Below are 114,285 nucleotides of genomic sequence, written 5' to 3' on the forward strand. Positions count from 1 at the left end.
CTCGTCGGCCTGGTTCTCCTGTTCCGCTGGCACTGGGCGCTGGGGCTCACGTTCCTGATCCTCAGCGCGCCGCTCTGGTACGCGGGGTACCGGTTCGAGAAGACGTACGGCGCGCTCGCGCGGCAGAGCCAGGATCAGGCGGGCGACCTCGCCACCTCCGTCGAGGAGTCGGTGCACGGCATCCGCGTCCTCAAGGCGTTCGGCCGTGGCAAGCACGCCCTCGTGAAGTTCGCGCGCCAGGCGGAGAGCCTGCGCGAGACGGAGATCAGCAAGGCGCGCGCGGTCGGGTGGATCTGGTTCTGGCTCGTGCTGCTGCCCGACCTCGCGTTCGCGCTGTGCCTCGGCGTCGGCATCGCGTTGACGCAGGCGGGGCAGTTGCGGGTCTCCGAGCTCGTCGCGTTCTTCGCGATGGCGACGGTGCTGCGCTGGCCGATGGAGTCGATCGGCTTCCTCTTCTCGTTCCTGCTCGACGCGCGGACGGCCACCGACCGCATCTTCGACGTGTTCGACGAGGTGAACACCATCACCGACCCCGCCGCGCCGCAGAGCGTTCCCGCCGTCCGCGGCGCGCTCCGGTTCGAGGGCGTGCATTTCCGGTATCAGGATGCCTCGGAGTCCGAGCGCGACCTGCTCGACGGCATCGACCTCGAGTTGCAGCCCGGCGAGACGATGGCTCTGGTCGGTCTCACCGGTTCGGGCAAGACGACCTTGACGACCCTCCCCGCGCGCCTGTACGACGTCACCGCGGGCCGCGTCACGATCGACGGCGTCGACGTTCGCGACCTGACCCTGCACGAGCTGCGCACCCACGTCGGCATGGCGTTCGAGGACGCGACGCTGTTCTCGCAGACGGTGGCCGAGAACGTCCTCCTCGGGCGCGAGGACCTTCCCGCCGGGAGCCCGGAAGCCGACGCGGTCCTCCGCGAGGCGCTCGCGGTCGCGCAGGCGGGGTTCGTCGACGACCTGCCGAACGGTGTCGACACCGTCATCGGTGAGGAGGGTCTGTCGCTCTCGGGCGGCCAGCGCCAGCGCCTGGCGCTCGCCCGCGCCGTCGCCGCCCGCCCCGCCGTGCTCGTCCTCGACGACCCGCTGTCGGCCCTCGACGTCGACACCGAGGCGCTCGTCGAAGACGCGCTCCGCGTGGTCATGGCCGACACCACGACCCTCGTGATCGCGCACCGGCCCTCGACCGTCATGCTCGCCGACCGGGTCGCGTTGCTCGAGTCCGGACGCATCACGGCGGTCGGAACCCACAGTGAGCTGCTCCGCGAGAGCGACCACTACCGCCACGTCATCTCGAGCCTCGAGGACGAAGACGCCCGCACCCGGGCTCAGGAGGTGAACCTGTGACCACGGCATCCGTCGCCGGCACCGCCGGTGAAGACCGCTCCGACTACACGAAGGAGGAGTCGCGCGCGATCCGTCAGCGCTCGCTCCGCCTTCTCGGCTCGCTCGCCTCGCCCGTCCGCTGGCAGCTCGTGCTCGCCGGTGCGGTGCTCGTCGTCTCGACGGCGCTGCGCGTCGCGGGCCCCGCACTGATCGCCCTCGGCATCAACCAGGCGCTCCCGCAGGTCATCCGCTACGGCAACTGGATGCCGACGATCATGGTCGTCGCGGTGTACCTGCTCGCCGGCGTGGGCGGTGCCGCGCTCATCGGCTGGTACGCCGTCGTCGCCGCGCGGCTCACCCAGGCGATCATGCTCGACCTCCGCAAGCGCATCTTCGTGCACACGCAGCGGCTGAGTCTCGAGTTCCACGAGTCGTACACGTCGGGACGCATCATCTCGCGGCAGACGAGCGACCTCGACTCGATCCGCGAACTCCTCGACGGTGGGCTCAACGAGCTCGTCTCCGGCATCCTGTACGGCGGATTCACGCTCATCGCGCTGCTTCTGCTCGATTGGCAGTCGGGTGTGATCCTCGCCGCGGCGGGCATCCCGCTCTTCTTTCTGATGCGCTGGTTCTACCGTCGCTCGCAGCGCGCGTACCGCGAGTCGCGTGTGGTGAGCGCGAAGGTGATCGTCAAATTCGTCGAGACGATGACCGGCATCCGCGCCGTCAAGGCGTTCCGCAAGGAGAAGCGCAACGACGAGGAGTTCGGCGACCTGTCGGGCCAGTACCGCGACGTGAACATGCGGACGTTGAAGCTGTTCGGCACGTTCGAGCCCGGCATGATGGCGGTCTCAGCCTTCGCCGTGGCGGGTGTCCTCCTGTGGGGAGGCATCCGCGTCTCCGACGGCGTCCTCGAAGTCGGCACCCTGCTGGCCGCGGTGCTGTACGTCCGGAACTTCTTCTCGCCGCTGCAGGAGGTCGCGTTCTTCCTGAACTCCTACCAGTCGGCCACTGCCGCGCTCGAGAAGGTGTCGGGCGTGCTCGACGAGCAGCCGACCGTCCCCGACCCCGAGTGTCCCGTCGACCTCTGGGAGTCGCGCGGGCACATCGAGTTCCGCGACGTCACCTTCGGCTACGGCGATGACCGGACGATTCTGCCCGACTTCTCGCTCGACATTCCGGCCGGGCAGACCGTCGCGCTCGTGGGCACGACGGGCGCCGGCAAGTCGACGCTTGCGAAGCTCGTCTCGCGCTTCTACGACCCGACGCGCGGTCAGGTGACGCTCGACGGCGTGGACCTGCGGGCGCTCCACCCGAAGGATCTCCGCCGTGCGATCGTCATGGTCACGCAGGAGGCGTACCTGTTCAGCGGGACCGTCGCCGACAACATCGCGCTCGGCAAGCCCGACGCGACGCTCGATGAGATCAAGGCGGCGGCGCGCGCGGTGGGGGCGGATGCCTTCATCGAGCGCCTGCCCGACGGCTACGGCACCGACGTCAACAAGCGCGGCGGGCGCGTGTCGGCGGGGCAGCGTCAGCTGATCTCGTTCGCGCGGGCGTTCCTCGCGAACCCGGCGGTGCTGATCCTCGACGAGGCGACCGCGTCGCTCGACATCCCGAGCGAGCGCCAGATCCAGGATGCGCTGCAGACGCTGCTCGCCGATCGGACCGCGATCATCATCGCGCACCGCCTGTCGACGGTCGCGATCGCCGACCGGGTGCTCGTGATGGAGCACGGCGAGATCATCGAGGACGACACCCCCGCGGCCCTCATCGCCGGCACCGGCAAGTTCGCGCAGCTGCACAGCGCCTGGCAGGCCTCGCTCGTCTGACCCGCTTCCCCTCTCCCCCTCGCCCCGACGTCGCGGATTCGGAGATGCGTCGCAGATTCGGATGCCTGAGCCTGAGGCATCCGAATCCGACGCGGATCTCCGAATCCGCAATCTGGACGACGGCGCTGCGCGCGCGTGTGGGGGAGCAGTGAGTGCCGGCGCCACGGCAATGCGCCGCGCGCCGGGGCGCTCAGCGCGCGAGGTGTGCGCCCTGAGCGATCGCGCGGGCGAGCGCGCGTTCCACCTCGGGCCAGCGGTAGATGACTTCCGTGTATGAGAAGCGCAGCACCGTGTACCCGAGTGCGATGAGCGCGCGGTCGTGCGCGAGGTCGCGCGTGCGGTCGGCGGACGACGAATGGAACGCGAAGCCGTCGAGCTGCACGACCAGTCGCTCACCGATCAACGCGTCGACGTCATGGCCGGCGAGCCGAACCTGCTGTCGAAGGGGCAATCCCCAGGGTCGCATGCGGACGACGAAGATCGTCTCGATGCCCGATCCAGACTGTCCGGAGAGCACTGCGCACACCTCACGCGCGGCGGGGGACCGCCACCGGACGCGGCTCAGTTCGTCGATCCGTAAGCCGTGTATCCGCACCGCCGACTCCCACAGCACGACTGCCTGCTCGCGCGGCAGGCAGTCGGCGACGTGTTGCAGGGTGTCGGCGATCGATTCGACGAGGTCGTAGCGGCTCACGGCGACGAGCGGCCGGGTCCAGTGCGTGACCACAGGTGGCCGTCGGTGATCCGTCCGCGGCGCCTGCGCTCGCGGATGCACGTGCAGATGGAGATCGGTGGGCGCGTCGCGCGGCATCCACCACCCGCGGTGCCGCGCGGCCGAGACGCACGCCAGCCGCGCCGTTGAGTCTGCCGCGGCGACCAGTGCGGGTGGCGCGGACGTGGTGGCGACCCAGTACCGCCGCACGCGCTGCACGACGCCGCCGGCGATCGCCGCGCGCAGCCGGAGCGGGTGCACTCCGGCATCCAGCACCCGCTGTCGATGAGCGATGCCGCCGTGGGAAGAGACGAGGGCCGCGATATCCATGCCCGAGATCCTGCCCGCCTGCACAGCGCGATGAGGCACCGGGCACGCGATCGGTGGACAGATCACCCGATCGCGCACCTGGGGAGGAGTCGATGGTGGGCGTCGGGGGACCCGTCGGTGTTCGTGGATTCGGAGATTCGTCGCGGAGTCGGATGCCTCGGACTCAGCCATCCGAATCAGACGCGATTCTCCGAATCTGCGATGGGGTCGCGCGCAGGGAGAGCGGTCGCGTGGAGGGCGACGGGACCTCGAAGGGGGAGCGCGGATCGAGGCCCCGCCGCGTCTGCGGCGAGGGGATGGTACTGCGGGTGCGGGCGAACGACGCGGGTGGTGCAGCTGCTGCGGGCGACGCGGGTGGTGCAGGTGTTGCGGGCGACGCGGTTGCCGCGGGTGAACCGGGCGAGTGACGCGGGTGGGGCAGATGTTGCGGGTGATCGAATCGGGTGGGAGGGCGGGTGGGTGTGGCGGATGCTGCGCGGATGCCGGGGCCTAGAGGCGGATCTCGGCGACGACCTCGCCGTACTCGGTCTCGTCGACAGGCACGAATCCGACCCGGGTGAAGAATACCTCGGGCCCGCCGTCGCCCGCCTCGTAGATGACGTCGACCCGGTCGAGGCCGCGCGTGCGAGCCTCTTCGAGCAGCCCCTCGACGGCGAAGCGCCCGACGCCGCGGCCCTGGTCGTCGGCGTCGACGTTGATGCGCCACAGTACCGAGCGGAAGTACTCGCGCGGCGCCTCGGGGTCGAAGTTCGCGCTCACGAAGCCCACGACCTCGTCACCGTCGAGAACGACGCGCTGCCACGCGGTCGCCGGATTGACGACGGCGCCCGCGACCGCGTAGCTGGTCGGGGCGAGGAACTGCTCCTGTCCGGGCTTCAGTGACATCGTGTTTACCTGGACGATCGTCGTGGCGGACAATTCGACAAGTCGCAGTTCGGCCATGCGCTCAGAGTATCCCGTAACCCGCCCCGGGTGGCACCTCGGTGACGGCGGAGCCGTCGACCTCGAACGCCCGGCGACGCCCGTCTGGGGCCGTCATGGCCACGGTGCCGATCCGCTGCGTGTCGCCTCGCCCGGCGATGACCCGCGACGGCGCGGTGATCGCGATCGCCTCCCCGTCGTCGGGGTGCTCGTCGCGCGTGATGCCGAAGGCCTCGGCGGCGGCGTCGTCGGCGCTCACGCCGTCGTGCAGCAGCCAGAATCCGTCACTGAATCTCATCGGTCACTCCTCATGGTCGATGGATGCCGACCGCTCACGTGCCGGTCTGCACCAGCGCGAGGCGGGAGTAGAGTCCTCCGGCGGCGATCAGCTCGGCGTGCGTGCCCGTCTCGACGATGCGCCCGTGTTCGACGACGACGATGAGGTCGGCTCCGCGCACGGTCGACAGGCGGTGCGCGACGATGAAGGTCGTGCGACCGCGGCGCGCCCGGTCGAGCGCCTCGGTGACGCGCGCCTCGGATTCGGCGTCGAGCGCGCTCGTCGCCTCGTCGAGCACGAGGATGCGCGGATCGCGGATGAGGGCGCGTGCGATCGCGAGCCGCTGCCGCTGGCCCCCCGACAGGCGCGAGCCGCGCTCGCCGACGATCGTGTCGAGGCCGTCGTCGGAGCCGGAGACGATGTCGAGGGCGTTCGCCTCGGCGAGCGCGGCGAACACGTCGACATCGGTGACGTCGGCCTTGCCGTAGGCGACGTTCTCGCGCACGGATCCGGCGAGCAGTACCGTCTCCTGCGGCACGATCGAGACGAATCGGCGCATCGACCGCAGGTCGACCGTCGTCAGGTCGCGTCCGTCGATGCGGACGGTGCCCGACGTCGGGCGCACGAACCCGAGGATCGTGTTGAGGATCGTCGACTTTCCCGAGCCGGACGGTCCGACGAAGGCGACGGTGCGGCCCGCGGGGATGTCGAGGTCGACCCCGTCGAGCGCGGCCTGGTCATCGCCGGGGTAGCGCACGATGACGTCCTCCAGCTGCACGTCGCCGCGCAGCTGGGTGATCTCGGTCTTGCCGCGGCTGTCTTCCACGTCGAGCTCTTCGGCGACGTCGGCGATCGAGCGCATGGCATCCATGCCGCGGGTGAAGATCGGCGTGGCGTTCATGATCATGACGATCGCGTTGGTCAGCACGCCGAAATACGTGCTGAGCAGCACCACCTGGCCCGGCGTGATGGGGACGATGCCGCTGACCGCGAGGGCGGCCGAGCCGACGAGGCACAGCAGTCCGAGGATCTGATACGAGATCCACGACAGCGCGCCGAATCGGCCGTTGAGCACGTCGAGGTCGCGCCCGGCGCGGCGCACCGAGTCGGCGCGTTCGGCGACGCGCGCCGTCGCGACGTCCTCGAGGCCGTGGCCGCGGGTGATCGGCATGAGGGCGGCCATTTCGCTCACGCGCGCCGACAGCTGCTCCACCTCGCGCCGGAAGTCCTCATTGCGGGTGGCGGCGCGCCGGCGGATGTAGACGATGAGGGATGCCGCGATCGGGATCGCGATCGCGAACACCCCTACGAACAGCGGCACCGTGAGAGCCGTGATGAGGACGGCGCCCACGAGCGTCGACAGCGCTGAGACGACCGTGGGGAACACCTGCGCGAGCATGAGCTCGAGATTCTCGACATCGCGGACGATCTTCGTCTGCACGATCGAGGCGCTCTGGCGGTTGTGGAAGCCGAGCGAGAGACGCTGCAGGCGCGCGGCGAGGCCCGTGCGGACGGTGTAGGCGAGCGTGCGGTTCGCCGAGCTCGTGAGACGCACCACGACCATGTTGAAGGGGTAGTTCAGCGCGAGCACGGCGACGGCGACGAGCGCCCACCCGCCGATGTTCTCGACGGGTCCGCCGGCGACGACGATGTCGATGATCGCGGCCGTCACGGGCGGCAGCACCCAGACCGCGCTGTCCTTGATGACGAACGCCAGGACGGCGAGGGAGAGTCCGAACCGATGCGGGCGCAGCAGGCGCAGGAGCGAGCGCAGCGGCCGTGCGCGCCGCACCGACGCGGTGAGGCTCGACTCGGGATCGACGAGCGTGATGCGACCCGTGTGCGGCGCGGTCACGATCGCCCGCCGGGGACGGACGCGGCCTCGTCCGCGCGCGCGATGCGCGTCGAGTGCTCGTGCCAGACGGGGTGGCTCGCGCACCAGCCGAAGTGGCCGCCGCTGTGGGAGCGGATGCCGCGGCGGTCGGTCGGGATGATCTCGGGATGGGCGCGGTGCAGCCATGTCGGCGGCGCGGCGGTCGGCGTCGCGAGGTCGATGCCGATTCCGGCATCCGTCAGCTCTGCGATCACCCGGTCGAACCAGCCCCAGTCCCACACGCCGTCGTCGACCTCGAGCAGGCTCCACGCGAAGACGCCGAGGGTCACGGTGTTCACCCGCGCCTCACGCATGAGGGCGACACCCTCCGCCCACACCGATTCGTCCCACTGTTCGGGGTGGTCGTCGCCGCCGAACAGCAGCCGTGCGGGGGCGCTCACACGCCGCTCACGCCGTGCCCGCCCGCTGCACGGCGGAGGTGAGCGGATGTCCGGCGTCCAGCTCTGCGAGGGCGACGACTCCGTCGATCCCCGCGCCGAGCGCCGTCACCAGCTCGAGGTCGGTGCGCCCGGCGAACGCGTCGGCGAAAGCCGCGCGCAGCGCGGTGGAGCGGAACACGCCCCCGATCGCGCATACGGCGAAGATCTCGTCGTCCTCCCGCACACGGGCGATCGCCGTCGTCACGCTCGCTGCCAGCTCGCCGGCGGCGCGGGAGGTGATCTGGAGCGCGACGGCGTCGCCGGCCTCGGCGGCCCGCGCGACGTCCGCGGCGAAGGACGCCACGACGCGCACGCGCTCCTCGTCGCCCTGCAGCGCCATGTACGCCTGCTCCAGATCCGGCCACGTCGCGCGGACGACATCGGTGAGCGCCGTCGCCGGCCCGCGGCCGTCGTAGGCGCGCATGACGGCGTCCAGCGCTTCGCGCCCGATCCAGTACCCGCTGCCGGCGTCGCCCATGATGTACCCCCAGCCGTCGACGCGCGAAACGGCGCTCGGACCGACTGCGAGGGTCACGACGCCGGTGCCGGCCGCGACGACGGCGCCGTGCCGGTCGCCGAGCGCGCCGAGGAACGAGGTCGTCGAGTCGTGCGCGAGCGTCGCTTCGCGGATGCCGGTGTCGGCGATCAGCGACAGCAGTGCGGCGGGGTCGGCGTCGCGATCGGTGAGACCGGAGATCCCCGCCGCGAGCAGCTCGGGCTGCGCGCGGGTCTGCGCGAGCGATGAGCGCACGACATCGGCGAGCTGGGGGAGCAGCGCCTCGTGGGTGTTGATGCCGCGGAACACGAGCTCGTCGCGGCCCTCGGGCGTCTGCAGACGCACCTTCATGCCGGTCTGACCCGCGTCGATCGCGAGGATGCTGCGGTCGGTCACGATTCCTCCTCGATCGATCCGCCGTTCAGGCGGGTGTAGGTCTCACGGAGGAACGATCCCGCCGGCTTGCCGTACGGGCAGTAGTCGTCGTTCCCCGCGGCATCCGCCGCGTCGTACAGACGCGCCGGCCAGTCCCAGAGGAACCAGCCGCCGACCCAGGGCCGCCGTGCGCACGCGGCGAACATATCGCGGTACCAGTCGAGCTGCGCCTGCCCCGACGGCTCACCCGGCAGGCTCCAGTCGTTCGGGATCGCGGGCGACCCCTCGCGCGACGGGCATCCCGCCTCGAGGAAGACGAACGGCTTGTCGAACGCGCGCACGACCGTCTCGATGCGGTCGAGCTGCGCGTCCCAGCCGCCGAGCGGGTAGTAGCCGCTCGACGAGATGACGTCGACGGCGTCCCACCACGTGACGTGGTCTTCTTGATACTTGTCGCAGTTGTACGTGATCAGGCCGGAGTACACCTCGCGCACGTCGGCGATGAGAGCCCGCCAGTGCGCCTCCTGCCCGTCGGCGCGCACCATCTCGCAGCCGATGCACAGCATCTCGCAGCGCTCCGCCTCGGCGAGGCGCGCCGCGTGGAGGATGAACGCGCGGTACGACGCGAACCACTGCGTCCAGGTCGGCTCACCGGGCACGTCCCAGTCGAAGAAGCCGATGTGGGCGCGCCATGTGCCATCGGCGACGTTCACGACGGGCTTCAGGCACACCTTCATGCCGAGCTCCTTCGCCTCGCGGATGGCCCACACGATCTCGTCGTCGGTCACGGTCGGCGCAGCATCGTACGGGATGTCGGTCGACAGCGGCGTCGCCTGCAGGGCGGCGTACGAGAGCGCCGTCCAGGTGACGGCCTGCTCCGCCATCGCGCGCATCGACGATGCCGCGTCGGACGTCGCCCACGTCCCGCGCACGCCGGTCCAGCCCCACGTCATCCCGCAGACGGGCGCGTCGAGCAGGGGCGGCGCGGAGCCCGCGGCCGTCATGGCGTCACCAGCTGGCCGGCGCTGCGGAGCACGCGCGGGTCGCGCAGCGCATCGGCATCCAGGGTGCCATCGTGGCGCACGAGGATGTCGGCCGCCTCCCCGGGCAGCAGGGTCAGCAGGGCCTCGACCGCGTGCGCCGTCGGGTGCACCTTGTCGACGAGCAGCGTGAGGTCGCGTGTGAGGGCGCGTGCGCGCACGGTGACGACCGTGCCGCCCTCCACCGCCCGGGTCGTGAGCTCGATGTCCTGCGCCGGGAGTGCGGAGTCTCGCGGCTCGGCGAAGAACCAGAAGCCGCGGATGCCGGTCGCCTCGGCGACGAGCAGCTCGCTCGCCGCGTCGGCCGGGGTCGCGATGCCGGGGTCGATCGGGACGACGAGCGTGCCGCGCGGGGGCACCGAGACCGGGACGGTGATGCTCGCGAGGGCGCGCCCGCCGTAGGAGAGGCGGCGCACGTCGAGGTGCCCCGTCCACTCGTCGCCGGTGTCGTTGCCGAGCGCGACCGCGAGCCCGCCGACACCGGCGACCTGGCGCGGCTGGATGGTTGCGACGCGCGGCGCGAAGGCGTTGCGCAGCGCGTGGAAAAGCGGCTTGGCGCGCTCGGCGCCGTCGATCGCGGCCCACGAGGTGACCGGCCAGCAGTCGTTGAGCTGCCAGACGATCGCACCCATCGTGTGCGGCGCCCACGACCGGAAGTGATCCAGGGCGGCGCCGACGGCGTTCGCCTGGTTGAGCTGCATGGCCCAGTGCCACGTCTCCATGTCCGCCGGCAGACGGTAGTGGGGGAGGAGGCCGTTCGTGAGCTTCGTGTTGCCCTCCGCGGCCTTCTGGTGCACGACCATTCCGCGCGATTCGGGCGTGAGCGGGTCGTCGTCGAGCGAGTCGGTGAGCGTCGTCCACGTCGGCGGTCCCTGCCATCCGAACTCGGCGACGAAGCGCGGGGTGTGCTCGCGGTAGGTCGTCCAGTCCTTGTCGTTCCACTGCCGCCACAGGTGCACCGTGCCCGAACCGTGATCGAGGGGGTGCGGCCCGGTGAGGCTGCCGCTGGGCGCCTCGCGCGTCTGGGTCGGGTCCCATCCCATGCCCGAGCTGAACGGGCTGCCCGGAACGTATGGCACGTGCGGCGCGAGCTCCGCGATGATCTGCGGGAAGAGCTCGAAGTAGTAGTGCGCCCCCCAGCTCGCTCCGTCGAGCCGGCGCTGCCAGCCCCAGTCGGCGAAGCCCTCGAGGCACTCGTTGTTGCCGGTGAGCAGCACGAGGGAGGGGTGCGAGGCGATGCGGGCGACGTTCTCGCGCGCCTCGGCCTCGATCTCCGAACGCAGCGGCTCCTCTTCGGGGTAGGCGGCACACGCGAAGAGGAAGTCCTGCCAGGTGAGCAGGCCGAGCTCGTCGGCGAGGTCGTAGAAGTCGTCCGACTCGTACAGACCGCCGCCCCACACCCGGATGAGGTTGAGGTTCGCATCCAACGCCTGGCGGAACCGCCGCTCGATGCGGGCGCGGTCCACCCGCACGGGGAGGGCGTCGTCGGGAATCCAGTTGACTCCCTTGACGAAGACCCGCTGACCGTTGACGACGAGCGTGAAGGCGTTGCCGGCGGCATCCGCCGACTGGTCCCACTCCACCGTGCGGAACCCGACCGTGCGATGGGTCGCAGCCAGCACGCCGTCCCCGTCGGTGTCACCCGTCAGTCGCACGTCGACGACGTAGCGGGGCTGCGCACCATAGCCGACGGGCCACCACCGCTGCGCCTCTTCGAGCGCGACGCGTACGCGTGCGCGGTCGCCGTCGACGACGGCGTCGGCGCTGGGCACGGCGTCTGCCAGCACGCCGGGGCCGTTCACGGTGGCGATGAGCGACAACGGGGCGGATGCCGCGGCATCCTGCGCTCCGTCGCGCTCGACGACGATCTCGACATCGACGAATCCGGCGTCGCCGTCGGGCGTCGCGGTGACGCGTACCTCGGCGAGGCGGGCACCCGACCACGATTCCAGGCGCACGGGCTTCCACGGTCCGCTCGTGAAGGTGGCGACACCCCAGTCCCAGCCGAAGTTGCACGCCGACTTGCGGATCGCCTCGTACGGCAGCGGGTAGGGCCGCGGGCGCACGCCGAGCTCGAGGCTCTGCGTGTTCGCGTACGGGATCGGGGCGCGGAAAGCGATCTCGAGGGAGTTCTCGCCCTCGACCAGCAGCGCCGCGACGTCGAAGCGGTACGAGCGGTGCTGGTTCGCCGTCTCGCCCAGGGGCGCGCCGTTGAGACGGATCGCGGCGACCGTGTCGAGGCCTTCGAACACGAGATCGTGGCGAAGGTTTCCGTCGGGTGACCACATGAAGGTCGTCTCGTAGGTCCAGTCGATGAGACCGACCCACGCGACCGCGGCCTCGTTGACGCCGTGGAACGGGTCGGGGATGAGGCCCTGGGCGATCAGGTCGACGTGCACCGTCCCCGGCACGGTTGCCGGGATCGTCGTATCGGCGACTTCGGCAGGCGCGGGGCCGGAGGCGGCGCGCAGGGTCCAGCCGTCGTGAAGCGTGCGGGAGGAGAGGCGGGTCATTTGACGGCTCCGGAGGTGAGGCCCTTGTAGATCCAGCGCTGCAGCAGCAGGAAGGCGATGAGGGTCGGGATGATGACGAGGATCGTGCCGGCGGCGATCACTTCCCACTGGGCGCCGAAAGGCCCCTTGAAGCGGAACAGCGACGTCGAGATCAGGCCTTGGGACGGCAGATAGAGGAACGGGGTGTAGAACTCGTTGTAGATCGCGATGCCCTTGATGATAACGACGGTCGCGATCGCGGGGCGCAGCAGCGGCAGCACGATGCGCCAGTAGATCGTCCACCGGTTCGCGCCGTCGATCATCGCCGCCTCGTCGAGCGAGATCGGGATGCCCTGCATGAACTGGATGAACAGGTAGATGGCGATGATGTCGGTGCCCATGAACAGCAGGATCAGGGCGGCCTTGGTGTCGTACAGTCCCATGCCGTTGATGAGCTGGAACGTGGCGACCTGGCTGGTCACACCCGGGATGAGGGTCGCCAGGAGGAACAGCCCCATCACGAGCTTCTTGCAGCGGAACGCGAACCGGTCGAGAGCGTACGCGGCCATCGTGCCGAGGAAGATCGTGCCCACAAGTGAGACGGCGAGCACGACGGCGGTGTTCACGAACCCCTCGAGCATCTTGCCGCTCGTGAACGCCGTCACGAAGTTGTCGAAGTTGAGCCAGTCCGACGGCGGATCGAACGGCCCGCTCTGGGCGTATTCCGACTTCGTCTTCAGGCTCGCGAACAGCAGTACCGACAGCGGCAGCAGCGTGACGAGGGCGGCAAGGATGAGGCTTACGTACTTTGCCGTCGTGGCGCTCAGCGCACCGACCGCGAGCGGAGGCTCCGGCCGGGGATGATGCGCCGCTCGGGCGCGGATGTCGCGGTCATGTCAGGTCGACTTTCTCGTCGGGGAAGACCTGGCGCTGGATCCACGTGACGACGAGGACGATCGCCAGCAGTACCACCGCCATCGCGGAGGCGAGGCCCACCTGCCGGAAGCTGAACGCGGTCTGCAGGGTCTGGATCACGAACGTCGCCGAACCGTTGGCGCCGCCGGTCATGATGAAGGGCACTTCGAACACCGAGAGGCTGCCGGCGATCGCGAGGATGAACGAGAGCCCGATGATGCGCCGGATGCCGGGGAAGATGATCGCCCAGAACTGCTGCCACTTGTTGGCGCCGTCGAGATCCGCTGCTTCGTACAGCTCGTGCGGGATCGACTGGATCGCGCCGAGGAAGAGCACGAAGTTGAGGCCTGTGTATCGCCAGACCGACGTTCCAGCGAGCGACCAGTTGACGATGTCGGGGTTGCCCAGCCATTGCGGCGGGTCGGCGACGCCGAACCACGCCAGGACGGTGTCGAGCGTCCCCCCGGGCTGGAAGAGGTAGAGGAAGACGAACCCGACTGCGACGCCGTTGATGAGGTAGGGAAAGAAGAGGATGCCGCGGAAGAGGTTGCTGAACCGCGTGGAGAAGCTCAGGATCGCGGCGAAGTACAGGGCGATCGCCATCTGCACGAACGAGGCGACGAAGTAGTACAGGCTCACCCAGAAGACGCTGAAGATGCGCGGATCGGTGAAGACCTGGATGTAGTTGTCGAGCCCGACGATGTTCTTCGTCAGGTCGATGCCGTCCCAGTCGGTGATGCTGTAGTAGAAGAGGTTCACCGCGGGCCAGTAGGTGAACAGCAGAAGCAGCGCGACGGCGCCGGCGAGGAAGAGCCAGGGCGTCAGCTTCTGCAGGAACGTGCGTCTCGCCGTCCCGCGTGCGCCGCCGTCCCCGCCGGGCGCGCGGCCGGAGCCGCGCACCCGACGAGACCGAGCGGGTGCAGACAGGACCGCAGGGGCATCCGCGGGTGCGGAGCCGGGTGCTGCGATCGCCATCGTGTGTCCTTCCGTGTCAGCCGGCGAGCTTTTCGACCGAGGCGCCCCAGCGCTCGTTCAGCTCGGCGAAGTAGCTGTCCTTGTCGCCGTCGGCAGCGCCACGGGCGATGTCGATGAGCTTCTGGCGGTAGATCGGTCCGTAGAGGTCGACCTGCGAGTCGTCGGCGATCTCGTTGATGAGACCCTCCTTGCCGGCGGGAGCGGGGTTGATCTCCATGAGCTCGACGCCTGCGTCGGTGAAGCCGGCGAGGTTCGGCGGCAGCTCCTTGTCGATGAGCGGCGAGATCATGCCCTGCGCCTCGGTGTAGCCCGAGTCAGCGACGACCCACTGGATCCAGGCCCACGCGGCGGCCTTCGCCTTCGAGTGCTTGCTCACGGCGAGGTTGTAGTCGCCGCCGATGACCGCGTACTGCGTGCCGTCGACGTTCGCGGGGAAGGTCATGTAGCCGATGTCGTCGGCGGATGCCCCATTGTCCTCTGCCGCGGTCTGCATCTGCGAGATCGCCCACGACCCGAGCGTCATCGCCGCGATCTTGCCGGTGCCGAGGTCGACCTTGGACTGCTCCCAGTTGGTCGTCAACGGGTCGGGCTCGGTGAGGCCCGCCGCGACGGAGTCGTAGAGCAGCGAGTCGATCGCGTAGACATCGGTGCCCTCGGTCCAGGGCGCCTTGTCCTCGGCCATCGTGATCGGCGCATCCGGGCCGTGGGTCACGACGCCGAGGTTGCCGAAGCTCTGCGTGAGCGGCCAGCCGTCCTTGTAGTTCGTGTAGAGCGGGATTGCGTCGGTGTTGTCCTTCACCTTCTGCAGCGCGTCGAGCCACTCGTCCTCGGTCGTCGGGAGCTCGGTGACGCCGGCCTCTTCGAAGACCTTCTTGTTGTACACGACGCCGTTGGCGTTGCCGCCCCAGGCGATGCCGTACTGGGTGCCGTCGTAGCTCGCCGCGGGCAGGAAGCGGTACGTGCCCTCGAAGCTCGAGGTGTCCCCGAGCGGCTCGAGGAACTGGTCGTACTGGTCGGGCTTGATCGCGGGGATGCCGATGACGTCGCCGTAGTTCGTCGTCGACATGCGGGTGAGCATCTCGCCGACGTAGTCGGTGATGCCCTCGAACGTGACGTTCACGTCGGGATACTTCTTGTTGAACTCGTCGGCGTACTTCTGGAACGTGCCGTCCTCGACGAGATCGGTGCGCCACGTGACGACCTTGATGTCGCCCTTGATCTCGCCGTCGATCGTGTTGGAGGCGTCCATGCCCTCGCCACCGCCCCCTGAGCAGCCGCTCAGTGCGATGCCCGCGACGGCGAACGCCGCTGTAGGAACCGCTCAGAGATGTCCCCCGTGCGGTTGCAACTGAAGCGATCGCACGGGGAAATGTCCACGGAGATGGTCGCCGAGCACAGGTGGACTTGTCCGATTCAGTCGTCGTTCGGGCGGACCAGCGTGCCCTGGTGATAGCGGATCACCGGAGCAATGCCACTGACGTCCCACAATGATGCGTGCCTGCTACTGCCGTCTCTCCCGGTGATGCGGTACGTCACCAAGATCAACGAAGGCGAGACCTCGTTGAACAGCCACTCATCGGTCTCTGGTTCGATGCGCGACGTCTCGGCCTCAAGGGCGGCGATCGTTGCATTCATCGTCCAACGTCGGCCCGAACGTCCGATCTCAACGAAATCGGGATGCAGGAGCTCGCGCACTCGATTCGGGTCATGTCGGACCTCGCTATCGAGGAGTGCCAGTTCCGCCGATTTGACCGCATCGAACCGGTCGCCCGTCTCCCACACAGCTATCGCACCATCCGCGCGTCGGTGATCAACGGGGCATGAGGGTCGACCTGTTCGACGCCGTCGAAACGGAACCCGTTGCGGAGGTAGAAGGCCGTCGCGCGTGGATTCTCTTTGGCCACCCACAGCATCGCCGGACCATCCCCCAGCGCGTCGTCCAGCAGCGCTTGGCCGATCCCAGTCCCGTACTGCGCAGCCAGAACGTAGATCGCGTAGAGGAGACGTTCACGCGGCGCCTCTTCGCCATTGACACCCTCATCCGGACCTACCCAAGCGAATCCGACGATCTCGCCATCGGCCTCAGCTACTCGAACGAGCATGTCGTCACGCGGGTGCGTCAGAACGTGCTGCCACATCCGGTGACGACCCGCGACGTACTGCTCGGAGAAATAGTCCTCCGGTAGCAGGTGTGTGTACGCCTCCTTCCACGTCGCGACGTGAAGATCGGCGATCGCCAGCGCCTCGTCCGAGCGCGGCTCCCTGATCGAAAATGCCATCCGCCCATGCTGTCAGAACTCGCGACGTTCGACCGAAATGTCCAGATGGACACATCGTGGACATTTCGCCTGCGAAATGGACAACTCCAACCGGAACCTACAGCCGCGATGGCCACGAGTCTTTTGCGTGCCATGTCTTTCTCCTTGTCAGGTTCACCCTTGAAACCGCTCACGCGCCGAGCCTCCTCCTTCGAGGCGGCGCGCGCGGCCCACAGTAGCCACACATTCCGCGCCTCCACAAGGCGCTGATGTCAACGCTGTCTTGCCATGTCTGCACCGCGATGCGGAAACTGAAATAGCCGCTGATCGGGTATAAAAAGAAGGCACTCGAGCTTGATTGCACCCCTCATGTCCGAAGAATGTCTATCGTCGTCATTTCCCGTATGGACTGATAATCTGATGCCGACAGGAGGACCGATGACGGTTCAGCAACGTGCGACGCTCGACGATGTCGCCCGGCTCGCGGGAGTGAGCTCCAAGACGGTGTCGCGCGTGTTCACTCAGCGCGAGCTCGTCGCGCCGCAGACGGTGGACCGCGTGCTCTCGGCGGCCAAGCGCCTGAGATTCCGGCCCAACACGCTGGCGCAGGGGCTCCGGCGCGGCGGCGGCACGAAGACCGTCGGGTTCATCATCGGTGAGCTGAGCAACCCGTTCTACTACAAGGTGGCGGCGGGCATCGAGAAGGAGCTCGGCGCCCACGGCTTCAGCCTCGTCGTCGCGACGACCGACGACACCGAAGAGGGCGAGGGGCGGGTCGCCGACGCGCTGCTCGCGCAGCGTGTGGGCGCCTTGATCCTCATCCCGGTGAGCGAGGATCAGTCGTATCTCGAGGGCGAGCGCCAGCTCGGTACGCCGATCATCGCGATCGACCGCCCCGCGCGGAACCTCGCGGCCGACTCCATCGTGCTCGACAACCGCGCCGCCGTCCTCGAGGCGACGCGCCGGCTGACGCGCATCGGGCACCGGCGCGTCGCGTACATCTGCAACCCGGCATCCGTCTACACGCAGGTCGAACGGCTGACGGGATACCGCCAGGCGATGGCGGAGGCGGGCGTCGCCGACACGGCGCCGTGGGAGATGCTGCGCGACGATCTGGCCCTCGACCCCGCGAGCCTCGTGCGCGAACTGATGTCTGTCCCCGAACCGCCGACCGCGATCGTCGCGGGGAACAACCGGATGACCATCGGGGCGCTGCGCGTGCTGCGCGAGATCGTCGACGACGGCCGGACGGCGCTGATCGGTTTCGACGACTTCGACACCGGCGATGTGCTCGGCGTGTCGGTCATCTCGTACGACCCCCTCGAGCTGGGGCGACGCGCGGCCGAACTCGCCATTGCGCGCATCGCCGATCCCTCCGGCTTCACCCAGCAGATCACCCTGCCCACGTGGATCATCGAACGCGGCACGGGCGAGCGTCGCCCCCCGCAGGAGGACACTGCATGACGGCCGACCACATCCATCTCGAAGCGCACGGCACGGCGCTCGTCCTCGAAACGCGCACGCACGGGTTGCCTGCCGTGCTGCACTGGGGTGCGCCGCTCGGACCCGTCTCGCCCGAGGACCTGCGGGCGCTGAGCGAGGCCCTGAGCCGCCAGTCGCCCGCGGGCTCTCTCGACGCGGCGTGGCAGGTGCCGATCGTGCCGGCCGAGGCGGACGGCTGGTCGGGCCGCCCGGGTGCGCAGGTGCGTACCGCGGCGGGACTCCTGTTCCCCCGCTGGGCCGTCACGTCGGTGGATGCCGACGCCGACCGTGTCGTGGTCGCCGCGCGCGACGGCGCCCTGGGTCTCTCGCTGCGCTGGGAGGCGGCCATCGAGACGGGGGGCGTCGTCTGGGTCGATGTCGCGCTGCGCAACGACGGCACGGGCCCGGTCGAGGTCGACTGGCTCGAGCCCGCCCTTCCGGTGCCGACGTCGACGACGCACCTGACGACGTTCGACGGACGCTGGACGCGCGAGAAGCGACCGGTCACGAGCCTGATCCCGGCGGGGTCCACGGTGCGGCAGTCACGACGAGGGCGCCCCGGCCACGACGCGCCGACCGTCGGCATCCTCTCCGTCGACGAGCCGCGCTGGGGCCGCGGCGAGAGCTGGGGTGTGCACGCCGCGTGGTCCTCCGACACGACGTACCGCACCGACCGCGTCACCGACGCCGTGACTCTCCTCGGTGCCGGTGAGCTGCTGCGGCCCGGTGAGCTGGTGCTCGCCCCCGGCGAGGAGTACGCCGCGCCGCGCACCGCATTCGTCTGGACGGATGCCGGGCTCGACGGCTTCGCCGCCCGCGTGCACACCTGGATGCGGTCGCGACCGCAGCACCCGCGGACGGAGCGTCCGCTGACCCTCAACACCTGGGAGGCGGTGTACTTCGACCACGATCAGGCGCGCCTGGTCGCGCTGGCGGAGCTCGCGGCATCCGTCGGGTTCGAGCGGTTCGTGCTCGACGACGGGTGGTTCGCGGGGCGCCGCGACGACACGACGAGTCTCGGCGACTGGGTCGTCGACCGAGACGTGTGGCCGGAGGGGCTCGAGCCGCTCGCCGCCCGCGTGCACGAACTCGGTATGGAGTTCGGGCTGTGGTTCGAGCCCGAGATGATCAGCCTCGACTCCGATGTCGCCCGCGCGCACCCGGACTGGCTGCTGCACGACCCGTCGTATCTGGCGCACGATCCCGCGCTGTCGTGGCGCTCGCAGTATGTGCTCGACCTCGCCGATCCCGGCGCGTACGCGCACGTGCGCGACCAGATCACGGCGCTCGTCGGTGCGCTCGGCGTCGACTTCATCAAATGGGACCACAACCGCGATCTCGTCGACGCCGTCCACGGCGGCCGGCCCGGCGGTCATGCGCAGATGCTCGCCGTCTACCGGCTCATCGCCGAGCTCAAGGCCGCGCACCCGGGGCTCGAGATCGAGTCGTGCTCGAGCGGTGGAGCGCGTACCGACCTCGGCATCCTGAGCGTGACTGATCGCGTGTGGGCGAGCGATTCCAACGACCCCGTCGAGCGACAGGACATCCAGCTGTGGACGGGCCTGCTGCTGCCGCCCGAGCTCGTCGGCGCACACGTCGGCCCAGAGCATTCGCACAGCTCCGGCCGGACGACCGACCTGTCCTACCGCATGGCGACGAGCCTGCTCGGCTCGGCGGGGTTCGAGACCGACATCGCCGTGCTCTCCGACGAAGAGCTCGCCGTCGTCGCGCGGTTCGCGCAGCTGTACCGCGAACTGCGGCACGTGACTCACTGGGGGCGCGTCTCGCATCCCGATCTGCGGGACCCCGCATGGCGGGTGACGCAGTTCACGACCGACGCGGCGGACGAGGCGGTCGTCGTCGCCGCGACGGTGCGCAGCCTCGAGGACGCGCGCCCGGAGCGGCTGCGCCTGGCCGGCCTCGACCCCGCGCGGCGCTACCGCGTGCGAGTGCGGGGTGAGATCGGCGCCCCGCGCAGCGCCTCGTGGATCACCCCCGCGTGGATATCGGCGGGCGAGGTGACGCTGACCGGCGCTCTCCTGACCGAGGTCGGCCTGCAACTGCCCGCCCTGTGGCCCGCGCAGGCGATCGTGCTGCATGTGACGGCTTGCATGTGACGGCGGCTGCCGAGGGGTGAGCCGCCCGCTCGGCGAGAGCCGACTGGCGACCTCACGGGGCGCCGCGCGTCAGACGCGCGCGGCGAGGAAGGCGGCCTGTGCCCGCCACTGGTGGGCCTGTCCGCCTTCGTGCTGGTTGTGCGGGTAGATCTCGATGTGCTTGTCAGCGCCCCGGTAGTGGTTGAAGGCCGCGTACACGGTCGACGGCGGGCATACCGGATCCATCAGGCCGACCGAGAAGAGGGTCGCGGCATCCGCGCGCTTCGCGAAGTTCGCGCCGTCGAAATACGAGAGTGTCTCGAAGACGCGATCTTCGGCGCCGCGGTGCACCGCGAGGTACTGCACGACCTCTTGGTAGGGGAACGCGTCGGTGAGGCCGACCGCGCGCTCGAAGTGGCACAGGAACGGCACGTCGGGCATCGCGGCGACGAGGCCCTCGGCCAGGCCCGCCGCCGCCAGCGTGATGCCGCCGCCCTGGCTGCCGCCGACGACCGAGACCCGCGCCGCGTCGACGACGTCGAGTGAGCGCATCGCGTCGATCGCCCGGACGGCGTCGGTGAACACGCGCCGATAGTAGTAGTCCTCGGGGCTGTCGATGCCGCGTGTCATGAAGCCGGGGACGGCTGGGCCCGACCCGTGCGGATCAGGGGTATCGCCGCCGTTGCCCCACACCGAGCCCTGTCCGCGCGTGTCCATGAACAGGTGCGCATAGCCGGATGCCGCCCAGCCCAGTCGCTCGAAGGGCAGGCTGCGCCCGCCGCCGTAGCCGTTGTACTCGACGACGGCAGGCAGCGGTGTGCCGGCATCCATCGCCCCCGTCGGGAGCAGGAGCCACGCCTTGATGGGGTCGCCCGCGAAGCCCGGGAACGTCACGTCGTACGCGTCGAGCTGGGTGAGCGGCGTCTCGATGGGCGTGACGACGACCTCACCGCCCGCGGCCCGGGCGTCGGCGATCGTCGCGCGCCAGAAGTCATCGAAATCCGCGGGCTCACGGACGTCGGGAAGATAGGTCTGCAGGTCGGCGAGGGGGAGGTCGAAACGCGGCACGACGCCAGGCTATCGCTCCCGCGCACGGTGCCCGAGCGCCACAGAATCGGAAGATCGCGACGGATTCGGGCGCGGTGGCCGCAGGCATCCGAATCTGTCGCGAATCTCCGAATCGGCGCCGCCCGCGTGCGAATCCGCGCCGTCCCGGCGCACGCGCAGTTATCTCGATATCAAGATACTTTTCCGGGTGCGATAGGGTGGAGGACGATCCCGACGTGCCCGCGCTCTGCGCGAACGAGCTCGCGCGAAGCGGTGCGGCGCTGGTCGCCCAGCTCATCGTCGCGATCGCCCGCGAGACGCTCCGAAGGAAGATCACCCGTGCCCGACTCCACCATCATCTACACGCACACCGACGAAGCCCCGGCCCTCGCCACCGCTTCGTTCCTGCCGATCGTCCAGGCCTTCGCCGGCCAGGCGGGCGTCGACATCGACACCCGCGACATCTCCCTCGCCGCCCGCATCCTCGCGGCGTTTCCGCAGCGCCTGACCCCCGAGCAGCAGGTGGGCGACGCCCTCGCCGAGCTCGGCGGACTGGCGACCCTCCCCGCCGCGAACATCATCAAGCTGCCGAACATCTCGGCATCCATCCCCCAGCTGAAGGCCGCGATCGCGGAGCTGCAGGGCCAGGGCTACGACATCCCCGACTATCCGGACGACCCGGCGACCGTCGAGCAGAAGGACATCCGCGCGCGCTATGACCGCATCAAGGGCTCCGCCGTGAACCCTGTGCTGCGGGAGGGCAACAGCGACCGCCGTGCACCGCTGTCGGTCAAGAACTACGCGCGCAAGCACCCGCACACCAACAAGCCGTTCGCGCCGGGATCGAAGACCCGCGTCGCGACGATGTCGACGCACGACTTCCGCAGCAACGAGAAGAGCTGGATCGCCGCGCACGACGACGTGCTGAGCGTCCGCCACACCGCCACCGACGGCACCGTCACGGTGCTGAAGCAGGGACTCAAGGTCCTTCCGCGCGAGGTCGTCGACGCGACGTTCCTCTCCGCCAAGGCGCTGGATGCCTTCCTCGCCGACACCCTCGCTCAGGCGAAGGCCGAGGATGTCCTCTACTCGGTGCACCTCAAGGCCACGATGATGAAGGTCAGCGACCCGATCATCTTCGGCCATGTCGTGCGCGCCTTCTTCGCCGACGTCTTCGACACGTACGGCGCCGAACTCGCCGAGGCGGGCCTCAACGGCAACAACGGCCTCGGCTCGATCCTCGCGGGGCTCGGTGACCTCGCCGACGGCGAGGCGATCTCGGCACGCATCGCGCAGGACCTCGAGGCCGGCCCGCGTCTCAGCTACGTCAACAGCGACAAGGGCATCACGAACCTGCACGTGCCGTCGGACGTGATCGTGGATGCCTCCATGCCCGCCCTCATCCGCAACGGCGGCAAGCTCTGGGGCGTCGACGGCGGCGAGGACGACACGATCGCGGTCATCCCCGACTCCTCCTACGCCGGCGTCTACCAGGCGGTCATCGATGACGTCATCGCGAACGGTCCGCTCGACCCGGCCACGATCGGCACCGTGCCGAACGTCGGCCTCATGGCCCAGGCGGCCGAGGAGTACGGCAGCCACGACAAGACCTTCGAGATCCCTGCCGACGGCGTCGTCGAGGTGCTCGACGCCGACGGTGTCGTGCTCATCGAGCACGTCGTCGAGAAGGGCGACATCTGGCGCGCCACCCAGACCAAGCACCTGCCGATCATGGACTGGGTGCGCCTCGCCGTCTCGCGCGCCCGCGCGACCGGTGCCCCGGCGGTCTTCTGGCTCGACGTCAACCGCGCGCACGACGCGCAGCTGATCGGCAAGGTGCACCAGGCGCTTGCGACGCTCGAAACGAGCGACATCACGATCGTGATCCTCCCGCCCGCCGAGGCGACGAAGTACTCTCTCGCGCGTCTGCGCAAGGGCGAGGACACGATCTCGGTCACCGGCAACGTGCTGCGCGACTACCTCACCGACCTGTTCCCGATCCTCGAGGTGGGCACATCGGCGAAGATGCTCTCGATCGTCCCGCTCCTCGCGGGTGGGGGCCTCTTCGAGACCGGAGCCGGCGGCTCGGCTCCCAAGCACGTGCAGCAGCTGCTCGAAGAGGACTACCTGCGCTGGGACTCGCTGGGCGAGTTCTTCGCCCTCGCCGCGTCGTTCGAGCACCTCGCCGACTACACCGGCAACGCGAAGGCGAAGGTGTTGGCCGACACGCTGGATGCCGCGACCGGAACGTTCCTCGAAGAGGACCGCTCGCCGGGCCGCAAGCTCGGCACGGTCGACAACCGCGGCAGCCACTTCTACCTCGCGCTCTACTGGGCGCAGGAGCTCGCGAACCAGACGGTCGACCCCGAGCTCGCCGCCGCATTCGCCCCGATCGCGGAGAAGCTCGCGGCCGACGAGGAGACCATCGTCGCCGAGCTCGCCGCCGTCCAGGGTGAGCCCGTCGACATCGGCGGGTACTACCACCCCGACGCCGAGAAGGTCGCCGCCGTCATGCGCCCGTCCGCGACCCTCAACGCGGTGATCGACGCGCTGTAATCCTCTGACGCTCTGACGCTCTGACGCGAGAGGGGCCGGATGCCGAGGCATCCGGCCCCTTCTCCGTTGCGACGGGTGGTCTCGATACACCGCGGCTGCGCCGCGGCACTCGACCGGCGAAGGCGTGGCGCGCGACGCCCCTGGTTCCCGCGAGACCGCGCGTTCTCGACGAGACCCGGCGATGAAACACGCGGTCTCGTCGAGAAAACAGGGTCTCGGGGCCGGCGGACGGCGCGCCGCGCGCGGGCGCGCCGCGGCACTCGACCGGCGAGTGGTTGCGCGACCTATCGGTGATCGAGTGCGTCCGCGCCGCGGGCGGGTATCGAGATCACGCGCCCCGGGTCAGGTGTGGATCCACACGTCGACGCCGTTCGGCGCCCAGTCGTAGATCTGCTTCGCACGCGAGTTCGGCATGCCGACGCATCCGTGGCTCTGCTTGGTACCCCATTTGTTGTGCCAGTACACCCCGTGGAACGCCTGGTTCCCGTTGAAGTACATGATCCACTGGATGTTCTCGACGCGGTAATCCCAGTAGCCGCTGCCGTCCTCGCCGGCGCCGCTCGACATCGTCTGCACGTCGTGGTGCGAGTTGATGCGGTAGCGGCCCGTGATGGTCGGGGAGTACTGCCCGGGCGAGTCCTTGCCGCTCGAGATCAACCACGAGTCGACGACGTTGCCGTTCTCCTTGAGGTACAGGCGCTGCTCGCTGAGGTTCACCTCGAGCAGGCGCTCGAGCTTCGTCGTGACGGCGGGGGTGACCTCCACGGGCAGGGCGTACGCGCCGTTGCCGGACGCGAGCTGCGCCGCATAGTCCTGCGCGACGTTCGAGGTGTCGCCCAGCACGCGCCCGTCGTGCCCCGGAATCGTCGTCCGCAGCACGTCCCCGCTGGAGTTCGTGATCACGGTGCCGTTGGCGGGCGCCTGGTCGACGAGCGGCTGCAGGGTGTCGACGAGAGGCTGGATCTTCGCGGCATCCGCCGTCACGGCGAACGTGCCCGAGTCGTCGGGGGCGATCGTGAGCCAGCTCGCCGCGGTCGCGGCGTCGACAGGGACCGTGCGCTCGTCGCCGACGTAGAAGCCCGCGTTGCCGAGCATGGCGTTCGCTTGATCGGCGGCGGCCTGGGCGTTCTCGGTGGTCGCGGGAGAGGCGACGACCGTGGCGGTGGGGTCGATCGTGACCGAGGTCTCGCCGGCGACGAACGCGTCGTGCAACTGCTTCTCCACGGAGGCGACGTCGATGCCCGAGCCGTCGACGGCGGGCGTCACGACGAAGGACGCGCCGTCGAAGGCGACCGATGCCGGCGTCGGTTCGGTCCAGGCATCCGGCAGCGCCGCGCGCAGCGCCTCGGTGGTCTTCTGCGTGTCGATGGTGACGGGGGCGTCGATGGCCTCACCGTTCCACTGGGTGACGTTCCACAGCGGGCGCTCGGCGAACGCCGTGTCGGCGAGCGCTTTCGCGTCGACGCTCGCGCCGAGGTCGGCGCCGGTCAGCTCCGGCCCGCCGTCGCCGAGGATGAGCGTCGTCTCGGCGAGGCGCTGGTCGATGGCGTCGGTCGCAGCGCCGGCGGTCTGCCAGCCGACCGGGACGCCGGCGACGGCGGTTCCCGGGGCGATGAGGACGAGCGAGGCGACGACGGCACCGGCCGCGATGACGGCGACGGGGGCGGCGATCCACAGCCAGAGACGCTTCTTCTTCCGCGCGGGCTCGGCAGGCGCCCACTGCAGCGGGGCGTCGGATGCCGAGGCGTCGATCACCGCGGTCGTGCTGTCGTCGGTCGGCCGCTCGTCCGACGAATCGTCGGCCTTCGGCGTTGTCGCCAGATCGGTCACTGCGGCACCCCCCGGTTCGGCGCGGATGGTCTGAACCACAGCGCGTCCGCACACTCGCGCTGTTCTATGTTACGCGAACGCGGCGCGAGGGGCCGATCCGGGAAATCCAGGGCCGGTCGCCGTGCTCACCGGCGTGCTCCAAGGCGTGCTCACGCGCCGCGATCACAACACGCGCCGTGCTCACGAGGCGTGTGCGCGAGGCGCTCACGACGCGCCGCAGAGCTCGCCGAGCGCCGTCAGCGAAGACCCGATCGTCCCCGTCGCCTCCTGCAGGCGGGGGAGGGCGCCGAGGTCGCCGCCCGCGATCGCCTGCAGCGCGGCGGCCGCATCGGAGAAGCCCGTCTGCAGGCGCGGCAGCTCGGCGCCGACGTCGGCGTTGGCGACGCCTGCGACCGCCTCGCCGATCGTGCCGGCGACCTCGGTCATCGCGGTGGCGGAGGCGGCCGGATCCGTCGCGTCGAGCTGCTGCAGCCCCGCTGCCGCAGACGCCACGGCCTCGCGGACCACGTCGCACGCCGCCGCGACACTCTGCGTCGACGCGGTCGGCGAAGGCACGGTCGCGTCGGCGGTCGCGCCACAGCCGGAGAACAGGAAAGCGGCGACGACGGCGATTCCGACGGTGATCAGGCGGATGCCGGAGTGCATGGTGATCCTCCACAGAAACGATCGCGTGAATGTAACCGTTTTGTAAACTGCCCTACCAAATTGGGCGTCGGGCTTGCGAAAATTATGTTCGTAAGGTCTACTAACAAACATGTCAGGTGTGGATACGCAGCGCAGCTTCCCGGAGGCGGCGCCTCACGCGGGCCGATCGTTCGGCTCCGGCCGCACCCTGCGCCACGCGGCGAAGGTGCTCCCCGAGCACGCCCGCGCGCACAATCGGTCGCTCGTGCTGCAGACCCTCTTCCACCAGGGTGCCATGAGTCGTGCCGATCTCTCGCGCGAAACGGGTCTCACTCGCGTCACGATCTCCGACCTGGTGGCCGAGCTCATCGACGACGGCTACGTCGCCGAGCGGGGCCTCCGCGAGGTCACCGGTCCGGGAAAGCCCGCCATCCTGGTCGACCTGGACCGCGAGGGGCACCGCATCGTCGGTCTCGACCTCTCGCGCGCCGACCGGTTCCTCGGGGCCGTCCTGACCCTCGACGGCGAGATCGTCGTCCGCCACGAAGTCGACGTGCCGGCCGATCCGGCCGACATCGTGGCCGCTGTCATCGCGCTCACCCGCGATCTCGTCGCCGACGCGCACGCCCCCGTCCTCGGCGTCGGCGTCGGCACCCCCGGCATCGTCGACGACCGCGGCACAGTCCTCACCGCCCCGAACCTCGGGTGGACCGACATCGACCTCGAAGGCATCCTGCGGGCGGAGGTCTCCCTCCCGATCCTCGTCGCGAACGACGCGAACGCCGCGGTCCTCGCCGAGTACACGTTCGGCGGAGCACGCGACGACGTCATGCTCGTGCGCGTCGGTCGCGGTGTCGGCTCGGGCCTGCTGTCGGGCGGCCAGCCCATGCGCGGCGCGCGCTACGCCGCGGGCGAGATCGGCCACGTCACGGTCGGCACCGATGGGGGCCCCGTGTGCGTCTGCGGCAAGGTCGGATGCCTCGAGGCCTGGCTCTCGGGTCCGTCGTTGCGCCGCGCTCTCGCCGAAGAGGGCGCCGATCGCGAGAGCGTGCTGCGCGACGCGGGCGACCGCCTCGGCATCGCGCTCGCGCCGATCGTCGGTGCTCTCGACCTCTCCGAGATCGTGCTGTCGGGCCCCGAGGACCTGCTCTCCGGCATCCTCGCCGATGCCGCCGTGTCGACCCTGCGCGCGCGGACGCTCGCCGCGTTCCACGACGGCGTGCAGATGCGCATGACCGAGCAGGGCGAGGACATCGTCCTGCGGGGAGCGGCCGTCATGGTCCTCTCCGGTCAACTCGGGGTCTCCTGACCGCCACACACCCCCCGGTAGGGTCACCCGGCCCGGAACGCCAGAAAACACCGGGAATCACCAAGAAAAAGGAAGACACCATGAACAAGAAGCTCGGAGCCCTCGCGCTCCTCGGCGCTTCGGCTGTCGTTCTCGCCGGCTGCGCCGGGGGAGGGACCGATTCCTCCACGGACTCGGCCACGGCCGGATTCGACCCGGAGGCCGCCAAGGGCCAGAACATCACCCTGTGGCTGATGGGCAGCGACACCCCGACGAGCTGCGCACGTACCTGAAGGATGAGTACAAGAAGGCGACCGGCGGCACCCTCAAGATCGAGGAGCAGAGCTGGGGCGATGCTCTCACGAAGCTCACCGCGCAGCTGCCCGACTCGAAGAACACCCCCGACGTCACCGAGATCGGCAACACCTGGTCGCCGACCTTCACGACGGCCGGCTCGTTCGCCGACCTGAGCGGCGTCTACAAGGACCTGGGCGGCGAAGACCTGCTCCAGTCCTTCGTCGAGGTCGGCGAGGTCGACGGCAAGCAGTACGCCCTGCCGTACTACTTCGGTTCGCGCTATGTCACCTACCGCAAGGACATCTGGGGCGCGGCCGGCCTCGAGCAGCCCAAGACCCTCGACGAGTTCAACGAGTCGGTCGCGAAGCTGAAGACCCCCGATCAGTCGGGCTTCTACATCGGCGGCCAGTACTGGCGCAACGGCATCTCCTGGATCTTCGCCAACGGCGGAGAGCTCGCCAAGAAGGACGGCGACACCTGGAAGTCGACCCTGAGCGACCCGAAGACGATCGTGGGTCTCGAGCAGTTCCAGACGCTGTTCCAGGATGCCTCGAACGCCCCCGTCACCGAGAGCGACTCCACCCCGTGGGTCAACATCAACAACGACAAGTCGGGCGCCGCCCCCACGGCCGCCACGATCATCGCACCCGGCTGGGCGCACTGGTCGATCGGTGACTTCGTCGAGGAGTAGACGGGCGACGACGGCAAGGCCGTCGAGGTCCGCGAGTGGAACGACGACACGTTCGGCGTCTTCCCGCTGCCCGGCAACGACGGCAAGCCCGCCCCGGTGTTCGCCGGTGGCTCCAACATCGCGATCTCGGCCAAGAGCACCAAGCAGGCCGGCGCGAAGGAGCTCCTGCGCATCATCTTCTCCGACGAGTACCAGCAGATGCTCGGCAAGAACGGTCTGGGACCTGCGAACACGACCCAGGTCGACTCGCTCGGTGACGACATCTTCGCCAAGGCGCTCATCGACTCGGCCCTGAACTCGAAGCTCACCCCCGCCGCTCCCGGCTGGGCGGCTGTCGAGGGCCAGAAGATCCTCGACGAGTTCTTCGGCAAGGTCGCCGGCGGCGGCGACATCGAGTCGCTCGCCAAGGAGTACGACGCCAAGATCGACGCCATCATCAACGGCTGATCCCCCCTCAGTAACACCCGCCGGGCCGGGGCGCACGCCCCGGCCCGGCACCCCTCAACTCGCTCCCCACCCGAAGGAGGTGCATCATGGCGACCGCTACTGCGACACCCACCAGGCGGAACCAGGCACCCACGAGCGAAGACACCCGGAATCGTCGTAACGACGCCCGCAAGCGCTCTTTCGCCCCTTACGCACTGCTCATCCCCGCCGTGCTGATCCTGCTGTTCGGCATGGGTACCCCGTGATCTGGCAGTTCTACATCTCGTTCCACAAGTACGGAGCCCTCCAGCAGCTCGGCGGCCAGGCGCCCCAGTTCGTGTGGCTCGACAACTTCATCGCCGTCTCCACGAGCGCCGAGTTCTGGGGCGTGGCGATCCGCTCGATCCTCTTCTGCGTCATCACGGCCGCCGTCACCGTCGTGATCGGCATCCTTCTCGCGATCCTCATGAAGAAGGTCGCCACCGGTGCCCGGCTGACCCTGCAGATCGCCCTGCTGCTGGCGTGGGCCATGCCCGTCGTCGCGGCCATGACCGTGTGGATCTGGCTCTTCGACCGCCGCCGCGGCGTCGGGAACTACCTGCTCGACAAGATTCCGGGCGTCGACATGGATCAGTACAACTGGATCGGTGGCGCCCCGGTGGTCTTCTTCGCCGTCGCCTCGATCATCGTCATCTGGATGTCGGTGCCGTTCGTCGCCTTCTCGGTGTACGCCGGCCTGACCCAAGTCTCCGACGAGGTCATCGAGGCCACCGAGCTCGACGGCGCCGGGGGCGCACAGCGTCTGCGCTACATCTACCTGCCGATGCTCAAGCCGGTCATCTCGATCGTGCTCCTGCTGAACCTCATCTGGGACCTGCGCGTCTTCACGCAGATCACGATGCTGCAGGATGCCGGACCGAAGTCGACCGACTACGACCTGCTCGGCACCTACATCTACAAGATGGGCGTCGGCGGCCTGAACTTCGGACAGGGCGCCGCCATGGCCATCTTCGTGCTCGCGCTCACGATCGCGATCTCGTGGTTCTACGTGCGCAGCCTGCTCAAGGAGGATGAGGCGTGATGAGCGTCACCGCTCTGCCCGATAAAGCCGTCACCGACGTCGAGAAGACGATCGTCTCCGACCACAAGCGCCGCGTGCGCGTTCGCCCCTCGAACGTGTTCTTCAACGTGCTCGCGATCGTCCTGGGCATCATCTGGGTCTTCCCGGTGTACTGGATGGTCAACTCGTCGATGCTCTCGCCCTCGACGCTCGAGTCCGCGACGCCGACGTTCATCCCGTTCGGCGGATCGTTCCAGAACTTCATGTCGGTCATCACTCCCAGCTTCTGGTCGGCGCTCGCGATGAGCGTCACGGTGACCCTGATCGCGGTGTTCTTCTGCCTCCTGTTCGCCTTCCTCGCCTCGATCGCGATCAGCCGTTTCCGCTTCCGGGGACGCAAGACGTTCATCCTGGCGGTCCTGCTCATCCAGATGCTCCCCGCCGAGGGCCTGTTCATCGCGCAGTACAAGATGATGAGCGAACTGGGCCTGCTCTCCAATGCGCTGGGCCTGAGCCTCCTCTACATCGCAGCGGTCGTGCCGTTCACGGTGTGGATGCTCCGCGGGTTCGTCGCCGGCATCCCCGCCGAGCTCGAAGAGGCCGCGATGGTCGACGGCCTCAGCCGCACGCAGGCGTTCATGCGCATCACGCTGCCGTTGCTCGCCCCGGGCCTCGTCGCGTCGGGCGTGTACGCGTTCCTGCAGTGCTGGAACGAGTTCACCGTCGCGCTCGTCATCATGAGCGCCGACACCCAGACGCTGCCCCTGTGGCTGCGCGGGTTCGTCCAGGCCAGCCAGACCCGTGCGATCGACTGGGGGCAGGTGATGGCGGCATCCACGATCGTGGCCATTCCCGTCATCATCTTCTTCCTCATCGTTCAGGGCCGTATGACCAGCGGACTGGTGTCGGGCGCGGTGAAGGGCTGATGCGGCTGGGGTTCGATGTCGGAGGCACCAAGACCGACGCCGTCGTGGTCGCCCCGGGCGGCGAGATCGTCGCCCGGATACGCCGCCCCACCGGCTGGGGGCCGGGGGTGGTCGTCTCGACGATTCTCGACCTCGTCGCGGAGCTCACCGACACGGTGGGCATCGCCTCCTCCGACGTCGAATCGATCGGGATCGGTATGCCGGGGCAGGTCGCTCCCGGCAGCGCGGTGATCACCCACGCCGTCAACCTCGGGGTCGACGAGCTCGACTTGGGGGCCGCGATCGGCGCGGTCCTGGGGGTGCCGGTGCGCGCCGAGAACGACGTCAAGGCTGCGGCCGTCGGCGCCTACGCGCTGCACGGGAACGATCCCGGTTCGGCCGGCACGATGGCCTATCTGAACCTCGGCACGGGCATCGCGGCGGGGTTCGTGAAGGACGGGAAGCTGTGGCGCGGTGCGCGCGGCACCGCGGGGGAAGTCGGCCACATCTCGGTCGACCCCCACGGCCCGCTCTGCAAGTGCGGCCAGCACGGGTGCATCGAGGCCTTCTGCGGCGGCGGCGCGATCGCCGAGCGGTGGGGCCGTGAGGCGCTCCTACCGGTGCTCGACATGTTCGACGCGGCGGATGCCGGTGATAGCGAAGCCCTCGCCCTGCGCGGTGGCCTGGCGTACGGCGTCGCGTCGGCGATCCGCGTGATCATCCTCTCGGGAGGCGTGGAGTCGGTCGTGCTGGGGGGCGGTGTGACCGCCCTCGGCGACCGTATGCTGAGCCTCGTGATCGACGACCTGAACGCGAGTGCGGCGGCATCCCCTTTCATGCGCTCACTGCAGCTCGCCGAGCGGGTCTCGCTGCTGCCGCCGGGTTCGCCTGCGGCCGCCCTCGGCGCTGCGCTCGTCGGCGCCACCACCACCGAGCAGGAGGCAGTCGTCCATGGCTGAGATCGTCATCGTCCCCTCGGCCGCCGATGGGGGAGCCCTCGTCGCCGACGAGATCGTGAAACTCATCACCGAGCGCCCGGATGCCGTGCTGGGACTGGCGACCGGCTCGACGCCGCTGCCCGTATACGAGGCGCTGCGCCCTCGTGTCGAGGGCATCGACGTGTCGCACGTGCGCGGCTTCGCGCTCGACGAATACGTCGGCATCGACCCCAACCATCCGGAGAGCTACCGCTCCGTCATCACCCGCGAGGTGGTCGAGCCGCTGGGCCTCAACCCCGACCTCATCCACACGCCCAACGGCGACGTTGCGACGATCGAGCACGCCGGCGACGACTACGAGCGCGCGATCGCCGAGGCCGGAGGCATCGACCTGCAGCTGCTGGGAATCGGGACCTCGGGCCACATCGGATTCAACGAGCCCGGGTCGTCGTTCGCGTCGCGCACGCGCGTGAAGACCCTGATCGAGCAGACCCGCATCGACAACGCGCGCTTCTTCGACTCGATCGACGAGGTGCCGATGCACTGCATCACGCAGGGCCTCGGGACGATCCTCGACGCCCGGCACCTCGTGCTTCTCGCCTTCGGCGAGAACAAGGCCGCCGCCGTCGCTGGAGCGGTCGAGGGCCCGGTGTCGTCGTCGCTCCCCGGGTCGGCGATCCAGCTGCACCCGCACGTGACCGTCGTCGTCGACGAGGCCGCCGCATCTCAGCTCGAGCACGCCGACTATTACCGCTACGCCTACGCCAACAAGCCCGCCTGGCAGGGCCTCTGACCCCCGCGCCGCCGCGCCCCCACGCGCCCTGCCGTTTCGGAGGGCGAGGGCGCGCGCGGGCGCGGCGCGGCGGGGTGCGGAGGGTCAGGGGGCGAAGACCTTGCCGGGGTTCAGGATGCCGGTGGGGTCGAAGACCCGGGTGATGTCGCGCTGCAGGCGCCACTGATCGTCGCCGAGCTCGTCGGCGAGCCAGCGGCGCTTGAGGACGCCGACGCCGTGCTCGCCGGTGAGGGTTCCGCCGAGGCGGAGCGCCGCGCGGAACAGCTCGTCGGCCGCACGCCACACGACGTCGGGCACTTCGTCTCCCGTGAAGACGAAGTTGGGGTGCAGGTTGCCGTCGCCCGCGTGACACACGGTCGGGATCGTGAGGTCGAACTCCCGCTCGATGCGCGCGATCTCGTCGAACATCGCCGGCAGGGCGCTGCGCGGCACGGAGACGTCTTCGATGAGGGTCGTCCCGAGCGTCTCCATCGCGGGGTGCATCGACCGGCGCACGCGCCACAGGAGGTCGGCCTCGGCGTCGTCCGCAGCGAGGCGCACGTCGCCGCCCGCCTCCGCGAGGACGACGGCGATCGCCGCCGCCTCTTCCTCGGCGGCCGGGCCGTCGGTCTGGACCGTGAGCTGGGTCGCGCCCGCGGGCGGCGCGGGCAGGTCGAGCAGGGCGTGGACGGCGGCGAGGCACGCGGCATCCATCAGCTCCATGATCGCGGGCTGCACGCCCGACGCGGTCACGGCCGCGGCGCCTTCGGCAGCGGCGCGCACATCGGCGAAGGATGCCGTGAGCGTCCGCGTCCCGCCCGGCACGAGGCGCCGGAGCCTGAGGGTCGCGCCGACGACCACGCCGAGCGTCCCCTCCGAGCCGATGACGAGCGACGTGAGGTCGAGACCGGTGACGCCCTTCACGCTCCGATGACCGAGACGCAGCAGTCGCCCGTCGGCGAGGACGAGGTCGACGCCGAGCACCGCGTCGCGCACGACGCCGTACTTGGCGCACAGGAGCCCTCCCGCGCCGGTGGCGATGTTGCCCCCGACGGTCGAGATCTCGCGGCTCGCCGGGTCGGGCGCCCACCACAGGCCGTGCTCGGCGAGGGCGCGGTTCAGATCCGCGTTGAGGATGCCGGGTTCCACCACGGCGAGGAGGTCGTCGGGACGCACCTCGAGGATGCGGTCCATGCCGCGTACCGAGAGGACGATCTCGCCGGCGCCGGCGTTCGCACCGCCGGCGAGCCCGGTGCCCGCGCCGCGCGTGACGACGGGGGTCGCGGTGGCGTGTGCGATGCGGAGGGTCTCCTGGACGTCGGCGATCGACGCTGCGTGCACGATCGCGAGGGGCACGCCGTCGGCGGCGTGACCGGATTTGTCGGCGCGGGCGTCGTCGAGGTGCGCGGGGGAGGTGTCGACACGCTCGCCGAGGGCGCTGCGCAGCTGCGCGACGACGTCGACCGCGGACGCGCTCATGCGAGGCGGCGTCGGCCCGCGATCAGTCCGACGGTGACCGCGACGACGGCGAAGGCGAGACCGATCCAGGGGCTGCCGCTGGTCCACCACACGATCGTCACGGAGGCGTAGACGAGCAGCTCCACGAGCGCCCGGACGAACGGGTGGACGCTCAGGACGGCGCGCGGTGAGACGAACAGTGCCCACACGAGGATCGCGATGCCGGGAGCGGCGACGCCGACGACGATGTTCCACGGGAACGGCCACGCCGTGAACCCCCAGACGGCGAGCGTGCCGACGGCGAACAGCTCGCAGAGAAACGCGATGACGTCGATCGCGTCGAGGGCGGGGCGGGTTCCGGCGGGGCGCTCGCCGCTCGGCTGCGCCGGCTGTTCGGGCGCGGTCGGACGGACGTGCGGGAGGTCGGACATGCCTCCAGTTTACGGCGCGGGCCGTGCCGTCATCGCTCCGGTGCCGCCGCCGATGCCGTCACCGGTGCGGGAGCCGATGCGGTCGCGGCGACGTATGCGACGGTGAACCGCCTCCACGGCCACAGCCCGTGTTCCGCCGAGAGGATGCCGTGGCCGTCGGCATCCAGGGGCGTGCGCGCGACCTCGACACCGCCCGTGAGAAGGGCGACGGATGCCCCGGGCTCACCCGTCACGACGACGGTCGTGACGAAAGCGAGACGCGCGGCGTCCCACTCGGTCGACGAGGACGCGATCGTCGGCGCGCCGGCGGGCACGGTAGGGGTCGGTTCGGGAGTGGGGGTCGGTTCGGGAGTGGGGGTGGGTTCGGGAGTGGGGGTGGGATCCGGCGTCGCGCTGGGCGTCGGATCCGGAGTGGGCGTAGGGGCCGGCGTCGGGTCCGGGTCCGGAGTCGGGGTCGGCTCCGGAGGCGCGGCCGACGGCTCCGGCTCTGGCGCGGGGGCGGGGGCGGACGCGGGCCCCTCCGCCGGGTCGGGTGCGGAAAGAGCCGGGCGCGGCGTGGACGGACGGGCGGGGACTTCCGTCGGTGCGGCCATCGGGAGATCGGAGGGCGACGGACTCGCGGGGGCGGGCGCTGCCGCGTCGGGGGCGGTCTCGACGGCGTCCGCCTCCTCGGGCGCGGCGACGTCGCCGCCGGATTCGGCGGCCGTGGTGGGTGCGGGTGGGGCGAACAGCTGGGGCCCGACGATCGCGGCGGCGACGGCCGCGCCGGCGACGAGCACGCCGGCCGCGACGAGCCCGGCGACCCCGGCGAGGCCGCCGAACACGCCACCGCCGGTCGCACCCGCAACGCCCGCCGCGCCTGCGCCACCTGCCGCGCCCGCTGACCCGCCGCCGCCCGCGCCCGCCGTGCCCGACGACCCACCGGCCCCGGACCCACCGGCCCCGGATCCACCCGCCCCGGCACCAGCCGACCCGCCCGTCACCCCGACGAGCGTTGCCGACCCGCCGGCGTCCCCGGCGACCACGGCGCCCGGCATCCCGGGTGCCGCGCCCGCCGCGAGCGCGACGATCGGCGCTCCGCCGCCCTGCAGCGTCGCGAGGTAGGCCGTGGCGCCGCCGGCCCCGATGGTGAGGGGCAGGATCACCAGGGCGAGCCGGCGCGAGACTTCTTTGGCCTCGGCGGCGACGATGGCGCACCGGGCGCAGTCGGCGAGGTGCGCCTCGACCTTGCCGAGATCACGGCGTCCGAGGTTCCCGCGTGCGTACGCCCCGAGCCGCTCTACCGTCCACTGGCAGTCCGATCCCTCGGGGAGTGACCTCAGGTGCGCCTGGATCCACGCCTCCCGCAGCCCCTCGCGCGCGCGGAAGGCGAGCTGCGCGACGGCGGCCGCCTTCATCCCGAGCAGCGGCGCGACCTCGGCGGGCTTCATCTGCTCGATCTCGGTGTACCAGAGGACCTCCTGCCAGCGCGTCGGAAGGCTCCGGAACGCGTGCGCGGTGAGGCTCCGGTCGAGCGCCTCGTCGGTCGCGTGCGCTTCGGCATCCGGATCGGGCACCGACTCGAGCTCGTCGATCGCCGTCTCACGCCGTGCGCGGCCCCACGCGGCGGCGGTGTTGCGGATGCTCGTGAAGAGGTACGCCCGGAACGATCCCGTCGGGCCCCCGCCGCGCTGGATCGCCCGATAGATCCGCGCGTACGCCTCCTGCACGAGGTCGTCGGCATCGAACGTCGAGGTGATGGATGCCGCGACGGTGATGCCCGACCGAGAGTGGCGGCGCCACAGCTCTCCGAACGCGTCGGCGTCTCCCGAGCGTGCGCGCAGCACGAGGTCGGCGTCACCGGGCTCGGTGGCCGCGTCGCGCTCGTCATCCATGCGGGGTCCTCATTGGGAAGGGGTCGTCTCGTCAGAGAGACGCGCCTCGGCCGCATTCATGACGCGGCTTCTCCCATTGTCCCCGACGGGTCGGCGGAGCCGCACCCGACGCCTGTCGGAGAGCCCGCGCAAGAAACACGCAGAAAGTTCGAGAAGTCGCGTGATGATTCGGCGCGACGCGCATCTCATGGGCAGACCGGTCGTGCGGCCGCGCTCCTGGGGGGAGCGGGGCCGCCGGCGGTCGGGACGGAGCGATCCGCACATCGCCCCGGAACCGCGGGAGATCTCGGGGGAGGACTCCTGCGGCACCGGGAAGGGGACGGAGCGGGGCGGCCGCGCTGGGGGGAGCGCCGGCCGCCCCGCTCGCACCGCCGCGCGAGACGCACCCGCCGTGCGAGACGCACCCGCCGTGCGAGTCGAGCGCGCGGCCGAGCCGCGCCGCGCGAGGCGATGCCTCAGACGCGCTCGCCGTCGATCCAGACCCCGACGACGCGGAGGCCGTCGTCGAGCAGCACCGCGTCAGCGGCGGCGCCGGCGCGGAGTGAACCGAAACTCCCGTCGACGCCGATCGCCCGCGCCGGAACGCTCGTGAGGGCGGCGACGGCGGGGCCGAGCGGCAGCCCGCCCGCGACCACGAGGCGCAGGGCCGCGTCCTGCGTCAGGGTCGATCCCGCGATCGCGCCGTTCGAGACGAGGCGTGCCGTGCCGTCCACGACGTCCACCGCGAGCCCGCCCAGTTCGTACGCGCCGTCGGGGGCTCCGGCGGCGGCCATCGCATCGGTGATGAGCGCGATGCGGCCGGGTGCGCCCGCGAAGGCGAGGTTCATGACGTCGGAGTGCACGTGCACGCCGTCGGCGATGAGCTCGAGGGTCACGCGCTCGTCGCGCATCGCCGCGAGGATCGGGCCCGGCGCGCGGTGATGGATGCCGGGCATCGCGTTGAACGCGTGGGTCAGGATCGTCGCCCCGGCGTCGAAGGCCGCGATCGCCTGCTCCTCCGTCGCGTCGGTGTGTCCGACGGCGACGGCGACGCCGGCCTCGACGAACTGCGACGTCGCCTCCAGCCCCCCGGGGAGCTCCGGCGCCAGCGTCACCTGGCGGACGGTGCCGCGTCCGGCATCGACGAGACGTGCGACCGCCTCGGCATCCGGCGCCCGCAGCAGGCTCTCGGTGTGCGCCCCCTTGTGCCCGACGTCGAGGAACGGGCCCTCCAGGTGCGAGCCGAGGATGGTGGCGTCGCGCTCGGCGAGGTCGGCGACGAGCGCGGTCCGCGCCGCGAGGTCGTCGATCGACGCCGTCACGAGCGACAGGACGGCCCGCGTCGTGCCGTGCACGCGGTGCACGGCACGCGCCGTGGCGATCGCCTCGAGGCCGTCGTCGTACGAGGCGCCTCCGCCGCCGTGGCCGTGGATGTCGATGAATCCGGGCGTGAGGTGGGCGCCCTGCCCGTCGATCGCGTCGCCGGAGGGGAGCGTGCGCCACTCGTCGCCCGTGCCCGTGCGGAGGACGACCCCGTCGGCGAAGGCGACCCAGGCATCCGGGGTCACGCGTCCGTCGTCGACGAGGCGGACGGAGTGGATGACGGTGGTCACGCCTGCGCGCCCTCGCTCTCGGTCGGGCCGTCGGCCTCGGTGTCGGTCGCGGTCCCGCTCGCGGGATCGCTGGCACCATTCTGGTCCGCGTCGCCGGTGGCCGTCCAGGAGATGTCCGCGAGCGGCGTGAAGCCGATGCCCTGGCGGGTCCACAGCGGGGCGAGCGCTCCGAGGCGCGCCGCGAACGAGTCCCACGTGCGCAGGTCGCTCTCGCCGACCGCGGGTGACCACGCGGCCTCGGCGGCCGACGCGGCGCGGGGGAAGGCGAGCGCGTCGATGTCGGCGAGGGTGCGGGCGGTCTCCGACCACAGGGGCGCCTCGACGCCGAGGATCTGGTCGTCGGCGATGCCGTCGATGATCGTCGCCGGGTCCCACTCGTACGAGCGGCGGATGCTCGTCACGCCGTTCGCCCAGGTGAGGCCGAGGGGCGCGTCGGCGTCGAACTTCATGTCCAGGTAGATGGCATCGGCGGGGGAGAGGATCACCTGCGAGCCGAGCGCCACGAACCCGCGCGCCTTGTCGTCCATGCCGCCTTCCGGGGTCACGTAGCCCCAGTACTGACCGACGGTCGTGGGCGCGATGCCCGCCGACGAGCCGGCCTCGTGCCACGCGATCGGGGTCTTGCCGAGGCTTGCGGCGAGGGCCGTCACACGGTCGACGAACGCGGCGTAGTCCTCGTCGGAGGTGCCGAGCGCCTCGTCGCCGCCGATGTGGAGGTACGGCCCGGGGGTGAGCGCGGCGACCTCGCCGAGCACGTCGGCGAGGAAGGCCCACGTCGCCTCGTCGTGGATCTTCAGCGACGAGAATCCGACCGCCATGCCGTCGTAGGGTGTGCCGTTGACCGGCAGCTCGCCGCCGTAGTCGCGGACGATCGTGCGGATGTGGTCGCTCAGCACCGGCTCTTCGGACAGCTCGGGGTACGCGAGCGAGACGGCGTGCGTGTGTCCGGGCAGGTCGATCTCGGGGACCACCGTCATGTGGTGCGCCGCCGCGTACGCGATGATCTCGCGGTAGTCGTCCTGCGTGAAGAACCCGCCGGCGTCGCCGCCGACGGCGGTGGCGGATGCCTTCTCGGTGAGCAGCGGCCGCACGCGCGACTCGAGGCGCCAGCCCTGGTCGTCGGTCAGGTGCAGGTGCAGGACGTTGAACTTCAGGCTCGAGGCGCGATCGATGTACGCCTTCACGGTGTCGACGTCGTGGAAGTGGCGGGCGACGTCGAGCATGACGCCGCGGTAAGCGAAGCGCGGGGCGTCGTCGATGACGACGGCGGGGACGATCCAGTCCGCGTCGGCGGCATCACGCGCCGGCGCGATCAGCTGCGCGAGGGTCTGGATGCCGTAGAACAGGCCCGCGGCATCGGCGCCGGTGATGTCAACGCCCGACTCGGACGCCTCGAGCCGGTACGACTCGGCCGCACCGCCCGCGACATCGGGGTCGACCGCGACGGTGATGGTGCCGGGTGCCGGAGCGTCGGCATCCGGCGTGTCAGTATCCGGGGCGCCGCCGAGCGTCAGACCGGTGCGGGTCTCGACGACGGTGCGGACCTCCGCGACGCCTTCCGCGTCGCCGAGGACACGCGTGTCGGCGCGCAGGATGAAGGGCGCGGCGTCGGCCGGCTGGATCGATGCGGGTGCGGGGACGACGGGGAGGACAGACGGACGGGCCACGATGCTCCAATCTCCGGACCGCCGGCCGCGGGCGGGCGACCGGTCGGGGACGCGCACATCGGCATCCGCTCTCATTCTGTCCGAATCGATTCGACGTGTAAAGACGATTAACAAAATGCCGTCCGATGATCTGCGGATCCGCTTCTGCGTCAGCCCGCGCGTCGGATATGCTCGAACCGTCGCGACTGGCGTTGAGGTGGGGAACCACCGGGGAGCGACCACATGGCACACGACCGTACGCCTGGGTCGGCCGTGGTTTCCGCTCGGTGATCGAGTGCCCGCGCCTGCGGGTGTCCGAGATCCGCGCCGGCACCCACCCACCGAGAACAGCAGGAGTCGCCATGACCGACCCGTCCTTCAACGCCCCGCTCGCCGAGGTCGACCCCGAGATCGCCCAGGTGCTCGAGCGCGAGCTCGACCGCCAGCGCTCGTACCTCGAGATGATCGCCTCCGAGAACTTCGTCCCCGTCTCGGTCCTGCAGTCGCAGGGCTCGGTGCTGACCAACAAGTACGCCGAGGGCTACCCGGGGCGCCGCTACTACGGCGGCTGCGAAGAGGTCGACGTCGCCGAAGAGCTCGCGATCGCCCGCGCCAAGTCGCTGTTCGGTGCCGAGTTCGCGAACGTCCAGCCGCACTCGGGCGCCTCCGCCAACGCCGCCGTCCTCCACGCGATCGCCCGCCCCGGCGACACGCTGCTCGGTCTGTCGCTCGACCAGGGCGGCCACCTCACGCACGGCATGAAGATCAACTTCTCCGGCCGGCTCTACAACATCGTCGCGTACGGCGTCGACCCGGAGACCTCGATCATCGACATGGACGAGGTCGAGCGCCTCGCCGTCGAGCACTCGCCGAAGGTCATCATCGCCGGCTGGTCGGCCTACCCCCGCCAGCTCGACTTCGCACGCTTCCGCGAGATCGCCGACAAGGTCGGGGCGCTCCTCTGGGTCGACATGGCGCACTTCGCCGGTCTCGTCGCCGCGGGCCTGCACCCGTCGCCCGTGCCCTACGCCGATGTCGTGTCCTCGACGGTGCACAAGACGATCGGCGGACCGCGCTCGGGCTTCATCCTGACCAACGACCCCGACGTCGCCAAGAAGATCAACACCGCGGTCTTCCCCGGGCAGCAGGGCGGTCCCCTCATGCACGTGATCGCCGCGAAGGCGACGGCGTTCAAGCTCGCCGCGACCCCCGCGTTCCGCGAGCGCCAGGAGCGCACCGTGCGCGGCGCCGCGATCCTCGCCGAGCGCCTCACCCAGCCCGATGTCGCGGCGGCGGGCATCGCCGTCCGCTCGGGCGGTACCGACGTGCACCTCGTGCTCGTCGACCTCCGCGACGCCGAGATCGACGGCAAGCAGGCCGAAGACCTCCTCCACGAGATCCACATCACGGTCAACCGCAACGCCGTCCCGAACGACCCGCGCCCCCCGATGGTCACCTCGGGCCTGCGCATCGGCACCCCCGCGCTCGCGACGCGCGGCTTCGGCGACGCCGAGTTCACGGAGGTCGCCGACATCATCGCCCTGGCGCTGCAGCACGGGGCGAACGGGCACGAGGCGGACCTTCCCGCGCTCCGCACGCGCGTGGCATCCCTCACCGCGGCCTTCCCGCTGTACCCGGGTCTCCAGCAGTGACCGCGCAGAAGCTCGACGGCGTCGCGACGGCATCCGCCATCAAGGCCGAACTGAAGGATCGGGTCGCCGCGCTCGCCGCCCGCGGCATCACGCCGGGGCTCGGGACGCTCTTGGTCGGCGACGACCCGGCATCCCGCTCGTATGTCACGGGCAAGCACCGCGACTGCGCGGAGGTCGGCGTCGCGTCGATCTCGGTGGAGCTCCCTGCGACGGCCACGCAGGATGAGATCGCCGACGCGGTCCGGCAGTTGAACGCCGACCCGGCCGTCACCGGGTTCATCGTGCAGCTGCCGCTGCCGGCGGGTATCGACGAGAACGCGATCCTCGAGCTCGTCGACCCGGCGAAGGATGCCGACGGCCTGCACCCCACGAACCTCGGGCGCCTCGTGCTCGGCGTCGACCCGGCGACCGCCGTGCCCGCGCCCCTGCCGTGCACACCCGCGGGGATCATCGAGCTGCTCACACGCCACGGCGTCGAGATCGCGGGGAAGCACGTCACCGTGATTGGCCGCGGCATCACGGTCGGCCGCCCCCTGGGCCTCCTGCTCACACGCAAGGGCACCGATGCCACGGTCACCCTCACCCATTCGCGCACGCGGGACCTTGCCGCGGAGGTCCGCCGCGCGGACATCGTCGTCGCCGCCGTCGGGCAGCCCCACCTCGTGCAGGCCGACTGGGTGAAGCCCGGCGCCGCCGTGCTCGACGTGGGCGTCACCCGCGTCGGGACGACTGAGTCGGGCAAGGCGAAGCTCGCGGGCGATGTCGACCCGGCCGTCGCCGAGGTCGCCGGCTGGCTCTCGCCGAACCCCGGCGGCGTCGGCCCCATGACCCGCGCGATGCTCGTCGCGAACGTCGTCGAGACCGCCGAGCGCCTCGCAGGCTGACCCGGCCGCAGGACTTTGTCGGCGCAGATCGCTCCTTCGGGCGCGGATGCCGACGACATGCGCCGACGATTCTCGCGGTGACGACGATGTGCGCCGACGAAACCCGGGCGGGGGCTCCCGCCGGGTCAGCCGGTGACGCGCGCCAGGAATTCCTTCGTGCGGGGATGCCGGGGCGCGCCGAACACCTCGGTGGGCGGACCGTCTTCGACGATGACGCCGTCGTCGAGGAAGACGACCCGGTCGGCGACGTCGCGCGCGAAGGCCATCTCATGCGTCGCCATGAGAATCGTCGCACCGTCATCGGCGAGCGACCGGACCAGTTCGAGCACCTCGCCGACGAGCTCGGGGTCGAGCGCCGAGGTGATCTCGTCGAGGAGGAGGACCTCGGGGTCGTTCGCGATCGCGCGGACGATCGCGGCGCGCTGCTGCTGTCCGCCCGACAAGCGATCGGGGTGCACCGCGGCGAAGTCGGCGAGTCCGACCCGGTCGAGGAGGTGCAGGGCGCGCGCCTCGGCATCCTTTTTCGGCACGCCGTGCACGACGCGCGAGGCGAGCGTCACGTTGCCGAGCACCGTGAGGTGCGGGAAGAGGTTGTAGCTCTGGAAGACCGCGCCGAGCCGTGCCCGCACCTGGTTGCCGTCGACGCGCGGATCGGAGATGTCGAGGTCACCGAGGAAGATCTGTCCGTCGTCGATCGGCTCGAGAAGGCCGAGGCAGCGCAGGAGCGTCGACTTCCCCGAACCCGATGCCCCGATGAGGGCGACCACCTCGTGGCGGTGGAGGGTGAGCGAGACGCCCCGGAGGACCGTGCGGTCGCCGAACGACTTCCAGACATCGTCCGCCCGCAGCGCCGGCGTCTGCGGCGCCGCGGCTTCGTCGGGCGCGAAGGATGCCTCGGTCACAGGATCGCCCCGCTCTGCTCGCGCTCGCGCAGTCGCGCGGTGTACCAGTCGGTGAGGCGGATCGTCGGGATCGCGAGGAGCACGAACAGAAGTCCCGCGACGACGTAGGGGGTGAAGTTGTAGCTCAGCGCGGTGGCGGAGCGGGCGGCGGCGATCGCGTCGATCGCGCCGAGGATGGAGATGAGGCCGACGTCCTTCTGCATCGAGATGAAGTCGTTCATGAGCGGCGGCGTCACCTTGCGGAGCGCCTGCGGCAGCACGACGCGGCCGAGGGTCTGCGTGTAGCCGAGGCCGAGCGCCCGCGCGGCGAGACGCTGGGAGGGGTGGACGGCGTCGATGCCGGCGCGGATCACCTCGGCGACGTAGGCCGAGTAGGTGAGGGTCACCGCCGTCACGCCGAGGACGACGACGTCGACCCGGACGTTGAGGATCGTCGGCACGCCGAACCCGATCAGGTAAAGGACGATGATGAACGGCAGTCCGCGGAACAGGTCGGTGTACGCGGCGGCGAGGACGCGCACAGGGAGGAACACGGGGCCGCGGAGGGTCCGCGCCGCCGCGATGAGAAGCGCCACGATCGCGACCGTGACGACCGACCACGCGAGCACCTGCAGGTTGATGAGGAACCCGTCCCACACCTTCGGGAGCGCCGCGAGCGCCGTCGCCGGGTCGAAGAAGGTCTCCTGCACCTTCGCCCAGCCGGGCGTGCTCAGGACCGTGACCCAGACGATGCCGGCGAAGGCGAGCGTCGAGGCGATCGCGACGAGCACCGAGCGCTGCTCGCGCCCGCGGCGGTACGCCCGGCGCTCTTGTTCGAGAGCGCTGGGTGGACGCGCCGCGGGTGCGCTGTCGGTGGTCACTGGAGGAGGCTACCCGAGCAGGTCACTGCAGCTGCGGGACGCCCTCGGTGAGCACCGAGAGCCAGGTCTCCTCGAGCTCGGCCAGGGTGCCGTTCTCGCGGAGGGTGTCGACCGCCTTGCTGACGCGGTCGGTGAGCGGCGAGTCCTTCTGGAGCAGGATGCCCCACTGGTCGGGGACGCCGGCGGCGGGCAGTTCGCCGACCATGTACGCGTTCTCGATGTAGAAGTTCGCGGCCAGGTACGCGGTCGGGGTGTCGAGGACGAGTCCGTCGATCTGGCCGGCCTCGAGCGCGGCGCGCGCGTCTTCGTTCGACGCGAAGAGTCCCGGCTGCTGCGTCGGCGCGATCGCCTTCTCGATCGTCGTCGCGCTCGTCGAGCCGGTCATCGCGCCGAGCTTCAGGTCCTTCAGGCCCGCGATGTCGGTCACGCCGTCGGCCGCGCCGCCCTTGATCGCGACGACCGTCTGGCTCGCCTCGAAGTACGGGCTCGAGAAGTCGACGGCCTTCTTGCGCTCGTCGGTGATCGTGTACTGCTGGATGTTGAGGTCGAAGTTCTTCGGTCCCGGCGCGATCGCCGATTCGAACGAGGTGCGCACCCAGACGACGTCCTCCTTCGCGAAGCCGAGGAGGTCGGCCACGGCGTACGCGACGGCCGCCTCGTAGCCCTCCCCCGACTCGGGGTCGTCGTTGTAGACGTACGGCTCGTACGCCGTCTCGCCCGTGGCGAAGGTGAGCTTGCCCGGGGTGACGAAGTCGGCGCCCGGGTCGGCGGAGGCTGAGTCGTCCGGCGCGCTCGTTCCGCCGGCACACCCGGCGATCAGCAGGACGGCGGCGGCCGCGGCGGCGGCGAGGGCGGTGCGCAGGGAGCGACGGGGCATGGCTGATCCTTCGGTGTGGGATGCGCGGACAGTCGCGCCGGGTGCACGGGCGGGTTCCGTGCGGGCGGATGCCGCGGCATTCCATCTTTCCGGGTGAACGGTGCGGTCAGGCGCGCGGGGGTCGGTTTGTTACGCGGTCGTCACCTGCGCACCGGCGCGGATCTTCCCGGTTCAGGACCCGAGGTCGTCGAGCATCTTGCGCTGCTCGGGCGTGAGGCCGTCATCCGGCGTCACCGTCGGAGCGGCCTCCGCGGGCTGCTCTGCGGATGCGGCGCCGCGGCCGCGGATGCCCGCCTCGGCCTTGTCGTAGTGCAGGCTCGCCTGCGCCTCGATGCGATCATCGATCCTCGCGTACACGAACCAGCCGATCGCGAGGATCACCGGGGGCAGCACGTAGGCCCAGAACCAGCTGCCCCGCGCATTGACGCCGGTCAGCACCAGCGTGATCACCCAGATGATCGCCGCGACGAGCAGCACGATCCCGCCCTGCACGAGCGCCTCGCCGGCGCGCGTGCGCTCGCTCGCCGATTTCGCCGCCGACCGGGCGAAGAGCCGCTGCAGCACCGGCTTCACGAAGAGCTCGGCGAGGGTCAGGATCACCGCCGCCCACAGCACCGCCCACCCGACGTGGGCGGGAGTGAGCAGCCCGATGACGAGCAGCACGATCACGTTGAACACGTACAGCGACGCGAAACGCACGATCCAGGCCTTCATGGCTCCAGCGTGGCACGTCTGGGCGCCGAGGGCGAGACGTGCGGCCGAGGAATCCTCCGCTCGGGGTGAGGTGCGAGCGCCGCAGCGCTCAGCGCAACTCGACGAGCTGCGTCACGTCGTCGTAGACCAGGTCGTCGACGACCGCGGTGACCTCGAGTGCGTCGAGGTCGGCCCGGCCGCTCAGCACCGTCAGGAAGGCGGTGTCGGCGGCATCCCGCCCCGTCGCGATCCTCACGAGACTCTGCCGCGGGGCGAGGGCCGTCGCGTCGACCACGCGCCACGCGCCCTCGATCCAGGCCTCGGCGACGGCGTGGAACTCCATCGGGTCGAGGCCCGGCGCGTAGACCGCGGCCACGCGGGCCGGTACGCCCTCGGCGCGCAGAAGTGCTGCGGTCAGGTGCGCGTAGTCGCGGCAGACGCCCTGACGGCCGAGCAGAGTCTGCACCGCGCCGTCGGTCGGGCCCGACGAGCCGGGCACGTAGGTGAGCTGCGTCCCGACCCACGACGAGACGGCGGCGAGAAGATCGGCGCCGGGGGCGATACCCGTGAACTCCGCGGCGGCGGTCGGGGCGAGCACGTCGGACTCGACGTAGCGGCTCGGCAGGCTCGAGACGAAGAGGTCGTACTCCTCACCGGGCGACGCGTCGCCGAGCCCGCTCAGGTGGGCCGTGTAGTCGATGACGAGCGCGCCCGGCTGCGCTTTCAGGCGGTGGAACCGGGTGCCGCTGTGGTCGGTGAACTCGGTCGCGGTGACGGGGGCGCCGTCGAGCGTCGCGGTGAAGGTCTCCCGTGCCGGCGCGTACTGGCGCGCGACCGCGATCGCGAGGACGAGGTCGGCGGGTTCGGTGACGGTGAGTTCGAGGTGACTGCGGACGTCGCGTTCCATACGTCCAGCGTGACAGGTCGCGCAGCCGGATGTCGACGCTGGCGCACGGGGCACGCGGCCGCTATTGTGCGGGCCCTGCCGTCTCAGTCGTCCTGGTCGATGCCGCGCACCCGCACCTCCTCGAGGTCGAGGTGACGTTCGATGCGCCGCACGACGAGGTCGTCGATCGTCCCCTCGCGGCGCATCCGCAGCAGCACCTCGCGCTCGCGGTCAAGGATCGCGAGCTTCAGGCGCGAGGCCTCCTCGTAGCGGCGCAACGGCGAGCGCTGGGTGAGGTCGATGTCGTCGCTCTCGGCGATCATCTGCAGCGCCGGGACGCCGCCCGGAGGCGACGGTGATCCAGACGGGGACGGCACCGGGTCAGGTACGGCGAACACGGGGCCGGATGCCTCGAAGGAGGTCGCCGGGGGAGCGACCGGCGCCGCGGCATCCGCTGCCTCGTCCACGTGCTGCCGGGCGTACGCACGGGCGTTCGCGAGCTCGAGTCGCTCGTAGCCCTCGCGCCGCGCGCGGTCGCGCACCTCGTCGCTGACGCCGTGCTCGACGGCCAGGTCGTCGAGGGCCGCCAGCGCGGCGCCCGAGATGGTGCGCTGCGCGAGCTCGTACTCGTCTTCGGCCGACGCGTCGGCGGGCAGGCGCGCCCACCGCAGCGCGACCTGCAGGAGCGGGCCCTGCACGAGAAGGCTCAGGAGGATCACGCCCGCCGTGACGAACACGATCGCGTCGCGTCCGGAGAGATCGCCGGCCCCCGTGACGGTCGCGGGCACCGAGAGGGCGATCGCGAGCGACACGGCGCCGCGGAAGCCCGCGAGCGTGTTGACGACCCGTGCCCGGTGACGGCCGAACAGCGGCGCGCCGGGCGGTCGGCTGAAGGGTGCGAAGACGAGCTGGAACAGGTAACGCACCACCAGCAGCACCGCCCACGCCGCGACCGTGACGGCGAGGAGGAGGCCGACGAGCCGGCCCGGGATGTCGTGGATGACGTACTGCACCTCGAGGCCGATGAGGACGAACAGCGCCCCGTTCAGCAGATAGACGCCGAACGGCCACGCCACCGACGACTGCCGGCGTGAGGCGGCCGTGGTGATGCGCGGGAGCATCCAGGCGATGATGAGTCCCGCGAAGACCACCGCGAGAACGCCCGAGGCGTGCAGGAACTCGGCGACGAGGAACGCGGTGAACGGGATGAGCAGGAGCGTCACATTGATGACGATCGTGCGGTGCGCACGGCGGAGGAACGCGGCCGCGACCGCGGCGACCGCGATACCGGCCGCGGCGCCCCCGAGGTAGGAGAGGAGGACCGTGCCCGTGATCGACCACGGCGTGACGGTCTCACCGAGAGCGACGGAGAGGGCGATCGCGTACAACACCAGCGCGGTGCCGTCGTTCGTGAGGCTCTCGGCCTTGAGCTTCATGAACATCTTCTCGGGGAGCAGTCGTCCGAGCGCCGCGACGGCGGTCGCGTCGGGCGGGGCGACCGCGGCACCGAGAAGCAGAGCGGTGGACCACGGCATCCCGAACAACGTCGCGATCCACGCGACCGCGACGGCGGAGGCGACCACGAGCAGCGTGCTCATCGGGACGATGTACCGCAGCGACCGGCGGATCGCGCGGATCGAGGTGGTGAGGCTCTCCCAGAACAGCATGACGGGGAGGAACAGCAGCAGCACGGTCTCCGGCGGCAGCTGGATCTCGCGGAGCGCGGGGACGAAGCCGAGGAGCAGCCCGATGACGACGAGCACGACGGGCGTCGCGACGCGCAGGCGCGGGGCGAGCGCCGTGCCGACGAGCACGGCAAGGCCGAGCAGCACGGTGACTTCGAGGCCTTCCACGGCATCCTCCTTCGCGGTCGCCCCCGGTCGCCTCGCGGCGGTCCGGCGAGACCGGGGACGGGACCAGTGTGCGCTTCCTTCTCAGCGCGGCGCCAGGTTCGGGCATTCCCGGGTCCGGCATGCCCCGTGTCGGACGTCCGCGCCAGGATGGGGCCATGGACCTCGAAGCGCTCCGCGCCGAGCGGCTGCGCGCGCACCGGCTGAGCGCGCCGGCCGCGTCGGTCGTCGAGGCGGCGCGGCACATGACCGCCACGCAGGCGCAGGAGTTCTGGGGTGGGCGGTGGGCGCTCGCGGTGCGCGCCGAGGGGGATCCGACGCTCGCCGAGGTGGATGCCGCGTTCGATCGTGGCGCCCTCGTGCGGTCGTGGACGCAGCGCGGCACCGTGCACATCATCGAGTCCCGCGACCTGGAGTGGATGCTGTCGGTGACGAGCGACCGGCAGAACCGTCACGCGGCCGGCATGCACCGCTCACTCGCGCTCGACGACGATCACCTCGCTCGGGCCGAGGGCGTGGCACGTGCGGCGCTCGCCGGAGGCAACCGGCTCACGCGGGCGGAGTTCGCGGACATCCTCGCGGCGGCGGGGATCGACCCGTCCGGGATGCGCGGCAACCACGTGCTGACCGCGCTGTGCCGGCGCGCGGTGTGCGTGTTTGGCCCGGTCGTGCCCCGAGAGGGCGCGCCCACGCGAGAACAGTACGTCGTCGCGACGGAGGAGTGGATCACGGATGCCGTCCGCCCACCCGACCCGCTCGCGGAGTTCTTCGTCCGGTATCTCCGCGGGCACGGCCCGGCGCGTCTCGAGGACTTCCGTTGGTGGGCGGGGGTGCCGCTGGGGCTCGCGCGGGACACGCGCGCGGGCGCGGGCGATCGGGTCGAAGAGATCGAGGAGGGGCTCTTCGTCGAGTCGGGCGGGGTGTCCTCGGGGCCCGTGGAGCCGGGTTCGGCACTGACCGGAGTGCTCGCGCTCGGCCCGTTCGACGAGTACTACCTCTCCTACGCCGACCGCACCGTGCCGGCGTCGCCCGACGTGGTGCGGTTCGTGGGCCGAGCGCGAACGGGGCCGTGAAGCCCGTGCTCGTCGTGCACGGCGAGATCGTCGGCACGTGGGCGCACTCGCTCGCCGTCGGGCGACACCATCTCGACCCGGTGGCACAGCCGCTTCCGGGGGCGGATGCCTCCACCGGTGCCGGCTTCGGTGCGGCGGACGAGGCATCCGTCACCGCCGCCCTCGCGCGGTTCGCAGGCTTCCTCCGCGGTTGAGACCTGCCGCGGCCGACGGGCGCTCAGACGAAGAGGCCGGCGCCGATGTACGAGCCCGCTTCGGCGCCCGGCGGCACCGCCCAGACGCCCGAACCGACGTGGCGCACGTACTCGGCCATGAGGTCGGTCGACAGCGCCTTCTGCAACCGTACGAACTGATCGGGCGAGCGCTGGTACGACAGGAAGAAGAGCCCCGCGTCGAGCCGTCCGAGGTTCGTGTTGCCGTCGACGTAGTTGTAGCCGCGGCGGAGGATGCGGGTGCCGTCGTTGAAGTCGGGGTGGGCGAGGCGCACGTGACTGCGTGCGTCGATGGCGGGGGATGCCGTCGCGCTCGCCGCCGTGAAGTCGGGCGCGGTCTGCTCGGTGCCGCCGGAGAGGGGTGCGCCCTCGCCCTTGTCGCGGCCGATCGTGCGGTCCTGCTCGGAGAGGCGCAGCCGGTCCCACGTCTCGATGATCATCGCGATCTTCCGGGCGACGAGGTACGAGCCGCCCGCCATCCAGGCGGGCTCGTCGGCGTCCGCCACCCAGACGTGGTCAGTCAGCGCGGCGGTGTCGTCGGCGAGGATGTTCGCCGTGCCGTCCTTGTACCCGAAGAGGTTCCGCGGGGTCGCCTGATCGGCGGTCGTCTTCGACGTCTTACCGAAGCCGAGCTGCGACCACCGCAGACGCGCGCGGCCGAAGGCGATGCGACTCAGGTTCCGCACGGCGTGGACGGCCACCTGCGGGTCGTCGGCGCACGCCTGCACGAACAGGTCGCCTCCCGAGCTCAGCGGGTCGAGGTCGTCGCCGAGGAACGCCGGCAGAGTCTGCAGCGCGGTGGGGCGCCGGGAGGCGATGCCGTAGCGGTCCTCCCCGGCATCCGTCTGGAACAGGGTCGGCCCGAATCCGATCGTGATCGTCAGTCCGTTTGCGGGCAGGTCGAGCGCCTCGCCGGTGTCGTCCGGCGGCGCGTCGGGTGACCCGCCGACCGCACCCGTCGCACTGACCTCGAGCCCCCGCGACATGCGCGCGGCGGCATACGTCCAGTCCTGGAGGAGCTCGACGAGGTCGTCGCTGCTCGTGCGCGCCATCATGTCGAACGCGGCGAAGTGGAGATGGTCTTGCACCGGGGTGGTGATGCCGGCCTGATGAGTACCGAAGAAGGCATACGCCCGCGCGCCGGTGGCCGCCTCGCGCGACCGCCCGACCGCGACGCCCGCGGCCGTCCCCGCGCCCGCTCCGACCGCGAGGCCCGCCGCGCCGATCCCCGCGGCGAGTCCCAACAGCCCGCGGCGGCTCAGTCCGCCCGCGGGCTGGGGGTCGCGCTCGCCCTGCAGGTCCGCCATCCGTCGTCCTTCGCTTCTCCGTGTCGCCGCTCGACGGTCACGCGTCCAGGATGGTCGACGTGAGCTTCGACAGCGGCTCGGCGAGGGCGTTGATCAGGTCGGTGAACTCGCGCTTGTCGGCGTCGGTGAGCTCGCGGTAGTTCACGAATCCGTCCGTGAGCGAGCCGTGCTTCGCGAGGGATGCCTCGAGATCGTTGTAGCCCTGGGTGATCTCGTCGACGAGCGCCTCGCCGTCCTCGCCGGTCGAGGCGGCGAAGTCCTCGACGAGCGAGAAGGCCATCTTCGAGCCTTCGACGTTCGCGGCGAAATCCCAGAGGTCGGTGCCCGACCACCAGTCCTCCTCGCCCGAGATCTTGCCCGTCGCGACCTCGTCGAGAAGCGCGATCGCGCCGTTGGAGATGCCCGCGACGCCCTGTGCGTCCAGCGCGCTCTGGAAATCGTCGGAGTGCACGTAGTCGTTCAGCTCGCCGACGTCGGCGATCAGCTGGTCGCCGTACGAGGCGCGCTCCTGGGTCGTCGACGGCTGCCAGTCCTGCCACGCCGGGGTGACGCCGTCGGCGTTCAGCGCGTCCTGCGCGGGCACCCAGAGGTCCTTCTCGATGCGGTGGAAGCCGGTCCAATCGAGGCCTTCGGCGACGGCATCCACTTCGCGGTAGTCGATGCGGGGATCGAGGTCTCCGAGCGACTCGGCGACGGGCTCGATCCGCTCGTAGAACGCGCGGGTGGTGGGGTAGAGGCTCCGCGCCTTCTCGTCGTCGCCCGCCTCGTACGCCGCGACGAACTCGTCGACGGCGGGCACGAGCTGCTCGACCTGGTCTTTGACGAACGCGGCGTACAGGTCGACGGCCTTCTGCTTCTGCTCGGCGTCGTCGCCCGTCGCGGCGACCGTGTCACCGCTGACCGTGAACGCGGCGCGCCCCACGCCCTCGCCGACCATGCCGGGCTTGCAGAGCGTGAAGTAGTTGCCGGGCTGCGCGACGACGGTGAGGGTGCGCGAGGCGCCGGGAGCGATGTTCTCGACCTCGCCGACGATCCGCAGGCCGTCGTCCGCGAGCAGGTAGAACTCAGTGACGTCGGAGCTCGCGTTGGTGACGTCGAACGACAGTGTGCCGCTCGTCGCGGCGTTCGCCGAGACCGTGCACGCCGAGTCGGTCGACTCGACCGAGAGCGCGTCCGAGGCGGCCACGTCGGCCTTCGCGACGCACCCGGCGAGCGCGACGGCGGCGAGCGCGGCCGTCGCCGCGGCGGCGAGGGGGCGGGGACGGATCATCATGCTCCTTGGCGTTCGGGTGAAGAAGAAGGTTCGGGTGAAGAAGAAGGTTCGGGTGAAGAAGAGGGTGCGGGTGACGCGGACGCGACGCCTGCGCCCACGGCATCCGTCGCCGCGCTCTGCGTTCCCGCCGTGCTGTGCGTCCGAACTGGGCGCCGGCGCAGCCCGCGGACGAAGAACGTGCCGACGATCGCCATGTAGAGGACCCACGCGATCACCTGCAGCCACGACATCTTCGGCATGAAGCCGACGGTCGCCTGCAGGATCGTGGCGAGCCATGACCCGGGTGCGATCGCCCCGGAGAGGTCGAACGCCCACCCGAACGGGAACGCCGCCCACCCGACGGCGACGGCGCCCGTGACGGGGTCGATGGGTGCGGCCGCGGTGAACGGCCCGGGCAGCGCGCCGGCTTCCTGCAGGTCGTGGATCGCGTACGCGAGGACGCCTGCCGCGACCACGACGAGGAAGCCGCCCGTCCACGCGAAGAACGTGCGCAGGTCGATGCGGACCATGCCGCGGGCGAGGAGCCATCCCAGCACGACGGCGACGGCGAGACCCAGCAGGGCGCCCAGGAGCGCGGCCGGGGCGTCGCCGAACGACTGCACCATCGACCACAGCAACAGCGTCGTCTCGATGCCCTCGCGCGCCACCGAGATGAAGCCGATCGCGACGATCGCCCAGGCCCCGCCGTTCGACAGAGCGCGATCGATGCCGCCCTCGAGCGTGCGCTTCATGGTGCGCGCGGTCTTCTGCATCCAGAAGATCATCCACGTGACCATCGCGACCGTCAGGAGTGACAGCAGGCCGCCGAGGAGCTCCTGTGCCTGAGAGGTCAGGGCGTACGCACCGAACGTGAGGATCGCTCCGATGCCGAGCGCGAGGGCGATCGCGAGACCGACGCCCATCCACAGACGCGGCAGCACGTCGCGGCGCCCGACGCGGGTCAGGTAGGCCACGAGGATGCCGACGACGAGGGCGGCTTCGAGGCCTTCGCGAAGGCCGATGAGGAAGGTGGCGAACACAGGCGTCGATTCGATCAGACTGAGGTAAGGCGACCCTTACCAGCGGATCGACAGTACACCCGGGTCGCCGGGCGCTCAAATCGGCGCGGCGCCCCCGATCAGCCCCCGATCAGCTGTTCACGTGCGCGGCCGCTCGTCCTCCGACGCCCGGCGGGGGGATCGTTTCTTCAGCCGTTCGCGTGGCGGTCGAGGAACGTGTAGACCTCGCCGTCGTCGACGCCGGGGAACGCGCCGCGCGGCAGCGGCGAGAACATCTGCATGTGCACGCGGGCGCTCGGCCACGCCTTTCCGTCCCAGCGTGCCGTCAGATCGGCATCCGGCCTGCGGCAGCACGACTCGTCGGGGCAGGTCGACGTGGCGCGCTTGTGCGTCTCGCGCCCCCGGAAGAAGCGCGCATCGTCGAACGGCACCCCCACCGTGATCGAGAACTCGCCGTCTCCGGTCTTGCCGGTCTGGCTCGAACACCAGAACGTGCCCGCCGGGGTGTCGGTGTACTGGTAGTGCTCGACGGTGCGGTTCTGCTCGCCGAAGGCCGAGCGCGCGGCGAACTTGCGGCACACGATCTGGCCTTCGACCGAACCGGTGACGTCCATCGGCAGCGGCAGGTCGTCGTTCTCGTAGACGCGGTTGATGGCGCCCGCGCCGTCGACGCGGAGGAAGTGCAGACGGATGCCGAGGTGCTCGGTCAGCAGGTTCGTCATGCGCATCGCGGCGGCTTCGTGGGTGACGCCGAACGCGTCGCGGAAGTCTTCGACGGCGAGGTCGCGCTCCTTCTTCGCCTGGGCGAGGAAGGAGACGGCGGCCGTTTCGGGGAGCAGACAGCACGCGGCGAAGTAGTTGATCTCGAGGCGCTGCTCGAGGAAGTCGGCGTAGTCGGTGGGCGGCGTGTGCCCGAGCAGGCGGTGCGCCATCGCCTGCAGCGCCATCGATCGCAGGCCGTGGCCGCCGGGGATCGAGGCCGGCGGCAGGTAGATGCGGCCGTTCTCCAGGTCGGTGACCGACCTCGCCGAGTGGGGCAGATCATCGACGTAGAGCAGCTCGAAGCCGAGACGTTCCGCCATGATGCTGACCGTCCGGTGGGTGAGGGCGCCGCCGGTATGCCCCGCGGCCTTGAGCTGGCGTTCGGCGAGCTGTTCGATCTCGGGCAGATAGTTGTTCTTCTCCTGCATGCGCAGGCGCAGCTCGGTGTTGGCGCGGCGGGCCTCTTCGGGCGTGGCGATGGCTTCGCGCTCGCGCCGGTGCAGCTCGCGGTGCAGCCCCAGCACCGCCTCGATCGTCTCGTCGGAGGTGGTCTTGGTCACGCGCACGGCAGGGATGCCGAGCCGTCGGAACACCGGGGAGGTCTGCGCGCGCTCGAGATCGAGTTCGAGGGCGGCGCGTCGGTTGGGCGGCTCGGGGGAGAGGAGGTCGGTGACGTCGGTGCCGGTCGCGTGCGCGATCGCCTGGAGGAGGGAGAGCTTGGGCTCGCGCTTGCCGTTCTCGATGAGGCTGAGCTGGCTGCCGGCGACCCCGACGATCGCGCCGAGCTCGTCGAGCGTGTACCCGCGTTCGACGCGGTGATGGCGGATGCGGTGGCCGAGGGTCGAGAGTTCGAGGGCGGAGGCGGGCATTCCTTGATGATAGCGAAAGAATCACGTTTCTTGCTGCGCATTCGGGCGGAAAGGGCGCCGGAAAACCCCGCAGAGTGGAACCCGAACCCGCCGCACTCCACCGTCACACACTCCACCGTCACCCACTCCACCGTCAAAGGAGCCGACATGGCCATCGCCGACATCTTCACCCGCCCCACCGCGACCGGCGTCGCTGCCGCGACGTCCGCCCCGGCCGCGGCGTACCGCGCCTTCGGCGCACGGCCGTCGCTCGAGGGCGAGGGGCTCGCCGAACTGTACGCGTGGGTCGACGAGATGACCGCGCTCATGAAGCCCGACCGCGTGCACTGGGTCGACGGCTCGCGCGCCGAGAACGAGGCGCTGCTGCGCGAGCAGGTCGAAGAGGGCAAGCTCATCAAGCTCAACCCCGAGTGGCGCCCCGGCTCCTACCTCGCCCGCTCGCACCCGAGCGACGTCGCGCGTACCGAGGCGCGCACCTTCATCGCCTCGGAGCGCGAAGAGGACGCCGGTCCCACCAACAACTGGGTGAACCCGGCGGAGATGCGCGCAACGCTGCAGCCCCTGTTCGACGGCGCGATGCGCGGACGCACGATGTACGTCGTGCCGTTCTCGATGGGCGCCGTCGGCGGGCCGCTCTCGCACATCGGCGTGCAGGTCACCGACTCGGCGTACGCCGTCACCTCCATCGGCATCATGACCCGCGTCGGCACCGAGGTGCTCGAGCAGATCGCCGCCGGCAAGCCGTGGGTGAAGACCGTGCACACCGTCGGCGCGCCGCTGCAGTCCGGTGAGAAGGATGCCGCGTGGCCCTGCAACGACGAGAAGTACATCGTCCACTACCCCGAGACCCTCGAGGTGTGGTCGTACGGCTCGGGTTACGGCGGCAACGCGATCCTCGCGAAGAAGTGCTTCGCTCTGCGCATCGCCTCGGTCATCGGCCGCGACGAGGGGTGGCTCGCCGAGCACATGCTCCTCATCCGCGTCATCTCCCCCGAGGGCAAGGCGTACCACCTCGCGGCGGCGTTCCCGTCGGCGTGCGGCAAGACGAACCTCGCGATGCTTCGTCCGACGATCCCTGGCTGGCGCGTCGAGACCCTCGGCGACGACATCGCGTGGCTGCGCCCGGGCGAGGACGGTCGCCTCTGGGCGATCAACCCCGAGGCCGGCTTCTTCGGCGTCGCGCCCGGCACCGGCGAGTCGACCAACGTCACCGCGGTCGAGACGCTGTGGGGCAACACGATCTTCACGAACGTCGCGCTCCGCCCCGACGGCGACGTCTGGTGGGAGGGTCTGACCGACGACATCCCCGCCGAGCTCACCGACTGGGAGGGGAACCCGTGGACTCCGGCATCCGGTCGCCCCGCGGCGCACCCCAACTCGCGCTTCACCGTGAGCGCCGGGCAGTGCCCGCAGATCGCCGCGGACTGGGACGCGCCCCAGGGTGTTCCGCTCGACGGCATCCTCTTCGGCGGACGCCGCGCGACCAACGTGCCGCTCGTGGTCGAGGCGACCGACTGGACGCACGGCGTCTTCCTCGGCTCGAACATCTCGTCCGAGCGCACGGCCGCCGCCGAGGGCACCGTCGGGGAGCTCCGCCGCGACCCCTTCGCGATGCTCCCCTTCTGCGGCTACAACATGGCCGACTACTTCGGCCATTGGCTGAAGGTCGGGCAGAAGCTGCGCTTCGACCGCGCGCCGCGCGTCTTCCAGGTCAACTGGTTCCGCAAGGGTGAGGGCGGCAAGTTCCTCTGGCCCGGCTTCGGCGACAACTCGCGCGTGATCGACTGGATCATCCGTCGCATCGAGGGCAAGGTCCCGGCCGTCGACAGCCCCATCGGGCGTCTGCCGGAAACGAGCGACCTGAACCTCGACGGCATCGACGTGCCGCAGGAAGACCTCGACGCGCTGTTCGAGATCGACCCCGCGCTCTGGTTGCAGGAGGCCGATCTCACCGAGGAGTTCTACCGCACGTTCGACGGCAAGGTGCCCGCGGCCCTCTACGCCGAACTCGCGGCGCTCCGCTACCGGCTGAAGGTCGCCCAGCAGGCCTGAGCCGCCGCGGCGCCGTCCCTGACGGCGAGACACCGGCTTTGCACCGAGACACCGGTGCAAAGCCGGTGTCTCGGTGCATACGCGGTGTCTCGCGGCCAGACCGGCCCAGACGTGGCCAGTCGCGGCGGCGCTCAGACGAGCAGCTGGTGCCGGGCGAGGTCGCGGTAGAGCGGCACGGTCTCGACGAGTTCGGCGTGCGTCCCCTGCCCGACGACCTCGCCGTGGTCGAGGACGACGATCAGGTCGCTGTCGACGACGGTCGAGAGCCGGTGGGCGATGACGACGAGTGTGCGCCCCGCCGCGACGGCGTCGATCGCTTCGCGCATCCGCTGCTCGTTGAGCCCGTCGAGCGACGACGTCGATTCGTCGAGGAGCAGGATCGGGGGCGCGGCGAGCAGGGCCCGCGCGATCGCGAGACGCTGACGCTCGCCGCCCGAGAGCATCACGCCCGCCTCGCCGACGGGGGCGTCGAGGCCGAACGGCGAGCGTTCCAGGACTTCGCCGAGGTTGACGGCGCGGAGCACCCGCTCGCAGGCGGCGTCGGATGCCTCGGGCGAAGAGAGCCGCAGGTTGTCGCCGATCGTGCCGGCGAGGGTCGGGGCGTCCTGCTCGACGTACCCGAGCTGGGCGCGCAGGCGCGCGCGGTCGATCCTGCGGACGTCCGTCCCGTCGAGGAGCACGGCTCCGGCATCCGGGTCGTAGAACCGCTCCACGAGCGCGAGGGTCGTCGACTTGCCCGCGCCGGACGGGCCGACGATCGCGACGCGCGCGCCGCGCGGCACGGCGAACGAGACACCGCGGAGCACTTCGCCCTCGGCATCCGTCACATCGAGCGCGTCCGCGTGCACGTCGGCGAGCGTCTTCTGCACCTCTTCGGCGGCGGTGCGGCGAGCGGCGACCACGGCCGCGGGGTAGCGGAAGTGGACGTCGCGGAACTCGATCGCGTTCGGGTTCCGCGACGCGAGGAGGTCGTCGACCGTCTGGATCGGGCCGGTGAGGTCCTCGGCGGGCAGCGCCTGGCGGGCGTCGTCGACACGGGCGGCGATCTCGGCGTCGCGGGCGGTCTCGGTCGGCAGGTCGAGCACCTCCTGGATGCGTCCCAGCGCGCCGAGCGCCTGGTTGACGGAGGTGATCGCGCCGAAGAACGACCCGAGCGGCTGGATGAGGAAGAAGAGGAACATCACGAACGTCACGAGCTGCGCGATCGTGATCGCCCCCGAGGCGACCCGGAACCCGCCGACGCCGAGGACGACGAGCAGCGACAGCTGCAGCGCGATCCCCGCGATCGGGACGATGAGGGCGGATGCCTTCGCCACCTGCACGCCGGCGTCGTACGCGCCCCGCGCCGTCCGTGCGATGTCGGTCTCTTCGCGGGCGGTGGCTCCCGACGCACGGATCGTGCGGATCGACCCGATCGCGCGCTCGACGCCGGAGGCGAGCTCGCCGACCTTCTCCTGCTGTGCGGCGGTCGCGCGGCGGATGCGCGCGCTGAGAGCGCCGACCAGGGCGACCGACGCGCCCACGACGACGAGGATGAGCAGGAGGAGGACCGGGTCTATCACGAGCATCGCGATGATCGCGCCGACGAAGATGAGCGCGTTGCCGATCGAGTCGGCGAGGCCCTGCGTCAGCACGGCGTAGAGGAGCGTCGTGTCGGTGCCGACGCGCGAGACGAGGTCGCCTGTGCGGCGCGCGTCGTACTCCTGAACGGGCAGGCGGAGCAGTTGCGCGATGAGGCGGCGACGGCTCGAATAGACGACCGCCGTGCCTGTGCGCTGCAGCAGGAAGTGTTGGACACCGCTGATGATCGACCCGGCGATGACGAGGGCGACGAGCACCCAGATGAGCGTTCCGAGGGTTCCGCCGGACTGCACCCGCTCGATCACCTGACCGACGACGACCGGCTGGGCGAGGGTGGCCGCGGCGGCGAAGACGCTGAGGATCGCGACGGCGACCAGCACGCCCTTGTGCTCGAAGACGAACGGGAGGAGTTGGCGGAGGCTCGCGCGCGGACCGCCGTCCTTCCGGGAGCGCGGGCGGCGGGAGCGGGTGGGGCTGGAGGACATGTGACCTTCCGGGGCGTCAGCCTCGGTGATCGAGTGCCGCGGCGAGGCTGCGGCGTGTCGAGATCATCGGGTTCGGGAACGGGATCCTTCTATCTTGGTCCCGTTTTCATGTGCAGTCCCTGATCACGCCCCCCTTCCGCTCCTACCCCTTCCCGCCGCGCCGCGCGCCGCGCCCCGCCGCGCCGCGCGCCGGCCCCGCGGCGCCGCCTCGCCCCGGCCCCGCCGCGCCCCCTCGCCCCGGCCCCCGCGCCCCCTTTCCCGCGAGACCGCCCTTTCTCGACGAGACCCGCGTTCGTATCGGCGGGTCTCGTCGAGAACACGCGGTCTCGCGGAGGGTCGGCGGCGGAGAGGCGGAGGCGGTCTCGCGGAGAGGCGGCGGGAGGCGGAGGGGGGAGCGGAGGGCCGGAGGGCGAGGCGCGGAGGGGAGGGGGAGTGGGAGGGGCGGGGCGGGTCAGGCGTCGAGTTCGTGGGACCAGGGGAGGTCGGCGCCGGCGCGGCTCACCGTGATCGCGGCGGCGGCGACGGCGCGGGCGCCGATCGCGGCGAGGTCTTGACGGGTCAGCGGCACCCGTGCCCGGATGACGGGTTCGGCCAGCAGCGAGGCCATGAAGGTGTCGCCCGCCCCGATCGTGTCGACGACGTCGACTCGCGGCGCCGGCACCGTTGCTCGGTCGCGCGCCGTCGCGAGCACGGCTCCCTCGCCCCCGAGGGTGACGGCGACGAGCTCCGGTCCGAGGGCGAGGATCACGTCGGTGACCTCGGCCACGGAGAGGCCGGGGTACAGATACGCGGCGTCTTCATCGCTGAGCTTCACGACCCACGCGCGGCGCGCGATCGCCTCGAAGGTCGCCCGGGCGTCATCGGCGGGACCCACGAGGTCGGGCCGGATATTGGGGTCGAACGTGACGACGGCATCCGGATGCGCGCGCAGGATCGTCTGCACGCTGTCAGCGCCGGGAGCGAGGAATGCGGCGAGCGACCCGGTGTGCACGACGGCGGGATGCTCGTCGAGGGCATCGTCGAGGAGCGCCCAGTCGATGTCGAACGCGTACGTGGCGGCGCCTGTCTCGTCGAGCGTCGCGCGCGCGGTCGAGGTCGCGCCGGGGCGGAAGGATGCCGGAAGCACGCGCACACCCGATCCCGCCAGATGCGCGGCGATGATGTCGCCGCGCTCGTCGTGCCCGAGGCTCGTGAGGAGCGCGACCGGAATGCCGCGGCGCCCGAGCCCGAGCGCGATGTTGGCGGGCCCGCCGCCTGGTGTCTCTACGACGCCGCTCGGCCCTTCGGTGATGTCCATCAGGGCCTCGCCGATCACCAGCACCGTGCTCGCAGCGTTCTCGGGCATGGGATTCCTCTCGTCACCACCATCCTGCCCGTCCCCGGGCCGCGAGGCGTGCGCGTCGGCGGTCGCCGCTACGGTGGAACGGTGCCAGAACCCGTGATCCGCGCCCGAAGCCTCGTCAAGACGTACAAGAGCAAGGGCAAGCCCGACTTCGTCGCCGTCGACGGCCTCGATTTCGACGTCGCACCGGGGGAGTCGTTCGGCCTGCTCGGGCCGAATGGCGCGGGCAAGTCGACGACCATGAAAATGATCGGTGCAGTCTCGACCCGCACGGCCGGCGAGCTGTCGATCCTCGGCCTCGACCCCGATGCGTACGGCCCGGAGATCCGCTCGCGCCTGGGCGTCGTGCCGCAGCAGGACAACCTCGACGGCGAGCTCAACGCGCGCGAGAACCTCTACATCTACGGGCGCTACTTCGGTCTGCCCGGCAAGGTGTGCTCCGAGAAGGCCGACGAGCTCCTTGCGTTCGCGCAGCTCGAAGACAAGGCGAAGAACAAGGTCGACCAGCTCTCCGGCGGCATGAAGCGGCGCCTCACGATCGCGCGCGGCCTCATCAACGACCCGCGCATCCTGCTCCTCGACGAGCCGACGACCGGCCTCGACCCCCAGGCGCGGCACGTCCTGTGGGACCGCCTGTTCCGTCTCAAAGAGCGCGGCACGACCCTCGTCCTCACGACCCACTACATGGACGAGGCCGAGCAGCTCTGCGATCGCCTCATCGTCGTCGACAAGGGCCGCATCATGGCTGAGGGAACTCCGGCATCCCTCATCCGCGAGCACTCCAGCCGTGAGGTGCTCGAGCTCCGCTTCGGCTCCGACAAGAATGCGGCCGTCGCCGCGGAGGTCGAGGGGTTCGCCGACCGCGTCGAGGTGCTCCCCGACCGCATCCTCCTGTACACGTCCGACGGCGAGGCGTCGCTGCAGCGCGTGACGGATGCCGGGATGCAGCCCCTCACGAGCCTCGTGCGGCGCTCCTCGCTCGAAGACGTGTTCCTGCGTCTCACGGGAAGGTCGCTGATCGAATGACCTCGCCCGCCACCGCCGCGCACCCGACCCTCGACGAGCTCCGCGCCGAGGCGACGGAATGGGCGCGCAAGCCCCGCCGCTTCGGCACCTGGTACGTCACCGAGCACATGGTGCGCGCGATGCGCGCGTACGGGTGGACGATCATCGTCGGCGCCGTCGGGCAGCCGATCCTCTACCTCCTCGGTCTCGCCGTCGGTCTCGCGGCGCTCATCACCGTGCCGATCGTCGACCACGGGCAGGAGGTCACCTACCTCATGTTCGTGGCGCCGGCGCTCCTCGCGACCGCGACGATCTCGGTGGCGAGCGAGGAGATGACCTACCCCGTCATGGCCGGGTTCAAGTGGCGGCGGTACTTCTACGGGTTCAACGCGTCGCCGCTGTCGAGCCCGCAGATCGCGAACGGCGTGATCATCGCGGCCTCCGCGCGCATGGTGGTCGCCTCGGCCGCGTACTACCTCATCGTGTGGCTGCTGCCCTTCGGCGCCGTGCCCCACCCCGAGACGGGCTGGCTCGCGATCTTCGCGGGCGTGTTCGCGGGGCTCGCCTTCGGCATCCCGCTCATGGCCTACGCCGCGTCCATCCAGGACGACAAGGGGCAGTTCGCGCTCGTGCAGCGCTTCATCTTCATGCCGATGTTCCTCTTCTCCGGCACCTTCTACCCGCTCGACACCCTCCCGGTGTGGCTGCAGTGGATCGGCTGGATCTCGCCGCTCTGGCACGGCGCCGAACTCGGACGCCTCGCGACCTACCATTCGGCGATCGCGCCGGGGATGGTCGCCGTCCACGTCGGCTACCTGCTGCTGCTGTGCGTCGCGGGGTACATCTGGGCGCGGCGGAACTTCGTCGAAAGGCTCGCGAAATGACCGCGGTCGCCGGCGACGCGACGGCCACCGCCCGCCGCGGCGGGGTGCGGGCGCTGTGGGCTGGGAACCCCGGCGCCGTCGTGCAGCGCGGACTCATCGCCGCGCGCTCCTCGAGCTGGGCGGTCGTGCTGTCGGGCTTCTTCGAGCCGGTGTTCTATCTGGCTTCGATGGGCATCGGGCTCGGCGCGCTCGTCGGCGACGTGCAGACGGCGCAGGGCGTCGACGTCTCCTACGCCGCGTTCATCGCCCCCGCGCTGCTCGCGGTCTCGGCCATGAACGGCGCGATCTACGACTCGACGTGGAACGTCTTCTTCAAGCTCAACTACGGCAAGCTCTACGAGGGCATGCTCGCGACCTCGCTCGGGCCGCTCGATGTCGCCCTCGGCGAGATCCTCTACGCGCTCTTGCGCGGCCTCGCCTACGCGACCGGCTTCATGATCATCATGCAGATTCTCGGGCTCAACCTCGCGCCGACCGCGATCCTGGCGCTGCCGGCGGTCGTCCTCATCGCCTTCGGGTTCGCGAGCCTCGGCATGGCGGTCACGAGCTATATGAAGACGTTCCAGCAGATGGATTGGATCAACTTCGTCCTCCTGCCGATGTTCCTCTTCTCGGCGACGTTCTACCCGATCACCGTGTACCCCGAGTGGGTGCAGCACATCGTCATGGCGCTGCCGCTGTGGCACGGGGTCGAACTCATCCGGGGTCTCACGACCGGTATCCTGAGCGTCGGCATGCTGTGGCACGTGCTGTACTACGTCGTGATGATCGCGGTCGGCCTGGTGTTCACGACCAAGCGGCTGCGCGCCCTGTTCCTCGACTGATATGTAGGGCTTTCTGTCAAGTGGGCAGGGTGAAGCGCCGCCGGGCCGGCTGCTCGGCGGCGCTTCTTCGTCCGCGGCATTGTCGAGCCCGTCTCGTCGTGCTGCGCGCAACCAGCGGTCGTGGTCTCGGCTCCAGGTGTTGGTTCCGGCATAGACGATCCCTCGGCGCAGCAGCAGCTTCGACAGACGATGCCGGGCCGCCATCAGCTCGACCCGGGCATCATCACGCGCCCGCACCAGATCCCGGGCCGACTCCTCCGATTCGGTCGGCACCCGGACTGCGACCAGCTCGTCCATCTTCAACAGCCGGGCCAGCAACACCGCGTCACGCGCGTCGGTCTTGACCCGATCCCCGGCAGGTCGGATGATCTTCGACGGCGCCGCGACCGTCACCGCCACCCCGGCCGCGTCGAGCTTCCGAGCAAGCCCGAACCCCGTCGGCCCGGCCTCATACGCGGCATGCACCGGCCCCAGCCGGGCCGCGACCTGCGCCACCCACGCCACGACCTCCATCGTCGCCGCGGGCAATCGTGCCTCGATCACCTCACCCGTCGACGAGTCGATCGCCGCCGCCCGCACGCTCCGCGCGTGCACATCCAAACCAATCGCCGTACGCTCGTTGAACACCAGGGCCTCCGCTGCATGTCGGCATCCCGAGCCACTCACGGGATGATCCACGAATCTGCACCGTGAGGCCCTGGGCCTACAAGACCATCAGAACCCCACCCTCATAGGGTCTGAGCGCGCAGCCGCTGGCGCGCTCAGGCGTCGACCGAGTGGCGTGCCCCGACCTGGAACTCGTCGCTCATCGCGAACATGTCCCTCACCGTGATGGGGCGTCGACCGGTGAGTGCACGGAAGTCGTCGGTGTGCACCGCCATCTTGTCCTCGCGGATCGCCTGGCCGAAGGTGACCATGCCCTCCGAGGAGAACGGCGCCGACGAGCCCTCCTGGAAGTCGCCGTCGGTGGTGCGGGGAACGCCCATCGCGTCGAAGACCGCGTAGTTCTCCTCGTCGGTGATCGCACGGTAGGTCAGTGCGCCGCCGGTGACCTCGTTGCCGATCGCTGCGAAGTCGGCCATCGTGAGCGATTCGGCGCCGTTGACATTGACGACCTCGGTGTGCAGGAACCGATTGGCCAGAGCGTACGCCGCGGCCGCCGCGCAGTCGCGCCGAGAGATGAACGACATGCGGCCGTCGCCGGCGTTGTTGGCCATCTCCCCCTGGGGGAGGGAGGTGAAGTACGCCGTGATCATCGCCTCGGCGTACTGCGAGTTGCGCAGGAACACGTAGTCGATGCCGGATGCCTGGACGTACGCCTCCGTCCACGCGTGGTCGATCTTCTCGATGCTGGGGTTCGTCGGGTCTGTCGCGTTCACGAGCGAGGTGTACACGATCTGCGAGACGCCGGCCGCGATGCACGCGTCGACGGCGTTCTTGTGGGCGGCGCGGCGCTTGGGGCCGACGAAGGGCATGGAGATGACCAGCACCTTCTCCGCGCCTTCGAAGGCGGCGGCGAGCCCGTCGGGATCGTTGAAGTTGGTGATCGCCGTCTCGACTCCGGCCTCGCGATAGCGTGCCGTGCCCTCGGCGGTGGGCGCGGTCACGCGCACGCGCTCGACGGGGACCAGATCGAGGAGGGTGTCCGCAGCGATGGCGCCGAAGTTTCCATCGACGCCGCAGACGACGAGCTTGCGCATGAGTGCACCTGTGCTTTGTGGGGTTCTCTTTATAGGATTTTGCGTGGAGACCTATGGTCTGACCACATTATCCTGCGTTGCCCGGGCGAACTCAAGAGGTGATGCGAAACGGCGGATGCCGCGGAGCCCAAGCCCCGCGGCATCCGCCGTGTCCGTCTGGCGTCAGAGCGACCCGGTCGCACCGACGCCGATGTTGGTGTCGTAGTCGGTGTCCTTGGTCTCCTTCGAAAGCCACAGGGCGACGAAGGTCAGGACGGCCGAGCCGCTCAGGTACACGCCCACGAGCCACGGCGATCCGCCGGCCGCGGCCCACAGCGCCGTCGCGACGATCGGGGCGAGCGCCGCACCGAGGATCGACGACACGTTGTAGGAGATCGCCGAGCCGGTGTAGCGGACGTTCGTCGGGAAGAGCTCCGGCAGGAGCGCGCCCATCGGTCCGAACGTCGACCCCATGAGCATGAAGCCGAACACGAGGAAGGCCTGCACGAGCGCGCCCGTGAACTTCGGGTCGAGCTGCGGCTGCAGGAACACCGTGAACATCAGACCGAACACGCCGATGCCGCCCGTCACCCACAACAGCAGGCGACGGCGGCCGATCGTGTCGGCGACCGGCCCGGAGAGCAGCGTGAAGATGCCGAAGAAGACGACACCGATGATCTGCATGATGACGAAGTCGGTGTACCCGAACCCGAGACCCGGCACGTAGGTCGAGGGGTCGAAGGCCGTGCCGGCCGACTCCGCCGCCGCTGCTGCACCCTCGGTCGTGGGCTTCGTGCCGTACGCGAGGGTGAAGCTCGTCATCAGGTAGAAGAGCACGTAGGTCGCCAGCATGATGAAGGTGCCGAGGATCAGCTCCTTCCAGTGGTGGCGGATGACGACGCCGAGGGGGAACTTGCGGATCGCGCCGGTCTTCTCCGCCTTGTCGAACGACGACGACTCCACGAGCTTGAGGCGCACCCACAGGCCGATGATGACCATGACGGCCGAGAACAGGAACGGCACGCGCCATCCCCAGGCGAGGAAGGCCTCGGAGCGCTGGGCGGGGCCGTCGGGGTGCGGGAGCGCGAAGTAGATCACGAGGAAGACCGTGTTCGCGATGATGAAGCCGATCGGGGCGCCCAGCTGCGGGAACGTGCCGTACCAGGCGCGCTTGCCCTTCGGGGCGTTCTCGGTCGCGACCAGCGCCGCACCCGACCACTCGCCGCCGAGCGCGAAGCCCTGGCACAGACGGAGGACGAGAAGGAGCAGCGCCGCCCACCATCCGATGTTCTGGTAGGTGGGCAGGCATCCGATGAGGAACGTCGCGATACCCATGGTGAGGAGCGATCCGACGAGCGTCGCCTTGCGGCCGAACCGGTCGCCGAAGTGGCCGAAGATGATCGCGCCGATGGGACGGGCGACCATGGCCGCGCCGAAGACGCCGAAGGACGCCAGAAGGGCGGTCGTCTCGTTGCCGGTCGGGAAGAAGAGGAACGGGAAGACGAGGACGGCGGCCGTCGCGTAGACGTAGAAGTCGTAGAACTCGATCGTCGTGCCGACGAGGCTCGCGGTGATGACCCGCGAGCGCGGGTTCGTGGGGGCGGCGGGGGCCGCCGACGCGCCGGAGGCGTCGGCCGGGGCGTAGGGGGAAGAAGACATGCGGGAAGGGACCTGTCAGAAGAAAGCAGAAGGTCCTTGTGGGACGCACCGGTGGCGGCGTCCGTGGCAGGGGTGGTGCGGCGGGCGCGCGACGATGGGGGCACCGTGGGCGCCGGCAGGGTCGCGGCGTCCGAGATACGATCCTACGCCCGCCGAAACGGCACGGGCACCGCGGGCCAGAGGCCGGCGGTGCCCGTGCGCGTGTGGGCGGTGAGGCTCAGCGCCAGAGGACGGCGAGTGCGGCGTTCAGGAAGGTGAGGATGCCGACGGCCCAGAACATGCCTGCGGGAACCGAGCCGGTCTTCCGCTGGCGGGCCGTGCCGATGCCGAGGAGCGCGCCGATGATCAACAGGATGACGAGCTTCACGCCGAGCTTCGTGTAGTTGAGGTCGTACGAGATGCCCCACGGCGCGGCGAGGGCGAGGCCGGCGACGGCGGCGATCACCATTCCCGACGTCATCAGGCGTGTGAACCGGCGCTGCCCGAAAGCCTCGACGACCCACGCGCCGAAGAGGATTGCGAAACCGGTCAGGTGGACGAGGACGACGACGTGCCGCAGGATCTCCATACCCCCAGCCTACCTGAAGGCGTCGGACGCCGGTCGGTGAGTGACGAGCGCGACGAGGAGGCGAAACACTCCTGCCTCACGCGCGCAGATGCCTCAGGCGCGCAGCTCCCGCAGCAGCAGCGCGGTGCGCAGGGCCGCCTCCGCGGCCTCGGCGCCCTTGTCCTCCTTCGACCCCGGCAGGCCTGCCCGGTCGAGGCCCTGCTGCTCGTCGTCGAGGGTCAGCACCCCGAAGCCGACGGGCTTGCCGGCATCCAGCGCCACGCGGGTGAGTCCGTCGGTCGCCGCCGACGAGACGAATTCGAAGTGCGGCGTTCCGCCGCGGATGATGACGCCGAGCGCGACGACGGCATCGGCCCCGGCATCGAGGGCGGCCTTCGCGGCGACCGGGAGCTCGAACGAGCCGGGCACACGGACGAGCGACCACGACGCGCCGGACGCGTCGAGCGTGCGCTGCGCCCCGGCGATCAGCCCATCGGTGATGACGTCGTGCCACTGGCCCGCGACGACGACGACGCGCAGGCCCGCGGCATCCACGGGTGCGGTCCGGGGTGCTCCGTGCCCGCTCATGCGTTCTCCTCCGTGCCCCGCGCGCCGACGTGCGCCGACCCCTGTGCGAGGGCTTGTTCGAGCTCGTCGGCGCCGATAATGTGGCCCATCCGGTCGCGCTTGGTCTCCAGGTACTGGTGGTTGTTGGGGCCGACGCCGACCAGCAGCGGCACCTGCTCGACGATGTCGAGGCCGAGCGCGCGCAGCTGGTTCACCTTGTCGGAGTTGTTCGTGAGCAGACGCACCCGCTCGACGCCGAGGTCGGCGAGGATGCCGGCGGCCGCCGCGTAGTCGCGGGCGTCGGCGGGAAGCCCGAGCGCGAGGTTCGCGTCGACCGTGTCGAGACCGCGCTCTTGCAGGCTGTAGGCCCGGAGCTTGTTGATGAGACCGATGCCGCGACCCTCGTGCCCCCGCATGTAGACGACGACGCCGCCATCCCGCTGGATCGCGTCGAGCGCGGCATCGAGCTGCGGCCCGCACTCGCACTTGAGCGAGCCGAACGCCTCACCGGTCAGGCACTCGGAGTGCACGCGGACGAGCGGTGCGTCTTCAGTGAGATCGCCCGACACGACGGCGAGGTGATCGGTGCCGGTCAGGCGATCCTTGTAGGCGAGGAAACGGAACGGCCCGTGCGTCGTCGGCACCTGTGCCTCGGCGCGAAGGCTCACCCGGCGGCGCGGGGCGTGCGGCTCCGACGCCGCCTCGGGGGCGATGCCCTCGAGGTGCGCGATGATCTGCTCGATGGTGATGACCGGGATGCCTTCGCGCTCGCCCATTTCCAGCAGGCCCGGCAGACGCATCATCGAGCCGTCTTCGGCGACGACCTCGCCGATCGCGGCGACGGGCTGAAGGCCCGCGAGCTTCATGAGCTCGACGCCCGCCTCGGTGTGGCCCGCGCGCTCGCGGACACCGCCGTCGACGGCGCGCAACGGCAGCACGTGACCGGGCCGGATGACGGAGGAAGGGGTGGATGCCGGGTCGGCGAGCACGTTGAGCGTGTGCGCGCGGTCAGCGGCGCTGATGCCGGTGGACACGCGATCGGCGGCATCCACACTCACGGTGTACGCCGTTCCGCGGGAGTCCTCGTTGACCGCGACCATGGGCGGCAGATCGAGCCGATCGGCCCACTCGGCGGGCATGGGGGCGCACAGGAACCCGCTCGACCAGCGGATCGTCCAGGCGAGCCACTCAGGGGTGGCGAGCTCGGCCGACAGGATGATGTCGCCCTCGTTCTCGCGGTTCTCATCGTCGGCGACGATGACGGGGCGCCCCGCGCGGAGCGCGTCGAGGGCGTCGGGGATGGGGGAAAGGCTCATCGTGAGCCTCCTTCGGTGTCGTTCGGTGCCGAGGTGGTCGGCGGTGTGCCGGTCGGCGGTGTGCTGAAGGCGAGGAGGCGCCGCACGTGCCGCGCCAGGATGTCGGTCTCGAGGTTGACCCGGTCGCCGGGGGTGCGGAGGCCGAGCGTCGTGACGGCGAGCGTCTCGGGGATGAGGGAGACCTCGAACCAGGGGTCGGAGGCGCCCGCCGGCGAGATGGCGCTGACGGTGAGCGAGACGCCGTCGACGGTGATCGACCCCTTGTCGACGACGAGGGGGGCGAGGTCGCGGGGGAGCGAGACGCGCACGACCTGCCACTGCGCCCCGGGGCGCACCTCGAGGACGGTGCCGGTGCCGTCGACGTGGCCCTGGACGATGTGGCCGCCGAGCCGCGTGTGCGCCGCGAGGGCGCGCTCGAGGTTCACGGCGAGGCCGGGGGCGACGCCCGCGAGGCTCGTGACGTCGAGCGTCTGACGCATGACGTCGGCGGTGAACCAGTCCTCGCCCTGGTCGACGACGGTGAGGCAGACGCCGCTGACGGCGATCGAGTCGCCCTGCGCGGCATCCGACACGGCCAGCGGCCCGCGGACGGTCAGCCGCACGCCGTCGCCGGCGGGCTCGACCGCGGTGACCTCGCCGCGCTCTTCGATGATTCCGGTGAACATGTCAGTCCTTTCCCTGCGCTGGTCGAGTGGCCGCGCGCAGCGCGGGTGTATCGAGACCACGCGCGACGATCAACAGGTCATCCCCCAACCGCTCGACGCTCGCGACCTCGAGCCGCAGCTTCCCGTCGATCGAGCGCACACCGAGGTCTCCGAGGGCGAGGCGGTCGCCGCCGAGGAGTGTCGGCGCGATGTAGGCGAGCACCTCGTCGACGAGCCCCGCGCGTACGAACGACGAGGCGAGCGTCGGCCCGCCCTCGACGAACACGCGCTGCACGCCGAGCTCACGGAGTCGGTCCAGGAGGTCGGCGAGGTCGTCGCCCTCGTCCTGCATGAGGGGGAGGGGATGCCGGCGCACCTGCGCCTCCTGCGGCACGGCGCGCGTGCCGACGACCACCGGCCGCGGCTGGTGGTCGTACAGCGAGCCGTCCTCCCGGCGTGCGGTGAGCGCCGGGTCGTCGGCGAGGAGCGTGCCCGACCCGACGATGATCGCGTCGGCATCCGCCCGGCGGCGGTGCACGTCGGCGCGGGCGGCGGGTCCGGTGATCCACTGGCTGGTGCCGTCGGATGCCGCGGCGCGTCCGTCGAGCGACTGCGCCCACTTCAGGGTCACGTGCGGGCGGCCGAGGCGCTGGACGGTGAGCCACGAGTCGAGGAGCGCGGCGGCCTCGTCGGCGCGGACTCCCGGCACGACGGCGACGCCGGCGTCGCGGAGGTGCTCCGCGCCGCCGCCGGAGAGGCGGCCCGGGTCGTCGATCGCGTACAGGACGCGCGCGACGCCCGCGTCGATGAGCGCCTGGGCGCACGGGCCCGTGCGGCCGGTGTGGTTGCACGGCTCGAGGGTGACGACCGCGGTCGCGCCGCGCGCCGCATCCGGCCCCGGCTCCGCCGCGAGACGCGTGAGCGCGTCGACCTCGGCGTGCGGTGTCCCCGCGCCGCGGTGCCAGCCCTCCGCGAGGGTCTTGCCGTCCGCCGCCAGCAGCACGGCGCCGACCTGCGGGTTCAGACCGCGCGGCCCGCGGCGGGCGAGCTCGAGGGCGCGGAGCATCGCGGCATCCACGATCTCGCTCTCGCGCGGCGCGCCGGCCATCGGTCGTCCCTCTCCAGTCCATCGAACGGACGGGTCCCGGGGCGCGGCTCGCGCGGCGAAGCCGTGAACGGCGTCGCCCGTGCTGCCTCCCATCCGGACTCGCGACTCTCGTCGCATCACCGTCGGTCCCGGAATTCCACCGGATCAACCCGCGGAATCCTCTCGGATGCCGTGGGCTCGCGGACTGTCACCGCCGGTTCGGATTCTCACCGACCCCGGAGCACGTTCTGTTGCTCTGATCCTACCAACGCCCCGGACGCCGTTTCATTCCGTGACGTGCGCTCCGGCCGACCGGATCGGCGGCGCACGCCCTGCCGATCCGGCATAGCCTGGAAGAGGAGGAGCGACATCATGGGTGACAGGACGACGACCGGGCACGACCTCACCGACGCGGAGGAGGCGCGCGCGACTCTCCGCGCCCGCCCGTACGCGGACGTCCTCATCATCGGCGGCGGCATCAACGGCATCGCGACCTTCCGAGATCTGGCGCTCCAGGGCGTCGACGTGGCCCTCGTCGAGCGCGACGACTTCGTCAGCGGCGCGTCTGCGGCATCCAGCCACATGATCCACGGCGGCATCCGCTACCTCGAGAACGGCGAGTTCCGGCTCGTCCACGAAGCGGTCACCGAGCGCAACGCCCTGCTGAAGACCGCGCCGCACATCGTGCGGCCGCTGCAGACGACGATCCCGATCTTCTCGACGTTCTCCGGCATCCTCACCGCTCCGCTGCGCTTCGTCTTCCACGGCGCAGGAAAGCCCCGCGAGCGGGGCGCCGCGCTCATCAAGATCGGTCTCGTCATCTACGACTCGTTCTCGCGCGGCGGCGGTCTGTTCGGGCGCGCCTCCGTGCCGCGCCACGCGTTCCACGGTCGGCGGCGCTCCCTCGAGCAGCTGCCGGAGCTGAACCCGCGCGTGAAGTACACGGCGACGTACTGGGATGCCTCGCTCCGTGACCCGGAGCGGCTCGCCGCCGACGTCCTCCGCGACGGGCTGCGCGACGGCCGGGCGCCGGGAGAGGACCGCGCCGCCGACACCGCTCGCGCCGTGAACTACACCGCCGCCGTCGCGAGCGATGACGGGCGGATCGTCCTCCGCGACGAGTCCGGTGAGTACCCCTTCGCGGCGTCGGTCGTCGTCAACGCGTCGGGGCCGTGGACCGACCTCACGAACGACGCGCTCGGCGAGCCGACGCAGTTCATGGGCGGCACGAAGGGGTCGCACATCGTGCTCGACCACCCCGAGCTGCTCGCCGCGACCGGCGGGCGGGAGCTCTTCTTCGAGCACTCCGACGGTCGTATCGTGCTCATCTACCCGCTCAAGGGTCGGGTTCTCGTCGGCACGACGGACCTCGAGCACGACATGCGTGAGCCCGCGGTGTGCACGGATGCCGAGGTCGATTACTTCTTCGACCTCATCGGCCACGTCTTCCCCGGCATCCCCGTCGAGCGCCCGCAGATCGTCTACCGCTTCGCGGGCGTGCGGCCTCTGCCGGGCCACGGCGGCGAGGCCCCCGGGTTCGTGTCGCGCGACTACCGCATCGAGGCGCAGAAGCTCCCCGGCCCCGATGCGCCGACGGTCCTGAGTCTCGTGGGCGGAAAGTGGACGACGTTCCGGGCGTCGGCCGAACACCTCGCTGACCGGGTCCTCGAACAGCTCGCGCGCCCGCGCCTGCGCTCGACGCGCGGGCTCCCGATCGGTGGTGGGGCCGGCTACCCCGTCAGCGAACGTGCGCGCCGCCAGTGGCTCGCGCCGTATGCGTCGACGGTCGGGCTCGGCCGAGCGGCGCAGCTGCTCGAGCGCTACGGCACGCTCGCGGTCGGTACGATCGACGCGATCGTCGCGGCCGGCGCGGACGACCGGCCGCTCGAGACGCTGCCGGACTACAGCACCGCCGAGCTCCGTCACCTCGCCGCCACCGAGCGCGTCGACCACCTCGACGATCTCCTGCTGCGCCGCACCGCCATCGCCTTCACCGGTGGCGCCTCGGCCGCCGCGATCGCCGAGGTCGCCGACGTCGTCGCGCCGACGCTCGAGTGGGATGCCGCGCGTCGCGACGACGAGATCGCCCGCGCGACCCGTGAGGTGCATGCCGCCGACCCGGGGGTGGCCGACGCGCTCGGTGCTTCCTCCCATGCTGCGTCCACCGATGCCGCTTCCACCGATGCCGCTTCCGATCCGCGGAGCGCGGCGCGATAGCGTGATCTGGCGCGCTGCGGCATCCGTCGCCCGCGCCGCGCCGTGGGACGGACGCGACGCGGACGCCGCCGCCGGAACCGAACGCCTGACATCCCCGCCGCCCGACAGACTCGAGGAGGAGCCGACATGCCAGACCATGTGATCGCGGTGGACCAGGGGACGACTTCGACCCGGGCGATCGTGTTCGACGCATCCGCGCAGATCGTGGCGAGCGCTCAACGCGAGCACGAGCAGATCTTCCCCCGCGCCGGCCGGGTGGAGCACGACCCCGTCGAGATCTGGACCAACACCGAGTGGGTCATGGCGCGGGCGCTCGCCGAGGCGCGGCTCACGCGCGACGACGTCGCCGCCGTCGGGGTCACGAACCAGCGCGAGACCGTGATCGTCTGGGACCGGCGCACCGGGCAGCCGGTCCACAACGCCATCGTCTGGCAGGACACCCGCACGCAGCCGCGGATCGACCGGCTCATCCGCGCACGCGGCGTGCAGGCGTTCGCCGAGATCACCGGCCTGCCGCTCGCCACCTACTTCTCCGCGTCGAAGATCGCGTGGATCCTCGAACACGTCGACGGCGCGCGCGCCGCCGCCGAGGCCGGCGACCTGCTCTTCGGAACGCCCGACACGTGGGTCGTATGGAATCTCACCGGCGGGCCGGACGGCGGCATCCACGTCACCGACGTCACCAACGCGTCGCGCACGCTCCTCATGGACCTGCGGACCCTCGAGTGGTCGGATGAGATGCTCGACGTCTGGGGCATCCCGCGGGCGATGCTCCCCGAGATCAGATCGTCGTCCGAGGTCTTCGGCGAGATTCGGCAGCCGACGGAGCTCGCCGGAGCCCCGATCGCCGGCATCCTCGGCGACCAGCAGGCGGCGACGTTCGGCCAGGCCGCGTTCCACGCCGGAGAGTCGAAGAACACCTACGGCACGGGGAACTTCCTCCTCGTGAGCACCGGGACCGACGTGGTGCGGTCGAAGGCCGGACTCATTTCGACCGTCGCCTACCAGCTCGAGGGCGAGCCGGCGCACTACGCCCTCGAAGGGTCGATCGCCGTCACCGGATCGCTCGTGCAGTGGCTGCGCGACAACCTCGGGATCATCCGCACGTCCGAAGAGGTCGAAGAGCTCGCCTCGTCCGTCGCCGACAACGGCGGGGCCTACTTCGTGCCCGCCTTCTCCGGCCTGTTCGCGCCGTACTGGCGGCCCGACGCGCGCGGCACGCTCGTGGGGCTCACGCGCTACGTCACGAAGGCGCACATCGCGCGCGCGGCGCTGGAGGCGACCGCATTCCAGACCCGCGACGTCATCGAGGCCGTCGTCTCCGACGCGGGGCGCGAGCTCACCGAGCTGCGCGTCGACGGCGGCATGACCCGCGACCGGCTGCTCATGCAGTTCCAGGCCGACATCCTCGGCATCCCGGTCGTGCGGCCGAAGATCGTCGAGACCACCGCTCTCGGCGCCGCGTATGCCGCGGGGCTCGCGGTCGGCGTCTGGTCCTCACTCGACGAGCTGCGCGACTACTGGCAGGAAGACGTCCGCTTCGAGCCGCAGATGGATGCCGACCAGCGCGTCCGCCGCTACCGCCAGTGGAAGAAGGCGGTGCGGAAGTCGATCGACTGGGTCGACGAAGACGCGCGCATCCTCATGGGCACGACCGACTGACAGGCGTCGCACCGGCGCGGCGTGATCACCGGCGCGGCACGCTCACTTCAGCAGGCGCGAGAGGCGGCGGTCGGCGACAAGCTTGCCGCCGGTTTGGCACGTCGGACAGTATTCGAGGCTGTTGTCGGCGAAGAAGACGCTCCGCACCTCGTCGCCGCAGACCGGGCACGCCTCGCCGCGCCGCCCGTGCACCGCCATGCCGCGCCGCTTGGCGTCCTTCAGATCGGCGGGCGGCTTGCCGGATGCCTGCGTCACGGCATCCGTCAGCGTCGTGCGCATCGCGTCGTACAGGCGCGCGACGTCCGCGTCGTCGAGGTTCGCGGCGAGGGCGTAGGGTGACATCTTCGCGGCGTGGAGGATCTCGTCGGAGTACGCGTTCCCGACTCCCGCGATGATCGACTGGTCGCGGAGGACCCCCTTGATCTGCGTGCGGCGACCCGCGAGGAGGCCCGCGAAGACCTCGAGCGTGAACGTGTCGTCGAGAGGGTCGGGGCCGAGCCGCGCGACCCCGGGAACCTCCGCGGGGTCGCGCACGACATAGACCGCGAGCGACTTCTTGGTGCCGGCCTCGGTGAGGTCGAACCCCGAGCCGTCGTCGAACCCGACGCGCAGGGCGATCGGGGTCTTCCCGGGGCGGATCACGGTCGCGGGGAGCTGCTCGTACCAGCGCAGCCATCCGGCCTTCGCGAGGTGGAAGACGAGGTGCGTGCCGGCATCCGTCTCGAGGTCCACGAACTTGCCGTGCCGGCGCGCGGCGGTGACCGTCGTGCCCTTCAGGGCGTCGATCGGCGGATCGTAGGTCTTCAGCGCCGAGAAGCTCGCCATCGTCGCCTTCGTGATCTCCAGGCCCGTCGCGCGGGCGGCGAGGAAGTCCACGAGCCCCTGGACCTCGGGCATCTCCGGCATCCGAGTCTCCTGTCGTCCCCGCCCTTGTCGTCCCTGCCATCGTGCCACGTGTCGAGGACACGCGGGCCGGCCGCGCGTTCTCGTCCGGAGCGCGCGCGGGCCCGGTCAGTTCGGGATGATCGACCAGGGCTGCGGCGTGCGGTCGTCGGTGCGCAGGAGCCCCGCCACCCAGCCGTCGACGCGACCCTCCTTGCCGGCGAGGCCCGCGCGGAGGAGCCCCTCGTAGCGGAAGCCGAGGGTGCGCGCGGCGCGCGCCGAGGCGGTGTTACCGACGACGGCGCGCCACTCGATCCGAGTGAGGCCGGCCCCTTCGGGAGAGAAGCCCCAGTCGATCACGGCGCGTGCGGCTTCCGTCACGACGCCGCGCCCGCGCGACCAGGGCGAGACCCAGTAGCCGATCTCTCCCGCGCTGTGGCCGTCGAGGCGGTAGAGCCCGATCGTGCCCGCGAGGACATCGCCCTCGCGGATCGCCCACGTCAGGTGGACGCCCTCGGTCCACTGCTGCGCGACGCGCGGGACGAACTCCTCGGCGTGGCGCCGCTCGTACGGTGCCGGGACGCTTGTGTACCGCTGCGTGTCGGGGTCCTGGCATGCGTCGAAGATCGCGTCGATGTCCGACTCACCGGGCAGGGAAAGTTCGAGTCGCTCCGTCGCGAGGATCACCGGTTCCACCCTCCCGACCCTAGCGCCGCCCGGCATCCGCCTCCTGCTCCGTGACGTCAGTGGCCGTGCCCGTGCCGTGGGCCTCTGTGACACACCTGTGACACAACTCAGGCAGAACGACATCTTCGACTCGGTGACGCCCCGAATCCGCGCATTCTGCCTGAGTTGTGATCCGGTTACCGACTCCTCCACAACCAGCCAGTTTGCGAATCGCTCCCCAGATCCCGCTCTGGGCGCCCGCCGCCGACAACCGCTCAGTCAGGGTGGCGGCATGGATACCTCGCCTCACACCGCGTCGCAGGTCCTGCGCCGAGTCGACCTGCATGCCCTGGGGATGCGGGCGCACGAGATTCGGCGCGCCGTGGCGGCGGGTGAACTCGTCCGCGTGCGCAGGGATCGCTACATGGTGGGCGGAGGCGGCCCCGTCGAACGCGCCGTGCGGGTGGGTGGACGCCTCGCGTGCGTTTCCGTGCTCGCTCTGGCCGGAGTCTTCGTTCTCGATCCCCGCCGCGTGCACGTTCACCTCGCCCGTTCCGCGTCACGCCTGCGCTCACCCCACGATGCGGCGCGTAGCCTCGCCTCGGCTGACAGAGCGGGCCTGTGCCTGCATTGGTCGCCCTTGCGCGAGCCGCCCGAGGGACTCGCGGCAGTCGGGCTTCATGACGCGCTCCGGCAAGCCGTTCGATGTCAGGAGCCGCGCGCCGCCGTTGCCACCGTCGACAGCGTTCTGCACGCCGGTCTGATGACCTGGGACGAGGTGCGGGACGTATTCAGCGGTCTTCCGCGCCGCTACCGCACAATCCTCCGCCTCGCTGACCCCACCGCGGAAGCGGGGAGCGAGACGTTCATGCGGCTGATCCTCCGTCAGCTCGGCCTGCGCTACGAGACCCAAGTCGTCATCTCCGGCGTCGGGCGCGTCGACTTCCTCGTTGAGGGGTGGTTGATCATCGAATGTGACAGCAAGGCGCACCACGAGGGGTGGGAGAAGCAGCGGCGCGACCGCAAACGCGACCTCGCCGCGGCGCAGCTCGGTCTTGTGACGTTCCGTCCCTTGGCCGAGGACCTCTTCTTCGCAGGCGGTGATGTAGCGGCCGCCGTCCGCGGAATCGTAGCCGCGCACCGCCGTTGCCGGTGGCGTCGGTCAGTCGGTCAGTCGGTCAGTCGGTCAGTCGGTCAGTCGGTCAGTCGGTCAGTCGGTCAGTCGGTCAGTCGGTCAGTCGGTCAGGGTCGCGCGCGACACAACTCAGGCAGAACTGCTCCGAGCCGCCTGCAGGCGGTCGTGTGGCCCGGTTCTGCCTGAGTTGTGTTCGCCCGAGAGTTGCCGGCGCCGGAGCCGAAGCCGGAGCGCTCGCGCTCGCCGGCACCGGGCCCCGCGCCGGCGTCAGCGGCGGCGGAGCAGGCCGACCTTGTTGTAGACGTCGGCGAGGGTCGCGTTCGCGACCTCGGCGGCACGGTCGGCGTTGGATGCCAGGACGCGGTCGAGCTCGGCGGGGTCGGCCAGCAGGTCGAGGGCGCGCTGGCGCACGGGACCGAACTCCTCGACGATCACCTCGGCCAGGCCCTTCTTGAAGTCGCCGTAGCCGCGGCCCGCGTACTCGTCCTCGATCGAGGGGATCTGACGTCCGGAGAGGGCCGCGTAGATCGTGAGCAGGTTCGAGACGCCGGGCTTCGCCTCGCGGTCGAAGCGCACCGAGCCCTCCGAGTCGGTGACGGCCCGCATGACCTTCTTCGCCGACACCGAAGGGTCATCGAGCAGCCACAGCACACCGGCATCCGACTCGGCCGACTTCGACATCTTCGCGGTCGGGTTCTGCAGGTCGTAGATCTTCGCCGTCTCCTTCTGGATGACCGGGATCGGCACCGTGAAGGTCTGGCCGTAGCGTGAGTTGAACCGCTCGGCGAGGTCGCGCGTCAGCTCGACGTGCTGCTTCTGGTCGTCGCCGACCGGCACGATGTCGGTCTGGTACAGCAGGATGTCGGCGGCCATGAGGACCGGATAGGTGAACAGGCCCACGTTCGTCTGATCGGAGCCGTAGCGCGCCGACTTGTCCTTGAACTGCGTCATCCGTCCGGCCTCGCCGAACCCGGTGATCGTCGAGAGCACCCACGCGAGCTCGGTGTGCGCCGGCACGTGCGACTGCACGTACAGGGTCGAGCGCGACGGCTCGATGCCCGCCGCGATGTACTGCGCGGCGGTGCGCCGGGTCTTCTCGCGGAGCTCCGCCGGGTCGTTCGGCTGCGTGAGGGCGTGCAGGTCGACGACCGAGAAGAACGCTTCGTACGCGTCCTGCAGGTCCCGCCACTGCAGAAGCGCGCCGATGTAGTTGCCGACCTGGAGGGAGTCGGCGGAGGGCTGCATTCCGGAATAGAGGCGGGGTCTGGTCATCCCTCCATCCTACGGAGCGCGACGAGCCCACCCGGCCCGGACGAATTCGGTTTGTCACGGCGCGAAGGCGCGACAAGCCGTAAGGCCCGGCGTACCGTAAGGATTGCGGCAACGTATGCCGCAGACCGGACGTCGAGATGAACGAGTCATCCGCACCTGTCACCGCCACCGCGGCGACCGCCGCCACGCACACCACGACGGCGACTCCGACGGCGGTCGTGCGCCCGGCGTACTTCGTCTCCGATTCCACCGGCATCACCGCGGAGACCCTCGGCAGCGCGCTCCTCGCGAACTTCCCCGACCTGGCGTTCTCGCATCGCACCGTGCCCTTCGTCGCCTCGCCCGAGCAGCTCGACGCCCTCATCGCCGACATCGCGCGAGAGGATGCCGCATCGCCCCGCCCCCTCGTCTTCGCGACGATCCGCGACGCGCAGCTCCGCGCCCGCCTGGAGACGGCGCCGGTGACGGTCATCGACCTGCTGGGCGGGCATCTCCACGAGGTCGAGGTCGCCCTCGGTGCCACGGCCTCCGACCGGCCGAGCGGGTTCCACGCCCTCGGAGACCTCGACGCCTACCACGCACGGATGCGGGCGGTGGAGTTCGCGATCGAGCACGACGACGGGGCGAGCCTTCGGGCTTTGGATGCCGCGGAGGTGATCATCATCGCGCCGAGCCGCTGCGGCAAGACGCCGACGACGATGTATCTCGCGCTCCAGCACGGCGTGCTCGTCGCGAACTACCCGCTCACCGACGACGACTTCCCGACCGAGACGCTGCCGCGCCCGATCGCGCCGTACGCCGATCGGTGCTTCGGTCTCACGACGACGCCGCTCCGGCTCAGCCAGGTGCGCGGCGAGCGTCGTCCCACGTCGCGCTACGCGTCGCTCGCGCAGTGCGCGATGGAGATCCGCCGTGCCGAGGAGCTGTACCGGCGCTGCGGCATCCCTTTCTTGAATTCCTCGTCCAAGAGTGTCGAGGAGATGTCGGCCGTCATCCTGCAGGCGTTCCGCCTGCGCCGCTGACGACCCCGATGAACAGAGGTGATCACGATGAGCAACATCCTGTGGTTCGACGAGATCCGCATGGCGGATCTGCCGCAGGTGGGAGGGAAGAACGCGTCGCTCGGTGAGATGGTGGGAGCGCTGTCGGATGCCGGAGTGCGCGTGCCGGGCGGCTTCGCCACGACCGCCGACGCGTACCGCGCGTTCCTCGCGACGGACGGGCTGGACGCCCGCATCGCCGCGGCGGTGGGCGCGATCGACGTGACGGATGTGTCCGAACTCGCCCGGGTGGGCGCCGAGGTGCGCGGCTGGATCCGCGAGCAGCCGTTCCCGGAGGATCTCGACCGCGACATCCGCGCGGCGTACGCGCGGCTGATCGAGAACGATCCCGATCCCGAGAAGGTCACCTGGGCGGTGCGCTCGAGTGCGACGGCCGAAGACCTGCCGGATGCCTCGTTCGCGGGCCAGCAGGAGACGTTCCTCAACATCGGCGGGGTCGACAACATCGTCGACGCGGTGCACCAGGTGTACGCGTCGCTCTACAACGACCGCGCGATCGCGTACCGCGTGCACAACGGCTTCGACCACTTCGACGTCGCCCTCTCGGCCGGCGTGCAGCGGATGGTGCGCAGCGACGTGGGGGCGTCGGGCGTGATGTTCACGGTCGACACCGAGTCGGGGTTCGATCGCGCCGTCTTCGTCACGAGCGCGTACGGCCTGGGGGAGGCGGTCGTTCAGGGCGCGGTCAACCCCGACGAGTTCTACGTCTTCAAGCCGGCGCTCCGCGCCGGGCGCCCCGCGATCTTGAAGCGTCAGCTGGGTGAGAAGGCGGTCGCGATGCGCTACACCGACGGTGTGTCGGTGGGCGGCTCGACGGCGTTCGTCGACGTGCCCGACGCGGAGCGCCGCGTCTTCAGCCTCACCGACGCGCAGGTGGAGGAGCTCGCCCGGCACGCCCTCGTCATCGAGGACCACTACGGCCGCCCGATGGACATCGAGTGGGGACTCGACGGCGTCGACGGAGAGCTCTACATCCTGCAGGCGCGCCCCGAGACGGTGGTCTCGCGCGACGACGGCGCCGTGATGGAGCGCTACGTCCTGAGGGAGCACGGCGACGTGCTCATCACGGGGCGGGCGATCGGGCAGCGGATCGGTGTGGGGCCGGTGCGCGTGCTCGACTCCATCGCGCACATGGACCGCTTCCGCGCCGGTGACGTCCTGGTCGCCGACATGACCGACCCCGACTGGGAGCCGATCATGAAGATGGCCTCGGCGATCGTCACCGACCGGGGCGGGCGGACGTGCCACGCCGCGATCATCGCGCGCGAGCTCGGCATCCCCGCCGTCGTCGGCACCGGGTACGCGACACGTGCGCTGACCGACGGCGCAACGGTGACCGTCTCGTGCGCGGAGGGCGACGACGGCGCGGTGTACGACGGCGCGCTCGCCTTCGAGGTGGAGGAGACGCATCTGGATGCCATGCCGGAGGTCCCCGTCAAGATCATGATGAACGTGGGCACACCCGACCAGGCGTTCAGCTTCTCGAAGCTCCCGAACAGGGGCGTGGGCCTTGCCCGGCTGGAGTTCATCATCAACCGCCAGATCGGCATCCACCCGCGGGCGCTCCTCGAGCGCGATGCCCTCACGGGTGACCTGCGCCGACGCATCGACGAGGCGACGGCCGCCTACGCGGGGCCGCGCGAGTTCTTCGTGCAGCGCGTCGCGGAGGGCGTTTCGACGATCGCGGCGGCGTTCTGGCCCGAGCCGGTCATCGTGCGCCTGTCCGACTTCAAGTCGAACGAGTACGCGAGCCTTCTCGGCGGTGACCGCTACGAGCCTCACGAGGAGAACCCGATGATCGGCTGGCGCGGGGCGTCGCGATACGTCTCGCCGAGCTTCGGAGAGTGTTTCGCGATGGAGTGCGAGGCGATGCGGTACGTCCGGGACGACATGGGCCTCACGAACGTCGAGATCATGATCCCCTTCGTCCGGACCGTCGCCGAGGGGCAGGGGGTCGTCGACCTCCTCGCGCAGCACGGGCTCCGGCGCGGCGAGAACGGGCTGAAGGTCATCATGATGTGCGAGATCCCCTCGAATGCTCTGCTCGCCGACGAGTTCCTCGACGTGTTCGACGGCTTCTCGATCGGGTCGAACGACATGACGCAGCTGGTGCTCGGGCTCGACCGCGACTCGTCGCTCGTCTCGGCGATCTTCGACGAACGCGACCCCGCGGTGCTGAAGGTCCTGTCGATGGCGATCGCGGCGTGCCGCGAGCGCGGCAAGTACATCGGCATCTGCGGACAGGGTCCGTCGGACCACCCCGACCTCGCGCAGTGGCTCGTCGATCAGGGCATCGAATCGATCTCGCTGAACCCCGACACGGTCGTCGAGACGTGGATGCGGATCGGCGGGCGGCGCGGAGCGCTCGTCAGCTGATCACGTCGCCGCGGGCTGGGTGGGGGGCTCAGCCCGCGGGCAGCGCGTAGTCGGCGACGACCGGAGCGTGGTCGCTCCAGCGGGTGTCCCACGAGGGCGCGCGCACGACCCGGTAGTCGACGACGCGCGCGGCGAGCGTCGGGGTCGCGAGGTGGTAGTCGATGCGCCAGCCGGTGTCGGTGTCGAACGCCTTGCCTCGGTTCGACCACCACGTGTAAGGGCCGTCGACCTCGCCGGCCCACGTGCGCCCGACGTCCACCCACCCGAGACCTGCACCGCTCGAGCCGTCGACGCCGGTCACCTCTGCACCGGCGGGCCCGGTGAATCGGTCGAAGTACGCGCGCTCGCGCGGGAGGAAGCCGGCCTTTGTGACGTTGCCCTTCCAGTTGCGGATGTCGAGCGTACGGTGCCCGACGTTGAGGTCGCCCGTGATGACCGCGAGGTCGCCGAGCTGCGGCATCCGCTGCTCCATCGCATCGAGGAACGCGTACTTCGCGTCCTGCTTGGGCGTGCCGTCCTCGCCGGTGAAGACGTAGGCGGAGACGACCGTCACGGTCTCGCCGCCGACGGAGATGTCGGCTTCGACCCAGCGTCCCTCCGAGTCCAACTCGTCGTCGCCGAGTTCGACGCGCCAGATGTCGAGGGGTTCGCGCGCCGCGATCGCGACGCCCGCGCGTCCCTTGGCGAGCGCCTCGTCGTTGACCACGTGCCAGCCCGGAAGCGCGGCGGCGAGATCGGATGCCTCGGCGCGCACCTCTTGCAGGGTGAGGACGTCGACGTCGGCGGTATCGAGCCAGGCGCTCATGCCCTTCCGGACGGCGGCGCGGATGCCGTTGACGTTGACCGAGGCGATGCGGAGGTGGGAGGAGGAGTGGGGCACCGCAAAAGCCTAACGACCCGCTCCGACACCGGCAGATCCCAGGGCGCGCCGCGTGCGCTCACTCGATGAGCGACACCTGCCGCTTCGCGTCGGCGGGGGCGTTCGCTTCCACCTCGTCGAGCTCGTTCTGCGCGTCGCGCACCGCCCGGCGGGTGCCGAGGCGGCGGTACCAGGGCGCGGCGTCGTACGCCTCGTGCGCGGTGCGCAGCCGAACCTGCGCCGCGAGCAGCAGTGCGGCGTGCTCCGCGCGTAGACGGTCCTCGTCGCTGAGATGCGCGAGGGGTTCGTCCTCGTCCTCGGCGGCGACGGCGATCCACGACGCGGCGACGAGGATGATGATGCCGATCACCCGGAACCACAGCAGGAGACCGATGAAGATCGCGAAGGTCGCCAGCAGCGGGTTCGACGGGGTGTAGCGCAGGAGCCATCCCGCGCCGAGCTGGAGGATCGTCAGCGCGATACCGCCGAACACGGCGCCGGGGAAGATCCGGCGCCAGCTGAGGGACGTGCCCGTCAGGAACCGGAAGAGCAGGGCGAGCGCGCCGGTGAAGAGCGCGACGGTGACGAGGATCGAGGCGGCGCCGACGCCCAGCCGATACCACCCGGATGCCGTGCTCCAGCCGAACAGCTCGAACAGCCAACCGAGTGCCCACGTGCCCGCCGTACTGACCGCAGACCCGAGCAGCAGCGCGATGCCGAACAGGATCGCGGCGACGAGGTCTCGCGCCTTCAGGAGCACGTAGGAGCGGTCGTCGAACGGGAGGCCGAAGATGTCGCGGACGGCTCGACGGGTGAACGTGACGAAGCCGATCGAGGTCCAGGCCGCGGTGAGGAGGGCGATGATGCCGGTGATCGCCAGCACGCCGGTGGACCCGGTCGCGATCTCGGTGACCTGTTCGGTCGTGAAGACGCCGCCCTGGCCCTCCGGGCGGATGAGGCCCGGAAGGTAGACGTCGATCACGTCGATGAGGGCTTCCACTGCGGCGGGACTGCCGCCGAGCCAGAGGCCCACGCCGGCGAAGGCGACGTAGATGACGGCGAAGAACGAGAACAACGCCTGATAGCTGACGCCGGCGGCGAGCAGGAACCCGTTGTGCTGCAGGAAGTGCCGCCAGACCCGCACCGGGAAGAGCGCGAGCGTCTTGCGGGTGATCTTGGTCGCCGCGCTGATCGGGGCATCCCATCGCTCGCGCAACGCGTTCTGCGTCATCTCCCACCGCTCGCGCAGCGATTCCTCTTCGGCGCGCGCCGAATCGGCCGCAGCGCGGGCGGAGGCGTGGGGCTCGCTCACGTCGTCAGGATATCGAGGGGCGCGTGAAACGCACCCGGATGCCGATGCGTCAGTGCCGCAGGATCGCCTGCTTGACCTCGGCGATCGCCTTCGTGACCTCGATGCCGCGGGGGCACGCCTCGGTGCAGTTGAAGGTCGTGCGGCAGCGCCACACGCCCTCCTTGTCGTTGAGGATGTCGAGGCGCACATCACCCGCGTCGTCGCGCGAGTCGAAGATGAAGCGGTGCGCGTTGACGATCGCGGCCGGGCCGAAGTACTGCCCGTCGGTCCAGAACACGGGGCACGACGACGTGCACGCGGCGCACAGGATGCACTTGGTGGTGTCGTCGAAGATCTCGCGGTCGGCGATCGACTGGATGCGCTCCTTGCCGGGCTCGGGCTTCGAGTTCGCGATGAGGAACGGCTGCACTTCGCGGTAGGACGCGAAGAACGGCTCCATGTCGACGATGAGGTCCTTCTCGAGCGGAAGACCCTTGATCGCCTCGACATAGATCGGCTGCGAGATGTCGAGATCCTTGATGAGGGTCTTGCACGCGAGCCGGTTGCGCCCGTTGATGCGCATCGCGTCGGAGCCGCAGATGCCGTGGGCGCAGGAGCGGCGGAAGCTCAGCGACCCGTCGACCTCCCACTTGATCTTGTGGAGGGCGTCGAGCACGCGGTCGGTCGGGTAGAGCTCGACGTCGTAATCGACCCAGCGCGGCTCGGCATCCGTCTCCGGGTCGAACCGGCGGACGATGAACGTGACGAGGTACGACTGGATGGGAGCCTCTTCGCCCGCGACGGCGGCGCCCTGCTCGGCGCCCTGCTCCACGATGGCGGTCGACATCAGTACTTCCTCTCCATCGGCGGGTAGTTCAATTCGCCCTCGGCGTTCTTCGTGAACACGACGGGCTTCCAGTCGAGGCGGATGTGGTCCTCGGGGTCGGGGGAGTGCGGGTCGCCCGTGAGGTAGGCCATCGTGTGCTGCATGTAGGTGGCGTCGTCGCGGTCGGGGAAGTCCTCGCGCATGTGGCCGCCGCGGCTCTCCTTGCGGTTGCGGGCGGCGTACGCGACGATCTCGGCGAGGTCGAGGAGGAACCCGAGCTCGACGGCTTCGAGCAGGTCGGTGTTGAACCGCTTGCCCTTGTCGTCGACGTGCACGTTCTTGTAGCGCTCGCGCAGGTCGTGGATGGTGCCCATGACGTTCGTCAGGGTCTCTTCGGTGCGGAAGACCTGGGCGTTGGCGTCCATCTCCTCCTGGAGCGTCTTGCGAAGGACGGCGATGCGCTCGGAGCCCTGGTTGTTGCGCAGGCCCTCGATCATCTCGCGGACCTCCTTCGCCGGGTCCTCGGGCAGCGGCACGAAGTCGGCCGTCTGGACGTACTCGACGGCGTTCCGACCCGAGCGCTTGCCGAACACGTTGATGTCGAGCAGCGAGTTCGTGCCGAGGCGGTTGGCGCCGTGCACCGAGACGCACGCGCACTCGCCCGCCGCGTAGAGGCCCGGGACGACGGTGTCGTTGTCCTGCAGGACCTCGCCGTTGTTGTTGGTGGGGATGCCGCCCATCGCGTAGTGCGCGGTCGGCATGACCGGCACGGGCTCGGTGACCGGGTCGACACCCAGGTAGGTGCGGGCGAACTCGGTGATGTCGGGGAGCTTCGTCTCGAGCACTTCGGCGCCCAGGTGCGTGCAGTCGAGGTAGACGTAGTCCTTGTGGGGGCCGGCGCCGCGGCCTTCGAGGACCTCCTTGACCATGCAGCGGGCGACGATGTCGCGGGGCGCGAGGTCTTTGATGGTCGGCGCGTAGCGCTCCATGAAGCGCTCGCCCGAGGCGTTGCGGAGGATGGCGCCCTCACCGCGGGCACCCTCGGTGAGGAGGATGCCGAGTCCGGCGAGGCCGGTCGGGTGGAACTGGAAGAACTCGATGTCCTCGAGCGGCAGGCCCTTGCGCCAGACGATCCCCACGCCGTCGCCGGTGAGGGTGTGGGCGTTCGAGGTCGTCTTGTAGATCTTGCCGAAGCCGCCGGTCGCGAAGATGACCGCCTTGGAGTGGAAGACGTGCAGGTCGCCCGTGGCGAGCTCGTACGCGACGACGCCGGCGACCTGGGTCTTGCCGTCGGCATCCTTCACCGTGATGAGGTCGAGGGCGTAGTACTCGTTGAAGAAGTTGATGCCGAGCTTCACGCAGTTCTGGAACAGCGTCTGCAGGATCATGTGGCCCGTGCGGTCGGCCGCGTAGCACGCGCGGCGGACCGGGGTCTTGCCGTGGTCGGCGGTGTGGCCGCCGAAGCGGCGCTGGTCGATCTTGCCCTCGGGGGTGCGGTTGAAGGGCAGCCCCATGTTCTCGAGGTCGATGACGGCGTCGATCGCCTCTTTGGCGAGGATCTCCGCGGCGTCCTGGTCGACGAGGTAGTCGCCGCCCTTGACGGTGTCGAAGGTGTGCCACTCCCACGAGTCCTCTTCGACGTTGGCGAGCGCCGCCGCCATGCCGCCCTGCGCCGCGCCGGTGTGCGAACGCGTCGGGTAGAGCTTGGTGATGACGGCCGTCCGGGCACCGGGGCCCGCCTCGATCGCCGCGCGCATGCCCGCGCCGCCGGCGCCGACGATGACGATGTCGAACTCGTGGTAGTAGACGCCGTCCTTCAGGACGGCCTCGGGATGCTGGGTGCTCACGTAAGGATGCCTTGTCTTGTTCTGCGTCTGCTGCGGTGTCTACCGGGGGGAGCGGCTCAGGCGCCCTAGAGCGCCGCGCACTTCTCGATCAGCCACTCGGTGGTGGAGTTCTCGACGCCCAGGCACGGGTCGAAGGTGAAGACGACGAGCGTGCCGAGGAGGATGAGGAAGCCGGCCGCGATCCACAGGGCCCACACGAGCACCTTGCGGGTCTTCTCGCCGGTGACGTAGTCGTTGACGATCGTGCGCATGCCGTTGGCGCCGTGGATGAGGGCGAGCCACAGCATCAGCACGTCCCACCACTGCCAGAAGGGGTTGGCGAACTTGCCGGCCACGAACGCGAAGTCGAGGCCGTCGATGCCTTCGCCGAGCATCAGGTTCACGAACAGGTGACCGAAGATGAGGACGACCAGCAGCACGCCCGAGACGCGCATGTAGATCCAGCCCCACTTCTCGAGGTTGGCGCCCTTCTTGCGGGCCGGGGTCTGCGGCGAGCGCGGGGCCGCGATCGTGTCAGCGGACATCAGTGACCTCCTCCGATGTTCGACAGGACGATCGGGATGTGCCGTGCGGCGAAGCCGCCGACGGTGACGACCCACAGGCCCAGGACGCCCCACCAGAGCTGCTTCTGGTGGCGCGTGGCCCACGGCCAGAGGTCCACCGCGATGATCCGCAGGCCGTTGAAGGCGTGGTAGACGATCGCGGCGACGAGGACGACCTCGCCGAAGCCCATGATCGGGTTCTTGTACGTGCCGATGACCGCGTCGTATGCCTCGGGGGAGAGGCGGATGAGCGCCGTGTCGAGCACGTGCACGAGCAGGAAGAAGAAGATGGCGACGCCGGTGATGCGGTGCAGGACCCACGACCACATGCCCTCGTTGCCGCGGTACAGCGTGCCGCGCGGGGTCTTGGACGTGGTCTGGGCTACCGACGGTGTGACGCGTGCTGGTGCAGACACGGTCGTCCTCCCTTGGGTGTGATCGCGAGTGTGATCGGACACCTCGTCACGGCGGGGGCCGACCTCGGCCTCGGGTCGGTGATTGTCTCGTTGACCCTCTCGTCGCACACGGGCGCTCCACCATCCTACGTCCGGGCCCGACGGCGAGCGACGAAGGCCACCCTAAGTTGTCTCGGTATCGAGAGAAACGCAGGAATCCGGGTTCTTGCCGTCCGCCGATTAGGGTGTGTCCCATGGTCCAGCGCATCGACGACTTCTACGCCGTGATTCCGGCAGGAGGTGTTGGGAGCCGGCTCTGGCCGCTCTCGCGGGCGGACGCGCCGAAGTTCCTGCACGATCTCACCGGCTCGGGGCACTCGCTCCTGCGCGACACGTGGGACCGGCTCGAAGCGCTGACCGGGCCCGACCGCATCGCCGTCGTCACCGGCCGCGCGCACCGCGCGGCGGTGGAGGACCAGCTCCCCGGCATCCCCGACCACAACGTCATCCTCGAGTCCGAGCCGCGCGACTCGGCCGCGGCCATCGGCCTGGCCGCCGCGATCTTGCACCACCGCGACCCCGACGTCATCATCGGATCGTTCGCCGCCGACCACGTCATCCGCGTGCTCCCCGTCTTCCACTGGGCGGTGGAGCAGGCGGTCGCCGTGGCCCGCGAGGGGTACATCTGCACGATCGGCATCACCCCGACCGAGCCCTCGGTCGGCTTCGGCTACATCAAGAAGGCCGACATGCTCGCGGTCGACGGAGCGCCGGAGGGCGCCCTCGTCGAGCGCTTCGTCGAGAAGCCCGATCTCGACACCGCCAAGGAGTACCTGCAGTCGCGCGACTACCTGTGGAACGCGGGCATGTTCATCTCGCGCGCCGACGTGCTGCTCGCCGAGCTCGCCGAGAACAACCCCGACCTGCACGCGGGGCTCGTCGAGCTGGCCGAGGCGTGGGACGATCGCGACCTGCGCGGCCCTGCCGTCGACCGCATCTGGCCGAATCTGGAGAAGATCGCGATCGACTACGCCGTCGCCGAGCCCGCCGCCGCCAAGGGGCGCTTGGCCGTCGTGCCCGGGCACTTCGACTGGGACGACGTGGGCGACTTCGCGAGCCTCGCGAAGCTCAACTCCGGCGGACGCAAGAACGATCTGGCGATTCTCGGGGAGAACGCGCGGATCCTCTCCGACGCCGCCAGCGGCATCGTCGTGAGCCACACGACGCGCGTCATCAGCCTCATCGGCGTGAAGGACATCGTCGTCGTCGACACCCCGGACGCGCTGCTGGTCACCACGAGCGAGCACGCGCAGCGCGTGAAGGGCGTGGTGGATGCCTTGAAGCTGAGCGGCCGCGGAGAGGTGCTCTGACCCCTCGCCGTCGTCCCGTGTATCGGGATCATTGCGTCTTTGTAACCATTCGCTCCCACCGGGTGGCCCGGCGTGCAAATCGCCCGACACAGTAGGTAACTTCGACTCGTGCGCCCGCGAAATCCGCGGGCATATCAATGTGGAGGCTGCATTGACCATCTCGACCACCAAGAAGCTCGCCGGCATCACAGCTGCCGCGGGGCTCATCATCGCTCTGGCGGGCTGCGGCTCCGCTCCCGAGACCTCCCCGACCGGATCCGGCGAAGCCGGCAGCGCCGTCGACGGCTTCAAGCCGTGCATGGTCTCCGACGAGGGCGGCTTCGACGACAAGTCGTTCAACCAGCTCGGCTTCGAGGGTCTCGAGAAGGCCGCGAAGGAACTGAACGTCGACTTCGTCAAGGTGCAGTCCGACTCCGAGTCCGACTACGCGCCGAACCTGCAGTCGCTCGTCGACCAGAACTGCACCCTGATCATCTCGGTCGGCTTCGCGCTCGCCGCCGCCACCGGTGAGTCGGCGGCCGCCAACCCCGACATCGAGTACCTGTCGATCGACGACATCGTCGACCAGGACTTCGACGGCGAGACCGACGAGCCGAACATCAAGCCCATCATCTTCGACACCGCGCAGGCCGCGTTCCTCGCCGGCTACGCGTCGGCGTCGTACTCGACCGCGAAGAAGGTCGGCACCTTCGGCGGTCAGAACTTCCCGACCGTCTCGATCTTCATGGACGGCTTCAAGCAGGGCGTCGACTACTGGAACTCCGAGAAGAGCGACAACGTCGAGGTCATCGGCTGGGACGGCACCGACGGTGTGTTCACGGGCGGCTTCGCGGCCAACCAGGACGCGATCAACGCGGCCCAGGGCATCGTCGACCAGGGCGTCGACGTGCTGCTGCCCGTCGGCGGCCCGATCTACCAGTCGGCCGCGTCGGTCATCCGCGACTCGGGTCGCGACATCGCGCTGATCGGTGTGGACGCCGACGTGTTCGAGACGGACCCGTCGGTGGCCGACCTGCTCCTCACCTCGATCCGCAAGCTCATCGACGTCGGCGTGTACGACGCCGTCGTCGCGGCCGGCAAGGGTGACTTCGACGCCACGCCGTTCATCGGCACGCTCGAGAACGAGGGCGTGGGCCTGGCCCCGTTCCACGACTTCGAGGACAAGGTGTCGCCGGACCTCCAGAGCGAGCTCGACACGATCAAGGCCGGCATCATCGACGGCTCGATCACGGTCAAGTCCTACCTCGCGGAGTAATCCCCTCGCGGTGATTCCCGCTCCGGGCGGGGAGGCTGGTTCCGCCGGCCTCCCCGCCCTCCTTATGCCCCACCGGCCCGGGTGCGCCCCGAGCGCGCCCCTCATTAGGATCGAATCCATGAAGCTCGAGCTCCGCGGCATCACGAAGCGGTTCGGCTCCCTCGTCGCCAACGACCACATCGACCTCGTCGTCGAGCCGGGGGAGATCCACTGCCTCCTCGGCGAGAACGGCGCCGGCAAGTCGACCCTGATGAACGTGCTCTACGGCCTCTACACCGCCGACGAGGGCACCATCCTCCTCGACGACCACGTGCAGGCGTTCCGTGGGCCGGGCGACGCGATGCGCGCCGGCATCGGCATGGTCCATCAGCACTTCATGCTGATCCCCGTCTTCACCGTCGCCGAGAACGTCATGCTCGGGCACGAGCCGACCAAGGCCGGCGGCATGCTCGACCTCCAGACGGCGCGCGAGCGCGTGCGGGAGATCTCGGCGCGCTTCGGATTCGACATCGACCCCGACGCCGTCGTCGAAGACCTTCCCGTCGGCGTCCAGCAGCGGATCGAGATCGTCAAGGCGCTCTCGCGCGACGCGAAGGTGCTCGTCTTCGACGAGCCGACCGCGGTGCTCACGCCCCAGGAGACCGACGAGCTGATGGAGATCATGCGTCAGCTGAAGGCATCCGGCACGTCCATCGTCTTCATCACCCACAAGCTGCGCGAGGTGCGCGAGGTCGCCGACCGCATCACCGTCATCCGTCTCGGCCGCGTCGTCGGCGAGGCGAGCCCGACCTCCTCGAACGCGGAGCTGGCCTCGATGATGGTCGGCCGCGCCGTCGAGCTGACCGTCCACAAGAACCCGCCCACCCTGGGCGACGAGGCGCTCGTCGTCGACGGGCTCAGCGTCATCGACCCGCGCGGACAGATCCTCGTCAACGACGTGACCTTCTCGGTGCGCGCCGGCGAGGTGCTCGCGATCGCGGGCGTGCAGGGCAACGGCCAGACCGAGCTCACCGAGGCGCTCATGGGCATGCAGCCGCTCGTCCGCGGATCGGTCACCCTCGGCGGCGAAGAGCTCGTCGGACGGAGCATCCGGCACGTCCTCGACGAAGGCGTCGGGTTCGTCCCCGAGGACCGGAAGGTCGACGGTCTCGTCGGAGAGTTCACGATCGCCGAGAACCTCATGCTCGACCGCGCGAACGGGGCGCCGTTCGTCAAGGCCGGCACCGTGCAACGCAAAGTGCTCGACGAGTTCGCGGCCGAGAAGTACAAGGAGTTCGACGTGCGTGCGCCCTCGATCGACACGCCGGTCGGCCGCCTCTCCGGCGGCAACCAGCAGAAGGTCGTCCTCGCGCGCGAGTTGAGCCGCGACCTCAGCCTCTTCGTCGCCGCACAGCCGACGCGCGGCGTTGACGTCGGCTCGATCGAGTTCATCCACAAGCGCATCATCGAGACGCGTGATTCCGGCATCCCCGTCATCGTCGTCTCGACCGAGCTCGACGAGGTCACGGCGCTGGCCGACCGGATCATGGTGATGTACCGCGGTCGGATCGTCGGGATCGTCCCGGGCGACACGCCGCGCGAGCAGCTCGGACTCATGATGGCGGGCGAGAGCCCCGACACGGAAGGGGCGGCCGCGTGAGTCTCCCGCAAGCACAGGGCCCGGGTGGTTCCCGCGTCACGATCGCCGACGAGGCGCCGGCCCCCGGCAAGTGGCACCTCACCTTCATGCGGATCACCCAGGGCAACTGGCTGATCTCGATCCTCGCGCTCGTCCTCGCCCTGCTGGTCGGCGGCATCCTCATCGCAGCGACCGACGCCGATGTCCAGGCCGCCGCGGGCTACTTCTTCTCGCGACCCGGTGACACCTTCGCCGCGATCGGCAACGCGGTCGGCGGCGCCTACGCCGCGCTGTTCCGCGGCGCGATCTACAACGTGAACGCGCCCGACTTCGCCCGCGGCATCCGCCCCTTCACCGAGACGCTCACCTTCGCGACGCCGCTGATCGCGGCCGGTCTCGGCGTGGCCCTCGCGTTCCGCATCGGCATGTTCAACATCGGTGGTCGCGGGCAGATGCTCATGGCCTCGGCCGGCGCCGGCTGGATCGCGTTCAGCCTCGACCTCCCGTTCCCGCTGCACATGGCGCTCGCCGTCCTCGTCGGCATGCTCTGCGGAGCGCTGTGGGCGGGAATCGCGGGCGTCCTGAAGGCCCGCACCGGCGCGCACGAGGTGATCGTCACGATCATGCTCAACTACGTCGCGTTCTACCTGATCTCGTGGATGCTCCGCACCCCCGGACTCCTGCAGGCACCGGGCTCGAGCAACCCCAAGTCGCCCGCCATGAAGGAGACCGCGGTCTTCCCCGAGCTCCTCGGCCCGAGCTACAACCTGCACTTCGGGTTCATCCTCGTCATCCTCGCGACGATCGTCGTGTGGTGGATCCTCAGTCGCTCCTCTCTCGGGTTCAAGTTCCGCGCCGTCGGCGAGAACCCCAACGCCGCGCGCGTCGCCGGCATCGACGTGAAGAACATGTACGTGTACGGCATGCTCATCGCCGGTGCCCTCGCCGGTCTCGCGGGCGTCAACCAGGTGCTCGGCACGATCACGACCGGCTTCACCGCCGGCATCGATGCGGGCATCGGGTTCGACGCGATCACGGTCGCGCTCCTCGGTCGCTCGACGCCGTGGGGGACCTTCGCCGCCGGCATCCTGTTCGGGGCGTTCAAAGCCGGCGGCTTCTCGATGCAGGCCAGCGAGCAGGTGCCGATCGAGATCGTCACCGTCGTGCAGTCGCTCATCGTCCTGTTCATCGCGGCCCCGCCGCTCGTCCGCACGATCTTCTTCCTCCCCTCGCCCGAGCGCGACGCGCGCAAGCGCGAGAAGGCCCGGGAAAAAGAGCTGAAGAAGCGCGCGGATGCCGACGCCACCCCATCGGAGGTGACCGCGTGAGCCTCACCGGAGACGCCGTCGTCACGACCCCGCCGAGCGCCCTCGCGCCCGAGACCACCGTCATCCGCAGCTGGAAGACGCCGATCGCGCTCGCGGTGTTCACGGTGCTCTTCGGCATCCTGCTGCTCGCCGCGCCTCGCTCGGGAATGACGACCTTCCAGGTGTCCACCGCCGCCGACGCCTTGCAGCTGCCGAGCATCTCGGCACCCGTCGCGGCGACCGCGTGGGCATGCCTCATCGTCTGCGTCCTGCTCGCCGCGGCATCCGCCTACTTCGTCCATGCGTTCGGCCGGTCGCCGTTGTGGGTCGTCGTCGTGTTCATCGTCGTGCTCGTCATCGGCTTCCTCACGTGGGCCGCGGCCGGGGGCACGATCCCCGTCGCCGGCCTTCTCGCGGGAGCGCTGGGCCTCGCCATTCCGCTCATCTACGGCGCCCTCGCGGGCGTCATCGGGGAGCGCGCGGGTGTCGTCAACATCGCGATCGAGGGTCAGCTGCTCGCGGGCGCCTTCACCGCCGCGCTCGTCGCCTCGGTGACCCGACAGCCGATCGCGGGCCTGCTCGCGGCCGCCATCGCGGGAATGCTCGTCGCGTTCGTCCTCGCGGCCTTCGCCATCAAGTACTACGTCGACCAGGTGATCGTCGGTGTCGTGCTGAACGTCCTGGTGGCCGGCCTCACGAGCTTCCTGTTCTCGCAGGTCCTCCAGCCGAACGCCGGAACCCTCAACAATCCGCCGCGGTTCGAGCGCCTGCCGATCCCGGTCCTGAGCGAGATCCCGGTGATCGGCCCGGTGCTCTTCCGTCAGACGATCCTCGTCTACCTCATGTACATCGCGGTCGCGCTGGTCTGGTTCGGGATGTTCAAGACGCGCTGGGGCCTGCGCCTGCGCGCCGTCGGCGAGCACCCGCAGGCGGCCGACACCGTCGGCATCAAAGTCAACGCGACGCGGTTCTGGAACGTGCTGCTCGCGGGCGCCATCGCCGGCGTCGGCGGCACCGTCTTCACGATCGGCAACGGCATCGCCTTCAACAAGGAGATGACCGCGGGTGCGGGCTTCATCGCTCTCGCCGCCGTGATCTTCGGCCAGTGGGACCCGATCAAGGCGACCCTCGCGGCGTTGCTGTTCGGGTTCGCGTCGAGCCTGCAGAACACCCTCAGCGTCATCGGCTCGCCCGTCCCGAGCGAGTTCATGCTGATGCTGCCGTACCTCGTGACGATCTTCGTGGTCGCGGGGGTCGTCGGAAAATCCCGGGCACCCGCCGCTGACGGCGTGCCGTACATCAAGGAGTGATGACCGTGGACATCGACTGGGACGAGCTGCGTCTCGCCGCCACCGAAGCCATGACCCGCGCGTACGCGCCGTATTCGCGCTACCGCGTCGGTGCCGCAGCGCTCGTCAGCGACGGCCGGATCGTCTCCGGCTGCAACGTCGAGAACGCTTCGTACGGCGTGGGCCTGTGCGCGGAGTGCGCGCTCGTCGGCGACCTGCACATGTCCGGCGGCGGCGAGCTCGTCGCGTTCGTGTGCGTCAACGGCCAGGGCGAGACGATCATGCCGTGCGGCCGCTGCCGCCAGCTGCTGTACGAGTTCGCGCTCCCGGGCATGCTGCTCGAGACGGTATCCGGCATCCGCACGATCGATGAAGTGCTGCCGGATGCCTTCGGCCCCCGCGACCTGGAGGCGGCCCGATGAGCGCCTCCGCGCCCGGCGGGGCGGTCGAGCCGTTCGACGCCGTCGACGTCATCCGCATCAAGCGCGACGGCGGTCAGGTGCCCGATGACGCCCTCCGGTGGATGATCGACGCGTACACGCGCGAGTACGTCGCCGACTCGCAGATGGCGGCCTTCGCGATGTCGGTGCTGCTCAACGGCATGACCCGCGACGAGATCCGCGTCATGACCGACGCGATGATCGCCTCGGGCGAGCGGATGAGCTTCGCGGGCCTCGGCAAGCCGACCGTCGACAAGCACTCCACCGGCGGCGTCGGCGACAAGATCACCCTGCCGCTCGCCCCGCTCGTGGCCTCGTTCGGCCCCGCCGTGCCGCAGCTGTCGGGCCGCGGGCTCGGGCACACCGGCGGCACGCTCGACAAGCTCGAGTCGATCCGAGGATGGCGCGCTGCGCTCTCGAACGACGAGATCTTCGGGCAGCTGCAGGACGTCGGCGCGGTCATCTGCGCCGCCGGCACGGGTCTCGCGCCCGCCGACAAGCGGCTCTACGCGCTGCGCGACGTCACCGGCACCGTCGAAGCCATCCCGCTGATCGCCTCGAGCATCATGTCCAAGAAGATCGCCGAAGGCACCGACGCGCTCGTGCTCGACGTGAAGTTCGGTTCGGGCGCGTTCATGAAGGACGTCGACCGGGCGCGTGAGCTCGCCGAGGCGATGGTCGCCCTCGGCACCGATTCGGGCGTCGCGACCACCGCACTCCTGACGAACATGGACACCCCGCTCGGTCTCACGATCGGCAACGCGAACGAGGTGCGCGAGTCGGTCGAGGTGCTCGCCGGCGGCGGACCGGCCGACGTCGTCGAGCTGACCGTCGCCCTCGCCCGCGAGATGCTCACGCTCGCCGGGCAGCCGGATGCCGACGTCGAAGCGGCGCTGAAGGACGGGCGCGCCATGGACACCTGGCGCGCCATGATCCGCGCGCAGGACGGCGACCCCGACGCGCCCCTGCCGACGCCGCGCGAGACGCACGTCGTCACCGCGCCCGCCTCGGGCGTGGTGGGCGCCATGGAGGCGCTGCCGTTCGGCGTCGCCGCGTGGCGCCTCGGTGCCGGACGCGCCCGCGCGCAGGACCCGGTCGTTCACGCCGCAGGCATCGACCTGCACGTGAAGCCCGGCGATAAGGTCACGGCCGGTCAGCCGCTGTTCACCTTGCTCGCCGATGATGAGAAGCGCTTCGCGCGCGCGCTCGACGCCCTCGAGGGAGCGTGGTCGATCGGTGCGGAAGCTCCGGCATCCGCCCCGCTCGTCCTCGAGCGCATCACGGCGTAACCTCCTCACTTTCTGCACCGGCTCTCTCCACCGGCTCTCTCCACCGGCTCTCTCCACCGAAGGACACGTCATGGCGATCGATCAGCACGGCGACGCGAAGCTCGAAGGCGTCTCGATCCGCTCGCTTCCGAAGGTGTCGCTGCACGACCATCTCGACGGAGCGGTGCGTCCGCAGACGATCCTCGAGATCGCCGACGAGATCGGCCTCGAGGTGCCGGCCGACACCGTCGACGACCTCACGGATTGGTTCGAGGACCAGAGCGATTCGGGGTCGCTCGTCGAGTACCTGAAGACGTTCGACCTCACGACCGCCGTCATGCAGACCGCCGACGGGCTCCGCCGCGTCGCGAAGGAGTTCGTCGAGGATCTCGCCGCCGACGGCGTGATCTACGGCGAGGTGCGCTGGGCACCCGAGCAGCACGTCGCCGGTGGCCTGTCGCTCGAAGAAGCCGTCGACGCCGTGCAGGAGGGCATCGAAGAGGGGGAGGATGCCGTCGACCGCGCGGGCCGCGACATCCGCGTCGGCCAGCTCATCACCGCGATGCGGCAGACCGACCGGTCGCTCGAGATCGCCGAACTCGCCGTCGCCTTCCGCGGGCGCGGCGCCGTCGGCTTCGACATCGCGGGGCCCGAGGACGGGTTCCCGCCGTCGAACCACCGGCCAGCGTTCGACTACCTGGCATCCCACTTCTTCCCCGTCACCGTCCACGCCGGCGAGGCGGCCGGGCTCGACTCGATCCGCTCCGCGCTCCTCGACGGGCGCGCGCTGCGGCTCGGGCACGGCGTGCGTGTCGCCGAGGACCTCGAGGTCGTGCAGCAGAAGGGCGACGAGGTGCTCGTCACCTTCGGCGACCTGGCGCGGTGGGTCCGCGACCGCGAGATCCCGCTCGAACTGTCGCCGTCGTCGAACCTGCAGACCGGCGCGATCGCGCGCTGGGGTACCGCGCTCGAGGACCACCCGTTCGACCTGCTGTACCAGCTGGGGTTCGCCGTCACCGTGAACGTCGACAACCGCACGATGAGCCGCACCTCGCTCACCCGCGAGCTGGCGCTGCTGGCGGAGACCTTCGACTACCGCCTCGAAGATCTCGAGGCCTTCCAGCTGAACGCCGCCGCCGGCGCCTTCCTCTCGGTCGAGGAGCGCGAGGAGCTCATCGAACTCATCGGCGAGGGCTTCGGCGGCTGACCCCCGCGCCGCGCGCTGCGCCGCACTCTGCGCCTTCGCTGCGCCCTCGCGCCTCGCTCGCGAATCACCATACGATTCTCGAATCACCGCGCTCTTCGCGCGAATCCGGAGGTGATTCGCGAATCCAGCGGTGATTCGCGAGCCAGCGGCGGCTCAGGGGGCTCAGGGAGCGGCGTCAGCGCGGGAGGGTGGATGCCAGCGCGCGCACGCGGTCGACGATGACGGCCTCGACCTCGGCGTCGCTCGCCGTCGGTGTGCCGTCGCCGGCCTGAACTCCGTAATCGCCGAAGGAGGCGTGCGAGGCGCCCGGGATCTCCACCATCTCGGCGTCGGCGGGGAGCTCGTCGCGCGCGTCGGCGATCTTCTCCTGCGTCGACAGTCCGTCTTCGCTGCCGGAGAGGCTCAGGACCGGCAGACCTGAGTCGGACAGATCCGTCGCGCAGTACGAGCCGAACAGGACGAGCGCCTCCGCATCGGCGGCGAGCTGGCACGCGCGCACGCCGCCGAGCGAGTGGCCGCCGACCATCCACGCGTCGACGTCGGGCGCGAGGTCCGTGAGGCTCGTCAGGGGGCGCAGGTCGAAGAATGCGAGGTTCAGCCAGGGCTTGGTGATCACGACGGTGAGGCCGTCGTCCGTGACCAGGCCCGACATCTTCGAGGCGTAGGCCCACGGGTCCACCTTCGCGCCCGGAATGAACACGAGACCCACGTCGCCTGCGCCGGATGCCGGGGCGAGCACGATGCCGCCATCCGTGTCGGTGATCGCGATCCGGTCATCGGCGCGGACGGCGGCGAGCGGCTCGGTCTCCGCCGCCATGACGCCGGCCTGGCTCCACACCACCGTCCCGACGATCGCGACGAGCAGCACCGCGCCGACGATGCCGAGCGTCCACCGGAGTGCGCGACCTGCGCGCGTGCGTTTCGGGGCCACGTCGGAAGTCTAGGCGGGGGACGTGTCGGCGCGTCCCCCGCCCTTCACCCCGCCCAACAGCTCCAGTACCTCCTCCGGCGTGGCCGCACCTCGCAGACGTGCCGCGCCGTCGTCGTCGGCGAAGACGAGCGAGATCTGCGACAGGATCTCGAGGTGTTCGTCGCCCCGACCGGCAATGCCGACGACGAAGTTGACGGGGTCGCCGTCCCAGTCGACGCCGCCGTCGTAGCGGGCGAACGAGACGGCGGAGGAGAGGATGGCATCCTTCGTCTCGTTCGTCCCGTGCGGGATCGCCAGGCCGTTGCCCATGTACGTCGACACGAGCGCCTCGCGCGCCTGCATCGACGCGAGGTAGTCGGCCGTGACCGCCCCCGCACCTTCGAGCAGAGCCGCCGCCTCGCGGAGCGCCTCGTCCTTCGTGGCGCGTCCCGGATGCAGGCGGATCCGGTCCGCGGTGAGGACGCTCATCCTTCGCTCCGGCAGCGAATCGCGCATCCGCCCCGTGACGCCGTCACGCCGTCACTCCGTCACGCCGTCACCGGGGCGGCGGCCTCCTGTGCGGCGGCGCGGGCGGATGCCGCGTCGTCCGCGCCGAGGGCGGCGGAGGCGATCCGCCGCGCATCGTCGAGGTCGTACTGCAGGAGGGACGCCCGGACGTCGGCCAGCGCCGTCGGCGCCATCGACAGGGTCGTCGCGCCGAGTCCCACGAGGACGACGGCGAGCAGCGGGTCGGCCGCCGCCTCACCGCAGATCCCGACCGGCTTGCTGTTGGCCTTGCCGCCCGCGGCGGTCATCTCGATGAGGTGCAGCACGGCCGGGTGCCACGGGTCCTGGTACGACGCGACCGAGCCGAGCAGGCGGTCGGCGGCGAGCGTGTACTGCGTGAGGTCGTTCGTCCCGATCGAGGCGAAGTCGGCGATCTCGAGGATGCGCGCGGCCTGGATCGCCGACGACGGCACTTCGACCATGACACCGGCCGTCTTGATGCCGTACTCCTTCGCCAGCGTCACGAAGTACTCGGTCTCCTCGACCGTCGACACCATCGGCGCCATCACCCAGAGGTCGGCGTCGGTCGCTGCGTCGGCCTCGGCGAGTGCCGTCAGCTGCTCGCGGAGAATGTCCTCGCTCGCGCGTAGCGCGCGGAGTCCGCGCAGGCCGAGGGCGGGGTTGTCTTCGTGCGCGTCGTTGAGGAACGCGAGGGGCTTGTCGGCCCCGGCATCGAGCGCACGCACCACGACCTTCTTGCCGGGGAACGCTTCGAGCAGCTGCGTGTACGACGTGGTCTGCTCCGCGACGGTCGGCGCCTGCGAGGAGGACAGGAACAGGAACTCGGTGCGGAACAGGCCCACGCCCTCGGCGCCGAGCGCGACGGCTTCGGCGGCACCCTCGGGCTTGCCGAGGTTCGCGAGCAGGGGCACGGCGGTGCCGTCTTTCAGGGCGCCCGGTGTGAGCGGGGCGGATGCCGCAGCCGCGCGCGCGTCGGCCCGGTGCTGGGCCTGGCGGAGCTCGTCGTCGGTCGGAGACGTCGTGACGACGCCCTTAGCGGCATCCACGATGACCGTCTCGCCGTCCGTGAGGTCTTTCGCCGCGGCAGCGCCGACGACCGCGACGATCGACTTCTCCCGCGCGAGGATCGCGGTGTGCGAGGTGGGGCCGCCGTCGGTCGTGACGAGCGCGAGCACCTTGTCGAGGTCGAGGAGGGCCGTGTCGGCGGGGGCGAGATCCTTCGCGACGAGCACGAAGGGGTGACCCGGGTCGGGGACGCCCGGGGCGGGCAGGCCGCGGAGATTCGCGATGACGCGCTGCGCGACGTCGTCGAGGTCGGCGGCGCGCTCGCCGAGGTAGCCGCCCATGGCGGCCAGCTGGTCGCGGAAGCTCGCGAACGCGTCGTACACGGCGAACTCGGCGGTCTTCCCGGCGTTCACGCGGGTGGCGACCTCACTCTCCAGGGTGGGGTCCTCGACCATCATCGCCTGGGCCTCGAGCACCTCCTGGGCCATCCCGCCGGCCTTCTCGCCGCGCTCGCCGAGCTCGCGCGCGACGTCGGCGACCGCGGAGCGCACGCGCGCCAGCTCGTCGTCGGGCGTGCGGGTGCTCGCGGTGTCCTCGGGGGCGGGCGACGGCGCCGCCATGCGGGCGACGGGGCCTTGCGCCACACCCAGGCCGATTCCCACTCCGCGCAGTTCAGTCATGTTCGTGCTCTCCTTCGATGCAGTGCTTCGTGATGTCGGGGGCGGCGGATCCGGCGCGTCCGTCAGTTCTCATCGTGGTCGGTCGTGAGCAGTTCGACCAACTCGTCGAGGACGTCGTCTGCCTTCTCGCCCTCGGCGGTGAGCGTGACGTAGTCGCCCTTCTCGGCGCCGAGCGAGATCACGCTGAGGATGCTCGCGGCGTTGACGGGCTCGCCCGAACCCTTCGAGATGGTGACAGGGATGCCGGACTCCTTCGCGGCGGCCGCGAACATCTTCGCGGGTCGGGCGTGGAGGCCGTTCGACGAACCGATGCGGACCGTGCGGCTGACCTGGCTCATGGGGTGTTCCTCTCGACGACGGGGGAGGGCGGGGGTGCGGTGCGCTCCGACGTCTCGGCGCTGGGGCACGTGTTCGGGCAGGCATCTGTCGCGATGGGGGACTCGACGGCCGGCGACTTGGCGGCGGGGGACTCGGCGGCAGGCGACTCGGCGGCACGGGACTCGGCGGCGGGGAGCGCCGCGTCCACGAGCGCGAGGGTGTGCGTGCCGTCGACGTCCGTGAAGACGTCGGGGGTCAGGTGCACGACGGTCACGGCGCGCGCGGCGGCGGCACGCTCGATGCGGGCGATGTCGTCCTGCAGGTGGGGCCCGACGAGGACGACATCGGCGGCGTCGAGGTCGATCGGCAGGGACTTCACGGTGCCCGCAGTGGCGCTAATCGGCCGCCCGGCGGCCTGTGCGGCGTGGCGCAGGCGCTGCGCGACGAACGTGCTCGACGCTCCTGCACCGCACACCACGAGGATTCTCACCGAACAGCCTCCCTCACGCCCATTCTGGTGAACCGACTGCCGGGGGACAACCACGGTGTCCCGGGAATACCCGCTCGCGTGGCCCGTGGACCGTCGTCGGCTCACCGCGCGGCGAGGCGCGCGACGAGTCCGAGACGCACGGCGGGCCACTCGTGCGGAAGGATCGAGTAGCTGACCGTGTCGCGGAGAGACCCGTCGGGGCCGAGGCGGTGATTGCGCAGGATGCCGTCGAGCTTCGCGCCGAGCCGCTCGATCGCGGCGCGCGACTGCCGGTTGTGGAAGTGGGTCCGAAACTCCACCGCGATCGCGTCACACCCCTCGAACGCGTGGCCGAGGAGCAGCAGCTTGGCGGCGGTGTTGACCGACGTCCTTTGGACGACGGGTGAGAGCCACGTGTAGCCGATCTCGACGTGCCGGTTCGGCTGGTCGATGTTGCAGTAGGTCGTCATCCCGACGGCGCGGCCGTTCGCGATCACCGCGAACGGGTTCAGCCGCCCGGCATCCCGCTCAGCGAGCCGCCACGCGATCTCCTCGAGCACGGACTCCGGGACGGAGGTGTACCAGGCGTACTCCAAGCCCTCGCGGGCGGTCTCGAGGTCGCCAGCGTGCGCCGGGCTCAGCGGCTCGAGGCGGACGTGGGCGTTCTCGAGGGTCACGGGATCGGTGAGCAGCACGCGCCCCAGCCTAGAGGCGAGGCCGCCCCGCGCCTGTCAGCACGGGACGCTTCGCCCGTCAGGCCTGCGCGGCGGCGAGGAGGTCGCGCGCACCGGCGTCGAGGCGGGCGAGGCGCTCCGCCGCGTCGGAGGCCGAGTCGCCGCGGACGTCGAGGTACACCTTGAGCTTCGGCTCGGTGCCGCTCGGGCGCACGATGACGCGGGAAGCGTCGGCGAGCCACAGGCGCAGCACGTCGCTCGGCGGGACGTCACCGGCATCCGAGGGGGCATCGGCGACGGCCAGCAGGTCGTCGATCCGCTCGACCGCCACGCCGCCGACCTCGGCGGGGGGAGCTGAGCGGAGCGCCGCCATGATCCGCCCGATGAGCGAGACGTCGTCGACGCGCAACGACACCTGCCCCGACTGGAAGTAGCCGAACGTCGCGGCGAACCGGTCGAGCAGGTCGGCGAGCGTTTCGCCGTGCTCGCGGGCCTCGGCGATCATGCCGAGCATCGCGACGGCGGCACTGATCCCGTCCTTGTCGCGCACCGTCTCGGGATTGACGAGGTAGCCGAGGGCCTCCTCGAACCCGAAGAGGATGCCGGGGGCGCGCGAGATCCATTTGAAGCCCGTCAGCGTCGCGTGGAAGTCCAGGTCGTAGTGCTCGGCGACGGTCTGCAGCCCGGGCGAGGAGACCAGCGAGCATGCGAGCGATGCGCCCGCGGCGGCGCCCTGCGAGGGCGCAGATGCCCGCGCCCGCTTCGCCGCGCGCCAGCCGAGCAGGAGCCCCGTCTCGTTGCCGGTGAGCCGGCGCCACCCCTCGGGCGACGACGCGTCGGGGATCGCGACCGCGAGCCGGTCGGCGTCGGGATCGTTGGCGAGGATGAACTCCGCCGCGGCATCCCGCGCCGTGGCGAAGGACAGGTCCATCGCGCCCGGCTCCTCGGGGTTCGGGAACGCGACCGTCGGGAACCGTCCGTCGGGTGCGATCTGGGCCTCGACGACGACCGGGAGCGGGTACCCCGCGAGCTGGAGGATCGACGTCAGTGTCTCGTAGCCGACGCCGTGCATCGCCGTGTAGACCCAGTTCATGCCCGCGGCGCCGGCGGGGGCCGGAGCGACGGTGGCGGTCGCGGCGACGTACGCCTCGACGACCGCCTCGTCGGCGAGCTCGTATGCCCCGCGCGGCATGTCCCCGACGACCGTCGTCTTCGCGACCCGCTCGATGTGCGCCGCGATCTCGGCGTCGGCAGGCGACACGATCTGCGAGCCGTGGTCGGCCCCGCCGAGGTACACCTTGTACCCGTTGTCGTCGGGCGGATTGTGGGATGCCGTGACCATGACGCCGGCGGCCGCCCCCAGGTGCCGCACCGCGAACGCGAGCACGGGCGTCGGCAGCAGCCGCGGCAGGAGCACCGCGCGCAGGCCCGCACCGGCGAAGATCTCGGCGGAGTCCTCGGCGAACACGTCGGAGTTCCGCCGCCCGTCGTAGCCGATCACGACGAGAGGCGTCTCGCCCGGCTCGGCCTTCTCCCGCAGGTACGCCGCGAAACCCGCGGCCGCCTGCGAGACGAGCACCCGGTTCATCCGGTTGCTTCCGGCGCCCAGGCGTCCGCGCAGGCCCGCGGTACCGAACTCCAGCCGCGTGCCGAAACGGTCGGCCAGGTCGGCGGATGCCGCGGCATCCCCGCCCTCCGCGGCGGTGATGAGCGACGCAAGCTCCGCCCTCGTCACCTCGTCGGGGTCCTGGGCGAGCCAGGCGCGGGCGGTCGCCAGGGCCGCCGGGTCGACCCGGTCCACAGACGCGCTCACAGCTGCCCGATCACGCGAGCGAGGAGGTCGGAGATGACGGGCTCGGCCGCCTGGCCGGCCTCGATCACCTCCGCGTGGCTGAGCGGGGTCGTCTGGATGCCGGCGGCCATGTTCGTGATGAGTGAGAACCCGAGGATCTCCATGCCCCCCTGACGCGCCGCGATCGCCTCGAGCGCGGTCGACATGCCGACGATGTGGCCGCCGATGGTCTTCGCCATGCGCACCTCGGCGGGTGTCTCGTACTGGGGCCCCCGGAACTGGCAGTACACGCCCTCGTCGAGCGTCGGGTCGACGCGACGTGCGACGTCACGCAGACGCGTCGAGTAGAGGTCGGTGAGGTCGATGAACGTCGCGCCCTCGAGCGGCGAGTCGCCCGTGAGGTTGATGTGGTCGCTGATGAGGACGGGCGTGCCGGGCTTCCAGGTCGCCTTGATGCCGCCCGCACCGTTCGTCAGCACCATCGTCTTCGCGCCGGTCGCGGCGGCGGTCCGCACGCTGTGGACGACGCGGCGCACCCCGTGGCCCTCGTAGTAGTGCGTGCGCGCGCCGATGACGAGCACGTGCCGTCCCTTCGGCGTCACGATCGAACGCAGCGACCCGACGTGGCCCTCGAGGGCGGGCTTGCTGAAACCGGTGACCTCCGTCGCGGGGACGGTCGCGACGGTCTCGCCGACGAGTTCGGCGGCCTTGCCCCAGCCGCTACCGAGCGTGAGGGCGATGTCGTGTCGCTCGACACCCGTGAGCCGCGCGATGTCGGATGCCGCCTGCGCGGCGACCTCGAACGGGTCGGCGGCGGGGTCGTCGAGAGGGTTGCTGTACGTGGACATGCCACCACTCTAGGAACTGGTGCGGTCATCCGGCCAGCGGGCGCCTGAGAGAATGGGAGCCATGTCCGCGAGCTTCGTCCACTCCCAGTCCGTCGCGGTGGTCGGCGGCGGCCCCGGCGGTTACGAGGCGGCCCTCGCGGCCGCGCAGCTCGGCGCAGAGGTCACGCTCGTCGAGCGTGCGGGCGTGGGAGGAGCTGCGGTCATCACCGACGTCGTCCCCTCGAAGAGCCTCATCGCCACGGCCGATGCGGCGATCGCGATCTCCGAGGCATCCGATCTGGGCGTCGAATTCTTCGCGAAGGGCGAGAGCGGCCGACCGCTGAAACCGCAGGTCGCGATCAACCTCGCCGCCGTCAACAAGCGACTGCTCTCCCTCGCGCGCCAGCAGTCCGACGATATGCGCGGGCAGCTGGTGGATGCCGGAGTCCGCATCGTCTCGGGCCACGGCCGCCTCGACGGCCCGCACGCGATCGTCGTGGCGACCGGCCCCGGCGGCACCGACTTCGACCGGATCGAGGCCGACACCCTCGTCGTCGCGGTGGGCGCGTCGCCGCGCGAGCTTCCGAGCGCGAAGCCCGACGGCGAGCGGATCCTCACGTGGACGCAGCTCTACGATATGAAGTCGCTCCCCGAGCACCTCATCGTCGTCGGATCGGGCGTCACCGGCGCGGAGTTCGCGTCGGCGTACATGAACCTCGGCGCGAAGGTGACGCTCATCTCCTCGCGCGACCACGTGCTGCCCGGCGAGGACCGTGACGCGGCGACCGTGCTCGAGAAGGTCTTCACCCGCGGCGGCATGACGGTGCTCTCGAAGTCGCGCGCCGAGAAGGTGGAGCGCACCGACGACGGCGTCGAGGTCACCCTGTCGGACGGTCGGACGATCTGGGGGAGCCACTGCCTCTTGGCCGTCGGCTCGATCCCCAACACCGCCGACATCGGCTTGGAGGATGCCGGAGTCGAGCTCACCGAATCGGGGCACATCCGGGTCAACCGCGTCGCCCGCACGTCGGTGCCGAACATCTACGCCGCCGGCGACTGCACGACGTTCGTACCCCTGGCATCCGTCGCGTCGATGCAGGGCCGGACGGCGATCTTCCACGCCCTCGGTGACATCGTCATCCCGCTGGAGCGACGCCGGATCACGGCGAACATCTTCACGGCACCCGAGATCGCGACGGTGGGCCGGCAGGAGAAGGATCTCGAGACGGGCGCGATTGCAGGCGACGTGTACAAACTGCCGCTCGCCGCGAACGCGCGCGCGAAGATGCTCGGCATCACCGACGGGTTCGTGAAGATCATCGCGCGCGAAGGGTCGGGCACGGTGATCGGCGGCGTCATCGTCGCGCCGCGCGCATCGGAGCTCATCTACCCCATCGCGATCGCCGTCGAGCGGCGCCTCACGGTCGACCAGCTCTCGCGCGTCTTCGCGGTGTTCCCCTCGCTCACGGGGTCGATCACCGACGCGACCCGCGCGATGCACCAGGTCAACCGCGACGACGACTTCTTCGGCTGACCGGCACGTTTCGACTCGCTGCGCTCGCTCAACGGCCGGGAGGTTGCGCACCCCTTCGTTGATCCCGTCCCGCGGGCCTCAGCGCTGCAAGAGCGCGACCCACTCGCCGCGCCCGTCGGGCGACGTGGCACGTGCGGTGAACGTGTCGAGTTCGCGCACCGCGGTCGGGATCGCAATGGGCGTGCGCGGGTCGCCGCCGTGGCAGACGATCTCCTGCGTCGAGGTGACGGTGTCGCCGCCGGCCACGTACTCGAGGGTGAAGCTGGCCCGGTCGGTGCCGATGCAGCGCAGCTCCACGGCGCGGTACGTCACCCCGCCGCCGAGGTTCAGCGTCGACGTCGTGTCCGAGCCGGCGGCACCGAAGGCGCCGCCGATTCCGGCATCACCGGCATCCTCCAGGAGCGACGTCGACCAGGCATCCCATGTCGCCTGTTCCTCTGCCGCGGTCGGCCCGGGTGTGCACGCCGCGAGGCTAGCCGCGCCGAACGCGACGAGGAGCAGTGCGGCGGCCAGGCGGCGGGAGCGGGACATCGCCCCAGGATAGACCGGCGCGGAGCGGGGGACCGGCACGACGTGGGTCAGGAGATCGTGAGCAGCTGGTGGCCGGCCGAAACGGTCGCACCCGGGGTCGCGTCGATCGCGCCGATCACGCCGTCCTTGTGCGCCTGCAGCGGCTGCTCCATCTTCATCGCCTCGAGGACGACGACGAGGTCGCCCTTGACGACCTGCTGGCCGTCCTCGACGGCGAGCTTCACGATCGTCGCCTGCATCGGGGCCTTGACCGCGTCGCCGGATGCCGCAGCGCTCACACTCGGCGCGTGCGAACGGCGTGCCGGGGGTGCGACCACGGGCCGGCCGATCTTGTTCGGCGCGACCGCGATGCGATCGGGCAGGCTCACCTCGAGGCGCTTGCCGGAGACTTCGACGACGACAGTGTGGCGGGGCTCGGCCTCTTCGGGTTCTTCGAGCTCGCCGTCCCACGGCGGGATGTCGTTGTCGAACTCCGTCTCGATCCACCTCGTGAAGACGCCGAAGTGGCCGTCCTCCGCGGTGAAGGCGGGGTCGCGGACGACCTTGCGGTGGAAGGGGAGCACCGTCGGCATGCCGGCGACCTCGAACTCGTCGAGGGCACGGCGGGCACGCTCGAGGGCTTCGGTGCGGTCGCGGCCGGTGACGATGAGCTTGCCGAGGAGGGAGTCGAACGCGCCCGAGACGCTGTCGCCCGCGGTGACGCCCGAGTCGAGGCGGATGCCGGGGCCGCCGAACGTCTTGAACTGGTGGATGCGCCCGGGCTGCGGCAGGAAGTTCCGCCCCGGGTCCTCGCCGTTGATGCGGAACTCGATCGAGTGTCCGACCGGCTCAGGGTCGACATCGTCGAGCAGGCCGCCCTCGGCGATGCGGAACTGCTCGCGCACGAGATCGAGGCCGGTGACCTCTTCGGAAACGGGGTGCTCGACCTGCAGGCGCGTGTTGACCTCGAGGAAGGAGATCGTGCCGTCGGCGCCGATGAGGAACTCACACGTTCCCGCCCCGACGTAGCCGACCTCCTTCAGGATCGCCTTCGACGCGTCGTAGAGCGTCCGCGTCTGCTCCTGCGTCAGGAACGGCGCCGGTGCCTCTTCGACGAGCTTCTGGTGGCGGCGCTGCAGCGAGCAATCGCGGGTCGAGACCACGACGACGGTGCCTTCGGCATCCGCCAAGCATTGGGTCTCGACGTGGCGCGGCTTGTCGAGGTACTTCTCCACGAAGCACTCGCCGCGACCGAAGGCGGCGACCGCCTCGCGCGTGGCCGACTCGAAGAGCTCGGCGACCTCATCGACCTCGCGGGCGACCTTGAGGCCGCGGCCGCCACCGCCGTACGCCGCTTTGATCGCGATGGGCAGACCGTGCGCGCGCGCGAAGGCGACGACCTCGTCGGCGGTCTCGACGGGACCGGGGGTGCCCGGGGCGAGCGGAGCGCCCACCTTCTCTGCCACATGGCGGGCGGTCACCTTATCGCCGAGCGCCTCGATGGCCTCGGGGGAGGGGCCGATCCAGATGAGGCCGGCGGCCTGCACGGCGCGGGCGAAATCGGCGTTCTCGGCGAGGAAGCCGTAGCCGGGGTGCACCGCGTCGGTGCCGGAGCGGCGGGCGACGGAGAGGATCTTCTCGATGGAGAGGTACGTCTCGGCGCTCGTCGTGCCATCGAGCGCGTACGCCTCGTCGGCGAGCTTCGCGTGCATCGCGTCGCGGTCCTGGTCGGCGTAGACGGCGACCGAGGCCTTCCCCGCATCGCGGGCGGCGCGGATGATGCGGACGGCGATCTCACCGCGGTTCGCGACGAGCACTTTGGTGATGCGTGCGCGCACGGGCGCGGCGTCCACAGCGTGGTCCAGAGAAGGCATGGATGTCAGCCTACCCACGCAGACGGGGTCAGCTTTGGATCACTCGCACAAGATCATCGCGAAATCGTGGGCGGCACCCTACGAAGCCGCGCTCACGCCGAGGTGCCGGTCCAGAGGTCCGTCCACGTGATCTCGAGCTCACGGCAGAGGTGCCGGAGGGTCGACAGCGACATGCCGACGACCGTCGACGGGTCGCCCTCGACGCGCTCGATGAACGCTCCGGCGAGGCTGTCGATCGTGAAGGCGCCGGCGACCTGCAGCGGTTCGCCGCTGGAGACGTAGGCGGCGATCTCGGCATCCGTCACATCGGCGGCGAAGGTGACCGCCGCCTCCGCGACGGCGTGGGCCTCGCGCGGGGGCTGTCCGGGGGTGAGACGGAAGACGCTGTGACCCGAATGCAGGATGCCGGTGCGCCCCCGCATCTGATGCCAGCGCGCCGTGGCGACCTCGGGTTCGTACGGCTTGCCGAGGATCTCGCCGTCGAGCTCGAACATCGAATCGCCCCCGACGACGATGCCGTCGAACTCGGGGTCGTCCGCGGCGACGGAAGCCGCGACGTCGGCGGCCTTCCGGCGGGCGAGCAGCAGGACGTGCTCGTCGGGGGTGAGCGCGCGCCGCTCGTGTGCTTCGACCGCGGCGATCACCGCCTCCTCGTCGACCTGCGGTGCGCGCGTCTCGGGCTCGATGCCCGCCTGACGCAGGAGCATCAGTCGGGCGGGGGAGGTCGATGCCAGACACACGCGCATTCCCCCACCGTATCGCCGCCGCGGGAGAGGGCGGGGTGTGGAAACATCGAAGGATGCAGGACGGCGACACCCTCGAGCTCGACATCACCGACGTGGCCCATGGCGGGGTGTTCGTCGCGCGACACGAGGGGCGCGTCGTCTTCGTGGAGGGCGCGATCCCCGGAGAGCGCGTGCGCGTCGAACTGACCGACACCTCGAAGAGCTCGTTCTGGCGCGGTGACGTGGTGGATGTGACGGATGCCTCGTCGCACCGGCGCCCGCACGTCTGGCGCGCGGCCGACGTCAGCGTTCCACCGGCCGAACGCCCCGGTGGCGCCGACTTCGGGCACATCGACCTCGCGCATCAGCGCGCGCTCAAGACGCGCGTGCTCGACGGCGCCCTCACCCGCTTCGCGGGTATCGACGATCCCACAACCACGATGACCGCAGCAGGTGGCGCCGACGCAGACGAGGCATCCGAGGGCCTCCGGTGGCGCACGCGCGTCAGCCTGCACGTCGACGACGAGGGGCGTATCGGGCCGTTCGCTGCCCGCAGCCACCGCGTCATCGAGACCCCCGACCTGCCCCTCGCGACCGCCGAGATCGAGGAGGTCGCCCGCTCGCTCGACGGCTTCGCCCCGGGGCGCATCGACCTCGTGCAGCCCGCCGACGGCAGCGTTCGGACCATCGTCCGCCCCGCTCCTGCGCCCCGCACGTCCGGGGAATCGTCGCGCGGCGCGGGCCGGGCGGGCCAGCGGAACGGGCGCGGCCGTCGCCCCGCACCGCGCGCGCAACGCCCCACACGCGCCCCCGAAGACCCGACGGCCCGCGAAGTCGTCACCGAGATCGTCGCAGGGTCCTCCGGCGAGCGGCGCTTCCTGGTCGACGCGGGCGGGTTCTGGCAGGTGCACCGCCTCGCGGCATCCACGCTCACCGAGGCGGTTCGCGCCGCGCTCGACACCGCAGGCGGGGTCGACCCGGCCGCGCAGCACCTCGACCTCTACGGCGGCGTGGGACTCTTCGCCGCCGCCCTCGCCGAGGCGGGCGGCTCCTCCACGCGCGTGACGAGCGTCGAAGCCGACGCCCGAGCGACCGAGCACGCCGGCGAGAACCTCGCCGAGTGGGTCGGAGCGCGCGCCGAGACCGAGCGCACCGACCGCTACCTCGCGCGCCTGCTCGCGCAGGCGGGTTCTGCCGAGCGGGAGCGTCTCGCGCGCGGGGTCGTGCTGCTCGATCCGCCGCGCGCCGGCGCCGGGCGCGCGGTCGTCGAACAGGTCGCCGAGTTGGCACCGGCATCCGTGGTCTACGTCGCCTGCGACCCCGTCGCGCTCGCGCGCGACCTCGGCACCTTCCGCGCGCGGGGCTACGAGCCGCTGCGGATCGACGCGTTCGACCTCTTCCCGCACTCGCATCACGTCGAGGCTGTCGCGACGCTCGCGCGCGCCGCTGGCTAGGCTCATCGCATGACCCGCGTCGCAGTCATCGACGATCACGAGTCCGTCCGGCTCGGACTCGAAGCGGCGTGCGCCCGTGCGGGCACGAAGGAGGTCGTCTTCTCGGGGAGCACGGTGCGCGAGTACCTCGCGTGGCGCCAGGCGACCGCCGCGGCACCCGCCGACATCGTCGTGCTCGACCTCACCCTCGGCGACGGCACCACCGTCACCGAGAACGTCTCTGCCGTGGTCGCCGACGGCTCGCCCGTCCTCATCCACAGCGTCGCCGATCGCCCTGCCGCCGTCCGCGAGGCGCTCGCCGCGGGAGCCGCCGGCGTCATCAGCAAGGCCTCGCGGACCGACGACGTGCTCGCCGCGATCCGCACGATCGCGCACGGCGAGGCTCTCGAGAACCTCGAATGGGCCAGCGCCGTCGACGGCGACCGCGCCTTCGCCGACGCGCAGCTGGCCACGCGCGAGCGGGAGGTGCTGCGCCTGTACGCCGCGGGATTGCCGCTGAAGTCGGTCGCCGAGCGCCTGGGCATCGCCTACTCGACGGCCAAGGAGAACATCACGCGCATCCGGGTGAAGTACACCGAGGTCGGGCGGCCCGCCCCGACGAAGATCGAGCTGCGCCTGCGTGCCATCGAAGACGGGCTGGTCGCCGGCGATACGGCCGCCGGCGGCCGCTGAGGCGATGTCGGTCACGGCCGGATCCGTCGCGCCGGCAGCGCCGCGCGCCGACCCACCCGGCCCGGAGAGATTCACCGAGGCGCGCGTCGAACGGATCATCCGCCTCGTCGTCGCCCTCGGGTGCGCCGTGCTCGGCGCGCAGTCGTTCCTCAACGCGATCGGCTCCACGCAGGAGGATGCCGCGTGGCACATCGCCTTGATGGTCGGAACGTTCGCGCCGCTCGCACTCATGATCCTCGCGCTTGTCACCGGCGTGTGGGCGCGTGCGGCCAGCGGGGCGTGCGCCGTCGCGCTGCTCGTCGTGTTCGCGTGCTGGCCGCTCGCCACACGAGGCATCGCGTCGTCGCCGCACGAGCAGCCCTGGATCTGGTACCTCATCAACGTGGCGTGCGCGGCCGCCGTGGTGGCCTTCTCGCTGCCCGTCCAGATCGCCTGGGCGACGATCGCGCCCCTCACCTACGCGGTCGTCCGACTGGCGCAGGTGGGGACGGCCGACGAGGAGATGATCTCCGTCGTGCTGGATGCCGTCTTCGCGATGATCCTCGCAGGCCTCATCATCGCGCTGGCATGGCTCCTGCGTTCGATGGGGAGGAGCGTCGACCAAGCACGGGGCGCCGCCGTGGAGTCGTACGCGGCGGCCGCCGCCGCGGATGCCGCCGAGTCCGAACGCATCGCCGTCGCGGCGCTCATGCACGACAGCGTCCTGGCAGCGCTCATCGCCGCTGAACGCGCCACGACGCCGCGCGAGGAGGCGCTCGCGGTCGCGATGGCGCGCGAGGCGCTCACCCGCCTCGCGAACGCCGAACAAGACGCGCGCGAGGGCTCCGACGAGACGGTACCCGCGGCATCCCTCGCCGGAGACATCGAGCGCGCCGCGGCGGAGGCGGGGCTCGAGCTGCAGGTCGCCTCGCACGTCTCGGACGACGCGCCGCCCGTGCCCGGGCGCGTCGCCCGGGCCGTCGTGCTCGCGGCATCGCAGGCGCTGGCGAACGCCGCGCAGCATGCCACCGGCCGCGGCGTGACGGTGACATTGGCGGCCGATGCGCGCGCCCTCGCCGTTCGTGTCGCCGATGCCGGAACGGGGTTCGTCCCCGCCGAGGTCGCGCACGACCGTCTCGGCATCCGCGGATCGATCGTCGCCCGCATGGCAGCGGCCGGCGGACGGGGCCGCGTGCAGACCGGCCGGACGGGCACGACGGTCCTCCTCGACTGGGAGTATCCGTCGTGAGGTCGGCTGTCTCGGGGGTGCGGGGCGCACTGACCCTCCTCTCCGTCGCTTTCACCGCCTACCTCGCGGTGGGCGCCCTGGTGTGGACGGTCGCTCCCGCGCATCCGTTCCTGCAGATCGGCGCCGTCGCGCTCTACCTCGTCACGACCTGGCTCTGCATCCTCTGGCGTCCTTCAGCGCGCACGCACGACGATGCGGGCGCCGACGGAGTGAGCCCGATGGTGCAGGGTCTGCTCAATGTGCGATCGCGGCTGCCCGTCTGGGTCGCGACACTCGCCGTCGCCGCGGCGGTGATCGTTCCGAACGCGAGCTGGCTGGCTGCGCGTCCGGAGGCGCGGCTGACCGACTACGCCACTTGGGGTCTGGGCGCCGTCGGGGCTCTCATGGCGATCGTGATCGTGCGCCGGCGCCCGTGGGCGGCGTGGACGGGCGTCGCGCTGGCGGCAGTGTCGGCAGCGTTCTGGATCGGCGGGCCGTCCGCGCTCGCGTTGGGAGTCGTGGGCGCCGTCCTGTGGGTGGGGGCGGCGCAGCTGATCGGCGTGCTCCTCGCGCGTGCGGCGCGCGACACCTCCCAGCTCACACGCTTGCAGCGGGATGCTTCGGAATGGCTGGCCGCGCAGGAGGGTATGCGCCGCGAGCGCCGGGTGCTCGTCCAGCGCGCACTCGCCGTCGCGGGACCCGTCCTCGCCCACACGATCGAGGTGGGCGGCCGACTCGACGACACGGAGCGGAACCTGGCGCGGATCGCGGAGGCGACGCTTCGCGACGAGCTGCGCGGCGCAGCGCTCCTCGATGACGACGTGCGCTCGGCGCTCGCGCGTGCGCGTGCGGGCGGCGCCACGGCATCCGTTCTCGATGAGGACGGTCTCGACGGACTGTCCGCGGCCGAGCGCGCCGCCGTGCGCGCCGAGCTCGCAACGATCGTCGGTCGGGCGAGGTCGGAGCGGCTGTACATCCGCACCTCTCGTCATCCGCAGATCGCGGTGACCGTCGTCGGTCGCTCCACGGCGCCGGACGGCGAGGAGACGGTCGACCTCTGGCATGAGATCGCGCGGGGGGGCGTGGCGGGCACCGAGGGCGCAGACCGAGGGGAAACGGCCTCGTCAGGCCCTGGCGATTAAGGGGGCGAGGGGCGGCGAAGCCGCCCGCCCCTCGCCATGCGAGCCGGTTACCCGAAAACCTGCTCGCGAGGGTGCGGCGCGCAAGAAACGCGTTGCACCGAACGCGAATGCGTTCCAGCTCTTTCAGTGTGCCCGCCCGCAAGAGCTTTGTCTGTAGGTATTTCGGGGGACAAGAAAACAGTTCTCCGACCGACCGGGGTGTGCCGCGTCGACGTCGTCAGCCCCCGAAGCGGCCCCAGCCGATCTCGCGGCGGAGCGGTTCGCGCATCGCGCGCGCCGACACGCGCCACGCCGACGGGTGCGGCTCCGGTTCGGCGATGGCCGCGGCCGCCTCGTGCTCGTAAGCCTCGGTCACGACAGCGACGACAGCGGCGAGCTCCTCCGCCGTCGGCGACCCGCGGCGGATCTCGACGTGGAGGTCTCGCTCGTCGCGTTCGGGGGAGCCGGACGCCGCGTCGGCGCCGACGTCCGCGGCATCCGTCGCCGCCGCGTTCTGCGCGCTCACAGCGGGATGTTCCCGTGCTTCTTCGGGGGCAGGCTCGCGCGCTTGCCGCGCAGCGAGCGCAGCGCCTTGGCGACCGCCACGCGGGTCTGCGCGGGCTCGATGATGCCGTCGAGCTCGCCGCGCTCGGCGGCGAGGAAGGGTGAGGCGACGTTGTAGGTGTACTCGCTCGCGAGGCGGGCGCGGACGGCGGCGACGTCCTCTCCGGCGGCCTCCGCCTTCTTCAGCTCGCCGCGGTACAGGATGTTGACGGCGCCCTGGCCGCCCATGACGGCGATCTCGGCCGTCGGCCAGGCGAGGTTGATGTCGGCGCCGAGCTGCTTGGAGCCCATGACGATGTACGCGCCGCCGTACGCCTTCCGCAGGATGACGGTGACCAGCGGCACCGTCGCCTCGGCGTACGCGTAGAGGAGCTTCGCGCCGCGGCGGATGACGCCCGTCCATTCCTGGTCGGTGCCGGGAAGGTAGCCGGGGACGTCGACGAGGGTGACGATCGGGATCGAGAACGCATCGCAGAACCGCACGAACCGGCTCGACTTCTCTCCCGCCTCGATGTTCAGGGTGCCGGCCATCTGCGACGGCTGGTTCGCGATGATGCCGACCGTCCGCCCCTCGATCCGGCCGAG

101 protein-coding genes, 2 pseudogenes and 2 riboswitches (2 of these 105 running past the window's edge) are annotated in these 114,285 nt (G+C 70.5%); of the genes and pseudogenes, 40 read left to right on the forward strand and 63 right to left on the reverse strand.

The features are described from left to right. Together AC3ENQ_RS04420 and AC3ENQ_RS04425 are read left to right on the forward strand one after the other, a co-directional pair. Positions 1-1,350, forward strand: partial view of an ABC transporter ATP-binding protein gene (locus tag AC3ENQ_RS04420; protein ID WP_431802077.1) — the 3' portion only. It extends 492 nt beyond the left edge of the window; only the last 1,350 of its 1,842 coding nucleotides appear in the window; its start codon lies off the left edge, out of view; its stop codon occupies positions 1,348-1,350. Next, positions 1,347-3,164, forward strand: a complete 1,818-nt coding sequence (locus tag AC3ENQ_RS04425) for an ABC transporter ATP-binding protein (RefSeq protein WP_431802079.1) — start codon at positions 1,347-1,349, stop codon at positions 3,162-3,164. The genes AC3ENQ_RS04420 and AC3ENQ_RS04425 overlap by 4 nt, the downstream gene beginning before the upstream one ends. Positions 3,165-3,354: 190 nt before the next feature. Here the strand turns inward: AC3ENQ_RS04425 and AC3ENQ_RS04430 are convergent, their stop codons facing one another. From AC3ENQ_RS04430 to AC3ENQ_RS04490, 13 genes and pseudogenes are all read right to left on the reverse strand, one after another. Then, a complete protein-coding gene (locus AC3ENQ_RS04430) occupies positions 3,355-4,206 on the reverse strand; it encodes an endonuclease domain-containing protein (protein WP_431802080.1) in 852 nt (283 codons plus the stop codon). A gap of 489 nt (positions 4,207-4,695) precedes the next feature. Next, entirely contained in the window at positions 4,696-5,148 is a 453-nt protein-coding gene (locus tag AC3ENQ_RS04435) for a GNAT family N-acetyltransferase (RefSeq protein WP_431802082.1), read from the reverse strand. Positions 5,149-5,152: 4 nt separating this feature from the next. Next, the gene (locus AC3ENQ_RS04440) at positions 5,153-5,425 is read right to left on the reverse strand and encodes a hypothetical protein (protein ID WP_431802084.1); all 273 of its coding nucleotides are present in this window, start codon (positions 5,423-5,425) and stop codon (positions 5,153-5,155) included. A gap of 34 nt (positions 5,426-5,459) precedes the next feature. After that, positions 5,460-7,259 (reverse strand): ABC transporter ATP-binding protein, encoded by a 1,800-nt coding sequence (locus tag AC3ENQ_RS04445; protein WP_431802086.1) that lies wholly within the window; start codon positions 7,257-7,259, stop codon positions 5,460-5,462. Further along, complete coding sequence (locus tag AC3ENQ_RS04450) at positions 7,256-7,678, reverse strand: beta-galactosidase (protein ID WP_431802088.1); 423 nt, start codon at positions 7,676-7,678, stop codon at positions 7,256-7,258. Before AC3ENQ_RS04450 ends, AC3ENQ_RS04445 begins: the two co-directional genes overlap by 4 nt. Before the next feature lie 7 nt (positions 7,679-7,685). Beyond that, positions 7,686-8,609, reverse strand: coding sequence for an N-acetylglucosamine kinase (locus AC3ENQ_RS04455; RefSeq protein ID WP_431802090.1), 924 nt, complete (start codon positions 8,607-8,609; stop codon positions 7,686-7,688). Continuing rightward, complete coding sequence (locus AC3ENQ_RS04460; protein ID WP_431802092.1) at positions 8,606-9,592, reverse strand: glycoside hydrolase family 113; 987 nt, start codon at positions 9,590-9,592, stop codon at positions 8,606-8,608. The genes AC3ENQ_RS04455 and AC3ENQ_RS04460 overlap by 4 nt, the downstream gene beginning before the upstream one ends. Continuing rightward, the gene (locus AC3ENQ_RS04465) at positions 9,589-12,141 is read right to left on the reverse strand and encodes a glycoside hydrolase family 2 protein (RefSeq protein WP_431802094.1); all 2,553 of its coding nucleotides are present in this window, start codon (positions 12,139-12,141) and stop codon (positions 9,589-9,591) included. Before AC3ENQ_RS04465 ends, AC3ENQ_RS04460 begins: the two co-directional genes overlap by 4 nt. Continuing rightward, positions 12,138-13,015 (reverse strand): annotated as a pseudogene (locus AC3ENQ_RS04470) (carbohydrate ABC transporter permease). Before AC3ENQ_RS04470 ends, AC3ENQ_RS04465 begins: the two are co-directional and overlap by 4 nt. Continuing rightward, entirely contained in the window at positions 13,012-14,010 is a 999-nt protein-coding gene (locus tag AC3ENQ_RS04475) for a carbohydrate ABC transporter permease (RefSeq protein ID WP_431802096.1), read from the reverse strand. The pseudogene AC3ENQ_RS04470 and the gene AC3ENQ_RS04475 overlap by 4 nt, the downstream one beginning before the upstream one ends. 16 nt (positions 14,011-14,026) lie before the next feature. Beyond that, entirely contained in the window at positions 14,027-15,259 is a 1,233-nt protein-coding gene (locus tag AC3ENQ_RS04480; RefSeq protein WP_431802097.1) for an ABC transporter substrate-binding protein, read from the reverse strand. Between the two features lie 164 nt (positions 15,260-15,423). After that, entirely contained in the window at positions 15,424-15,792 is a 369-nt protein-coding gene (locus tag AC3ENQ_RS04485) for a nuclear transport factor 2 family protein (RefSeq protein ID WP_431802099.1), read from the reverse strand. Between the two features lie 2 nt (positions 15,793-15,794). Next, complete coding sequence (locus AC3ENQ_RS04490) at positions 15,795-16,289, reverse strand: GNAT family N-acetyltransferase (protein WP_431802100.1); 495 nt, start codon at positions 16,287-16,289, stop codon at positions 15,795-15,797. 417 nt (positions 16,290-16,706) lie between these two features. Here AC3ENQ_RS04490 and AC3ENQ_RS04495 point away from each other — a divergent pair, with 417 nt between their 5' ends. Both AC3ENQ_RS04495 and AC3ENQ_RS04500 read left to right on the forward strand, forming a co-directional pair. Continuing rightward, positions 16,707-17,732 (forward strand): LacI family DNA-binding transcriptional regulator, encoded by a 1,026-nt coding sequence (locus AC3ENQ_RS04495; protein WP_431802102.1) that lies wholly within the window; start codon positions 16,707-16,709, stop codon positions 17,730-17,732. Further along, positions 17,729-19,867, forward strand: coding sequence for an alpha-galactosidase (locus AC3ENQ_RS04500; protein WP_431802103.1), 2,139 nt, complete (start codon positions 17,729-17,731; stop codon positions 19,865-19,867). Before AC3ENQ_RS04495 ends, AC3ENQ_RS04500 begins: the two co-directional genes overlap by 4 nt. A gap of 69 nt (positions 19,868-19,936) precedes the next feature. On the opposite strand, the gene AC3ENQ_RS04505 is transcribed toward AC3ENQ_RS04500, so the two are convergent. Continuing rightward, entirely contained in the window at positions 19,937-20,914 is a 978-nt protein-coding gene (locus AC3ENQ_RS04505; protein WP_431802105.1) for an acetylxylan esterase, read from the reverse strand. A gap of 318 nt (positions 20,915-21,232) precedes the next feature. Between AC3ENQ_RS04505 and AC3ENQ_RS04510 the strand changes: the two genes are divergently transcribed. Beyond that, entirely contained in the window at positions 21,233-23,449 is a 2,217-nt protein-coding gene (locus AC3ENQ_RS04510) for an NADP-dependent isocitrate dehydrogenase (RefSeq protein WP_431802107.1), read from the forward strand. Positions 23,450-23,791: 342 nt separating this feature from the next. Here the strand turns inward: AC3ENQ_RS04510 and AC3ENQ_RS04515 are convergent, their stop codons facing one another. Together AC3ENQ_RS04515 and AC3ENQ_RS04520 are read right to left on the reverse strand one after the other, a co-directional pair. Further along, the gene (locus tag AC3ENQ_RS04515; RefSeq protein WP_431802109.1) at positions 23,792-25,279 is read right to left on the reverse strand and encodes a L,D-transpeptidase; all 1,488 of its coding nucleotides are present in this window, start codon (positions 25,277-25,279) and stop codon (positions 23,792-23,794) included. Positions 25,280-25,483: 204 nt separating this feature from the next. Further along, on the reverse strand, positions 25,484-25,924 hold the full coding sequence (locus tag AC3ENQ_RS04520; protein WP_431802111.1) for a hypothetical protein: 441 nt from the start codon (positions 25,922-25,924) through the stop codon (positions 25,484-25,486). Positions 25,925-26,033: 109 nt separating this feature from the next. Between AC3ENQ_RS04520 and AC3ENQ_RS04525 the strand changes: the two genes are divergently transcribed. The 9 genes from AC3ENQ_RS04525 to nagB all read left to right on the forward strand — a co-directional run bounded on the left by AC3ENQ_RS04525 (position 26,034) and on the right by nagB (position 32,301). Continuing rightward, on the forward strand, positions 26,034-27,212 hold the full coding sequence (locus AC3ENQ_RS04525; RefSeq protein ID WP_431802113.1) for an ROK family transcriptional regulator: 1,179 nt from the start codon (positions 26,034-26,036) through the stop codon (positions 27,210-27,212). Positions 27,213-27,292: 80 nt separating this feature from the next. Further along, entirely contained in the window at positions 27,293-27,484 is a 192-nt protein-coding gene (locus AC3ENQ_RS04530) for a hypothetical protein (protein WP_431802115.1), read from the forward strand. Further along, positions 27,439-28,179 (forward strand): extracellular solute-binding protein, encoded by a 741-nt coding sequence (locus AC3ENQ_RS04535; protein WP_431802116.1) that lies wholly within the window; start codon positions 27,439-27,441, stop codon positions 28,177-28,179. The genes AC3ENQ_RS04530 and AC3ENQ_RS04535 overlap by 46 nt, the downstream gene beginning before the upstream one ends. Before the next feature lie 96 nt (positions 28,180-28,275). After that, complete coding sequence (locus tag AC3ENQ_RS04540) at positions 28,276-28,626, forward strand: type 2 periplasmic-binding domain-containing protein (protein ID WP_431802118.1); 351 nt, start codon at positions 28,276-28,278, stop codon at positions 28,624-28,626. Between the two features lie 86 nt (positions 28,627-28,712). Continuing rightward, complete coding sequence (locus tag AC3ENQ_RS04545) at positions 28,713-28,871, forward strand: hypothetical protein (protein WP_431802120.1); 159 nt, start codon at positions 28,713-28,715, stop codon at positions 28,869-28,871. Beyond that, entirely contained in the window at positions 28,868-29,686 is an 819-nt protein-coding gene (locus AC3ENQ_RS04550; protein WP_431802121.1) for a carbohydrate ABC transporter permease, read from the forward strand. The genes AC3ENQ_RS04545 and AC3ENQ_RS04550 overlap by 4 nt, the downstream gene beginning before the upstream one ends. Next, positions 29,686-30,591: a carbohydrate ABC transporter permease gene (locus AC3ENQ_RS04555; RefSeq protein WP_431802123.1), complete on the forward strand. Its 906-nt coding sequence runs from the start codon at positions 29,686-29,688 to the stop codon at positions 30,589-30,591. Before AC3ENQ_RS04550 ends, AC3ENQ_RS04555 begins: the two co-directional genes overlap by 1 nt. Then, a complete protein-coding gene (locus AC3ENQ_RS04560; RefSeq protein ID WP_431802125.1) occupies positions 30,591-31,529 on the forward strand; it encodes an ROK family protein in 939 nt (312 codons plus the stop codon). The genes AC3ENQ_RS04555 and AC3ENQ_RS04560 overlap by 1 nt, the downstream gene beginning before the upstream one ends. Then, complete coding sequence (gene nagB, locus AC3ENQ_RS04565) at positions 31,522-32,301, forward strand: glucosamine-6-phosphate deaminase (RefSeq protein ID WP_431802127.1); 780 nt, start codon at positions 31,522-31,524, stop codon at positions 32,299-32,301. The genes AC3ENQ_RS04560 and nagB overlap by 8 nt, the downstream gene beginning before the upstream one ends. Positions 32,302-32,385: 84 nt before the next feature. On the opposite strand, the gene AC3ENQ_RS04570 is transcribed toward nagB, so the two are convergent. The 5 genes from AC3ENQ_RS04570 to AC3ENQ_RS04590 form a co-directional block, all read right to left on the reverse strand. After that, positions 32,386-33,759 (reverse strand): FAD-binding oxidoreductase, encoded by a 1,374-nt coding sequence (locus tag AC3ENQ_RS04570; RefSeq protein ID WP_431802129.1) that lies wholly within the window; start codon positions 33,757-33,759, stop codon positions 32,386-32,388. Further along, on the reverse strand, positions 33,756-34,169 hold the full coding sequence (locus AC3ENQ_RS04575; protein WP_431802131.1) for a YrdB family protein: 414 nt from the start codon (positions 34,167-34,169) through the stop codon (positions 33,756-33,758). Before AC3ENQ_RS04575 ends, AC3ENQ_RS04570 begins: the two co-directional genes overlap by 4 nt. Before the next feature lie 29 nt (positions 34,170-34,198). After that, a complete protein-coding gene (locus tag AC3ENQ_RS04580; RefSeq protein ID WP_431802133.1) occupies positions 34,199-36,043 on the reverse strand; it encodes a sigma-70 family RNA polymerase sigma factor in 1,845 nt (614 codons plus the stop codon). 455 nt (positions 36,044-36,498) lie between these two features. Then, positions 36,499-37,635, reverse strand: coding sequence for an N-acetylglucosamine-6-phosphate deacetylase (nagA, locus tag AC3ENQ_RS04585; RefSeq protein WP_431802135.1), 1,137 nt, complete (start codon positions 37,633-37,635; stop codon positions 36,499-36,501). Beyond that, entirely contained in the window at positions 37,632-39,302 is a 1,671-nt protein-coding gene (locus tag AC3ENQ_RS04590) for a family 20 glycosylhydrolase (protein ID WP_431802137.1), read from the reverse strand. Before AC3ENQ_RS04590 ends, nagA begins: the two co-directional genes overlap by 4 nt. Positions 39,303-39,473: 171 nt before the next feature. Then, positions 39,474-39,556, forward strand: a riboswitch (ZMP/ZTP riboswitch). Positions 39,557-39,643: 87 nt separating this feature from the next. Between AC3ENQ_RS04590 and glyA the strand changes: the two genes are divergently transcribed. Beyond that, a complete protein-coding gene (gene glyA / locus AC3ENQ_RS04595; protein WP_431802138.1) occupies positions 39,644-40,933 on the forward strand; it encodes a serine hydroxymethyltransferase in 1,290 nt (429 codons plus the stop codon). Beyond that, positions 40,930-41,817, forward strand: coding sequence for a bifunctional methylenetetrahydrofolate dehydrogenase/methenyltetrahydrofolate cyclohydrolase (locus tag AC3ENQ_RS04600; RefSeq protein WP_431802140.1), 888 nt, complete (start codon positions 40,930-40,932; stop codon positions 41,815-41,817). Before glyA ends, AC3ENQ_RS04600 begins: the two co-directional genes overlap by 4 nt. 125 nt (positions 41,818-41,942) lie before the next feature. On the opposite strand, the gene AC3ENQ_RS04605 is transcribed toward AC3ENQ_RS04600, so the two are convergent. The 6 genes from AC3ENQ_RS04605 to AC3ENQ_RS04630 form a co-directional block, all read right to left on the reverse strand. Further along, positions 41,943-42,665: an amino acid ABC transporter ATP-binding protein gene (locus AC3ENQ_RS04605; protein WP_431802600.1), complete on the reverse strand. Its 723-nt coding sequence runs from the start codon at positions 42,663-42,665 to the stop codon at positions 41,943-41,945. Between the two features lie 50 nt (positions 42,666-42,715). After that, positions 42,716-43,579: an amino acid ABC transporter permease gene (locus AC3ENQ_RS04610; protein WP_431802142.1), complete on the reverse strand. Its 864-nt coding sequence runs from the start codon at positions 43,577-43,579 to the stop codon at positions 42,716-42,718. 22 nt (positions 43,580-43,601) lie between these two features. Then, on the reverse strand, positions 43,602-44,456 hold the full coding sequence (locus AC3ENQ_RS04615; RefSeq protein ID WP_431802144.1) for an ABC transporter substrate-binding protein: 855 nt from the start codon (positions 44,454-44,456) through the stop codon (positions 43,602-43,604). Between the two features lie 171 nt (positions 44,457-44,627). Continuing rightward, positions 44,628-45,170, reverse strand: a complete 543-nt coding sequence (locus tag AC3ENQ_RS04620) for an SND2/TMEM208 family protein (protein WP_431802146.1) — start codon at positions 45,168-45,170, stop codon at positions 44,628-44,630. 88 nt (positions 45,171-45,258) lie between these two features. Continuing rightward, a complete protein-coding gene (locus tag AC3ENQ_RS04625) occupies positions 45,259-46,056 on the reverse strand; it encodes a transglutaminase-like domain-containing protein (RefSeq protein ID WP_431802148.1) in 798 nt (265 codons plus the stop codon). A gap of 83 nt (positions 46,057-46,139) precedes the next feature. Beyond that, complete coding sequence (locus AC3ENQ_RS04630) at positions 46,140-47,888, reverse strand: Na+/H+ antiporter (protein WP_431802149.1); 1,749 nt, start codon at positions 47,886-47,888, stop codon at positions 46,140-46,142. Positions 47,889-48,043: 155 nt separating this feature from the next. Between AC3ENQ_RS04630 and AC3ENQ_RS04635 the strand changes: the two genes are divergently transcribed. Further along, entirely contained in the window at positions 48,044-48,958 is a 915-nt protein-coding gene (locus tag AC3ENQ_RS04635; RefSeq protein ID WP_431802151.1) for a DNA glycosylase AlkZ-like family protein, read from the forward strand. Next, positions 48,955-49,152 (forward strand): hypothetical protein, encoded by a 198-nt coding sequence (locus AC3ENQ_RS04640; RefSeq protein ID WP_431802153.1) that lies wholly within the window; start codon positions 48,955-48,957, stop codon positions 49,150-49,152. Before AC3ENQ_RS04635 ends, AC3ENQ_RS04640 begins: the two co-directional genes overlap by 4 nt. Before the next feature lie 23 nt (positions 49,153-49,175). Here AC3ENQ_RS04640 and efeB read toward each other — a convergent pair whose 3' ends face one another. The 4 genes from efeB to AC3ENQ_RS04660 form a co-directional block, all read right to left on the reverse strand. Next, positions 49,176-50,477: an iron uptake transporter deferrochelatase/peroxidase subunit gene (gene efeB, locus AC3ENQ_RS04645; protein ID WP_431802155.1), complete on the reverse strand. Its 1,302-nt coding sequence runs from the start codon at positions 50,475-50,477 to the stop codon at positions 49,176-49,178. A 37-nt stretch (positions 50,478-50,514) separates the two neighbouring features. Then, on the reverse strand, positions 50,515-51,747 hold the full coding sequence (efeO, locus tag AC3ENQ_RS04650; protein WP_431802157.1) for an iron uptake system protein EfeO: 1,233 nt from the start codon (positions 51,745-51,747) through the stop codon (positions 50,515-50,517). Further along, positions 51,747-52,769 (reverse strand): iron uptake transporter permease EfeU, encoded by a 1,023-nt coding sequence (efeU, locus tag AC3ENQ_RS04655; RefSeq protein WP_431802159.1) that lies wholly within the window; start codon positions 52,767-52,769, stop codon positions 51,747-51,749. Before efeU ends, efeO begins: the two co-directional genes overlap by 1 nt. A gap of 167 nt (positions 52,770-52,936) precedes the next feature. Next, complete coding sequence (locus AC3ENQ_RS04660) at positions 52,937-54,379, reverse strand: helix-turn-helix domain-containing protein (protein ID WP_431802161.1); 1,443 nt, start codon at positions 54,377-54,379, stop codon at positions 52,937-52,939. Positions 54,380-54,526: 147 nt separating this feature from the next. Between AC3ENQ_RS04660 and AC3ENQ_RS04665 the strand changes: the two genes are divergently transcribed. Then, positions 54,527-56,431: a phosphoenolpyruvate carboxykinase (GTP) gene (locus AC3ENQ_RS04665; protein WP_431802163.1), complete on the forward strand. Its 1,905-nt coding sequence runs from the start codon at positions 54,527-54,529 to the stop codon at positions 56,429-56,431. Between the two features lie 131 nt (positions 56,432-56,562). Here the strand turns inward: AC3ENQ_RS04665 and AC3ENQ_RS04670 are convergent, their stop codons facing one another. Together AC3ENQ_RS04670 and AC3ENQ_RS04675 are read right to left on the reverse strand one after the other, a co-directional pair. Continuing rightward, positions 56,563-58,497, reverse strand: a complete 1,935-nt coding sequence (locus AC3ENQ_RS04670) for an ABC transporter ATP-binding protein (protein WP_431802165.1) — start codon at positions 58,495-58,497, stop codon at positions 56,563-56,565. Positions 58,498-58,948: 451 nt separating this feature from the next. Then, positions 58,949-59,842 carry a PfkB family carbohydrate kinase gene (locus tag AC3ENQ_RS04675; protein ID WP_431802167.1) on the reverse strand — a complete coding sequence of 298 codons (894 nt, stop codon included), beginning with the start codon at positions 59,840-59,842 and terminating at the stop codon, positions 58,949-58,951. A gap of 81 nt (positions 59,843-59,923) precedes the next feature. Here AC3ENQ_RS04675 and AC3ENQ_RS04680 point away from each other — a divergent pair, with 81 nt between their 5' ends. Genes AC3ENQ_RS04680 through AC3ENQ_RS04690 form a run of 3 tightly spaced genes read left to right on the forward strand, consistent with a single transcriptional unit; the run spans position 59,924 to position 62,552 of the window. Then, positions 59,924-60,865 (forward strand): ABC transporter ATP-binding protein, encoded by a 942-nt coding sequence (locus AC3ENQ_RS04680; protein ID WP_431802169.1) that lies wholly within the window; start codon positions 59,924-59,926, stop codon positions 60,863-60,865. Continuing rightward, positions 60,862-61,728 carry an ABC transporter permease gene (locus AC3ENQ_RS04685; RefSeq protein ID WP_431802171.1) on the forward strand — a complete coding sequence of 289 codons (867 nt, stop codon included), beginning with the start codon at positions 60,862-60,864 and terminating at the stop codon, positions 61,726-61,728. Before AC3ENQ_RS04680 ends, AC3ENQ_RS04685 begins: the two co-directional genes overlap by 4 nt. Next, the gene (locus AC3ENQ_RS04690) at positions 61,725-62,552 is read left to right on the forward strand and encodes an ABC transporter permease (RefSeq protein ID WP_431802173.1); all 828 of its coding nucleotides are present in this window, start codon (positions 61,725-61,727) and stop codon (positions 62,550-62,552) included. Before AC3ENQ_RS04685 ends, AC3ENQ_RS04690 begins: the two co-directional genes overlap by 4 nt. Positions 62,553-62,732: 180 nt before the next feature. Here AC3ENQ_RS04690 and AC3ENQ_RS04695 read toward each other — a convergent pair. The 8 genes and pseudogenes from AC3ENQ_RS04695 to ribD form a co-directional block, all read right to left on the reverse strand. Further along, positions 62,733-63,230: pseudogene (locus AC3ENQ_RS04695) on the reverse strand (IS110 family transposase); the annotation flags it as partial. An 83-nt stretch (positions 63,231-63,313) separates the two neighbouring features. Then, on the reverse strand, positions 63,314-64,252 hold the full coding sequence (locus AC3ENQ_RS04700) for an NAD(P)H-binding protein (protein WP_431802175.1): 939 nt from the start codon (positions 64,250-64,252) through the stop codon (positions 63,314-63,316). Positions 64,253-64,414: 162 nt separating this feature from the next. After that, the gene (locus AC3ENQ_RS04705; protein ID WP_431802177.1) at positions 64,415-65,890 is read right to left on the reverse strand and encodes an MFS transporter; all 1,476 of its coding nucleotides are present in this window, start codon (positions 65,888-65,890) and stop codon (positions 64,415-64,417) included. A 217-nt stretch (positions 65,891-66,107) separates the two neighbouring features. Then, on the reverse strand, positions 66,108-66,458 hold the full coding sequence (locus AC3ENQ_RS04710) for a Fe-S protein (protein ID WP_431802179.1): 351 nt from the start codon (positions 66,456-66,458) through the stop codon (positions 66,108-66,110). Positions 66,459-66,551: 93 nt separating this feature from the next. After that, positions 66,552-67,025 carry a 6,7-dimethyl-8-ribityllumazine synthase gene (gene ribH / locus AC3ENQ_RS04715; RefSeq protein WP_431802181.1) on the reverse strand — a complete coding sequence of 158 codons (474 nt, stop codon included), beginning with the start codon at positions 67,023-67,025 and terminating at the stop codon, positions 66,552-66,554. Then, complete coding sequence (gene ribA, locus AC3ENQ_RS04720) at positions 67,022-68,320, reverse strand: GTP cyclohydrolase II (RefSeq protein ID WP_431802183.1); 1,299 nt, start codon at positions 68,318-68,320, stop codon at positions 67,022-67,024. The genes ribH and ribA overlap by 4 nt, the downstream gene beginning before the upstream one ends. Then, on the reverse strand, positions 68,317-68,985 hold the full coding sequence (locus tag AC3ENQ_RS04725) for a riboflavin synthase (protein WP_431802184.1): 669 nt from the start codon (positions 68,983-68,985) through the stop codon (positions 68,317-68,319). The genes ribA and AC3ENQ_RS04725 overlap by 4 nt, the downstream gene beginning before the upstream one ends. 1 nt (position 68,986) lies before the next feature. After that, positions 68,987-70,072, reverse strand: coding sequence for a bifunctional diaminohydroxyphosphoribosylaminopyrimidine deaminase/5-amino-6-(5-phosphoribosylamino)uracil reductase RibD (ribD, locus tag AC3ENQ_RS04730; RefSeq protein ID WP_431802186.1), 1,086 nt, complete (start codon positions 70,070-70,072; stop codon positions 68,987-68,989). A gap of 76 nt (positions 70,073-70,148) precedes the next feature. Next, positions 70,149-70,299: riboswitch (FMN riboswitch) on the reverse strand. A gap of 124 nt (positions 70,300-70,423) precedes the next feature. Between ribD and AC3ENQ_RS04735 the strand changes: the two genes are divergently transcribed. Both AC3ENQ_RS04735 and glpK read left to right on the forward strand, forming a co-directional pair. Beyond that, positions 70,424-72,268 (forward strand): glycerol-3-phosphate dehydrogenase/oxidase, encoded by a 1,845-nt coding sequence (locus tag AC3ENQ_RS04735; protein WP_431802188.1) that lies wholly within the window; start codon positions 70,424-70,426, stop codon positions 72,266-72,268. Between the two features lie 126 nt (positions 72,269-72,394). After that, positions 72,395-73,930, forward strand: coding sequence for a glycerol kinase GlpK (gene glpK, locus AC3ENQ_RS04740; RefSeq protein ID WP_431802190.1), 1,536 nt, complete (start codon positions 72,395-72,397; stop codon positions 73,928-73,930). Between the two features lie 42 nt (positions 73,931-73,972). On the opposite strand, the gene AC3ENQ_RS04745 is transcribed toward glpK, so the two are convergent. After that, positions 73,973-74,836, reverse strand: a complete 864-nt coding sequence (locus AC3ENQ_RS04745; protein WP_431802192.1) for an Fpg/Nei family DNA glycosylase — start codon at positions 74,834-74,836, stop codon at positions 73,973-73,975. Positions 74,837-74,941: 105 nt separating this feature from the next. Beyond that, on the reverse strand, positions 74,942-75,508 hold the full coding sequence (locus AC3ENQ_RS04750; RefSeq protein ID WP_431802194.1) for a GNAT family N-acetyltransferase: 567 nt from the start codon (positions 75,506-75,508) through the stop codon (positions 74,942-74,944). A 262-nt stretch (positions 75,509-75,770) separates the two neighbouring features. Between AC3ENQ_RS04750 and AC3ENQ_RS04755 the strand changes: the two genes are divergently transcribed. Then, positions 75,771-76,799 carry a hypothetical protein gene (locus tag AC3ENQ_RS04755; RefSeq protein ID WP_431802196.1) on the forward strand — a complete coding sequence of 343 codons (1,029 nt, stop codon included), beginning with the start codon at positions 75,771-75,773 and terminating at the stop codon, positions 76,797-76,799. An 81-nt stretch (positions 76,800-76,880) separates the two neighbouring features. Here the strand turns inward: AC3ENQ_RS04755 and trpS are convergent, their stop codons facing one another. Beyond that, on the reverse strand, positions 76,881-77,885 hold the full coding sequence (gene trpS, locus AC3ENQ_RS04760) for a tryptophan--tRNA ligase (RefSeq protein WP_431802198.1): 1,005 nt from the start codon (positions 77,883-77,885) through the stop codon (positions 76,881-76,883). A gap of 137 nt (positions 77,886-78,022) precedes the next feature. Between trpS and AC3ENQ_RS04765 the strand changes: the two genes are divergently transcribed. Both AC3ENQ_RS04765 and ppsA read left to right on the forward strand, forming a co-directional pair. Continuing rightward, on the forward strand, positions 78,023-78,907 hold the full coding sequence (locus tag AC3ENQ_RS04765; RefSeq protein WP_431802200.1) for a pyruvate, water dikinase regulatory protein: 885 nt from the start codon (positions 78,023-78,025) through the stop codon (positions 78,905-78,907). 27 nt (positions 78,908-78,934) lie between these two features. After that, positions 78,935-81,322 (forward strand): phosphoenolpyruvate synthase, encoded by a 2,388-nt coding sequence (gene ppsA / locus AC3ENQ_RS04770; RefSeq protein ID WP_431802202.1) that lies wholly within the window; start codon positions 78,935-78,937, stop codon positions 81,320-81,322. A gap of 28 nt (positions 81,323-81,350) precedes the next feature. Here ppsA and AC3ENQ_RS04775 read toward each other — a convergent pair whose 3' ends face one another. The 6 genes from AC3ENQ_RS04775 to sdhC all read right to left on the reverse strand — a co-directional run bounded on the left by AC3ENQ_RS04775 (position 81,351) and on the right by sdhC (position 87,103). Continuing rightward, complete coding sequence (locus AC3ENQ_RS04775; RefSeq protein WP_431802204.1) at positions 81,351-82,202, reverse strand: exodeoxyribonuclease III; 852 nt, start codon at positions 82,200-82,202, stop codon at positions 81,351-81,353. Between the two features lie 58 nt (positions 82,203-82,260). Further along, the gene (locus AC3ENQ_RS04780; RefSeq protein ID WP_431802206.1) at positions 82,261-83,493 is read right to left on the reverse strand and encodes a YihY/virulence factor BrkB family protein; all 1,233 of its coding nucleotides are present in this window, start codon (positions 83,491-83,493) and stop codon (positions 82,261-82,263) included. Positions 83,494-83,542: 49 nt separating this feature from the next. Then, entirely contained in the window at positions 83,543-84,319 is a 777-nt protein-coding gene (locus AC3ENQ_RS04785) for a succinate dehydrogenase iron-sulfur subunit (protein WP_431802208.1), read from the reverse strand. Next, positions 84,319-86,145 (reverse strand): succinate dehydrogenase flavoprotein subunit, encoded by a 1,827-nt coding sequence (sdhA, locus tag AC3ENQ_RS04790; protein WP_431802210.1) that lies wholly within the window; start codon positions 86,143-86,145, stop codon positions 84,319-84,321. Before sdhA ends, AC3ENQ_RS04785 begins: the two co-directional genes overlap by 1 nt. Positions 86,146-86,210: 65 nt before the next feature. Next, positions 86,211-86,669 (reverse strand): succinate dehydrogenase hydrophobic membrane anchor subunit, encoded by a 459-nt coding sequence (locus tag AC3ENQ_RS04795; protein WP_431802212.1) that lies wholly within the window; start codon positions 86,667-86,669, stop codon positions 86,211-86,213. Further along, positions 86,669-87,103 (reverse strand): succinate dehydrogenase, cytochrome b556 subunit, encoded by a 435-nt coding sequence (gene sdhC, locus AC3ENQ_RS04800; protein ID WP_431802214.1) that lies wholly within the window; start codon positions 87,101-87,103, stop codon positions 86,669-86,671. Before sdhC ends, AC3ENQ_RS04795 begins: the two co-directional genes overlap by 1 nt. Positions 87,104-87,336: 233 nt before the next feature. Between sdhC and AC3ENQ_RS04805 the strand changes: the two genes are divergently transcribed. The 8 genes from AC3ENQ_RS04805 to AC3ENQ_RS04840 all read left to right on the forward strand — a co-directional run bounded on the left by AC3ENQ_RS04805 (position 87,337) and on the right by AC3ENQ_RS04840 (position 96,836). Then, entirely contained in the window at positions 87,337-88,452 is a 1,116-nt protein-coding gene (locus tag AC3ENQ_RS04805) for a mannose-1-phosphate guanylyltransferase (protein WP_431802216.1), read from the forward strand. A gap of 151 nt (positions 88,453-88,603) precedes the next feature. Further along, entirely contained in the window at positions 88,604-89,707 is a 1,104-nt protein-coding gene (locus AC3ENQ_RS04810) for a BMP family lipoprotein (RefSeq protein ID WP_431802218.1), read from the forward strand. Positions 89,708-89,825: 118 nt separating this feature from the next. After that, entirely contained in the window at positions 89,826-91,346 is a 1,521-nt protein-coding gene (locus AC3ENQ_RS04815; protein ID WP_431802220.1) for an ABC transporter ATP-binding protein, read from the forward strand. Continuing rightward, positions 91,343-92,653, forward strand: coding sequence for an ABC transporter permease (locus tag AC3ENQ_RS04820; protein WP_431802222.1), 1,311 nt, complete (start codon positions 91,343-91,345; stop codon positions 92,651-92,653). Before AC3ENQ_RS04815 ends, AC3ENQ_RS04820 begins: the two co-directional genes overlap by 4 nt. Next, positions 92,650-93,942 carry an ABC transporter permease gene (locus AC3ENQ_RS04825; RefSeq protein WP_431802224.1) on the forward strand — a complete coding sequence of 431 codons (1,293 nt, stop codon included), beginning with the start codon at positions 92,650-92,652 and terminating at the stop codon, positions 93,940-93,942. The genes AC3ENQ_RS04820 and AC3ENQ_RS04825 overlap by 4 nt, the downstream gene beginning before the upstream one ends. Continuing rightward, positions 93,942-94,343 (forward strand): cytidine deaminase, encoded by a 402-nt coding sequence (locus AC3ENQ_RS04830; RefSeq protein ID WP_431802226.1) that lies wholly within the window; start codon positions 93,942-93,944, stop codon positions 94,341-94,343. Before AC3ENQ_RS04825 ends, AC3ENQ_RS04830 begins: the two co-directional genes overlap by 1 nt. Continuing rightward, positions 94,340-95,650, forward strand: a complete 1,311-nt coding sequence (locus AC3ENQ_RS04835) for a thymidine phosphorylase (RefSeq protein ID WP_431802228.1) — start codon at positions 94,340-94,342, stop codon at positions 95,648-95,650. Before AC3ENQ_RS04830 ends, AC3ENQ_RS04835 begins: the two co-directional genes overlap by 4 nt. 70 nt (positions 95,651-95,720) lie before the next feature. Beyond that, positions 95,721-96,836, forward strand: coding sequence for an adenosine deaminase (locus AC3ENQ_RS04840; RefSeq protein ID WP_431802230.1), 1,116 nt, complete (start codon positions 95,721-95,723; stop codon positions 96,834-96,836). 175 nt (positions 96,837-97,011) lie between these two features. Here the strand turns inward: AC3ENQ_RS04840 and AC3ENQ_RS04845 are convergent, their stop codons facing one another. From AC3ENQ_RS04845 to AC3ENQ_RS04880, 8 genes are all read right to left on the reverse strand, one after another. Then, a complete protein-coding gene (locus AC3ENQ_RS04845; RefSeq protein WP_431802232.1) occupies positions 97,012-97,767 on the reverse strand; it encodes an alpha/beta hydrolase in 756 nt (251 codons plus the stop codon). A 9-nt stretch (positions 97,768-97,776) separates the two neighbouring features. After that, a complete protein-coding gene (locus AC3ENQ_RS04850) occupies positions 97,777-98,235 on the reverse strand; it encodes a PTS mannitol transporter subunit IIA (RefSeq protein WP_431802234.1) in 459 nt (152 codons plus the stop codon). 59 nt (positions 98,236-98,294) lie between these two features. Further along, positions 98,295-99,959 (reverse strand): phosphoenolpyruvate--protein phosphotransferase, encoded by a 1,665-nt coding sequence (gene ptsP, locus AC3ENQ_RS04855; protein ID WP_431802236.1) that lies wholly within the window; start codon positions 99,957-99,959, stop codon positions 98,295-98,297. Between the two features lie 62 nt (positions 99,960-100,021). Continuing rightward, positions 100,022-100,297, reverse strand: coding sequence for an HPr family phosphocarrier protein (locus AC3ENQ_RS04860; protein WP_431802238.1), 276 nt, complete (start codon positions 100,295-100,297; stop codon positions 100,022-100,024). After that, complete coding sequence (locus AC3ENQ_RS04865; protein ID WP_431802240.1) at positions 100,294-100,767, reverse strand: PTS sugar transporter subunit IIB; 474 nt, start codon at positions 100,765-100,767, stop codon at positions 100,294-100,296. The genes AC3ENQ_RS04860 and AC3ENQ_RS04865 overlap by 4 nt, the downstream gene beginning before the upstream one ends. 101 nt (positions 100,768-100,868) lie before the next feature. Beyond that, on the reverse strand, positions 100,869-101,441 hold the full coding sequence (locus AC3ENQ_RS04870; protein ID WP_431802242.1) for a GNAT family N-acetyltransferase: 573 nt from the start codon (positions 101,439-101,441) through the stop codon (positions 100,869-100,871). Positions 101,442-101,499: 58 nt separating this feature from the next. Further along, entirely contained in the window at positions 101,500-103,233 is a 1,734-nt protein-coding gene (locus AC3ENQ_RS04875) for a phospho-sugar mutase (RefSeq protein ID WP_431802244.1), read from the reverse strand. Further along, entirely contained in the window at positions 103,230-104,060 is an 831-nt protein-coding gene (locus tag AC3ENQ_RS04880; RefSeq protein ID WP_431802246.1) for a purine-nucleoside phosphorylase, read from the reverse strand. The genes AC3ENQ_RS04875 and AC3ENQ_RS04880 overlap by 4 nt, the downstream gene beginning before the upstream one ends. A gap of 61 nt (positions 104,061-104,121) precedes the next feature. On the opposite strand from AC3ENQ_RS04880, the gene AC3ENQ_RS04885 reads away from it, so the two are divergent. Then, positions 104,122-105,573 (forward strand): NAD(P)H-quinone dehydrogenase, encoded by a 1,452-nt coding sequence (locus AC3ENQ_RS04885; protein ID WP_431802248.1) that lies wholly within the window; start codon positions 104,122-104,124, stop codon positions 105,571-105,573. Between the two features lie 78 nt (positions 105,574-105,651). Here AC3ENQ_RS04885 and AC3ENQ_RS04890 read toward each other — a convergent pair whose 3' ends face one another. From AC3ENQ_RS04890 to AC3ENQ_RS04900, 3 genes are all read right to left on the reverse strand, one after another. After that, a complete protein-coding gene (locus tag AC3ENQ_RS04890) occupies positions 105,652-106,104 on the reverse strand; it encodes a hypothetical protein (protein WP_431802250.1) in 453 nt (150 codons plus the stop codon). A 47-nt stretch (positions 106,105-106,151) separates the two neighbouring features. Beyond that, positions 106,152-107,957, reverse strand: a complete 1,806-nt coding sequence (locus AC3ENQ_RS04895; RefSeq protein ID WP_431802252.1) for an acetyl/propionyl/methylcrotonyl-CoA carboxylase subunit alpha — start codon at positions 107,955-107,957, stop codon at positions 106,152-106,154. A gap of 92 nt (positions 107,958-108,049) precedes the next feature. After that, the gene (locus AC3ENQ_RS04900) at positions 108,050-108,703 is read right to left on the reverse strand and encodes a Maf family protein (protein ID WP_431802254.1); all 654 of its coding nucleotides are present in this window, start codon (positions 108,701-108,703) and stop codon (positions 108,050-108,052) included. Between the two features lie 53 nt (positions 108,704-108,756). Between AC3ENQ_RS04900 and AC3ENQ_RS04905 the strand changes: the two genes are divergently transcribed. Genes AC3ENQ_RS04905 through AC3ENQ_RS04920 form a run of 4 tightly spaced genes read left to right on the forward strand, consistent with a single transcriptional unit; the run spans position 108,757 to position 113,157 of the window. Continuing rightward, entirely contained in the window at positions 108,757-110,136 is a 1,380-nt protein-coding gene (locus AC3ENQ_RS04905) for a class I SAM-dependent RNA methyltransferase (RefSeq protein ID WP_431802256.1), read from the forward strand. Positions 110,137-110,145: 9 nt separating this feature from the next. Then, positions 110,146-110,808 (forward strand): response regulator, encoded by a 663-nt coding sequence (locus AC3ENQ_RS04910; protein ID WP_431802258.1) that lies wholly within the window; start codon positions 110,146-110,148, stop codon positions 110,806-110,808. A gap of 4 nt (positions 110,809-110,812) precedes the next feature. Further along, the gene (locus AC3ENQ_RS04915) at positions 110,813-112,036 is read left to right on the forward strand and encodes a sensor histidine kinase (protein ID WP_431802260.1); all 1,224 of its coding nucleotides are present in this window, start codon (positions 110,813-110,815) and stop codon (positions 112,034-112,036) included. Continuing rightward, on the forward strand, positions 112,033-113,157 hold the full coding sequence (locus AC3ENQ_RS04920) for a hypothetical protein (RefSeq protein WP_431802262.1): 1,125 nt from the start codon (positions 112,033-112,035) through the stop codon (positions 113,155-113,157). The genes AC3ENQ_RS04915 and AC3ENQ_RS04920 overlap by 4 nt, the downstream gene beginning before the upstream one ends. A 217-nt stretch (positions 113,158-113,374) precedes the next feature. Here the strand turns inward: AC3ENQ_RS04920 and AC3ENQ_RS04925 are convergent, their stop codons facing one another. Both AC3ENQ_RS04925 and AC3ENQ_RS04930 read right to left on the reverse strand, forming a co-directional pair. Then, positions 113,375-113,662, reverse strand: coding sequence for an acyl-CoA carboxylase epsilon subunit (locus AC3ENQ_RS04925; protein WP_431802264.1), 288 nt, complete (start codon positions 113,660-113,662; stop codon positions 113,375-113,377). Continuing rightward, positions 113,659-114,285 carry the end of an acyl-CoA carboxylase subunit beta gene (locus tag AC3ENQ_RS04930; RefSeq protein ID WP_431802266.1) on the reverse strand. The gene runs 963 nt beyond the window's last position, so the window shows 627 of its 1,590 coding nt (coding positions 964-1,590); the start codon falls outside the window, past its right edge; it ends in the stop codon at positions 113,659-113,661. Before AC3ENQ_RS04930 ends, AC3ENQ_RS04925 begins: the two co-directional genes overlap by 4 nt.

Source organism: Microbacterium sp. bgisy203 (assembly GCF_057706945.1).

Bases quoted from the DNA above. Each gene is read 5' to 3' on its own strand.
- AC3ENQ_RS04430 (WP_431802080.1), bottom strand. From the start codon at position 4,206: ATGGATATCGCGGCCCTCGTCTCTTCCCACGGCGGCATCGCTCATCGA.
- AC3ENQ_RS04435 (WP_431802082.1), bottom strand. From the start codon at position 5,148: ATGGCCGAACTGCGACTTGTCGAATTGTCCGCCACGACGATCGTCCAG.
- AC3ENQ_RS04440 (WP_431802084.1), bottom strand. From the start codon at position 5,425: ATGAGATTCAGTGACGGATTCTGGCTGCTGCACGACGGCGTGAGCGCC.
- AC3ENQ_RS04460 (WP_431802092.1), bottom strand. From the start codon at position 9,592: ATGACGGCCGCGGGCTCCGCGCCGCCCCTGCTCGACGCGCCCGTCTGC.
- AC3ENQ_RS04465 (WP_431802094.1), bottom strand. From the start codon at position 12,141: ATGACCCGCCTCTCCTCCCGCACGCTTCACGACGGCTGGACCCTGCGC.
- AC3ENQ_RS04475 (WP_431802096.1), bottom strand. From the start codon at position 14,010: ATGGCGATCGCAGCACCCGGCTCCGCACCCGCGGATGCCCCTGCGGTC.
- AC3ENQ_RS04480 (WP_431802097.1), bottom strand. From the start codon at position 15,259: ATGGACGCCTCCAACACGATCGACGGCGAGATCAAGGGCGACATCAAG.
- AC3ENQ_RS04490 (WP_431802100.1), bottom strand. From the start codon at position 16,289: ATGGCATTTTCGATCAGGGAGCCGCGCTCGGACGAGGCGCTGGCGATC.
- AC3ENQ_RS04495 (WP_431802102.1), top strand. From the start codon at position 16,707: ATGACGGTTCAGCAACGTGCGACGCTCGACGATGTCGCCCGGCTCGCG.
- AC3ENQ_RS04500 (WP_431802103.1), top strand. From the start codon at position 17,729: ATGACGGCCGACCACATCCATCTCGAAGCGCACGGCACGGCGCTCGTC.
- AC3ENQ_RS04520 (WP_431802111.1), bottom strand. From the start codon at position 25,924: ATGCACTCCGGCATCCGCCTGATCACCGTCGGAATCGCCGTCGTCGCC.
- AC3ENQ_RS04525 (WP_431802113.1), top strand. From the start codon at position 26,034: ATGTCAGGTGTGGATACGCAGCGCAGCTTCCCGGAGGCGGCGCCTCAC.
- AC3ENQ_RS04530 (WP_431802115.1), top strand. From the start codon at position 27,293: ATGAACAAGAAGCTCGGAGCCCTCGCGCTCCTCGGCGCTTCGGCTGTC.
- AC3ENQ_RS04545 (WP_431802120.1), top strand. From the start codon at position 28,713: ATGGCGACCGCTACTGCGACACCCACCAGGCGGAACCAGGCACCCACG.
- AC3ENQ_RS04555 (WP_431802123.1), top strand. From the start codon at position 29,686: ATGAGCGTCACCGCTCTGCCCGATAAAGCCGTCACCGACGTCGAGAAG.
- AC3ENQ_RS04560 (WP_431802125.1), top strand. From the start codon at position 30,591: ATGCGGCTGGGGTTCGATGTCGGAGGCACCAAGACCGACGCCGTCGTG.
- nagB (WP_431802127.1), top strand. From the start codon at position 31,522: ATGGCTGAGATCGTCATCGTCCCCTCGGCCGCCGATGGGGGAGCCCTC.
- AC3ENQ_RS04570 (WP_431802129.1), bottom strand. From the start codon at position 33,759: ATGAGCGCGTCCGCGGTCGACGTCGTCGCGCAGCTGCGCAGCGCCCTC.
- AC3ENQ_RS04575 (WP_431802131.1), bottom strand. From the start codon at position 34,169: ATGTCCGACCTCCCGCACGTCCGTCCGACCGCGCCCGAACAGCCGGCG.
- AC3ENQ_RS04580 (WP_431802133.1), bottom strand. From the start codon at position 36,043: ATGGATGACGAGCGCGACGCGGCCACCGAGCCCGGTGACGCCGACCTC.
- glyA (WP_431802138.1), top strand. From the start codon at position 39,644: ATGACCGACCCGTCCTTCAACGCCCCGCTCGCCGAGGTCGACCCCGAG.
- AC3ENQ_RS04615 (WP_431802144.1), bottom strand. From the start codon at position 44,456: ATGCCCCGTCGCTCCCTGCGCACCGCCCTCGCCGCCGCCGCGGCCGCC.
- AC3ENQ_RS04620 (WP_431802146.1), bottom strand. From the start codon at position 45,170: ATGAAGGCCTGGATCGTGCGTTTCGCGTCGCTGTACGTGTTCAACGTG.
- AC3ENQ_RS04625 (WP_431802148.1), bottom strand. From the start codon at position 46,056: ATGGAACGCGACGTCCGCAGTCACCTCGAACTCACCGTCACCGAACCC.
- AC3ENQ_RS04635 (WP_431802151.1), top strand. From the start codon at position 48,044: ATGGACCTCGAAGCGCTCCGCGCCGAGCGGCTGCGCGCGCACCGGCTG.
- efeB (WP_431802155.1), bottom strand. From the start codon at position 50,477: ATGGCGGACCTGCAGGGCGAGCGCGACCCCCAGCCCGCGGGCGGACTG.
- efeO (WP_431802157.1), bottom strand. From the start codon at position 51,747: ATGATCCGTCCCCGCCCCCTCGCCGCCGCGGCGACGGCCGCGCTCGCC.
- AC3ENQ_RS04660 (WP_431802161.1), bottom strand. From the start codon at position 54,379: ATGCCCGCCTCCGCCCTCGAACTCTCGACCCTCGGCCACCGCATCCGC.
- AC3ENQ_RS04665 (WP_431802163.1), top strand. From the start codon at position 54,527: ATGGCCATCGCCGACATCTTCACCCGCCCCACCGCGACCGGCGTCGCT.
- AC3ENQ_RS04670 (WP_431802165.1), bottom strand. From the start codon at position 58,497: ATGTCCTCCAGCCCCACCCGCTCCCGCCGCCCGCGCTCCCGGAAGGAC.
- AC3ENQ_RS04675 (WP_431802167.1), bottom strand. From the start codon at position 59,842: ATGCCCGAGAACGCTGCGAGCACGGTGCTGGTGATCGGCGAGGCCCTG.
- AC3ENQ_RS04685 (WP_431802171.1), top strand. From the start codon at position 60,862: ATGACCTCGCCCGCCACCGCCGCGCACCCGACCCTCGACGAGCTCCGC.
- AC3ENQ_RS04690 (WP_431802173.1), top strand. From the start codon at position 61,725: ATGACCGCGGTCGCCGGCGACGCGACGGCCACCGCCCGCCGCGGCGGG.
- AC3ENQ_RS04700 (WP_431802175.1), bottom strand. From the start codon at position 64,252: ATGCGCAAGCTCGTCGTCTGCGGCGTCGATGGAAACTTCGGCGCCATC.
- AC3ENQ_RS04705 (WP_431802177.1), bottom strand. From the start codon at position 65,890: ATGTCTTCTTCCCCCTACGCCCCGGCCGACGCCTCCGGCGCGTCGGCG.
- AC3ENQ_RS04710 (WP_431802179.1), bottom strand. From the start codon at position 66,458: ATGGAGATCCTGCGGCACGTCGTCGTCCTCGTCCACCTGACCGGTTTC.
- ribH (WP_431802181.1), bottom strand. From the start codon at position 67,025: ATGAGCGGGCACGGAGCACCCCGGACCGCACCCGTGGATGCCGCGGGC.
- ribA (WP_431802183.1), bottom strand. From the start codon at position 68,320: ATGAGCCTTTCCCCCATCCCCGACGCCCTCGACGCGCTCCGCGCGGGG.
- AC3ENQ_RS04725 (WP_431802184.1), bottom strand. From the start codon at position 68,985: ATGTTCACCGGAATCATCGAAGAGCGCGGCGAGGTCACCGCGGTCGAG.
- ribD (WP_431802186.1), bottom strand. From the start codon at position 70,072: ATGGCCGGCGCGCCGCGCGAGAGCGAGATCGTGGATGCCGCGATGCTC.
- AC3ENQ_RS04735 (WP_431802188.1), top strand. From the start codon at position 70,424: ATGGGTGACAGGACGACGACCGGGCACGACCTCACCGACGCGGAGGAG.
- glpK (WP_431802190.1), top strand. From the start codon at position 72,395: ATGCCAGACCATGTGATCGCGGTGGACCAGGGGACGACTTCGACCCGG.
- AC3ENQ_RS04745 (WP_431802192.1), bottom strand. From the start codon at position 74,836: ATGCCGGAGATGCCCGAGGTCCAGGGGCTCGTGGACTTCCTCGCCGCC.
- AC3ENQ_RS04755 (WP_431802196.1), top strand. From the start codon at position 75,771: ATGGATACCTCGCCTCACACCGCGTCGCAGGTCCTGCGCCGAGTCGAC.
- trpS (WP_431802198.1), bottom strand. From the start codon at position 77,885: ATGACCAGACCCCGCCTCTATTCCGGAATGCAGCCCTCCGCCGACTCC.
- AC3ENQ_RS04765 (WP_431802200.1), top strand. From the start codon at position 78,023: ATGAACGAGTCATCCGCACCTGTCACCGCCACCGCGGCGACCGCCGCC.
- ppsA (WP_431802202.1), top strand. From the start codon at position 78,935: ATGAGCAACATCCTGTGGTTCGACGAGATCCGCATGGCGGATCTGCCG.
- AC3ENQ_RS04785 (WP_431802208.1), bottom strand. From the start codon at position 84,319: ATGTCGACCGCCATCGTGGAGCAGGGCGCCGAGCAGGGCGCCGCCGTC.
- AC3ENQ_RS04795 (WP_431802212.1), bottom strand. From the start codon at position 86,669: ATGTCCGCTGACACGATCGCGGCCCCGCGCTCGCCGCAGACCCCGGCC.
- AC3ENQ_RS04805 (WP_431802216.1), top strand. From the start codon at position 87,337: ATGGTCCAGCGCATCGACGACTTCTACGCCGTGATTCCGGCAGGAGGT.
- AC3ENQ_RS04815 (WP_431802220.1), top strand. From the start codon at position 89,826: ATGAAGCTCGAGCTCCGCGGCATCACGAAGCGGTTCGGCTCCCTCGTC.
- AC3ENQ_RS04830 (WP_431802226.1), top strand. From the start codon at position 93,942: ATGACCGTGGACATCGACTGGGACGAGCTGCGTCTCGCCGCCACCGAA.
- AC3ENQ_RS04835 (WP_431802228.1), top strand. From the start codon at position 94,340: ATGAGCGCCTCCGCGCCCGGCGGGGCGGTCGAGCCGTTCGACGCCGTC.
- AC3ENQ_RS04840 (WP_431802230.1), top strand. From the start codon at position 95,721: ATGGCGATCGATCAGCACGGCGACGCGAAGCTCGAAGGCGTCTCGATC.
- AC3ENQ_RS04850 (WP_431802234.1), bottom strand. From the start codon at position 98,235: ATGAGCGTCCTCACCGCGGACCGGATCCGCCTGCATCCGGGACGCGCC.
- ptsP (WP_431802236.1), bottom strand. From the start codon at position 99,959: ATGACTGAACTGCGCGGAGTGGGAATCGGCCTGGGTGTGGCGCAAGGC.
- AC3ENQ_RS04860 (WP_431802238.1), bottom strand. From the start codon at position 100,297: ATGAGCCAGGTCAGCCGCACGGTCCGCATCGGTTCGTCGAACGGCCTC.
- AC3ENQ_RS04880 (WP_431802246.1), bottom strand. From the start codon at position 104,060: ATGTCCACGTACAGCAACCCTCTCGACGACCCCGCCGCCGACCCGTTC.
- AC3ENQ_RS04885 (WP_431802248.1), top strand. From the start codon at position 104,122: ATGTCCGCGAGCTTCGTCCACTCCCAGTCCGTCGCGGTGGTCGGCGGC.
- AC3ENQ_RS04890 (WP_431802250.1), bottom strand. From the start codon at position 106,104: ATGTCCCGCTCCCGCCGCCTGGCCGCCGCACTGCTCCTCGTCGCGTTC.
- AC3ENQ_RS04895 (WP_431802252.1), bottom strand. From the start codon at position 107,957: ATGCCTTCTCTGGACCACGCTGTGGACGCCGCGCCCGTGCGCGCACGC.
- AC3ENQ_RS04900 (WP_431802254.1), bottom strand. From the start codon at position 108,703: ATGCGCGTGTGTCTGGCATCGACCTCCCCCGCCCGACTGATGCTCCTG.
- AC3ENQ_RS04905 (WP_431802256.1), top strand. From the start codon at position 108,757: ATGCAGGACGGCGACACCCTCGAGCTCGACATCACCGACGTGGCCCAT.
- AC3ENQ_RS04910 (WP_431802258.1), top strand. From the start codon at position 110,146: ATGACCCGCGTCGCAGTCATCGACGATCACGAGTCCGTCCGGCTCGGA.
- AC3ENQ_RS04915 (WP_431802260.1), top strand. From the start codon at position 110,813: ATGTCGGTCACGGCCGGATCCGTCGCGCCGGCAGCGCCGCGCGCCGAC.